The 115343-nt window shown below is 53.6% G+C and carries 103 protein-coding genes and 2 pseudogenes (1 of these 105 running past the window's edge); 43 read left to right on the plus strand and 62 right to left on the minus strand.

The genetic code is table 11. From position 1 onward, the window contains the following. Nucleotides 1-171, plus strand: a pseudogene (locus HGO41_RS12080) (IS4 family transposase); the annotation flags it as partial. Nucleotides 172-221: 50 nt separating this feature from the next. On the opposite strand, the gene HGO41_RS12085 reads toward HGO41_RS12080, so the two are convergent. From HGO41_RS12085 to HGO41_RS12135, 11 genes are all read right to left on the minus strand, one after another. Then, nucleotides 222-1544, minus strand: a complete 1323-nt coding sequence (locus HGO41_RS12085) for a c-type cytochrome (protein WP_250981058.1) — start codon at nucleotides 1542-1544, stop codon at nucleotides 222-224. A gap of 22 nt (nucleotides 1545-1566) precedes the next feature. Continuing rightward, nucleotides 1567-3171, minus strand: coding sequence for a GMC family oxidoreductase (locus HGO41_RS12090; protein WP_112152287.1), 1605 nt, complete (start codon nucleotides 3169-3171; stop codon nucleotides 1567-1569). After that, the gene (locus HGO41_RS12095) at nucleotides 3164-3733 is read right to left on the minus strand and encodes a sugar dehydrogenase complex small subunit (protein WP_013575578.1); all 570 of its coding nucleotides are present in this window, start codon (nucleotides 3731-3733) and stop codon (nucleotides 3164-3166) included. Before HGO41_RS12095 ends, HGO41_RS12090 begins: the two co-directional genes overlap by 8 nt. 78 nt (nucleotides 3734-3811) lie before the next feature. Next, nucleotides 3812-4288 (minus strand): GlcG/HbpS family heme-binding protein, encoded by a 477-nt coding sequence (locus HGO41_RS12100; protein WP_112197835.1) that lies wholly within the window; start codon nucleotides 4286-4288, stop codon nucleotides 3812-3814. Between the two features lie 417 nt (nucleotides 4289-4705). Then, on the minus strand, nucleotides 4706-6685 hold the full coding sequence (gene aegA, locus HGO41_RS12105) for a formate-dependent uric acid utilization protein AegA (RefSeq protein ID WP_200225256.1): 1980 nt from the start codon (nucleotides 6683-6685) through the stop codon (nucleotides 4706-4708). Nucleotides 6686-6894: 209 nt separating this feature from the next. Continuing rightward, nucleotides 6895-8448: a serine hydrolase domain-containing protein gene (locus HGO41_RS12110; protein WP_250981059.1), complete on the minus strand. Its 1554-nt coding sequence runs from the start codon at nucleotides 8446-8448 to the stop codon at nucleotides 6895-6897. 83 nt (nucleotides 8449-8531) lie between these two features. Continuing rightward, nucleotides 8532-9305 (minus strand): ABC transporter ATP-binding protein, encoded by a 774-nt coding sequence (locus HGO41_RS12115; protein WP_250981060.1) that lies wholly within the window; start codon nucleotides 9303-9305, stop codon nucleotides 8532-8534. Next, the gene (locus HGO41_RS12120) at nucleotides 9302-10132 is read right to left on the minus strand and encodes an ABC transporter ATP-binding protein (RefSeq protein ID WP_153375468.1); all 831 of its coding nucleotides are present in this window, start codon (nucleotides 10130-10132) and stop codon (nucleotides 9302-9304) included. Before HGO41_RS12120 ends, HGO41_RS12115 begins: the two co-directional genes overlap by 4 nt. Beyond that, nucleotides 10132-11058 (minus strand): ABC transporter permease, encoded by a 927-nt coding sequence (locus tag HGO41_RS12125; protein WP_013575572.1) that lies wholly within the window; start codon nucleotides 11056-11058, stop codon nucleotides 10132-10134. Before HGO41_RS12125 ends, HGO41_RS12120 begins: the two co-directional genes overlap by 1 nt. Next, nucleotides 11055-12068, minus strand: coding sequence for an ABC transporter permease (locus HGO41_RS12130; protein WP_013575571.1), 1014 nt, complete (start codon nucleotides 12066-12068; stop codon nucleotides 11055-11057). Before HGO41_RS12130 ends, HGO41_RS12125 begins: the two co-directional genes overlap by 4 nt. Beyond that, on the minus strand, nucleotides 12065-13660 hold the full coding sequence (locus tag HGO41_RS12135; RefSeq protein ID WP_112152282.1) for an ABC transporter substrate-binding protein: 1596 nt from the start codon (nucleotides 13658-13660) through the stop codon (nucleotides 12065-12067). The genes HGO41_RS12130 and HGO41_RS12135 overlap by 4 nt, the downstream gene beginning before the upstream one ends. Nucleotides 13661-13910: 250 nt before the next feature. Between HGO41_RS12135 and HGO41_RS12140 the strand changes: the two genes are divergently transcribed. Continuing rightward, entirely contained in the window at nucleotides 13911-15023 is a 1113-nt protein-coding gene (locus HGO41_RS12140; RefSeq protein WP_250981061.1) for a dipeptidase, read from the plus strand. Between the two features lie 228 nt (nucleotides 15024-15251). Here the strand turns inward: HGO41_RS12140 and ydgH are convergent, their stop codons facing one another. Beyond that, nucleotides 15252-16205, minus strand: coding sequence for a DUF1471 family protein YdgH (gene ydgH / locus HGO41_RS12145; RefSeq protein WP_013575568.1), 954 nt, complete (start codon nucleotides 16203-16205; stop codon nucleotides 15252-15254). A gap of 535 nt (nucleotides 16206-16740) precedes the next feature. On the opposite strand from ydgH, the gene pntA reads away from it, so the two are divergent. Beyond that, nucleotides 16741-18270 (plus strand): Re/Si-specific NAD(P)(+) transhydrogenase subunit alpha, encoded by a 1530-nt coding sequence (pntA, locus tag HGO41_RS12150; RefSeq protein ID WP_013575567.1) that lies wholly within the window; start codon nucleotides 16741-16743, stop codon nucleotides 18268-18270. 9 nt (nucleotides 18271-18279) lie between these two features. Next, nucleotides 18280-19671, plus strand: coding sequence for a Re/Si-specific NAD(P)(+) transhydrogenase subunit beta (gene pntB / locus HGO41_RS12155; protein ID WP_013575566.1), 1392 nt, complete (start codon nucleotides 18280-18282; stop codon nucleotides 19669-19671). A gap of 68 nt (nucleotides 19672-19739) precedes the next feature. Here pntB and uspE read toward each other — a convergent pair whose 3' ends face one another. Next, on the minus strand, nucleotides 19740-20699 hold the full coding sequence (uspE, locus tag HGO41_RS12160; protein ID WP_013575565.1) for a universal stress protein UspE: 960 nt from the start codon (nucleotides 20697-20699) through the stop codon (nucleotides 19740-19742). A 135-nt stretch (nucleotides 20700-20834) separates the two neighbouring features. Then, on the minus strand, nucleotides 20835-21590 hold the full coding sequence (gene fnr / locus HGO41_RS12165; RefSeq protein WP_013575564.1) for a fumarate/nitrate reduction transcriptional regulator Fnr: 756 nt from the start codon (nucleotides 21588-21590) through the stop codon (nucleotides 20835-20837). A gap of 440 nt (nucleotides 21591-22030) precedes the next feature. Here fnr and HGO41_RS12170 point away from each other — a divergent pair, with 440 nt between their 5' ends. Further along, nucleotides 22031-23056, plus strand: a complete 1026-nt coding sequence (locus HGO41_RS12170) for a TerC/Alx family metal homeostasis membrane protein (RefSeq protein ID WP_250981062.1) — start codon at nucleotides 22031-22033, stop codon at nucleotides 23054-23056. A 79-nt stretch (nucleotides 23057-23135) separates the two neighbouring features. Here HGO41_RS12170 and HGO41_RS12175 read toward each other — a convergent pair whose 3' ends face one another. Together HGO41_RS12175 and HGO41_RS12180 are read right to left on the minus strand one after the other, a co-directional pair. Then, a complete protein-coding gene (locus HGO41_RS12175) occupies nucleotides 23136-24356 on the minus strand; it encodes a glycosyltransferase family protein (RefSeq protein ID WP_013575562.1) in 1221 nt (406 codons plus the stop codon). 119 nt (nucleotides 24357-24475) lie between these two features. After that, a complete protein-coding gene (locus HGO41_RS12180) occupies nucleotides 24476-25291 on the minus strand; it encodes a mannosyl-3-phosphoglycerate phosphatase-related protein (protein WP_250981063.1) in 816 nt (271 codons plus the stop codon). Between the two features lie 214 nt (nucleotides 25292-25505). Here HGO41_RS12180 and smrA point away from each other — a divergent pair, with 214 nt between their 5' ends. Together smrA and apbE are read left to right on the plus strand one after the other, a co-directional pair. Further along, a complete protein-coding gene (gene smrA, locus HGO41_RS12185) occupies nucleotides 25506-26072 on the plus strand; it encodes a DNA endonuclease SmrA (protein ID WP_015689944.1) in 567 nt (188 codons plus the stop codon). 114 nt (nucleotides 26073-26186) lie between these two features. Then, on the plus strand, nucleotides 26187-27227 hold the full coding sequence (gene apbE, locus HGO41_RS12190) for an FAD:protein FMN transferase ApbE (RefSeq protein WP_250981064.1): 1041 nt from the start codon (nucleotides 26187-26189) through the stop codon (nucleotides 27225-27227). A 46-nt stretch (nucleotides 27228-27273) separates the two neighbouring features. Here apbE and glgX read toward each other — a convergent pair whose 3' ends face one another. Continuing rightward, entirely contained in the window at nucleotides 27274-29556 is a 2283-nt protein-coding gene (gene glgX, locus HGO41_RS12195) for a glycogen debranching protein GlgX (protein ID WP_013575558.1), read from the minus strand. A gap of 212 nt (nucleotides 29557-29768) precedes the next feature. On the opposite strand from glgX, the gene HGO41_RS12200 reads away from it, so the two are divergent. Continuing rightward, nucleotides 29769-30713 carry a 2-hydroxyacid dehydrogenase gene (locus HGO41_RS12200; protein WP_166860327.1) on the plus strand — a complete coding sequence of 315 codons (945 nt, stop codon included), beginning with the start codon at nucleotides 29769-29771 and terminating at the stop codon, nucleotides 30711-30713. Between the two features lie 192 nt (nucleotides 30714-30905). Continuing rightward, entirely contained in the window at nucleotides 30906-31859 is a 954-nt protein-coding gene (gene cbl / locus HGO41_RS12205) for an HTH-type transcriptional regulator Cbl (protein WP_013575556.1), read from the plus strand. A gap of 127 nt (nucleotides 31860-31986) precedes the next feature. Here the strand turns inward: cbl and HGO41_RS12210 are convergent, their stop codons facing one another. Together HGO41_RS12210 and HGO41_RS12215 are read right to left on the minus strand one after the other, a co-directional pair. Continuing rightward, nucleotides 31987-33930, minus strand: a complete 1944-nt coding sequence (locus tag HGO41_RS12210) for an exoribonuclease II (protein WP_013575555.1) — start codon at nucleotides 33928-33930, stop codon at nucleotides 31987-31989. A 149-nt stretch (nucleotides 33931-34079) separates the two neighbouring features. After that, on the minus strand, nucleotides 34080-36386 hold the full coding sequence (locus HGO41_RS12215; RefSeq protein ID WP_250981065.1) for an FdhF/YdeP family oxidoreductase: 2307 nt from the start codon (nucleotides 36384-36386) through the stop codon (nucleotides 34080-34082). 458 nt (nucleotides 36387-36844) lie between these two features. On the opposite strand from HGO41_RS12215, the gene HGO41_RS12220 reads away from it, so the two are divergent. After that, nucleotides 36845-38014: a serine hydrolase gene (locus HGO41_RS12220; RefSeq protein WP_037034044.1), complete on the plus strand. Its 1170-nt coding sequence runs from the start codon at nucleotides 36845-36847 to the stop codon at nucleotides 38012-38014. A 254-nt stretch (nucleotides 38015-38268) separates the two neighbouring features. Continuing rightward, nucleotides 38269-39528 carry an oxalate/formate MFS antiporter gene (oxlT, locus tag HGO41_RS12225; RefSeq protein ID WP_013575552.1) on the plus strand — a complete coding sequence of 420 codons (1260 nt, stop codon included), beginning with the start codon at nucleotides 38269-38271 and terminating at the stop codon, nucleotides 39526-39528. Between the two features lie 107 nt (nucleotides 39529-39635). Here the strand turns inward: oxlT and HGO41_RS12230 are convergent, their stop codons facing one another. The 5 genes from HGO41_RS12230 to HGO41_RS12250 all read right to left on the minus strand — a co-directional run bounded on the left by HGO41_RS12230 (nucleotide 39636) and on the right by HGO41_RS12250 (nucleotide 43981). Beyond that, complete coding sequence (locus HGO41_RS12230; protein WP_013575551.1) at nucleotides 39636-39863, minus strand: hypothetical protein; 228 nt, start codon at nucleotides 39861-39863, stop codon at nucleotides 39636-39638. Between the two features lie 107 nt (nucleotides 39864-39970). Continuing rightward, a complete protein-coding gene (locus HGO41_RS12235; RefSeq protein WP_013575550.1) occupies nucleotides 39971-40693 on the minus strand; it encodes a DJ-1/PfpI family protein in 723 nt (240 codons plus the stop codon). A gap of 148 nt (nucleotides 40694-40841) precedes the next feature. Next, nucleotides 40842-41780, minus strand: coding sequence for an ABC transporter substrate-binding protein (locus HGO41_RS12240; protein WP_013575549.1), 939 nt, complete (start codon nucleotides 41778-41780; stop codon nucleotides 40842-40844). Between the two features lie 9 nt (nucleotides 41781-41789). Beyond that, a complete protein-coding gene (locus HGO41_RS12245; RefSeq protein ID WP_013575548.1) occupies nucleotides 41790-42887 on the minus strand; it encodes an LLM class flavin-dependent oxidoreductase in 1098 nt (365 codons plus the stop codon). 200 nt (nucleotides 42888-43087) lie between these two features. Next, nucleotides 43088-43981, minus strand: a complete 894-nt coding sequence (locus tag HGO41_RS12250) for a LysR family transcriptional regulator (protein ID WP_013575547.1) — start codon at nucleotides 43979-43981, stop codon at nucleotides 43088-43090. A gap of 187 nt (nucleotides 43982-44168) precedes the next feature. On the opposite strand from HGO41_RS12250, the gene HGO41_RS12255 reads away from it, so the two are divergent. After that, nucleotides 44169-44774, plus strand: a complete 606-nt coding sequence (locus tag HGO41_RS12255) for a cysteine dioxygenase family protein (RefSeq protein ID WP_250981066.1) — start codon at nucleotides 44169-44171, stop codon at nucleotides 44772-44774. Beyond that, complete coding sequence (locus HGO41_RS12260) at nucleotides 44767-46386, plus strand: rhodanese-like domain-containing protein (RefSeq protein ID WP_250981067.1); 1620 nt, start codon at nucleotides 44767-44769, stop codon at nucleotides 46384-46386. The genes HGO41_RS12255 and HGO41_RS12260 overlap by 8 nt, the downstream gene beginning before the upstream one ends. Nucleotides 46387-46430: 44 nt before the next feature. On the opposite strand, the gene HGO41_RS12265 is transcribed toward HGO41_RS12260, so the two are convergent. From HGO41_RS12265 to HGO41_RS12275, 3 genes are all read right to left on the minus strand, one after another. Then, a complete protein-coding gene (locus HGO41_RS12265) occupies nucleotides 46431-46697 on the minus strand; it encodes a YjbD family protein (protein ID WP_013575544.1) in 267 nt (88 codons plus the stop codon). A gap of 321 nt (nucleotides 46698-47018) precedes the next feature. Further along, nucleotides 47019-47312, minus strand: coding sequence for a DUF1161 domain-containing protein (locus HGO41_RS12270; RefSeq protein WP_037034038.1), 294 nt, complete (start codon nucleotides 47310-47312; stop codon nucleotides 47019-47021). Between the two features lie 52 nt (nucleotides 47313-47364). Continuing rightward, nucleotides 47365-47733 (minus strand): DUF1283 family protein, encoded by a 369-nt coding sequence (locus tag HGO41_RS12275; RefSeq protein ID WP_037034037.1) that lies wholly within the window; start codon nucleotides 47731-47733, stop codon nucleotides 47365-47367. A 132-nt stretch (nucleotides 47734-47865) separates the two neighbouring features. Here HGO41_RS12275 and HGO41_RS12280 point away from each other — a divergent pair, with 132 nt between their 5' ends. Continuing rightward, complete coding sequence (locus tag HGO41_RS12280) at nucleotides 47866-48192, plus strand: YnfA family protein (RefSeq protein ID WP_015689934.1); 327 nt, start codon at nucleotides 47866-47868, stop codon at nucleotides 48190-48192. A gap of 4 nt (nucleotides 48193-48196) precedes the next feature. Here the strand turns inward: HGO41_RS12280 and HGO41_RS12285 are convergent, their stop codons facing one another. Continuing rightward, nucleotides 48197-49102: a LysR family transcriptional regulator gene (locus HGO41_RS12285; protein WP_013575540.1), complete on the minus strand. Its 906-nt coding sequence runs from the start codon at nucleotides 49100-49102 to the stop codon at nucleotides 48197-48199. Nucleotides 49103-49414: 312 nt separating this feature from the next. Between HGO41_RS12285 and HGO41_RS12290 the strand changes: the two genes are divergently transcribed. Next, nucleotides 49415-50710, plus strand: coding sequence for an NCS2 family permease (locus tag HGO41_RS12290; RefSeq protein WP_013575539.1), 1296 nt, complete (start codon nucleotides 49415-49417; stop codon nucleotides 50708-50710). Between the two features lie 127 nt (nucleotides 50711-50837). Here HGO41_RS12290 and ydfG read toward each other — a convergent pair whose 3' ends face one another. From ydfG to HGO41_RS12325, 7 genes are all read right to left on the minus strand, one after another. Then, entirely contained in the window at nucleotides 50838-51587 is a 750-nt protein-coding gene (gene ydfG, locus HGO41_RS12295) for a bifunctional NADP-dependent 3-hydroxy acid dehydrogenase/3-hydroxypropionate dehydrogenase YdfG (RefSeq protein WP_112152274.1), read from the minus strand. 126 nt (nucleotides 51588-51713) lie between these two features. Next, nucleotides 51714-52769: an aldo/keto reductase gene (locus HGO41_RS12300; protein WP_013575537.1), complete on the minus strand. Its 1056-nt coding sequence runs from the start codon at nucleotides 52767-52769 to the stop codon at nucleotides 51714-51716. Between the two features lie 25 nt (nucleotides 52770-52794). Further along, the gene (locus HGO41_RS12305; RefSeq protein WP_013575536.1) at nucleotides 52795-53889 is read right to left on the minus strand and encodes an ABC transporter ATP-binding protein; all 1095 of its coding nucleotides are present in this window, start codon (nucleotides 53887-53889) and stop codon (nucleotides 52795-52797) included. Beyond that, nucleotides 53890-54843: a carbohydrate kinase family protein gene (locus tag HGO41_RS12310; protein WP_119261645.1), complete on the minus strand. Its 954-nt coding sequence runs from the start codon at nucleotides 54841-54843 to the stop codon at nucleotides 53890-53892. Nucleotides 54844-54869: 26 nt separating this feature from the next. Beyond that, entirely contained in the window at nucleotides 54870-55709 is an 840-nt protein-coding gene (locus HGO41_RS12315) for a carbohydrate ABC transporter permease (protein WP_217216692.1), read from the minus strand. Further along, nucleotides 55706-56608, minus strand: coding sequence for a carbohydrate ABC transporter permease (locus HGO41_RS12320; RefSeq protein WP_015689932.1), 903 nt, complete (start codon nucleotides 56606-56608; stop codon nucleotides 55706-55708). The genes HGO41_RS12315 and HGO41_RS12320 overlap by 4 nt, the downstream gene beginning before the upstream one ends. 60 nt (nucleotides 56609-56668) lie before the next feature. Further along, a complete protein-coding gene (locus HGO41_RS12325) occupies nucleotides 56669-57919 on the minus strand; it encodes an extracellular solute-binding protein (protein WP_013575532.1) in 1251 nt (416 codons plus the stop codon). Nucleotides 57920-58461: 542 nt separating this feature from the next. Here HGO41_RS12325 and HGO41_RS12330 point away from each other — a divergent pair. Then, nucleotides 58462-59634 carry an ROK family transcriptional regulator gene (locus HGO41_RS12330; protein WP_173362098.1) on the plus strand — a complete coding sequence of 391 codons (1173 nt, stop codon included), beginning with the start codon at nucleotides 58462-58464 and terminating at the stop codon, nucleotides 59632-59634. On the opposite strand, the gene HGO41_RS12335 is transcribed toward HGO41_RS12330, so the two are convergent. After that, complete coding sequence (locus HGO41_RS12335) at nucleotides 59603-60151, minus strand: YopT-type cysteine protease domain-containing protein (RefSeq protein ID WP_157962106.1); 549 nt, start codon at nucleotides 60149-60151, stop codon at nucleotides 59603-59605. The genes HGO41_RS12330 and HGO41_RS12335 overlap by 32 nt on opposite strands. A gap of 267 nt (nucleotides 60152-60418) precedes the next feature. Here HGO41_RS12335 and guaD point away from each other — a divergent pair, with 267 nt between their 5' ends. The 8 genes from guaD to HGO41_RS12375 all read left to right on the plus strand — a co-directional run bounded on the left by guaD (nucleotide 60419) and on the right by HGO41_RS12375 (nucleotide 71213). Continuing rightward, nucleotides 60419-61771, plus strand: coding sequence for a guanine deaminase (guaD, locus tag HGO41_RS12340; protein WP_250981068.1), 1353 nt, complete (start codon nucleotides 60419-60421; stop codon nucleotides 61769-61771). Next, the gene (locus HGO41_RS12345) at nucleotides 61768-62436 is read left to right on the plus strand and encodes a TetR family transcriptional regulator C-terminal domain-containing protein (RefSeq protein ID WP_153375451.1); all 669 of its coding nucleotides are present in this window, start codon (nucleotides 61768-61770) and stop codon (nucleotides 62434-62436) included. The genes guaD and HGO41_RS12345 overlap by 4 nt, the downstream gene beginning before the upstream one ends. Before the next feature lie 115 nt (nucleotides 62437-62551). Next, nucleotides 62552-63955 (plus strand): xanthine dehydrogenase small subunit, encoded by a 1404-nt coding sequence (gene xdhA / locus HGO41_RS12350; protein ID WP_250981069.1) that lies wholly within the window; start codon nucleotides 62552-62554, stop codon nucleotides 63953-63955. After that, the gene (gene xdhB / locus HGO41_RS12355; RefSeq protein ID WP_250981070.1) at nucleotides 63948-66347 is read left to right on the plus strand and encodes a xanthine dehydrogenase molybdopterin binding subunit; all 2400 of its coding nucleotides are present in this window, start codon (nucleotides 63948-63950) and stop codon (nucleotides 66345-66347) included. The genes xdhA and xdhB overlap by 8 nt, the downstream gene beginning before the upstream one ends. An 11-nt stretch (nucleotides 66348-66358) precedes the next feature. After that, on the plus strand, nucleotides 66359-67129 hold the full coding sequence (gene xdhC, locus HGO41_RS12360) for a xanthine dehydrogenase accessory protein XdhC (RefSeq protein ID WP_112152266.1): 771 nt from the start codon (nucleotides 66359-66361) through the stop codon (nucleotides 67127-67129). Between the two features lie 243 nt (nucleotides 67130-67372). Then, the gene (locus tag HGO41_RS12365; protein WP_241917143.1) at nucleotides 67373-68440 is read left to right on the plus strand and encodes an ABC transporter ATP-binding protein; all 1068 of its coding nucleotides are present in this window, start codon (nucleotides 67373-67375) and stop codon (nucleotides 68438-68440) included. 24 nt (nucleotides 68441-68464) lie between these two features. Further along, nucleotides 68465-69463, plus strand: coding sequence for an ABC transporter substrate-binding protein (locus tag HGO41_RS12370; protein ID WP_241917142.1), 999 nt, complete (start codon nucleotides 68465-68467; stop codon nucleotides 69461-69463). Nucleotides 69464-69482: 19 nt separating this feature from the next. Next, nucleotides 69483-71213, plus strand: coding sequence for an ABC transporter permease (locus HGO41_RS12375; RefSeq protein ID WP_250981071.1), 1731 nt, complete (start codon nucleotides 69483-69485; stop codon nucleotides 71211-71213). 38 nt (nucleotides 71214-71251) lie between these two features. Here HGO41_RS12375 and HGO41_RS12380 read toward each other — a convergent pair whose 3' ends face one another. Beyond that, the gene (locus tag HGO41_RS12380; RefSeq protein ID WP_013575522.1) at nucleotides 71252-71860 is read right to left on the minus strand and encodes a hypothetical protein; all 609 of its coding nucleotides are present in this window, start codon (nucleotides 71858-71860) and stop codon (nucleotides 71252-71254) included. A 265-nt stretch (nucleotides 71861-72125) separates the two neighbouring features. Here HGO41_RS12380 and HGO41_RS12385 point away from each other — a divergent pair, with 265 nt between their 5' ends. Continuing rightward, complete coding sequence (locus HGO41_RS12385) at nucleotides 72126-72821, plus strand: GntR family transcriptional regulator (protein WP_037034019.1); 696 nt, start codon at nucleotides 72126-72128, stop codon at nucleotides 72819-72821. Nucleotides 72822-72871: 50 nt separating this feature from the next. Here the strand turns inward: HGO41_RS12385 and fetB are convergent, their stop codons facing one another. The 4 genes from fetB to manA all read right to left on the minus strand — a co-directional run bounded on the left by fetB (nucleotide 72872) and on the right by manA (nucleotide 77310). Further along, nucleotides 72872-73645 carry an iron efflux ABC transporter permease subunit FetB gene (gene fetB / locus HGO41_RS12390; RefSeq protein ID WP_250981072.1) on the minus strand — a complete coding sequence of 258 codons (774 nt, stop codon included), beginning with the start codon at nucleotides 73643-73645 and terminating at the stop codon, nucleotides 72872-72874. Next, nucleotides 73632-74303 carry an iron efflux ABC transporter ATP-binding subunit FetA gene (gene fetA / locus HGO41_RS12395; protein WP_166860321.1) on the minus strand — a complete coding sequence of 224 codons (672 nt, stop codon included), beginning with the start codon at nucleotides 74301-74303 and terminating at the stop codon, nucleotides 73632-73634. Before fetA ends, fetB begins: the two co-directional genes overlap by 14 nt. A 149-nt stretch (nucleotides 74304-74452) precedes the next feature. Beyond that, nucleotides 74453-75994, minus strand: a complete 1542-nt coding sequence (locus HGO41_RS12400; RefSeq protein WP_037034018.1) for a YdgA family protein — start codon at nucleotides 75992-75994, stop codon at nucleotides 74453-74455. Between the two features lie 134 nt (nucleotides 75995-76128). After that, nucleotides 76129-77310, minus strand: a complete 1182-nt coding sequence (manA, locus tag HGO41_RS12405) for a mannose-6-phosphate isomerase (protein ID WP_250981073.1) — start codon at nucleotides 77308-77310, stop codon at nucleotides 76129-76131. A 246-nt stretch (nucleotides 77311-77556) separates the two neighbouring features. On the opposite strand from manA, the gene fumC reads away from it, so the two are divergent. After that, entirely contained in the window at nucleotides 77557-78954 is a 1398-nt protein-coding gene (fumC, locus tag HGO41_RS12410) for a class II fumarate hydratase (protein WP_250981074.1), read from the plus strand. Nucleotides 78955-79018: 64 nt separating this feature from the next. Here the strand turns inward: fumC and tus are convergent, their stop codons facing one another. Next, the gene (tus, locus tag HGO41_RS12415) at nucleotides 79019-79954 is read right to left on the minus strand and encodes a DNA replication terminus site-binding protein (protein WP_112152259.1); all 936 of its coding nucleotides are present in this window, start codon (nucleotides 79952-79954) and stop codon (nucleotides 79019-79021) included. A 163-nt stretch (nucleotides 79955-80117) separates the two neighbouring features. Next, on the minus strand, nucleotides 80118-80666 hold the full coding sequence (locus HGO41_RS12420) for a hypothetical protein (protein WP_112152258.1): 549 nt from the start codon (nucleotides 80664-80666) through the stop codon (nucleotides 80118-80120). 299 nt (nucleotides 80667-80965) lie between these two features. On the opposite strand from HGO41_RS12420, the gene HGO41_RS12425 reads away from it, so the two are divergent. Further along, nucleotides 80966-81532, plus strand: coding sequence for a DNA-3-methyladenine glycosylase I (locus HGO41_RS12425; RefSeq protein ID WP_250981075.1), 567 nt, complete (start codon nucleotides 80966-80968; stop codon nucleotides 81530-81532). Nucleotides 81533-81548: 16 nt separating this feature from the next. On the opposite strand, the gene HGO41_RS12430 is transcribed toward HGO41_RS12425, so the two are convergent. Beyond that, the gene (locus tag HGO41_RS12430) at nucleotides 81549-82511 is read right to left on the minus strand and encodes a GlxA family transcriptional regulator (RefSeq protein WP_121019340.1); all 963 of its coding nucleotides are present in this window, start codon (nucleotides 82509-82511) and stop codon (nucleotides 81549-81551) included. 116 nt (nucleotides 82512-82627) lie between these two features. Between HGO41_RS12430 and HGO41_RS12435 the strand changes: the two genes are divergently transcribed. After that, nucleotides 82628-83269 carry an HD domain-containing protein gene (locus HGO41_RS12435; protein ID WP_112152256.1) on the plus strand — a complete coding sequence of 214 codons (642 nt, stop codon included), beginning with the start codon at nucleotides 82628-82630 and terminating at the stop codon, nucleotides 83267-83269. A 49-nt stretch (nucleotides 83270-83318) separates the two neighbouring features. Here the strand turns inward: HGO41_RS12435 and yqfB are convergent, their stop codons facing one another. The 4 genes from yqfB to HGO41_RS12455 form a co-directional block, all read right to left on the minus strand. After that, nucleotides 83319-83624, minus strand: coding sequence for a N(4)-acetylcytidine aminohydrolase (gene yqfB, locus HGO41_RS12440; RefSeq protein ID WP_013575510.1), 306 nt, complete (start codon nucleotides 83622-83624; stop codon nucleotides 83319-83321). Nucleotides 83625-83693: 69 nt separating this feature from the next. After that, on the minus strand, nucleotides 83694-84431 hold the full coding sequence (locus HGO41_RS12445) for a metallophosphoesterase (RefSeq protein WP_217192437.1): 738 nt from the start codon (nucleotides 84429-84431) through the stop codon (nucleotides 83694-83696). A gap of 134 nt (nucleotides 84432-84565) precedes the next feature. Further along, nucleotides 84566-84928 (minus strand): cupin domain-containing protein, encoded by a 363-nt coding sequence (locus HGO41_RS12450; protein WP_112198082.1) that lies wholly within the window; start codon nucleotides 84926-84928, stop codon nucleotides 84566-84568. Between the two features lie 123 nt (nucleotides 84929-85051). Continuing rightward, nucleotides 85052-85657: a transglycosylase SLT domain-containing protein gene (locus tag HGO41_RS12455; RefSeq protein ID WP_013575507.1), complete on the minus strand. Its 606-nt coding sequence runs from the start codon at nucleotides 85655-85657 to the stop codon at nucleotides 85052-85054. Nucleotides 85658-85875: 218 nt separating this feature from the next. Between HGO41_RS12455 and HGO41_RS12460 the strand changes: the two genes are divergently transcribed. Both HGO41_RS12460 and gap read left to right on the plus strand, forming a co-directional pair. Continuing rightward, nucleotides 85876-86865: a GlxA family transcriptional regulator gene (locus tag HGO41_RS12460; RefSeq protein ID WP_200225357.1), complete on the plus strand. Its 990-nt coding sequence runs from the start codon at nucleotides 85876-85878 to the stop codon at nucleotides 86863-86865. Between the two features lie 78 nt (nucleotides 86866-86943). Further along, the gene (gene gap / locus HGO41_RS12465; protein ID WP_013575505.1) at nucleotides 86944-87954 is read left to right on the plus strand and encodes a type I glyceraldehyde-3-phosphate dehydrogenase; all 1011 of its coding nucleotides are present in this window, start codon (nucleotides 86944-86946) and stop codon (nucleotides 87952-87954) included. A 138-nt stretch (nucleotides 87955-88092) separates the two neighbouring features. Here the strand turns inward: gap and HGO41_RS12470 are convergent, their stop codons facing one another. Continuing rightward, complete coding sequence (locus tag HGO41_RS12470) at nucleotides 88093-88506, minus strand: VOC family protein (RefSeq protein ID WP_013575504.1); 414 nt, start codon at nucleotides 88504-88506, stop codon at nucleotides 88093-88095. A 201-nt stretch (nucleotides 88507-88707) separates the two neighbouring features. Between HGO41_RS12470 and HGO41_RS12475 the strand changes: the two genes are divergently transcribed. Beyond that, complete coding sequence (locus HGO41_RS12475) at nucleotides 88708-89166, plus strand: MarR family winged helix-turn-helix transcriptional regulator (RefSeq protein WP_112152251.1); 459 nt, start codon at nucleotides 88708-88710, stop codon at nucleotides 89164-89166. Between the two features lie 112 nt (nucleotides 89167-89278). Next, nucleotides 89279-89455, plus strand: a pseudogene (locus HGO41_RS12480) (hypothetical protein); the annotation flags it as partial. On the opposite strand, the gene HGO41_RS12485 reads toward HGO41_RS12480, so the two are convergent. Both HGO41_RS12485 and HGO41_RS12490 read right to left on the minus strand, forming a co-directional pair. After that, nucleotides 89439-90467 (minus strand): isopenicillin N synthase family dioxygenase, encoded by a 1029-nt coding sequence (locus HGO41_RS12485; protein ID WP_013575502.1) that lies wholly within the window; start codon nucleotides 90465-90467, stop codon nucleotides 89439-89441. The pseudogene HGO41_RS12480 and the gene HGO41_RS12485 sit on opposite strands and share 17 nt — an antisense overlap. Before the next feature lie 170 nt (nucleotides 90468-90637). Beyond that, a complete protein-coding gene (locus tag HGO41_RS12490) occupies nucleotides 90638-91519 on the minus strand; it encodes an NAD(P)-dependent oxidoreductase (protein WP_250981076.1) in 882 nt (293 codons plus the stop codon). A 222-nt stretch (nucleotides 91520-91741) separates the two neighbouring features. On the opposite strand from HGO41_RS12490, the gene HGO41_RS12495 reads away from it, so the two are divergent. After that, complete coding sequence (locus HGO41_RS12495; protein ID WP_013575500.1) at nucleotides 91742-92113, plus strand: YebF family protein; 372 nt, start codon at nucleotides 91742-91744, stop codon at nucleotides 92111-92113. Between the two features lie 196 nt (nucleotides 92114-92309). Here HGO41_RS12495 and malI read toward each other — a convergent pair whose 3' ends face one another. After that, complete coding sequence (malI, locus tag HGO41_RS12500; protein ID WP_250981077.1) at nucleotides 92310-93341, minus strand: Mal regulon transcriptional regulator MalI; 1032 nt, start codon at nucleotides 93339-93341, stop codon at nucleotides 92310-92312. 254 nt (nucleotides 93342-93595) lie between these two features. Here malI and malX point away from each other — a divergent pair, with 254 nt between their 5' ends. The 3 genes from malX (at nucleotide 93596) to add (ending at nucleotide 97649) form a co-directional block, all read left to right on the plus strand. Next, nucleotides 93596-95209 carry a maltose/glucose-specific PTS transporter subunit IIBC gene (gene malX / locus HGO41_RS12505; RefSeq protein WP_013575498.1) on the plus strand — a complete coding sequence of 538 codons (1614 nt, stop codon included), beginning with the start codon at nucleotides 93596-93598 and terminating at the stop codon, nucleotides 95207-95209. Between the two features lie 58 nt (nucleotides 95210-95267). Then, entirely contained in the window at nucleotides 95268-96443 is a 1176-nt protein-coding gene (locus HGO41_RS12510) for a MalY/PatB family protein (protein ID WP_112198088.1), read from the plus strand. A 207-nt stretch (nucleotides 96444-96650) separates the two neighbouring features. Continuing rightward, nucleotides 96651-97649 carry an adenosine deaminase gene (gene add / locus HGO41_RS12515; protein ID WP_112198760.1) on the plus strand — a complete coding sequence of 333 codons (999 nt, stop codon included), beginning with the start codon at nucleotides 96651-96653 and terminating at the stop codon, nucleotides 97647-97649. A gap of 64 nt (nucleotides 97650-97713) precedes the next feature. On the opposite strand, the gene HGO41_RS12520 is transcribed toward add, so the two are convergent. The 9 genes from HGO41_RS12520 to argH form a co-directional block, all read right to left on the minus strand. After that, nucleotides 97714-98733 (minus strand): bile acid:sodium symporter family protein, encoded by a 1020-nt coding sequence (locus HGO41_RS12520; protein WP_013575495.1) that lies wholly within the window; start codon nucleotides 98731-98733, stop codon nucleotides 97714-97716. 79 nt (nucleotides 98734-98812) lie between these two features. Continuing rightward, nucleotides 98813-99859: an oxidoreductase gene (locus HGO41_RS12525; RefSeq protein WP_013575494.1), complete on the minus strand. Its 1047-nt coding sequence runs from the start codon at nucleotides 99857-99859 to the stop codon at nucleotides 98813-98815. A 129-nt stretch (nucleotides 99860-99988) separates the two neighbouring features. Further along, complete coding sequence (locus HGO41_RS12530; protein ID WP_250981078.1) at nucleotides 99989-101344, minus strand: MmgE/PrpD family protein; 1356 nt, start codon at nucleotides 101342-101344, stop codon at nucleotides 99989-99991. Then, on the minus strand, nucleotides 101337-102239 hold the full coding sequence (locus HGO41_RS12535; RefSeq protein WP_250981079.1) for a polysaccharide deacetylase family protein: 903 nt from the start codon (nucleotides 102237-102239) through the stop codon (nucleotides 101337-101339). Before HGO41_RS12535 ends, HGO41_RS12530 begins: the two co-directional genes overlap by 8 nt. Continuing rightward, nucleotides 102232-103086: a polysaccharide deacetylase family protein gene (locus tag HGO41_RS12540; protein WP_126124879.1), complete on the minus strand. Its 855-nt coding sequence runs from the start codon at nucleotides 103084-103086 to the stop codon at nucleotides 102232-102234. The genes HGO41_RS12535 and HGO41_RS12540 overlap by 8 nt, the downstream gene beginning before the upstream one ends. 21 nt (nucleotides 103087-103107) lie before the next feature. After that, nucleotides 103108-103929, minus strand: coding sequence for an ABC transporter substrate-binding protein (locus HGO41_RS12545; RefSeq protein WP_013575490.1), 822 nt, complete (start codon nucleotides 103927-103929; stop codon nucleotides 103108-103110). Between the two features lie 38 nt (nucleotides 103930-103967). Beyond that, nucleotides 103968-104732 carry an amino acid ABC transporter ATP-binding protein gene (locus tag HGO41_RS12550; RefSeq protein ID WP_013575489.1) on the minus strand — a complete coding sequence of 255 codons (765 nt, stop codon included), beginning with the start codon at nucleotides 104730-104732 and terminating at the stop codon, nucleotides 103968-103970. 13 nt (nucleotides 104733-104745) lie between these two features. Then, entirely contained in the window at nucleotides 104746-105618 is an 873-nt protein-coding gene (locus HGO41_RS12555; RefSeq protein WP_013575488.1) for an amino acid ABC transporter permease, read from the minus strand. An 18-nt stretch (nucleotides 105619-105636) separates the two neighbouring features. Beyond that, the gene (gene argH, locus HGO41_RS12560; protein WP_250981080.1) at nucleotides 105637-107064 is read right to left on the minus strand and encodes an argininosuccinate lyase; all 1428 of its coding nucleotides are present in this window, start codon (nucleotides 107062-107064) and stop codon (nucleotides 105637-105639) included. Between the two features lie 189 nt (nucleotides 107065-107253). Between argH and HGO41_RS12565 the strand changes: the two genes are divergently transcribed. From HGO41_RS12565 to HGO41_RS12595, 7 genes are all read left to right on the plus strand, one after another. Then, nucleotides 107254-108234 (plus strand): LysR family transcriptional regulator, encoded by a 981-nt coding sequence (locus HGO41_RS12565; RefSeq protein ID WP_013575486.1) that lies wholly within the window; start codon nucleotides 107254-107256, stop codon nucleotides 108232-108234. 274 nt (nucleotides 108235-108508) lie between these two features. Then, complete coding sequence (locus HGO41_RS12570) at nucleotides 108509-109516, plus strand: ABC transporter substrate-binding protein (RefSeq protein ID WP_013575485.1); 1008 nt, start codon at nucleotides 108509-108511, stop codon at nucleotides 109514-109516. Continuing rightward, nucleotides 109513-110322 carry an ABC transporter permease gene (locus tag HGO41_RS12575; protein ID WP_013575484.1) on the plus strand — a complete coding sequence of 270 codons (810 nt, stop codon included), beginning with the start codon at nucleotides 109513-109515 and terminating at the stop codon, nucleotides 110320-110322. Before HGO41_RS12570 ends, HGO41_RS12575 begins: the two co-directional genes overlap by 4 nt. Then, the gene (locus HGO41_RS12580; RefSeq protein ID WP_013575483.1) at nucleotides 110322-111092 is read left to right on the plus strand and encodes an ABC transporter ATP-binding protein; all 771 of its coding nucleotides are present in this window, start codon (nucleotides 110322-110324) and stop codon (nucleotides 111090-111092) included. Before HGO41_RS12575 ends, HGO41_RS12580 begins: the two co-directional genes overlap by 1 nt. Before the next feature lie 16 nt (nucleotides 111093-111108). Beyond that, the gene (hisD, locus tag HGO41_RS12585) at nucleotides 111109-112449 is read left to right on the plus strand and encodes a histidinol dehydrogenase (protein WP_250981081.1); all 1341 of its coding nucleotides are present in this window, start codon (nucleotides 111109-111111) and stop codon (nucleotides 112447-112449) included. Nucleotides 112450-112451: 2 nt separating this feature from the next. Continuing rightward, entirely contained in the window at nucleotides 112452-113774 is a 1323-nt protein-coding gene (locus HGO41_RS12590; RefSeq protein WP_013575481.1) for a hypothetical protein, read from the plus strand. After that, the gene (locus HGO41_RS12595) at nucleotides 113774-114544 is read left to right on the plus strand and encodes an SDR family NAD(P)-dependent oxidoreductase (RefSeq protein ID WP_112152241.1); all 771 of its coding nucleotides are present in this window, start codon (nucleotides 113774-113776) and stop codon (nucleotides 114542-114544) included. The genes HGO41_RS12590 and HGO41_RS12595 overlap by 1 nt, the downstream gene beginning before the upstream one ends. Nucleotides 114545-114786: 242 nt before the next feature. Here the strand turns inward: HGO41_RS12595 and HGO41_RS12600 are convergent, their stop codons facing one another. Further along, nucleotides 114787-115343 carry the 3' portion of an iron-containing alcohol dehydrogenase family protein gene (locus HGO41_RS12600; RefSeq protein WP_250981082.1) on the minus strand. It continues 529 nt past the right edge of the window, so 557 of the gene's 1086 nt are visible here — the last part of the coding sequence; its start codon lies beyond the right edge, outside the window; its stop codon occupies nucleotides 114787-114789.

Genomic DNA, 115343 nt, shown 5'->3' on the forward strand with positions numbered 1-115343 from the left:
ATCGGGCTGCCGTGGGCATCAGCGGGAGCCATCCCGGGTCATCTGAAGCATTTTTACAGCACCGCAGCGATGCTAAAGCTGCCCTCGAGGCGTGAGCGTGAATATGCGAGGGAAGTGAGAGAAAAAAGGTCAAAATATCCCTTAAAAAACAATGCCGGTCACCTTAAGTGACCGGCATTAGCCTTGTGCGGCTCCTTTTGTTTAGCTTTCACCGTCGTGAATTATTTTTGCGTGCCATCTTCAATTTTCGGCGGATAGGGCAGGTCAGCGGCTTTACGCATCTTCGCCACATCTTTCGCGGTGACCGTGGCTCCCGCCGGATTGCCAAACTGTGTGCTGACGTAATGACTCAGCGTCGCAATCTGGTCATCATCGAGCTGACTGGCAAACGACGGCATCATGATTTCGCCTTTATCCATGTGGCGCTGGACGCCGTTGAGGATGACCGAAACCTGATTGCGGCTGTCGTAAGAACCGGTGTTGGTATGGCTGAACAGTGACGGATAGGCATGGAATCCCTCGCCGCTGCCTTCACCGCCTTTGCCGTGACAGGCTGCGCAGCTGGCATTAAACAGGGCGGCGGCTGACTGGTCGATTGTCTGGCCTTCGGCGCGCAGTGGGTAAATATCCTGATTCTGCTCACCCCATGCATCTCGCGGTTTGGTTTGCTTGTCATCTCCGATTGCCGGGACGGAACGGATATAGGTGGCAATCGCGTTCAGGTCACTGTCTGAAAGATGCTGCAGACTGTGCTCAATGGCTTCTGACATCGCCCCTGACGCTGACGCCTTACCGGCAACAAAACCTGTTTTCAGGTAAGTCACCAGATCCTGCTGCGACCAGTTGCCGATCCCGGCATTTTTATCCGGCGTGATGTTGAAAGCTACCCATGAGCCTAAATCGCCACCGGAAAACGCTTTGTCGGTGTCCATGCCCATGGTCAGCGTGCGCGGCGTATGGCAGGTGCCGCAGTGTTCCAGCGCTTCCACCAGATAAGCACCACGGTTCCAGTCCGCTGATTTGGACGGATCGTTTTTCAGCTCACCTTTGTCGAAGTTAAACAGCTTCCACACGCGCATGCCCCAGCGCTGGTTGAAAGGGAAGGACAAATCCGTCTGCGGGCCAGCGGAATGTACCGCTGGCAGCGACATCAGATAAGCTTTGATCGCTAAAACATCTTCACGTTTCATTTTGGTGAAGGAGTCGTAAGGCATAGCGAGATACAACTGTTGTCCGTCTTTGCCGACACCGTCACGTACCGCGCGCACGAATTCATCGTCCGTCCAGTTGCCAATACCAAACTGTTTGTCAGAAGAAATATTGGTGCCGTAAATCACCCCGAAAGGCGACGCCAGCGGATAACCGCCGCCGAATTTTGCCGTTTTATCCGCCCCCGGCGCAGTATGGCAGGCGGTACAGTCACCGGCTGTCGCCAGATATTCACCGCGCTTAATTAAATCTGCGTTGCCCGCTGTGTCATCAGCCCGGGCGGCGTTAGCCGCGACCATTAACGGCAGCAACGCCAGCATGAATTTCATTTTCATTACTCAGTCCTCAGAAAATCAATCAGGCCAGGCTTTTCAGCACCGTATCAGCCATACGCAATGCCAGCGCAGTTCCCGACAGCGTGGAGTTCACCGTTGAAGCAGAGGGCATAATGCCGGTCCCGGCGATGAACAGGTTCGGGTGGTCATGCGTACGGCAATTTCCATCCACCACGGAATCTTTCGGGTCGCTGCCCATGATCATGGTGCCGGTAATATGCTGGTTGTTGTCGTACACCCCACGCTTGCTGTACACCACTTCGGTGCCGCCCATTTCTTTGACGATTTTCTGAAAATCAAGCATCGACTGGTCATAACCGCGGTGAACGTAGTCCGGGAATTTGTAATGCACTTCGAGGCGCGGAATACCCCATTCGTCTTTCTCGGTTTTGCTCAACACCACACGGTTTTCCGGTTCCGGCAGCATTTCCAGCAGGCATTTCAGCTGAATAAAACGCTCGGACTGATAGGTCAGTTTGTCGTTCAGCGCTTTACCGTAATAACCCTGACGCACCAGACGTTCAGTCAGATAGCGCACCGGCGAGGTATTGGCGACGTCGATACGTAACGCAGAGCGATCGCGACGGAAATCACCATCACGCAGATTATTGATACTGCCCGGGCGCATCGGGCCGCGGCCGAAATACACTGGCTCGTCAGCGTAAAACTCAACAGAGGTGCCGGGGTGATCCATCAGATTTCGACCCACCATGCCGGAGCTGTTGGCGATACCATTCGGGTATTTATCGCTGGTGGACATCAGCAACAGTTTCGGGCTTTCGATGCCGTTGGCGGTCAGCACGAAGCGTTTACCGGTGACTTTATGGGCCACTTTGTCAGCATCCAGATAGTGCACAGCCACGATCTCGCCGCTGTCACTGGCTTCGATGTTGTACACCACGGCGTTGGCAATCACGCGCACACCGGCTTCGATGGCTTTGCGCGCCGAAATACCGCCGTGATACTGCGCATCAATCGGGCAAACAGGCATACAGTTATTGTTGCCGCAGCAGGCAGGACGACCGTCATAAGGAATACTGTTACGCGCCTGCGGGCCGATACCTAATACGTAACCGAGTTTGGCAATGCGTTTGCTGATGCGGTCAAAACCGTAGGGCAGCGGAATACCCGGCAGCGGATAGGGTTGTGAACGCGGTGAATCCAGCGCGTCGTCACCGGAAACGCCCATCTGAATTTCGGCTTCGGTGTAATACGGCTCCAGATCTTCATAACTGATTGGCCAGTCACGACCCACGCCATACAGCGTTTTGATTTTCATATCATTTGGCAGCAGGCGAAACGCCTGTCCCGCCCAGTGCCAGGTTGTGCCACCGACACCGCGCAGATACTGAGCAGCGTAGAGGTCCGGGCCTTTCTGGATCAGATAATTGTTATCTTTCGGCTGGAATTTCGGTTGCGGTGCCCAGGGTTTCGGCGGATAGGGTTCGGTAAAGTCGCCTTTGAGCGGTGACTGACGGAACAGTTCTACCGCTTCGTCTCGTTTGATCACCGGCCCGGAATCGAGCATCAGCACGGAAACGCCGGCTTTGACCATTTTCAGCGCAGCCAGCGAACCGGCGATACCGGCACCAATAACAACGACATCTGCATTCAGTGCATCAGCCATGAGCAATCACCTCCGTGGAATTTTGTTGCAGTGCAGCAGGCTTGTTGACCCAGAAATTCGGTTCACCCGGCGCATAACTCGGCGGCAGCAGGTTATTTTTCAGCAACTGATAGCTGACGATATTTTCAAATCCGATACATTTCTGACTGCCGGGTTGACCGACCACACCGAGATACCAGCCACTGACCAGTTGCTGATACAACTGCGCCAGCTCTGCCGGTTGCTGTGCAAGAAGCTGATGTAAATCATCACCCACCACGCCGCGGTGTGCGGTGATCAGTGCTGAAAGGGTACCGAGTTGTGAGTCGAGCTGCGCGTTGTTCTGCGACTGATGCAGCCAGCTGTAAAGTGCCTGAGCGAGGTGCGGTTCGAGCCTGTCCATGCCGGTCAGCTGTTTAGAAAGTGCCATAAAACTGTCTGGCATTGTCACAGCTGAAGCCAGCGGTGGCGCAGCATGGGCGAGGGTAGCAAATACGCCACCGCCCAGCATCTGGCTACCGATACCCGCAACCATGACGCCCGCAGTGCCGAGTATCCACCGGCGACGAGAGAGATTGATCATGCTGAAAGTCCGTAAATGTTCCGTATAAAACGGCCATGGGCGTGGCCGTCAACAAGAAGGAGTAATTGAAAGTGCCTGTTATTTCAGGACGCTGGCTGCTTTTTCTGATGACTGATTATCGATGTCCTGCTTCGGCGTACTGACACCGACGGCACCGACCACTTCACCGTTAATCGTCAGCGGGAATCCACCACCCAGTGGCACGGCATTCGGGATCGCCAATACGGTGGTTTCGCCACCCTGCAGGCGTTGCATGAATTTCAGCGAAGGAGCGTGGTAGAGCGCGGAAGTGCGCGCTTTGCCGATGGACGCATCAACACAACCGGCCGGAGAACCGTCAAGACGCTGGAAGGCCAGTAATGAACCAGATGCATCAACTACTGCGATGCAACCGGTGCTGTGTTGTTCCGCAAGAGTGGATTTCACACTGTCGATGACTTTGGCTGCCTGCGCGTTATCCAGCGGAGGATGTCCGGCGGCGAAAGCGGAAGTGGCGGAGAAGAAAAGCGTGGTGGCACACAGTAAAGCCTGTGTGGTGGTTTTTTTAACAGACATAGACTCATCCCTTGTAGCAGTAGCAAAACATGACTTGACGTATTTTTCGAATAAGATTTTTTAAATAAGTGTTTTAAATCAATAGAATTAAAAACAATAACGTTAACGGGCGGAACACTCTGGTGTGTTTCTTAATGCCACACGAACAAAGGCGTTATTGGTTTTTGTTTCGCGGATGTTAATTCAATTAACAAAACAGCAAAAGTGACGGTTGCGCTGGGAAATTAATTCCCGGGAGATTTTGTGCGGATATTATGAGCAAAGCGGGCCTGCAGGCCTTGTTGGATAAGGACTGAACATTTTGTGCTGTTACGAACCAGTTGATCCGTTTATATTAATTAAATGTGATCCTGTTAACAAAAAACCTCCCGAAAAGGGAGGTTTGTATTTTGCCGACAGCGCAAAGAAACGGGAGGGCTAATGGGCCGCCGGTCTGAGAGCCGGTGTACGGAAATCCAGCGATGCAATAATGCTGTTTGCTGCCTGTCGTCCGTCCGACATAGCTGTCACCACCAGGTCGGCGCCCCGCACCGCATCGCCGCCTGCAAATATCTGCGGGTGACTGGTCTGATACGGGAAGCGGCTGTGATGCGGGGCCTGTAACAATCCCTGTTCGTCGTGCCTCACCGACAGTTCATCCAGCCACGGCATAGCATGCGGCAGAAAGCCAAATGCCATAATGACCGCTTCCGCTTCGAGCAGGAATTCAGAACCGGCAATCGGTGTGGGTCTGCGTCTGCCGCTGGCATCCGGTTCTCCCGGGGCGGTACGGACTAAGCGGATACCGCAGACTTCGCCCCGGTTATTCAGCTCAATGCTCACCGGCTGAACGTTAAACATAAACTCAGCCCCTTCCTCGCGTGAGTTTTTCACTTCTTTCTTCGAGCCCGGCATGCTTTTTTCATCGCGGCGATACGCACAAATCACGCTTTTGGCATTCTGGCGCAGCGACGTGCGCAGACAATCCATCGCCGTATCGCCGCCGCCGAGCACGACCACGCGTTTTCCCGCCATGCTGACATAAGGCTCATGTTTCAGTTCGGGCAGATTCATCAGATGTTTGGCGTTCGCAATCAGGAAAGGCAGGGCGCTGTAAACGCCCGGCGCGTTTTCATTTTCCAGTCCGGCTTTCATCGCTTTATACGTACCCACACCTAAGAATATTGCATCGAACTCTTCCAGCAGTTGTTCCGCCTGAATGTCGACGCCGATTTCGGTATTGAGCCGGAACTCAATGCCCATTTCAGTGAAGATTTCCCGGCGTCTGACCAGCACGTTTTTATCCAGCTTGAACGCCGGAATACCAAAGGTCAGCAGGCCGCCGATCTCAGGGTGACGATCAAAGACCACGGCTTTTACGCCATGCCGCGCCAGCACGTCAGCGCAGCCCAATCCGGCCGGGCCTGCACCCACCACGGCTACGCGATAATTACGCGGAATAACCTCTGAAAGATCGGGTTTCCAGCCTTGTGCCAGCGCGGTATCGGTAATATAGCGCTCAATATTGCCGATGCTCACTGAGCCTTGTTTATCAAAAGTGCAGGCGCCTTCGCAAAGCCTGTCCTGCGGGCAGACGCGGCCACAGATCTCCGGCAGGCTGCTGGTGCGGTGCGAAAGTTCCACGGCTTCCAGAATGTGTCCCTGTTTCGCCAGCGCCAGTAATTGTGGGATATCGTTATGCAGCGGGCAGGTCCAGGCGCAGAAAGGGTGATCACTGCAATGCAGACAGCGGCCAGCCTGTTCTTCAACCTGCATCGGTGTAAAGCGCGCATAGATCTCATTAAACGTGCTTTTACGTTCGGTGAGCGGGGCTTTTGCCGCATCGAGGCGCGGTGGTGCCAGGGCGGCGGCGAATACGGCTGCTGATTTGCTGGTCAGTGAAACCTGAGGATTCCGGCCCATGGCGGCGCGGTATTGTTTATCAGCACGGTTCTGAGCAATGACCTGATCGGTGATGAGATGCAGTGCCTGTGTCGGGCAGGCATTGACGCATGCCTGTCCGTCCGGGCTGTCATTGCACAGATCACATTTATGCGCCACGGCTGCCGCGGCGGGTAAGCCGGTCAGCGGATAGCTCTCATGCTGTACGATATCAATGGCGCCAAACGGACAGGCCACGGCGCAGGTTTTACAGCCGATACAGCGTTCTTCCAGCAACTGAATGCTGTCGTTACGACGAACGAATGCGTTTGTCGGGCAAACCTGTAAACACGGGGCATCTTCGCACTGACGGCATAGCACGGCGCTATGCCGATCGTTTTGCCGGATGACATGAATGCGCGGGGTAAACTGTTCTTTCGACGGATAACATTGTTCATTGTGAGACAAGACGCAAGCGACCTCACAGGCGCGACAACCTATGCAAGCCTGAGAATCAGCAATAATAAATTGGTTCATTTTTACCCTGTCGGCATTTTAGTTTGCTGTGGTCTCTCATAGACCACACAAATACTATGGGTTTGTTTGTCATCCTAATGGATACAAACACAGGGTTTATTTGAGGTGTGTCACAGTTTGACGTGTTGTTGCAGTGAGGGAGTTTAAAAAAACGCCGCCAGACGTGGGCCGGGGCGGCGTTTTGCAGGACAACGCTTCGCAGGTTATTTTTACGGATGCCAGCTGCTGCGGCATTCATCACGACGGAAACTCAGCACGCGGCTGCGGTTGGAAATCAGCCGGACGTTGTAGCCCTGGAAATAAAGACAGAAGTTTTTCTTCCACGGTCCGTCAGGGAGTTCCACCAGCAAACGCCCCGCACCCAGCGATGTTAACTGGCCGCTGGCACGCAGCGTGCCGACGCCCATCAGCAACTGATCGCCCTCAATATCAAAGGCGGCTTTCGATTGGGGATGATACCAGCGCCCCTGAACCATTTTCAGGCAATCATTGGTTTCCACCGGGGTAAAGTAACGCGGCGCGTGTCCGATTTCACCCTGAATGGCGGTGCCGTCCCAGCGCAAACGCATCGGCATGTGTGCGGATAGGGTGATGGCCTCGTCGGCGTCCGCGCCCTGATAGAGGTTATCGGCAGCGCCGAGATAACTGGCCGTGCCGTTGCTGACTTTTAGCCAGTACGGCTCGGCAATGCTGGCGTATACACCATCCGGCAATGCATGGCTACGCGCCGGGAGCGGCGCAGCTAACAGTGACGACATGACTTCCAGCACATGGGTAAACGCTGTGGTGTCTTCGCGATTGGAGACCAGCGCAATGCCTGCATCAAGCTCAGGATGAAGCAGGAAATAGGTTTTATAACCGGCATGGGAACCGCCGTGGCCGTAAACCGTATGTTCACCGATTTTCGTCGAGGTGATGCCCAGCCCGTAAGCGGAAGGAATGTCGCCTTGCAGATAACGTTGTTCTGTCAGCGTTTGCAGTACGCCCGCGCCCGGTCCGTTTTGTGAAAGCAGGCTTTGCAGCCATACTGAAAGCGAACGTACGCTGCCGGTCAGGCTACCGGATGCCGACAGATGCAAACCTGCGACGGCTGTTTTCCAGCCGGTGGAGTCCTGCCAGTAACCGGGCACCAGGTCCTGGACGATATCGAACCAGGTTTCCGGCGCATGGAAAGCGATATCCAGCGGCTGCGCGATATACTTTTGCAGCAGATCCTCAAACAAAATGCCTTTTTGTTTGAGGATTTCTTCCACCAGCCGGTAACCGGTGTTGCTGTAGGAAATCTCGGTCCCTGCTGTGAAGTTCAGAGCGCCGTCCTGCGTCAGGAATTCTATAATGGCACTGGCTTCGCTGACGTTGTAAACAGAAATCCCCAGCAGCGAAAGGGTTTCCCGCACGTCCGGCAGGCCTGCGGTCATGTCCAGCGCCTGCCCGAGGGTCACTTGTGACATCGGCGCTTTCAGTTGCGGTAAATGCTGACCAAGGGTATCACTCACCGAAAGACTGGCATCGCTTTTCAGCAAGGCCAGTGTGGCGAAAATATGTTTTGTGACAGAGGCATAGCGGACAACAGAATCGATGCTGAAAGGTGTCGATGTGCTGAGGTTTGCCAGCCCTCCGGTCGCGAAACTGCGGAGAGTTTTACTGTCAAAAAGGGTGATCGCGCCGCCCGGTTCTCCGGGTTTATCCCAGTTTTTAGTTATGCGTTTTGCTGTTTCTTCAGCCGCCTGCCACTGTAATGCAGACTGTTCGGTGGATGTCATTAACGTCTCCTGACTGTCTTTCAGTGAAAAAGTGGGCAGCCCGGGCTGCCCGCGAAACCCAAATACGTTCACGGCAGGAACGATTATCCGGGCTCCTCTAAACTGAGACTTAACGATCGTAACTCGGCTGTGTGCGGATGGCTGACGTTGCCCATCCGTAAATCGTCTGTGCTCAGAAGTTCGACCATTTCACCACCAATCATTACGCCAATGCTGGTGCAAAGATGCGTAACGACGGCCAGATTGTGACTGACCAGAATATAAGTCAGTTTCCGGCGTTCACGCAGGTCGCTTAGCAGGTTGAGGATCTCCGCCTGCACCGAGACATCCAGCGCCGAGGTCGGCTCATCGAGCAGTAAAATTTCCGGTTCTGAAATCATCGCCCGCGCGATTGCGACCCGCTGACGCTGACCGCCGGAAAGCTGGTGCGGGAAGCGAAAACGCACCGTCTGCGGCAGGCCGACTTCGGCCAGCGCATCAGTGATACGTTTTTCGATATTCAGAAAACCGTGCACAATCAGCGGTTCGCTGAGAATGCGGTCAATGGTCTGGCGCGGATGCAGCGAGCCGTACGGATCCTGAAATACCATCTGCACGCGGCGGAAAAAGCGTTTCTGGCGCACCGGCACCTGATCTTCGCCGCCAATCACCATCCCGCCGGACCAGGACTGATTCAGCCCGGCCAGTGCGCGTAAAATGGTGGACTTGCCCGAGCCGCTTTCTCCCACGATGCCGAAACATTCACCGGGCGCGACACTGAAACTCACGCCTTTCACCACTTCGGTATCGCCGAACGCGATGCGCAGGTTATTGAGGATTATTTTGCTGTTATCCAGAGGAGGGAGTTCTGCTGTCATGAGGTTTTCCATGCTTCGTCACGCACCAGCACTGGCAGTCTGTCCCGAGGATGTTTCAGCGACGGCAGACATTCCAGCAGCCCGCGGGTGTAAGGATGTTGAGCTTTCAGTAAATTACCGGCTTGTAACGTTTCGACGATACGCCCGGCGTACATGACGGCCACGCGGTCACAGAATTTCGATACCAGTGGCAAATCATGGCTGATCAGAATCAGCCCCATGCCGCGGCTGGATACAAGGTCATCGAGCAGACGCAAAATCTCAGCCTGCACAGTGGCATCAAGGGCGCTGGTCGGTTCATCGGCAATCATCAGTTCCGGATCAGGAGCCAGCATCATGGCAATCATTACGCGCTGACCCATGCCGCCGGATACCTCATGGGCATAACGCTCGGCCACTTTATGCGGCTCACGGATACGCACCTGATCCAGCAGTTCAATTGCCGCATTCATGGCCTGTTTTTTCGAGCCGCCTTTATGCGTTTGCCAGGCTTCAGCCACCTGTTTACCGACCGGCATCACCGGATTGAGCGAGTATTTCGGATCCTGCAAAATGAAACCTACCCGCTTGCCACGGATCTGACGCATTTGCTTCTCGCTGGCATTGCGCAAATCGATGCCGTCGAAAGACAGCGCTTCGGCGCGACACCTTGCGCTGGAAGGCAGAAGGTTCATCAGGCAACGTGCTGTCAGGGATTTACCCGAACCACTTTCGCCTACGATGCCAAATTTCTCCTTACCCAATGACAGCGATACGCCGCGAACGGCATCGAAACTGCCGCTGTTGGTCTGAAACGTAATATGCAGATCTTTGATATCAACCAGCATTATTGCTCCTTAGGATCGAGGACGTCACGCAGCCCGTCGCCGAGGAAGTTAAACGCCAGAGAGGTCACAAAAATGGCAATGGCCGGAATTAACGGTACCCACCATTCACTGAACAGGAAGCGGCGGGCAGTGGCAATCATCGCCCCCCATTCCGGCGATGGCGGTTGAGCGCCCATACCTAAAAAGCCCAGACTCGCAGCGGTGATAATGATCGAACTCATGTCCAGCGTGATACGCACCACCAGGCTTGGCACACACAGCGGCATGATATGGCGCAGCACGATGCGGGCAGGTGTTGCGCCAGTCAGACGGCAGGCGGCAATATAATCCGTGCCGCGTACCTGCATGGTTTCTGCACGTGCAAGGCGGGCATACGGCGGCCAGGCGGTGAGGGCGATCGCCAGAATAGCGCTCTCGATGCCGGGTTTCAGTGCAGCCACAAAGGCCAGTGCCAGAATCAGACGCGGGAAGGCCAGAAAAATGTCGGTGATGCGCATCAGAATACGGTCAAGTAATCCGCCCGCATAACCGGCCACGCAGCCAATCAGCAGGCCGAGCGGGGCGACAATTGCCACCACTATAATCACCATTCCGAGCGTGATACGTCCGCCATAAAGAATACGGCTCAGGGTATCGCGGCCCAGTTCGTCTGTTCCCAGCCAGTGCAGGGAAGACGGTTTTGCCAGACGATGCGCCAGATCCTGTGCGCCCGGGTCGTAGCTGGTCAGCCACGGCGCGCAAAGGGAAATCAGCAACACAATCAGCACGGTAAACAGGCCGGTTACTGCCAGCGGGTTTTTACGCAGACCGAGCCAGATGCGGTAACGACGGCCCCAGACGGCTTGCGTGCGGGTGTGCGGCGTGTCGGCCAGCAGCCAGGCGCGGCTGCCCGCGCGGGGTTGAGGTATGACAGGTAAAGTGCTCATTTTACGCGGGGATCCAATAGTCGGTAGAGAAGGTCAGCCAGCAGGTTGAGCAGCACATAAATCGCGCCAATCAGCAATGTTGAGCCGATCACCGGATTCATATCCGCATTCATCAGCGACACGGTGAGATATTGTCCGAGACCCGGCCAGGAGAAGACGTTTTCTGTGACCACGGCGCCTTCGAGAAGGCCCGCGTACGTCAATGCCAGCACGGTGATCAGTTGTACACCGACGGTGGGGAAGGCATGTTTCCAGATAACCCGTTGCGCCGAGAGTCCCTTGGCGCGGGCGGTGATCACGTATTCCCCGCCCAGTGCGTTGAGCATGAAAGTACGCGTCATGCGGGTGATATAAGCCATGCTGAAATACGCAAGGATCAGCACCGGCTGCACCATATGGGCGAGGGCATCCCAAAATGCGCCCATGTCACCGGCCAGCAGAGAATCCACGGTAAGCAAGCCGGTGACCTGCGGGATCATGTCCTGATAAATGATGTCCTGACGTCCCGGCCCCGGCGCGATACCCAGCGCAGAGTAGAAAATCAGCAGGCTGAGCAGCGCCAGCACAAACACCGGCAGCGAGTGACCGGCCAGACATACCACGCGGATAGTCTGATCAATCCAGCTTCCCTGACGGGTGGCGGCCCAGACGCCCAGCGGAATACCGACAATGGCGGCGATAATGATCGCCGCCGTGGCCAGTTCCAGCGTGGCAGGGAAAAACCGGGCGATATCCGTGGTGACCAGATTGGAGGTCAGGGCAGAGCGCCCTAAATCACCGTGGAATACCTGACTGAGATAATGGAAAAACTGCAACCAGAGGGGCTGATCCAGCCCCATTTCATGACGAACCCGTTCGACCACTGCCTGCGGGGCATTATCGCCAACCGCAGCCAGAACCGGGTCCGTCGGCATTACGCGACCGATAAAAAAAGTCACTACCGACAGACCAAACAAAGTAAGACAAACGCTGATGCAGGTACTCAGAAATCCTTTGAGTCTCTTGCTCACGCTTTAACAACCTTCTCGTAGGGGCTGGTGCTCATTACAGTCAGTACCACACCGGAAATCACTTTGCGGCAGGCGGCGGTCATGGTCGGTTGCAGCATGATGGCAAACGGGCTGTTTTCCATATGTTTGGTCTGCAATTCTTCATAGAGTTTGATACGGGTGGCCGGATCCGATTCTTTCAGCGCCTGGGTGCTCAGATCGGAGATTTCCTTATCCTGCCAGCTACAACGCCATGCCAGCGTACGGCTCTTGGCGGCGTCGGTGTTATCCGGATTGCTGCAGAAGGCTTCGGCGTTAGAGTTCGGGTCAAAGTAATCCGCGCCCCATTGGGTCATTGCCAGTTGTTGCTGACGTGCACGCATTTTGGTCAGTACCTGACGGCTTTCCGCAGCCAGCAGCGTCACTTTAATCCCCACTTCGGCGAGGTTAGACTGCAATGCCTGCACGATGTCAGAAGAAGGTGAAGCGGAGTAGTGATCTAAGGTGATTTCAAAACCATTCGGGAAACCCGCTTCGGCCAGCAAGGCTTTGGCTTTTGCCACATCACGTTTGTACATGATGGTGTTCACTGCCGCCGGGAACCCTTCAGGCAGGAAGCTCTGATGGATTTTGTGGGTCAGCGGCACGATATGTTGCTGGATATTCTCGTAATCGATAGCCCATTTGATCGCCTGCCAGACCTGCGGTTTAGCCAGATTCGGATGCGCGGTATTGGCAGACAACATAAAGGTGCCGGCGATACCTTTTTGTACCAGCGTGAAGTTTTTGTCGTTGATCAACGGACGCAACTGCTCGGTGGTCAGGTTGCGGGCGATATCCACATCGCCTTTTTGCAGCATCAGCAACTGAGCGGAAGGGTCGATAATATGGCGCATGATGATGCGCTGAATTTTGCCTGCGTGCGGGTTGTTCTTGTTGCTTTCCAGAATCACGGATTCACTGACTTTCCAGTCGCGCAACTTGAACGCACCGGAACCGGCACTGTTTTTCTTCAGCCAGGCATTACCCAAATCGTCACCGGTCTGATTCGCCAGGCAGGCGGATTTTTGCACGATACTGCCGACGTTGGCGGTCAGGCAATACAACAGGAAGGATTCAGATGCAGGTTCAGCGGTTTTGATCACCAGCGTTTGGGCGTCAGGCGCGGTAATCAGGCTCTCGACGTTATCTTTGGTGTAACCAAACTGGTTAATAATGTAGGCCGGGCTCTTATCGAGTTTCACAACGCGTTGCAGGGAGAAAGCGGCGTCTTCGGCAGTAACCGGTTTGCCATCGGCCCATTTGGCTTTCGGATCCAGCTTGAAGGTAAAGGTTTTTTTGTCGTCAGAAGCCGTCCAGGACACTGCAAGATCGCCTTCAATTTCATCAGGGGAGGCCAGTTTAGGTTTCACCAGTTGCTGATACATATTACCGGTAATTTCACTGCCCACGGACTCAAAGCTTTCATGCGGATCAAGGCTGGTAATGATGTCGAGCTGAATAGCCATGACCAGTATTGATGCCGGCGTGGCAGCAAACACGGCATCAAATTTCAGGTAGGACAGCACAGGTATTGCGGAAAAACCGGTAACAAATTGACGCCTGGTAACCATAACTACTCCCATCGTGTTGATATATAAAAGTAAAATTAAAAATTACGGTGGCAAACCCTTGACTTAACTCCGGGCAACTGGCTTAAATGAAAAACGGTTGCTTTGCACTCGTCGACGTTTCATATCGAAAAAACTAATGTGAAGCGTACTGTGTTTGTTCAAAGCTGGTGCAGCATGACTCCATTACTGCACCCCGCATGAACAAATCTCCGTTGTCTTAGTCATGCTTAATCAAAGGTAGACCTTTTTTATGAATAACGTAGCGCACGGAACTGAAGAATTAATGCCGGTTTTTGATGGACATAACGATGTTTTGCTGCAACTTTGGACAGAACATCATCAGGATCCTGAACGCGCATTCCTTCAGGGGCCCGCCAGCGGACAACTGGACCTGCCGCGCTGTCGTGAAGCAGGCTTTGCTGGCGGGCTTTTCGCCGCCTGGGTGCCGACTCCGGATATTGATCTAGCAATTAGCGTGCCGGATCGTTCAGTGGACCCCCGTTTTCTGCCCGAAGGTACTCAAAAATATCCTGATTTTTCCCCTACACCTTCTTTCGATTTTGCACGTGATGTCACATTTGGCATGATGGCGTTCCTGCTGAGAATCGAAGCGCAATCGCAGGGCAAGGTGAAAATTTGTCGTACCGCGCAGGAGATCAGGCAGTCAATGCATAACCATGCATTAGCTGTGGTTATGCATATTGAGGGCGCCGAGGCAATTGATGAGGATTTGTATAATCTTGAGGTGCTTTACAGCATGGGGCTGCGTTCCCTGGGGCCGGTATGGAGTCGTCCGAACATCTTCGGTGAGGGTGTGCCGTTTAAATATCAGACCTCACCGGATACCGGACCGGGGCTGACAGAGGCGGGTGTGCGTCTGGTGAAAGCCTGTAACCAGAAACGCATCATGATTGACCTCTCTCATCTGAATGAAAAAGGCTTCTGGCAGGTGGCTGAATTAAGTGATGCGCCGCTGGTGGCCAGCCATTCCAACGCATTCAGTATCTGCCCGCAGTCACGTAACCTGACCGATAAGCAGCTGCACGCCATCAAAGAAAGCCAGGGCTTCGTCGGGCTGAACTTTGCGGTGCCATTCCTGCGTGAAGACGGTAAACGCAGTGATGATACCGGCACCGATATTATGGTACGTCACATGGATTATCTGGTTGAGCATCTGGGTGAGGAGGGGGTCGGATTGGGATCAGACTTTGATGGCGCATCGATGGCACCGTTTTTGAAGGATGTGCGCGGGTTACCGGTGCTGGTTGAAGCCCTGCGCAAAGCGGGCTACGGCAATGCGCTGCTGGAAAAAATCTGCTACAAAAACTGGGTGAATGTGCTGGAACGTACCTGGGGAAACTAAGCGGGCCGCAAGGGCGTTCGCGGCAAAAAAAAGCAGCCACCAGGGCTAATGCCGATCAGTTAAGCATTTTTATGAATACAAATTCATTTTTGTGCTTCAAAGGATAATGAAGGAATCAGGCTTATAGCGCTATTTTTCTTCATCGAAGGCCCAAATTCACGGACCTCATTTCCTTAAGTGACCAGCATTAGCCACCTGGGCTGCCTTTTTGCTGTCTGTCATTCCGACTTATTTGAAGAAGTCTGCGCTTACAGTCAGGTTGCCACCGCTCTTGTTCTGCCACTGGCGGGTAATGTGGTAGAACTTGGCACCCTTGGCAGCCGCACGGTTCGCGACTTCCTGCGAAACATCCGTGGTGCTGTTGAAGTGGCCGGTAAAAGTGGTGGAATCAAACGGAACCATCTGTGCGGCAGTTACGTCATTCACTTCCTGAATCTTTGCACCGTTAGTGGCAGTGACAGTGTAACGCTTACCAGTTGATGACTGCGTTTCAAAGAAACGGCCAACATCACGGCTTGGGCTACCAGAGGATGCCACACCCGGAATTTCGACCTTGGCTGCTGCTGCGCCGCCCGCTGCCAGTGCTGCTTTACCGGCTTCAGAATCAGCAGGGATAGCATCCGGAGACTGAACAACACGTTTTTGTGCATCTTTCTTATAAATGAATGCAGTGATGTACTGGTTGCCGCCGCTGTTGGCATCAATCTGGCGAACGATGAAGAAGGAATACGCCCCTTTTTCTTTCGCTGCTTTCGTAATGGCATCGTTGACGTCTGGCTGGCTGCGGTAGAAACCGTTAACGGTGACGGTATCGAAAGGTTCGAGGCCGTAAGCAACATCTTTAGGCAGCTCAACCACACCGTTGATAACACGGTAGTGAGGATCATTGCTGATTTCTGGCGCATCTTTTTTATAGATGTCTGCAACTACGCGCCAGTTCCCGCTATTGTTAGTGCTGTTGGTATCTTGAATATAAAAATAATCTGCACCCAGCGTATCGGCACGGCGGGAAACGGCGTCAGCGGCGTCGCCCAGCGTGTTGAACCGCCCGGTAATAACAATGCGATCAAAAGGCTTGATGGCTGCGGCTTTCTGCGGGCTAATTTCCTGCGCGGCATGTGCAGCAGACAGCGCAGAAACAGAAAACAGGGCCGATGCGATGATCGTTTTTGTCAGCTTCATAAAAAATCCTTCCACCTTGCGCAGTAATGTTGAAACGTGCTGAATTCTTGATGTGTAACAGGTTAGCGGACGATTATTGCATGTAACAATGCCAAGTGTCTCAGCAATTTATGGCAATAATGCGTGTGCTACCGGTATATCACATCACTTTTATTACTGCGCATAACTTATATAAGTTTGTTGAATAATCCAAGTAGTGAAATAAATGTTAATTATTCACTATTTTCTAACTTTTATGCCCAGTCCGAGCGGGTTATGGTAGAAGGATCCTGAGTGATTGATCCGGTGTTATGGTTGTTATGAGGTGGATTAAAGGCTTGTTTCTCAGGGTTTGCAGCAGGTTTGCGGACCATATCGACTTTTTTAATATTAATTACCTGTCTATCGCTGTGATACGTAGATTATTGATTAGATATTCAGTAGGTTATAGTCAGCCTGAAAAAATAAAATTCGGTGGCTTATGAACCGACGGGCTTGTACTTGAATTGTTATGTCGATGACAAAAATCATCAATGAAAAGGGTGAAGGGAATACTATGCGTATTGGTGTACCAAGAGAGCGGTTGACCAATGAAGCCAGGGTTGCAGCCACGCCGAAAACGGTGGAGCAGTTGTTGAAACTCGGCTTTACGGTCGCTATCGAACAGGGGGCCGGTAAGTTAGCCAGCTTTGAAGACTCGGCTTATGAGCAAGCGGGGGCATCAGTCGTCAGCGGTGATGATGTATGGCACTCAGATATCGTTTTGAAGGTTAATGCGCCAGAAAACGATGAAATCGATAAATTACAGGCGGGAACCACGTTAGTCAGCTTTATCTGGCCTGCGCAAAACCCTGATCTGATCCAAAAACTGGCCGACCGTCAGGTGACGGCAATGGCTATGGATTCTGTGCCGCGTATTTCCCGTGCGCAATCCCTTGATGCCCTGAGCTCAATGGCTAACATTGCCGGTTATCGTGCGATCGTTGAAGCGGCGCATGAGTTCGGTCGTTTCTTTACCGGGCAGATTACTGCCGCAGGTAAAGTGCCACCGGCAAAAGTGATGATTATCGGTGCCGGTGTGGCAGGGCTGGCTGCTATCGGTGCAGCTGGCAGCCTCGGTGCTATCGTCCGTGCGTTTGATACCCGCCCGGAAGTGAAAGAGCAGGTCAAAAGTATGGGCGCTGAATTCCTCGAGCTGGATTTCGAGGAAGAAGCAGGCAGCGGCGACGGTTATGCCAAAGTGATGTCCGAAGCGTTCATTAAAGCGGAAATGGCGTTGTTTGCGGCGCAGGCCGAAGAAGTGGACATTATCGTCACGACCGCGTTAATCCCTGGCCGTCCTGCACCGAAACTCATCACCAAAGAGATGGTTGCCTCTATGAAGCCGGGCAGTGTGATCGTCGATCTGGCGGCTCAGACAGGCGGTAACTGTGAGCTGACAGTAGCAGACAAAATCACGACCACTGAAAACGGCGTGAAGATTATCGGCTATACCGATTTGCCAAGTCGTCTGCCAACGCAGTCTTCCCAGCTTTACGGTACCAACCTGGTTAACCTGCTGAAATTGCTGTGCAAAGAGAAGAACGGGGAAATCGAGATTGATTTCGAAGATACCGTTGTGCGCGGTGTAACAGTCGTGAAATCCGGCGAAGTCACCTGGCCTGCACCGCCGATTCAGGTCTCTGCTCAGCCTCAGGCTGCGAAAGCCGCAGAGCCTGTTGCCAAAGCTGAAGCCAAACCGGCGTCGCCGTGGACCAAATTCATCATTATGGCTGTGGCTATTGTGCTGTTTGGCTGGCTGGCGAACGTTGCCCCGAAAGAATTCCTTTCCCACTTTACCGTATTCGCGCTTTCGTGCGTGGTCGGTTATTACGTGGTGTGGAATGTCAGTCATGCGCTGCATACCCCGCTGATGTCGGTGACTAACGCCATCTCCGGGATTATCGTGGTCGGTGCCGTACTGCAAATCGGTCACGGCGGCTGGGTGAGTTTCCTGTCCTTCGTCGCAGTTCTGATTGCCAGTATCAATATTTTCGGCGGATTCACCGTCACTCAGCGCATGCTGAAGATGTTTCGTAAGAACTAAGGGGAATATATGTCTGGGGGTTTAGTAACAGCAGCATATATTGTTGCCGCAATTCTGTTTATTTGCAGCCTGGCTGGGTTGTCAAAACATGAAACATCCAAGCAGGGTAACATTTTCGGTGTCACCGGGATGGCGATCGCGTTAATCGCGACCATCCTTGGACCTGACTCCGGCAATGTTGGCTGGATCATCGTTGCTATGGTGATTGGCGGTGCGATCGGTGTTTATCTGGCGCGTAAAGTCGAAATGACCGAAATGCCTGAGCTGGTGGCGATTCTGCACAGCTTCGTGGGTCTGGCGGCGGTTCTGGTGGGCTTTAACAGCTATCTGGATCACGGTGTTGTGCCGATGGAAGGCGTGATGGAAAATATCCATCTGACCGAAGTATTCCTCGGTATCTTCATCGGCGCAGTGACCTTTACCGGTTCGATTGTGGCGTTCGGCAAACTGCGTGGGATCATCTCTTCCAAACCGCTGGCATTGCCACACCGGCATAAACTGAATCTGGCTGCACTGGTCATTTCCTTCCTGCTGATGGTGATGTTTGTTCGCACTGAAAGCGTAGGACTGCAGGTTCTCGCATTACTGATCATGACCCTGATCGCACTGGCGTTTGGCTGGCACCTGGTGTCCTCCATCGGTGGCGCGGATATGCCGGTTGTGGTTTCCATGCTGAACTCCTATTCCGGTTGGGCTGCAGCTGCGGCAGGTTTCATGCTCAGCAACGACCTGCTGATCGTCACCGGTGCGCTGGTGGGGTCTTCCGGTGCAATTCTGTCCTATATCATGTGTAAAGCCATGAACCGTTCGTTCATTAGTGTGATTGCAGGCGGTTTCGGTACTGACGGTTCTTCTACCGGTGATGCTGAAGAGATGGGTGAATATCACGAAGCCAGCGCGGAAGATGTGGCTGATATGCTCAAAAATGCCAGCTCAGTAATCATCACTCCTGGCTATGGCATGGCAGTTGCTCAGGCACAGTATCCGGTGCATGACATCACGGCGAAATTGCGCGCGAAAGGCATCAAGGTGCGTTTCGGTATTCACCCTGTTGCGGGGCGTCTGCCGGGCCACATGAACGTCTTGCTGGCCGAAGCAAAAGTGCCGTATGACATCGTGCTGGAAATGGATGAAATCAATGATGATTTCAGCGATACCGACGTGGTGCTGGTTATTGGTGCCAATGACACCGTGAACCCGGCCGCGCAGGAAGATCCGCGCAGCCCAATCGCCGGTATGCCAGTGTTGGAAGTGTGGAAAGCGCAGAACGTGATTGTGTTTAAACGTTCAATGAATACCGGTTATGCCGGTGTGCAGAACCCGCTGTTCTTCAAAGAAAATACCCAAATGCTGTTTGGCGATGCTAAAGAAAGCGTAGAGAAAATCCTGCGCGCGCTGTAATCAATCGAAATCCGTAATGCAAAAGGCCAGTCAGTTGACTGGCCTTTATTTTTTGTATGAATCAGACTTTACTCGTCTTCATCTTCTTCGTCGTCATCTGACGTAATAGGGCATTCGAAATCATCGGGTTTGATTGCCAGCAAATCGCATTTCAGATGGTCGATCACCTGTTCGGTAGTATTCCCCAAAAATGCGGCAGAAAGGCCGGTGCGGCCAATCGCACCAAGAACAACCACACCTGCCTGCAAATGCTCTGCAAGGTCAGGAATGACTTCTTCCGGCAGGCCTTTTTCCACGTGCGTATATTTTTCATCAAGCTGGAATTTCTGTCGCAACGCTTTCATCGCGATCAGATGCTGACCGCGGATGGCGTCGTTATATACGCTTGGGTCGAAGTCCGGCAGTTCAATAGCAATATTGATTGGCGTAACCGGATAGGCGCCGACCAGATGGACTTCCGTCTGATTAACGTGAGACGCCAGCTCAATGGTCTCTTTCACCAGTTTAATGTTGAGCGGGTCGTGATAAGGTTCTTCGCTGGAAAGGTTGACAGCAACCACCGCTTTGCCGCCTTCCGGCCACGGCTGGTCTTTTACCATCCATACCGGACACGGACATTTACGCAGTAAGTTCCAGTCAGTCGGAGTGAAAATAACAGACTCAAGGCGGTCATGCTGATGAGCCATTTTCAACAACAAGTCGTGATTATTCGAAACGACTTCCTGAATGATGGCTTCGAAAGGTTTGTTATGCCAGACAACTTTGACATCAATGGGAATGCCCGCTTCGACATAATACCGGCACTGTTCTTTAATCCATTCTTCCCGTTCGCTGATCACACTTTGTCGCATACTGGTCCGTTCGTCGGGCGACAGCATGGTGGTCATCTCATAGGAGAAGTCATAAATCGACAGGAAGGCTTTGATGCGGCCGCCATTACGTTGCACCAGATAAACGGCACGACGTAGCGCGGGTTGGTCATCCTGATTGGGGTCTATAGCAACCAGTAAATTCTGATACTTAGCCATGGGGACTCCTTAACACCTGTAGAAGAACGGCGGTCAGTGTATTAAGTACAGAGTAAACCAAGATTAAGCAATCGGACAGAGGAGAAATTGAGTCGGATCAACAAATTATTCTTTGCAGATCCGACTCAATATTTATCAGGCAGAAACCGGAGCAGACTGACCGGCTAATTGAGAAAGCATTTCATGATTCTCAATGGTGATGTATTTACCTTTTACGCTCAGCATTTCTGATTTCTGGAAACGACCGAGTAAACGGCTGATAGTTTCCACGGTCAGGCCGAGGTAATTACCGATGTCGCCACGGGTCATGGTCAGGCGGAATTCGCGCTGAGAGAAACCACGTTGCGCAAAGCGGCGGGAGAGGTTGTAGATAAATGCAGCCAGTCGTTCTTCAGCATTTTTCTTCGACAACAGCAGGATCATATCCTGGTCGCCTTTTATCTCACCGCTCATCAGGCGCATCATTTGCTGGCGCAGATTCGGCATTTTTCCGGAGAGATCGTCGAGGGTCTCAAACGGAATTTCACAAACCATAGACGTTTCCAACGCTTGCGCAAAACTTGGATGCTGTAAGCCTCCAATGGCATCAAAACCCACTAAATCGCCCGCAAGATGGAAGCCAGTGATTTGCTCGTCGCCTTGCTCAGTGATGGTGTAACTTTTGATGGTGCCTGAGCGAATCGCATATAAAGACTTCAGTTCATCACCGGCTTTAAACAATGCCTGACCTTTTTGGATCGGCTTTTTCCTTTCAATAATGTTGTCTAACTGATCGAGCTCGTGTTCGTTCAGTGTGAAAGGAATACAAAGCTGGCTGATGCTACAGTCCTGACAATGGATTGCACAGCCACCAGATTGGATACGTCGAATAATACGCTTTTCCGGGATCATAAGAGTCACTCTGGCAATATTGATATGGGTCAATTTTAACATCTTTTGCAGCGAGTGATAAGTAGCTATAAGTAGCTAAAAGGGCGAAATGTTAAAAAACCCCGTTTTTTAACGGGTTTTTTTTCTCATTATTTTGATCTGCACTGAGAATTAAGCCCAATTGAGAATCAATGAGATTCAAAGCTGGATCAAATTATCAGTAAAAAGAATATTTAAATTTTAGAGAATAAGTAGATTGAATCAATTTAGGAGAGAAAACGTCTATTTCATTATCCGTTTTGGTTCGTTATTGACCAAGGTTTTTTGCAATTCTTGCCGTAAACGACGCATCGGATTATGGCATAAAACGCCGTACCGGATCGACTTTGATACCCATTCACCTCACAACCGCTTACAATGGCTGAATTCGTTTAGCTTTCGTTTACTTTAGGAAAGGTGTAATGCAGTCTGATTCTCTGGGTTTTCCGTTTGAAACCACGCTTGTTTTTGTCGTTGTAGCTGTTGCGGCGCTGCTGACTGACATCTTTGCCCACCGCAGTCATAAGCCTATCAGCCTGAAAAGTGCCTCCCTTTGGACCCTATTCTGGATCGCTGTTTCTCTTGGTTTTGCCGGATTCTTATATATCCATCACGGCAAAGAAGTCGCCAGTCTTTTCCTTACCGGTTATGCGCTGGAACAGGTGCTTTCCATTGATAACCTGTTTGTGATTATGGCCATTTTTGCCTGGTTTAAAGTGCCGGATGGCTATCGTCACCGCATTCTTTACTGGGGCGTGATTGGCGCAATTGTCTTCAGGGGGATTTTCGTGGTGATTGGTACCAGCCTGCTGGCGCTGGGGCCATGGGTGGAAATGGTGTTTGCCGTTGTCATTCTCTGGACCGCTATTCTGATGATGCGCGCCTCCAGCGATGATGAAGAAAATGATGATTACTCCGATCATATTGCTAACCGTATGGTACGTCGTTTCTTCCCGGTGTTCCCGAAACTGGTGGGGCCACATTTTCTGGTCAGCAGTGAGCAGGTAGAAGCTGAACTGGCGAAGCCGGAAAATCAGGGCTTCAGCTTTACGGTGAAGAAGGGCGTACGTTATGCAACGCCGTTATTGCTGTGCATTGCTGTGGTTGAAATTTCAGACCTGATGTTTGCGTTTGACAGCGTACCTGCCGTCATCGCTGTCAGCCGTGAACCTCTGATCGTCTATTCCGCCATGATGTTTGCCGTGCTTGGTTTACGTACGATGTATTTCGTGCTCGAGGCTCTGCGTAAATATCTGGTGCATCTGGAGAAATCAGTGATCTTCCTGCTGTTCTTCGTGGCGGCAAAACTGGCACTGAATTCCAGTAACCATCTGTGGCATCACGGGATTGAAATCAGCGCATTAGCCAGCCTTTACGTGGTGCTGGGTGTTCTGGCGTTAGGCATCATTGCCAGCTTACTTTTCCCAGGGAAAAAAGAAGCCGCGTAACGCCAGTCTGAAATTTATGCATAAAAAAACGCTGCGATTGCAGCGTTTTTACTTTCTGCGGTAATTCTTTTAAAAGGCGTTACACATCGCCTTCATTATCTTTTTCGACTGCTTCATGAATGCGGTCCAGCATGTCCGGGAAGGCGGACTGCACACGGCTCCAGCTTGGAATGAACGGCTTTTCGCTCGGCGTATCCACAAAAGCCTGACCGGCTTCCATGATCGCGCCTGAGAATAATTCTACCGCCGATTCCTCGCTGTGACGGTCAAAAGTTAACCCGTTCATTTTGGCGTCATTTTCAAATCCGTCGATCATGTCCAGCGCATTACGATAATAGGTCGCTTTCAGAATACGGAAAGACTCACTGGTAATATTCACGCCGAGAATAGCCATCTTACGATACAGCGCTTTGGTGATATCAATACTCATGCGCTGTAAACCATTAGACGCATCCTCTTCTGACATCGGCTGGTGTTTATGGTCGTAATTGTCGGCAATATCCACCTGACAAATACGCTTGGTCGCCGTATTACGGTGCAGTTCTGACAGCACACCAATTTCCAGCCCCCAGTCACTCGGAATGCGCAAATCGTTCAGAACATGCGTGCGCATCGCAAATTCACCTGAAAGCGGGTAACGGAAGGTGCGCAGATACTCAAGAAAATCAGAGTGGCCGTAAACGATTTGCAGGGATTTCAGCAACGGGAAAACCAGCAGGCGACCGACGCGGCCATTGAATTTCCCGTCTGCCACACGGGCGTAATAACCTTTGCAGAAATCGTAATGGAAGTTGGGATTTGCCACCGGATACATCAGGCGAGCCAGCATCTCGCGACTGTACGTGACAATGTCACAATCATGCAGCCCGACCACTGAGGTGCGGCGCGAGGCCAGCGTATAGCCGACACAAAACCACACATTGCGGCCTTTGCCCGGTTCATTCGGGGAAAGGTTTTCTTTCTTAAGCTCCTCATCCAGTGCAGTCAGGCGCGGACCGTCATTCCATAAAATGCGGTGACGCTGCGGCAGGCGGGAGAAAAATTCGCGGGCAAATAAAAATTGATCACGGTCAGCGCGATCTAAACCAATAACGATTTCTTCCAGATACGGGACTTTCGTCAGCTCGTCGACAATGCGCGTCAGCGCCGGACCTTCCAGTTCTGAAAATAACGACGGTAATATTAATCCCATTGAACGGCGGCCGGAGAACACCTGCAGATCGTATTCCAGTTCTTCGACTTTACGGTTCGTCAGATTATGAAAATTAGTAATGACACCATCCTGATAAAAATCGCTCATACGGTATTCTCCAATTTTAGAATAGATAAAATTATTGGAAGTCTTCTCTGCAAACACAGAACGATAAACAATGTGGAAACCAACTGTTAATAAAGTATTTTACCTTTTCCATTTTTCCTTCAGAGAAGGGTAATAAAATGATTCAGCCCCTGACTCCAGCCGCGCGGGCCAAATTCATCGGTGCGAAAAACCTGTGTCACATCGTCTCGCTGTAGCGGCATTTCATGCTCATGATGGCCTTTGATCACCACGGCGTAATTCACCGCTTCCAGCATGGATAAATCATTAGGGCCATCTCCCAGACCTATGCTTAACACCGGATGACCGCGTTTTTGCTGATAGCGCGCCGTTACCCATTGCACCGCCTGACCTTTACCGGCACCGGCCCCCATTACGTGCCAGAAACGCCCGCCGCGTGTCAGTGACAGGCCTTCGCGCGTGAGACATTTTTTCAGGTGCGCGAAATCCAGATCATTACCGAACCAGATCAGCGGTTCAGAAGCGTCACGTTGCATCGCCAGTGCCGCGTCCTTGACCGCCAGTCCGGTCCAGACTGCGACCTGTTTCGCCGTAACATCACCAAAGCCGCGAAACTCAAAATCATAACGCTGGCGTAGTTCCACTAAAACCTGGCGGATCTCGCGATAACTCGCGCCGGAAAGGTGAAACGGCGCGGCGTCCTCATCCCGCCAGTCAGGTGGCAGATGAATGATTGCGCCATTTTCTGCAATAAAAGGCTGCTGTGTCAGATTCAGATCAGCCTGCAGTTCCGCCACTTCGGCTGAGGTTTTACTGGTGGTTAAAATTAACGGAACCTGTGCCACCGAGAGTTTATCCAGCCAGGGCTGCGCGGGTTGCCAACTGTAATCATGATGGTCGAGCAGTGAGCCATCAAGGTCAGTGAAAATAATCAAGGGATCATCAAGGTAAGGCATTTTTTCTCCTCAATTGTGCCGGGGAACGCAAGCACAAGCTCACTGGTTTACTTCTTCCCCAGCAGCTAAGTATAGATATAAAAATGAGTTTTAACGGCGGGCAGGGCATTTCCGGAATTTTTACCGACGCAGTTCCGCAGGCGTGTGACTTTACCCGCAGCGGGTTTATGGCGATAATTTGGTGCAGTCCCCCCGCTGAAAAAGAGGTAAGCAGATGAGCGAAGATGATGATTTATTCAGTCAGGAGATGGCAGGTGTACAGCCACTGGCGTCGGATAAACGGGTGGTCTACCTCAAAAACTCAGTTGCGGGGCACAAGGTGAGTGCAGACCCTGAGTCGGAAATACGTGAGAATCCGCTGACTACCGGCTTTCTGAATATTCAGCCATGCGATGACCCTCTCGAATACAAACACGATGGCGTACAGCAGGGAGTGCTGGATAAACTCCGGCAGGGGAAATACCCGCTGGAAGCCAGCCTGAACCTGTTGCGCAAACCTGTTGAGCAGTGCCGTCAGGAACTGTTTGCCTTTTTCTGTCAGGCACAGGCTGAAAATTTACGCACCTTGCTGATTATTCATGGGCGTGGCCGCGAAGACGAAAGTCATGCGAATATTGTGCGCAGTTATATTGCCAAATGGCTGCAGCAACTGGATGACGTGCAAGCGTTTTGCGTCGCTGTTCAGAAAGATGGCGGTGCAGGAGCCTGTTATGTCGCACTAAAGAAAACCGCGCAGGCAAAACAGGAAAACTGGGAGCGCCACGCCAAGCGCAGCCGGTAATTTTTATTGCGCTATGGTTCAACGGTGCGTCCGTTGCAGCGTGGTTTAAGCATCACCCCTTACTGTCCTGATACTTTTCATGCCCGGAGACGGGCACTTAATCGAGTTATTTCCATGTTCTCAATACCGGTTTATCTGCGCTGTACACTTGTGTTGTGCGGCGTCAGCCTTTTATCTGCCTGTGATCGTCATATTCCTGAGCCGCTGGTGATTGAGGGCAAAACTATGGGCACGTTTTATCGTGTCAGTCTGGCAGGAGTGGATAAAAACCGGGAACCGGCGCTGCGCGAACAAATTGAAGCGCAGCTTAAAGAAGACGATCATCAGCTGTCGACTTACAAAGATGACTCCGTACTGTCACGTTTTAATCAGTATCAGGGCAACGTGTCGCAGCCGATCAGTGAAGGAATGGCCGATGCGATTGTTACCTCCATCCGGATTGGCAGGCTGACCGGTGGCGCGATGGATATTACTGTCGGCCCGCTGGTGAATCTGTGGGGATTCGGGCCGGACAAACAGCCGGTAAAAATCCCGACAACGGAGCAAATCGATGCCGCCCGCGCCCGCACGGGTTTACAGCATCTTAAAGTGATCCAGCAAAATGACGGGCAGTACCTGCAAAAAGATTTACCCGGGATGTATGTCGATCTCTCGACCGTGGGCGAAGGCTACGCTACCGATCATCTGGCACGTTTAATAGAAGGCAACGGCATCAGCAATTATCTGGTGTCTGTCGGCGGAGCGGTGGTTTCCCGCGGGCATAACGCGCAGGATAAACCCTGGCAGGTGGCAGTTCAGAAACCGACAGACAAAGAAACTGCGGTGCAGGCGATTGTTGATTTGCAGGGCATGGGGATCAGCACATCCGGCAGTTATCGTAATTATTACGAACTGAACGGCAAACGCCTTTCACACATCATTGATCCGGCGACCGGTTCGCCGATCACGCACAAGCTGGTGTCAGCCACGGTGATTGCACCGACCGCACTGGAAGCGGATGGCTGGGATACCGGCCTGATGGTACTTGGCACGAAGAAAGCGCTGGCGCTGGCTGAGCAACAGCATCTGGCGGTGTATCTCATCACCAGAGAAGGCGACACGTTTAAAAGCTACATGTCTCCACAATTCAAAGCCTATCTGAAAGATCCGGAGTAGGTTTTCGCTGCTTCAGATCCTCCTTGTCTGAAGCAGCGCCAAAGTCTTAGTGTTTCGCGGTGCTGATCAGCTCGAACAACACGACAGTGCGGGAGGTGCAGACGTACTCGCGGCCAAACTCAAAGTTGTGCTCGTTGATGTCGTCCGGCTGGAAGGTATCGAAAATATGTCGCCAGCTTTCACCGTGCGCCACCGAAGGCAAGGTGAACACCACGTCTTCGTGTGACGCGTTGAACAGCAGCAACACGGTGCTTAGTGAGCCCTGGCGAACCAGACCGGTGGGCTGGGCGCGCCCGTCAAGCAGCATCGCAATGCATTTGGCATGCGGATCTTTCCATGCCGCATCCGTCATTTCCGGCCCCTGTGGCTGGAACCAACTGACATCTTTCACTCCCAGTTTTTCATGCAATGCGCCCGTCAGGAAACGTCCGCGATGCAATATCGGGAAGCGCTTACGCAGGGCAATGAGCCGGTAGGTGAATAGCAACAACGACTGACCTTTGTCTCCAATATCCCAGTTCACCCAGGCAATCTCTGTGTCCTGACAATAGGCGTTATTATTGCCGTTTTGCGAGCGGCCAAATTCATCACCCGCAAGCAGCATCGGCGTTCCCTGAGAAAGCAGTAACGTCGCCAGCATATTACGCATTTGCCGCAACCGCAGTTCATTGATGGCCGGATCGTCAGTCGGGCCTTCCACACCATAGTTGGCCGAAATATTGTTATCGCTGCCATCCTTGCCGTCTTCGCCGTTCGCTTCGTTGTGTTTACTGGCATACGACACCCAGTCATTGAGCGTGAAACCATCATGGGCAGTAATAAAATTCACGGAAGCATAAGGCTTGCGGCCCCGGTGATTAAACAGATCTGCTGAACCGGAAAGCCGTGTGACAAACTGCGCCAGTTGGCCCTCGTCGCCACGCCAGAATTTGCGCACCGTGTCGCGGAACCGGTCGTTCCATTCCATCCAGCCCGGCGGGAAGCCGCCCACCTGATAGCCGCCGGGACCGCAATCCCAGGGTTCGGCGATCAGTTTGCACTGACTGAGGATCGGATCCTGACGGCAGGTGTCGAGAAAACCGCAGCCCTCATCAAAGCCATAGCTTTCACGTCCGAGGATCGTCGCCAGATCAAAGCGGAAACCATCGACCTGCATCTCGGTTGCCCAGTATCGCAGCGAGTCTGTGACCATCTGTAATACGCGCGGATGACTGAGATTGAGCGTATTACCGGTACCGGTATCGTTAATGTAATAACGCTTATTGTCCGGCATCAGCCGGTAATAGCTGGCGTTATCGATACCTTTAAAAGACAGCGTCGGACCCAGCTCGTTACCTTCAGCGGTATGGTTGTAAACGACATCCAGAATGACCTCAATACCCGCAGCGTGCAGGGTGGCGATCATTTGTTTGAATTCGTTGACGGTATGCGTTGCCATATATTGCGGATGCGGCGCAAAGAAACTCAGCGTGTTGTAGCCCCAGAAATTATGCAGACCTTTGTCCTGCAAGTGCCGGTCATCGGTGAAGGCGTGGACCGGCATCAGCTCGACAGACGTGACCCCGAGAGAACGGATATAGTCCACGATATGCGGCGTGCTCATGCCGGAAAACGTGCCGCGCAAATGCTCAGGTACTGCCGGATGGCGCATGGTATAGCCGCGTACATGCGTCTCATAAATCAGGGTTTTTTCCCAGGGGATATGTCTTTTACGTGAACGGGCCCACGAGAATGCCGGATCAATCACCCGGCATTTAGGCAAAAACGGTGCGCTGTCACTGTTATCGATGTGCAAATCTTTCTTTGGGCTTTGCAGGTCATAGGCAAACAGAGCATCGTCCCATTTCAGTTCGCCGACAATCTGCTTGGCGTAAGGGTCGAGCAGTAACTTGGCGGGATTAAACCGGTGACCATCGTGCGGCGCATAGGGACCATGCACGCGATAGGCATACAGCAGGCCAGGACGGGCATCCGGCAGATAACCATGCCAGACTTCATCGGTATATTCCGGCAGTTCGATCACATCATATTGCTCGCCGTTTTCGTTAAAAAGACACAGTTCTACCTTGGTGGCGTTGGCTGAAAACAGTGCGAAATTTACGCCCAGCCCGTCCCAGGTCGCCCCCAGAGGCACCGGCAGTCCTTCGCGTACCCGTGTGGTGTGTCCGGAATCGAAACTGCGCACAATTTCACCGTCGCTGTAAGGCTCGATAATACGTACGCCAAACTCATCTACTGCAATATCAACCTGTAAATGCGCCGGAAGGGTGCGGATTGCTTCCGTTGTTACGGCAGGTTTACTTATCTTGCTGGATCGGGCCTTTGCCATACTTGACGTCACTCCGTTTCAGGGAAATCTGACAAAAATTGCCGAAAAGGGCCGTCTGCGTTCACGCAGACGATAACAACGAGTGTAGACCGGACTTCGTAACTTCTCCCGTAAACCGCCGAAAAGCTGTACAAGAGGAAGGGCTTCGTCGATAGTGAAAGCGAAAAAGCTAGCCTGCTAGTTATTGTCTGACTTTATCCAGAGGAATCTCCATGACCATCGCGTTGCTCAGCCATGTTGAACTTGATGCTGGCTATCCTGACCGGTTCGAAGTGGCCGGTTTTACTCTCTTTTTTGCGACGACGCCTGAACAACGTGCGAACCTTGATCCGCAGATTGCTCAGCAAATCCGTGCGGTATTAACCATTGGCAGCATCGGACTAAGTGCAACTGAAATGGACGCGTTACCGGCGCTGGAAATCATTTGTGCACAGGGTGTAGGGTTTGAACATATTGATGTCGCGGCTGCAAAACAGCGCGGTATTCACGTCACGAATGGCCCCGGCACCAATAACGCTTCTGTCGCTGACCATACACTGGCGCTGATGCTGGCGGTCACGCGGAAAATCCCGCAGTTTGATGCCGCTGTACGTACGGGAGAATGGAAAAAAACGCGCTGGAATACGCCGGGAATGGCGGGTAAACGTCTGGGAATTATCGGGCTGGGAAATATCGGTGCATTGATTGCCCGCCGCGCGGCGGGCGGATTTGATATGGCGATCGGGTATCACAACCGGCGTTCGCTGGAAGACAGCCCGTACCGTTATTTCCTCACCATCACTGAGCTGGCTGAGTGGGCTGATTATCTCGTGGTGGCGACGCCGGGCGGCAAAAATACCGCCAGGCTGGTGGATGGCAATATTCTGCGCGCGCTGGGGCCGGAAGGGTTTTTGATTAATATTGCGCGGGGAAGTGTGGTGGACAGTGCCGCGCTGATTGCCAGCCTGCACAATAACGAAATCGCCGGTGCCGCACTGGATGTGGTGGACGGCGAGCCGCAGGTGCCGGCGGAAATGCTCACGCTGGATAATCTGGTGATCACGCCGCACGTCGCGGGGCGTTCGCCGGAATCAGTAGAAAATATGCTGACCCTGGTGTTATCAAATCTTGAGGCGCATTTTGGCGGCAAACCGGTCTTGACGCCGGTGCCAGAGTAAGCCGCTGATTGTTACCGTTTTGCTGAGAATGCTTTAAAAACGCTGCTTGCCGGCGTTTTTTTATGGCAGCCAAAAAACAGACACCTGATTTCTATAGTCGTAAAAAGCATAAGTAACCGCTTTTTCTTATTTGTCTGGCATAGCAACAGATCGTAACAATAGGGTTTTCGGCAAGCAAAGAGGCAGACAGCGGTGAACTTTCAACAACTCAAAATTATACGGGAATCAGCGCGATGCAATTACAACCTGACCGAAGTATCGAACATGCTGTTCACGTCGCAGTCAGGTGTCAGCCGTCATATCCGCGAGCTGGAAGATGAGCTGGGCGTTGAGATATTTATCCGTCGTGGAAAGCGCTTACTGGGGCTGACTGAGCCGGGTAAAGAGTTGCTGGCAGTGGCCGAGAGAATTCTCAATGAGGCGCAGAATATCCGCCGTCTTGCGGATGTTTTCTCTAAAGAAGATGCGGGCGTGCTGACCATCGCCACCACTCACACTCAGGCGCGTTACAGTTTGCCTAAAGTCATCAAAGCTTTCCGTGCGATTTATCCGGGGGTACGCCTCGAGTTGCATCAGGGTTCGCCACAGGAAGTGCTGACAATGCTGCTGAGCGGGCAGGCGGATGTCGCCATCGCCAGCGAAAAGCTGATGAATGACCCGTCAGTCGCCGCGTTTCCGTATTACCGCTGGCATCACGCAATTGTCGTACCGCAAGGGCATCCGCTGACGTTGCAACACCCGCTGACGTTACAACATCTGAGCGAACAACCGCTGATCACCTATCGTCAGGGTATCACTGGCCGTTCCCGTCTCGATGAAGCTTTCAGCCGTGCCGCGCTGACCGCCGATATCGTGCTGAGTGCACAGGATTCTGATGTGATTAAAACCTACGTCGAGCTGGGATTGGGCGTGGGCATCCTGGCAGATAAGGCATTTGAAGCCGCCCGTGATACCGGCCTGCAGTTGATCAATGCGGAGCATTTATTTGAAGCCAATACGGTCTGGCTGGGACTGAAGAAAGCGCAATTGCAGAGAAACTACGTATGGCGGTTTATCGAATTGTGTAATCCGGGGCTTTCTGTGAATGAGATCAAAGAGAAGGTATTTGCAACGGGCGGGGAGCCGGTGATTGACTATCAGATCTGAGGGGCAAGCTTTTCGCTCCTCCCCCTGCGAAGGAGGAGGCTGGGAGGGAGCTAACGGAGCTAGGTAAATTTTACATATAAAAAAACCGGTCATGAGACCGGTTTTTTATCTTCGCTAAAAGCGAAACCTAGACTGCCGGTTTGGCGATCACATTGCGGTTTTCCATGCGAACTTCAGCAATGTTCACCTCAATGATGTCGCTCTGGCGGTAGGCCACTTCGCCTTTGATCAGGACAGTACCGGTATCGGCGCTGCACACCAGTTCGTCGCGCACGCTGTGCAGGAACGGAGCAGGGATGAACGCCACGGCACCGATATCTTGCAGACGTATGCGCAGGCCGCCGCGGGTGACATCGATAATTTCAGCACTGAATTTAACGTCAGTGCCGACTTTATCTTCCAGGTAACGGGCATACAACCAGTCACCGACATCGCGCTCGGCCATGCGGTTGGCACGACGGCGTTCTGCCAGTTGAATGGTCATGTCGTCCTGAGGTTTTTCAGCAGACTGTTGCAGGATCATCGCTTTCAGCAAACGGTGGTTCACCATGTCGCCGTATTTACGGATAGGTGATGTCCAGGTCGCATAAGCTTCCAGCCCCAGGCCGAAGTGCGGCCCCGGAGTGGTGCTGATTTCTGCAAAGGTCTGGAAACGACGGATGCGACTGTCGAGGAACTGGGTTGGCAATGCATCAAGCTTACGGCGCAGAGCGCAGAAGCCCGGCAGGGTCAGCAGTTCTTCAGCGTTGGCTTCAACGTCATTCGCCTGCAGCACGGTGACCGCGTTTTCCACCAGCAGAGGATCAAAACCGGTATGCACGTTATAAACGCCGAAACCGAGGCTGTCGCGCAGGGCGATAGCGGCACAGACGTTGGCGGCAATCATCGATTCTTCAACGATGCGGTTAGCAATGCGGCGATGCTCGGCGATGATTTCCAGCACGTTACCTTTCTCACCCAGCACGAAGCGGTAATCAGGACGGTCTTTAAATACCAGTGCATGTTCGGTACGCCATGCGCTGCGCACGTCGCAGACGCGTTTGAGCAGGCGGATCTGTGAGGCGATCACCTCACTGGCCGGTTGCCATTCGCTTTTCTCATCCGCTTCCAGCCAGTCAGACACGTCGTCATAAGCCAGTTTGGCTTTCGACTCGATAGTCGCCGCGAAGAAACGAATGTCGCTGCCCAGTGTGCCATCTGCGCCGACTGTGACAGAACACGCCAGAACCGGACGGCTGACGTCCGGCCACAGGGAACAGATATCATCGGACAATTCACGCGGTAGCATCGGGATGTTGAAGCCCGGCAGATAGTTGGTGAATGCGCGTTTTTTCGCAATGTTGTCCAGCTCGCTGCCTTCGCTGACGTAAGCCGTCGGGTCAGCAATTGCGACAGTCATTTGCAGGGTGCCGTCGCTGTTGTCTTTCACATACAGCGCGTCATCCATGTCCTGCGTACTGCCGCTGTCGATAGTGACAAATGGCAGGGCGGTCAGGTCTTCGCGGGTCAGGCCTTCATCGCGTAGCTCGGCAATGTCAGATTTCGGCGCTTCACGTTCAAGGTTATGACGTGCCAGCGTGACCCACCACGGCGCAAGATCGTCGGCGCCGGTGGTGATCCATTCGGTGATTTCAGCCTGGAAGCTGTGGTCGCCTTCTTTCAGCGGGTGACGGCGCATTTCAGCCACACACCAGTCGCCGTCATTCACTTCATGATTGATGCTGCGGGCAACGCGGCACTGAATAGCATCACGTAATAAAGGATGATCCGGAATGATAGAAAGACGGTCGTCTTTCTTCGTTACGCGGCCAACAAAACGGCTGAGAAAAGGTTCAACCAATGTTTCCGGCTGGACGACTTCACGCTCTTTTTCGGTTTGCAGGGAAGCGATAACGCGATCCCCGTGCATGACTTTTTTCATGTACGGAGGCGGAATGAAATAGCTTTTTTGACCGTCTACTTCAAGAAAGCCAAAGCCTTTCTCAGTGCCTTTTACGATGCCTTCGACACGCGGAGTCTGAGAGTGAAGTTGCTGTTTTAGCTGCGCGAGCAGCGGGTTATCTTGAAACATATCGTCCAGAGAATTGGGGGTTAATGTGGCTCGATTAGCGGCAGACAGTTTTACGCGATCTGACCCCTTCGGGCAAGCGGCATCTGCCCCTTTCGCCTCATAACCCTGAAGCGAAAGGGGAGATTTGCGCGATGTCGCGCAAGTACGACTTATGCGATACGTTGCAGGTCCACTTTTTGTTCGCAGCGACGGATAGTCACCGGTACGGCTTTGGAGGTCGGGGTGTGGGTCTGGTCACCAAAACTGGACATCGGCACCAGCGGGTTGGTTTCCGGATAATAAGCCGCCAGGTTACCGCGTGGAATATCGTAGCTGACCAGTTTAAAACCGGTCACTTTGCGCTCAATGCCGTCGTTCCACAGCGTTTCGATTTCCACCAGTTCACCGTCTTTCAGGCCCAAGTCCACCAGATCCTGCGGGTGAATGAACAACACTTCACGCTGGCCGTAAACACCACGGTAACGGTCATCGAGGCCATAAATGGTGGTGTTGTACTGGTCGTGAGAGCGTAACGTTTGCAGGGTGAACGGCGCATTCTGGTCGCCCATCGGGATCAGCACTTCAGGCAACGGTGATGCACTGAAATTGGCCTTGCCACTCAGGGTGTTGAATTTCAGCTCTGCTGCCGCATTACCGAGATAGAAACCGCCTTTGATATCGCAGCGCGCATTGAAATCCCGGAAGCCCGGAATGGTGGCTTCAATATGCTCGCGGATAAGATTGTAATCGTCAGCCAGCGCCATCCAGTCGAGGTATTTATCACCCAGAACGGCATTAGCGATACCGCAGACAATCGCGGTTTCAGAACGCTGTTCTTTGGATAACGGAATGCCTACGCCTTCGGAGGCATGTACCATGCTGAATGAGTCTTCAACGGTGATGAACTGCGAACCGGTCGCCTGCATATCCAGTTCGGTACGGCCCAGCGTTGGCAGGATCAGCGCTTCTGCACCCGGCGTCAGGTGCGTACGGTTCAGTTTGGTGCTGATCTGAACGGACAAATCCAGATTGCTTAGCGCCTGTTCTGTACGCGGAGTATCCGGTGCCGCCGCCGCCAGATTACCGCCAAGGCAGATCAGGACTTTGGCTTCTTTACGCAGCATGGCTTCCAGCGCTTCTACGGTGTTGTGACCCGGGACACGCGGTGGTGTGAATTTGAAGTGGCTTTCCATCGCATCGAGCAACGCTTTTGGCGCTTTCTCATCGATACCCATGGTGCGGTTACCCTGCACGTTGCTGTGACCGCGCACCGGACACAACCCGGCGCCAGGTTTGCCAAGCTGACCAAACAACAGTTGCAGGTTGGTGATTTCACGCACGGTCGGCACAGAGTGTTTATGCTGCGTCACGCCCATCGCCCAGGTACAAATCACCCGTTCGGCGTTCATATAAATGCTTGCCGCTTCGCGCAAGTCCTGTTCACTCAGACCTGACTGTTCAGTAATTTTTTCCCAGCTGGTGGCATCGACCACGGCCAGATACTCATCGACACCAGCACAGTTTGCCGCGATAAATTCTTCATCGAACAGGGAAGGCTGACCGGAAGCAATACGTTCGCGGTGTGTCTGCAATAACGCTTTAACGATACCGCGCACGGCCGCCATGTCGCCGCCAAGGTTTGGCTGATAATAGGCGGCGCTGATACGACCGGCTTTCGGTGTGACCACTTCCAGCGGTTTTTGCGGATCGGCAAAACGTTCCAGACCCCGTTCACGCAGGGTATTAAAGCTGACCACTTTTGCCCCCCGGTCAGACGCATGACGCAGACTGTGCAGCATACGCGGGTGGTTGGTGCCCGGGTTCTGGCCGAAGACAAAAATGGCGTCTGCTTTCTCAAAATCATCCAGACGGATAGTGCCTTTACCGACGCCGATGCTTTGTTTGAGGCCCACACCGCTGGCTTCGTGACACATGTTCGAACAGTCAGGGAAGTTGTTGGTACCGAACATACGGCCGAACACCTGATACAGATAAGAGGCTTCGTTACTGGCACGCCCGGAGGTGTAGAAATCTGCCTGATCGGGACTTTCCAGCCCGTTAAGATGGCTGGCGATCAGTGAGAATGCGGCATCCCAGCTGATAGGCTCGTAATGATCGGTGGTGCGGTTGTAACGCATCGGATGGGTAAGACGCCCCTGATATTCCAGGAAATAATCGCTCTGTGCACGCAGCTTACTCACACTGTGTTGAGCAAAGAACTCAGGTTCGACGGCTTTGCGGGTGGCTTCCCAGCTGACGGCTTTCGCACCGTTTTCACAGAAGCTGAATGTGCTGTGATTATCGTCTCCCCAGGCACAGCCCGGACAGTCAAAACCGCGACCTTTGTTAACACGCATCAGGTTACGCAGGTTAGAAAGGACTTTCTTACTGTCGAAGACGAAACGGGTGGTGGATTCCAGTGCACCCCAGCCGCCGGCCGCGCCGTGGTAGGGTTTGATATCAGTTTTGAATTTCATAGTTATGCTTCGCAGGTGGTTTTTGTCTTGTCTGTGAACAAACCGGATGATGAGTTGTTAACCGGATTGTTAATTTTATGTCACAAGTTTAGGAGCGGGTGACAAGAACGTCTAATCGAATGCTGTGATGGAGCGATAGGAATCCTCTATCGCAGGGAAATATCGGGGAATAACGGAAACTCCCCGCAAGGAAAGGGGCGCATCACCGTATTTCATCCCTGTTGAAAACAGCGGGTTGTGATAATAAAACCTGATTGCAGGCTCAGTGGCAGGTGTTGGTGGAAATTAACGCAAGTTGTAACAGAACCGTTTCACTATGAAATGGTTAGCAAAAGACTAAGGGTTTTTCTGCAGGGGGTTTTAGTGCAACCTATGCCGCAGATTTTATCCCATAGGTTTTTGATATATTGCCGAGTTTAATAATAGCCCGGCAATATGGCGTGTTTAAGGAAGATTCAGTGAAACGTAGTGTAATGAGTGTTTTATCTTGTGTATTGATGTTCTCCGCAGGCAGTGCGAAAGCTATCGCGCCACTGGATTTCCCTGTCGTGCCGCCAAGCATTGACGCCGCTTCTTTTGTGCTGATGGATTATGCCAGCGGTGATGTGCTGGCCGCCGGCAACCCGGATGAACGCCGTAACCCGGCCAGCCTGACCAAACTGATGACAGGTTATGTCATTGACCGCGCGTTAGATCATAAAAAAATCACCATGGATGATGTGGTGACGGTACCGCAGGAAGCCTGGGTCGCTGGCAATAAAAGTCTGGCCGGTTCTTCACTGATGTTTCTAAAGCCAGGTGACCATGTCACCGTGCGTGACCTGATCCGCGGCATCATCATTACTTCCGGTAATGACGCCTGCGTGGCCATGGCCGATTATGTGGCGGGCAGCCAGGATTCATTCGTAGGAATGATGAATCAGTACGTGGTGAGCATGGGGCTGACCAACACCCATTTCGAGACTGTGCATGGCCTGGACGCGCCGGGGCAATACACCACCTCTTATGATCTGGCGAAACTTTCCCGCGCCATTATCGGCGGGGAACCTGAGGAATATCATATGTATGCTGAAAAATCGCTGACGTATGATAACATCACTCAGCAAAACCGTAACGGCCTGTTGTGGGATAAAAACCTGCAGGTTGATGGCCTGAAAACAGGTCATACCGAAAGCGCCGGTTTCAACATTATTGCCTCTGCGACGCAGGGTGACCGTCGTCTGATCGCCGTCGTGATGGGCGGTAAAAGCTCAAAAGGCCGCGAAGAACAGGCGCGCAAACTGCTGACCTGGGGTTTCCGCGAATATACCAGTAAACAGATTTTCAAAGCTGATCAGACCGTTTCCAGCGAACATGTCTGGTTTGGTGCTAATGCACAGGTGAAGGTCGGTTCACTGAGTGATGTCTTTATCAGCGTGCCGCAGGCCGATGCCGATAAACTGAAAGCCCAGTACGTGCTGACCCGTCCGCAGATTGACGCGCCGCTGAAGAAAGGTCAGGAGCTCGGCAGTATTAATATCGTAGATAACGGCAAAGTCATCAAAACCGTGCCGCTGGTAGCACTGGAAGATGTCGCAGAAGGCGGGATCATCAGCCGTGCGATTGATTATGTGAAGCTGAAAATTTAACGTCTGTTCCGCTGGTCAAAACGCAAAAAGAGCCTGCCCGAAAAGCAGGCTCTTTTTTTGCACCTGCTGCACCACAGTTGAACATTCTGCGGCACCGGGGCGACATCTTTATTCCTCCCCGTCGGACAGGGCAGGTGTAATTACCTGAAAATCCCATCGAATCAATGTGGCATGTTTGTTGCTGAGAACTTATTTCTTGCTAGCAATGTTAAAAATCTTTGGCTGGCGTTGACAGGAAATAAGGGAGACGACGAATGACAACATTGAATATGCCCATGACAATCGCGGCCAGCGCACGGTGGCGGCAGTTAGTTCTGGGGCTGATTTGCATGGCGGCGATTTCCAGTCCGCAATATGTCTGGACTCTGCTGACTAAACCGCTCGCGCTTAAACTGGGGGTTCCGCTGGCAGAGTTACAGGTTACGTTCTCGCTACTGATAATTCTGCAAACCTTCTTTTCTCCTTTTCAGGGCAGCCTGATTGAACGTTTTGGCCCGCGGAAACTGATTTCAATCGGCACGCTGTTATCAGGGTTCAGTTGGGTACTGGCGTCACAAGTCAGCAGTATTACCGGCCTTTATCTGGTCTATGGCTGCATCGGCGGACTAGGTACCGGCATTGTTTATGTCGGTGTCGTCGGGTTGATGGTGCGCTGGTTCCCGCATAAACGTGGCTTTGCGGCGGGAATGGTGGCTGCCGGATACGGAATGGGGGCGATTCTGACCACGTTCCCTGTTTCGACGTCCCTGACCAGTCGCGGGCTGGAAAGTACGTTGATTATCTTTGGCGTTATTTTCGCCGTCATTGGTTTTCTGGCCAGCCAGGGATTACGGCTGCCGCCGTCGCTCAGCGAGCGTCAGGATGTGCCGGTCATGGTGACGGAAGGCAAACAGTACCGTCCGAAACAAATGCTCAGACAGCCTCTGTTCTGGCTGATGTTTTTCATGATGGCGATGATGTCGACTTCAGGGCTGATGGTCACCTCGCAAATGGCGGTGTTTGCCCATGATTTTGGTATCACGGAAGCGGTGGTGTTTGGCATGGCCGCGTTGCCGCTGGCACTGACCATTGACCGTTTTACCAACGGGCTGACACGCCCGCTGTTCGGTTTTATTTCGGATAAATTTGGTCGTGAGCAGACGATGTTTATCGCATTTGCGCTGGAAGGCTGTGCGATGATTTTGTGGCTGATGTGTCGCGACAATGCTGTGTTGTTTGTTCTGCTGTCCGGCGTGGTGTTTTTTGGCTGGGGAGAAATTTTTTCCTTGTTCCCGTCAACGCTGACCGACACCTTTGGCAGTCAGAATGCCACTGCCAATTATGGCTGGTTGTATATGTCGCAGGGCATAGGCTCCATTTTTGGCGGCCCGCTTGCGGCACTGATTTATCAGCACACGGGCGGATGGAATATTGTATTCACCTGCGCCATCACGCTGGATTTTGTCACCGCCATTCTGGCGCTCTGGGTACTGAAACCCTGGCGTGCCCGTTTTATGCAGGCAGCCCGTGACTGAATAATCCTAAACTAGCGGGGTCTGGAGACGTTGTCACAGAGGAATGTTAACAAGCTGTAATTCAGGTAAAGCAGCGGGGCGACCGGCTCACGGACGCCCCGAACGGCCTAAAACACTTTCGAAGAAAAATCCGTTTTCACTTCGCTTTCAATGTAGGTATTTAAACCCCAACCGGCGCGCGCCAGTTCCTTCATTTTTTCGAGATGTTCGGGGCCAGGATGGCGGATATCGTAGAGATAAACGTGATTGTTCTTGAAGCGGATTTTGATCGAGTTGGCATCAATCTGGAAGCTGACAACCTGTGAATCACCGCTTTTGTTGGCGTAATTTTCCATGCTGCATCCTGTTAGCTAAGCCTGATTTCGGGCGACATCTTCTATTAACCACGTCCGGGCTTTTCTTGCAGGGCGACAGTTCACAGTTTCTTCAACTCGCTGAAAACTTAGCTTATCTGTGTATTAATAAACTCGCCTTTGCGTAGTTTAAGCCCTGCTGCGGCTGTCGCGAGGCGCCTTGTCTCAATAAAGGAAGCCATCTGTTTTTGTGCCTGTTCAACGTGTTTCGCGGATGCCACACGGGGAGAACCTGACGAAAAGGGCGGTTCAGGGTCGTACTCCATTTGCAACTGAATACCTTGCGCTATGTCGTTGCCATAGATATCGGCAATGACATTCAGGGCAAAGTCTATGCCTGACGTTACCCCCGCACCGGTGATCCGGTTGCGATCCCTGACGACGCGTTCATTAACCGGTTCGGCCCCCAATAATTCAAGCTGGTCAAGCGAAGCCCAGTGGGAAGTGGCTTTGTACCCCTGCAACAGGCCTGCTGCACCAAGCACAAGAGAACCGGTGCATACTGACGTCACCAGCCGGGCATTTTCACTTTTCTGGCGGATAAAAGTGAGCGTCTCATCATCGGACATCAGTTTTATCTGGCCTGGCCCGCCGGGGATGCAGATGACATCCAGTTCAGGGCAATTTTCAAATGTGTGAGTGGGTAAAATACGCAGGCCCCGGTCAGACGTCACGGGTTCCGGCGTTTTCCAGATAAGATGGACTTTGGCCCCCGGGGCTCTGGCGAAGACCTCAAACGGCCCCGTCAGATCTAATTGGGTCAGTTCCGGAAACAAAAGCATGCCGATTGATAAAGCCGGAAAGTCGCTCATTTAATGGTCCCCGGTTGCCAGACATCAGAGGTCAGATTGATAAAGGAAGTGATTAAGCAGAGTAGTCAATTAACCTGCGTATGACTACCCATCACTCCCCGATTTTTCGGGAAGTGATGTAACAGGGGGGCGTTACGCTTCTTCGCGATTATTTCAGCAGGAACGAATGATCAAAGGTGCCGCTGACATTCAGCGCGACGGGCAATAATCCCTGCGCGTGATAGAAATCCGCTGTTTGCTGTTGCTGCGTCTCGGTTGCGGCATCTATCGGTTGCCAGTAGGATTTACGACGCTCGAACCCCAGCTTTGCAGCGTCCAGCGGGAAGCCGATGATTTTCGCCAGTTTTTCGCTGTACGCATCCAGATTTTTATACGCCCATATCTGTGCATCGCTCAGGCGCTGCAGATAGTCAGCGATGGCCTCGCGTTTAGCTTTATCTTTCAGCGCCGTATCCGTCGCGGCAAGGAAGCTGTTACCCGACCACAAGCCGCGGCCATTTACGACCACACGCAGATGATCCTGAGTCTCAGCGAAGGCGGTGTAGGGTTCCCACGTTGCCCAGACATCCACTGAACCTTGCGTCAGTGCCAGCTTCGCATCGCTTGGCGGCAGGAAGCGGAACGTGACGTCTTTGGCGCTCAGTCCGGCAGAGGCAAGGGCTTTCAGCGCGACAAAATGTCCGATGGAACCGCGGTTGGTCGCGATACTTTTGCCTTTCAGATCCGCGGCGCTTTTGACCGGGCTGTCCGGTTTCACCAGCAGCGCGGTGCCGTAGGCGTCTGACTTATCCACGGCGATGGCTTTTACCTGCGCACCTGCGGCCTGTGCAAATAACAGCGGCGCATCACCGATAATGCCCACATCTACCGCCTGTGCATTCAGCGCTTCTGCCAGCGGCGCAGCAGCCGGAAACTCTGACCATTCAATTTTATAGGGCAGCTTATCCAGCTTATTTGCCGCTTCCAGCTGTGCCCGCATGTTGCCTTTCTGATCGGCGACCCGCAGGGTAATTTGTTCGGCATTTGTGGCGAACACAGCGCCGGTCAGCGTGACCAGCAGCAGAAGATTTCTCACATTCAGTCGCATCGGGTTTCCTTAAATCAGGGCAGTCACGGCGGTGTGTTTTCGGGCTTCCCGCGCAGCGATTTTCTGCTTCGTCAGCGGGATCAGACTCTTACCGTATTCGACGGCGTCATTCAGCGGATCAAAGCCGCGGATCAGGAAAGTGGTGATGCCCAGATCGTAATATTTCAGCAGTGCATCGGAGACCTGTTCCGGCGTACCGACCAGGGCCGTAGAGTTGGAACCGCCGCCAATCAGCCCGGCGATGCCGGTCCACAGGCAGGAATCGAGACGATCGCCTTGCGCGACGGCTTTCAGTAAACGCTGAGCTCCCACGCTTTGGGGTTTGGCTGCCAGCACCTGACCTTTCTCAGCTTGCAGGGCGGTGGCTTTAGTGAGAATTTCATCCGCTTTCGCCCAGGCTTCTTCTTCTGTTTTGCCGAGGATAGGGCGGAAGGAAATACTGAAGTTAATATCCCGGTTGTGTTTTGCCGCAGAGGCTTTTACCGCTTCCACCGTTTCTGCCGCACTGGCCAGCGGCTCGCCCCATAACGCAAACACATCCGCCTGTTTACCTGCAACACGGATGGCATCATCGGAAGATCCGCCGAAAAATACCGGCAGTTTTTTCTGACAGGGCTTAATGGCAGAGAAAGCATTTTCCGCCTGATAAAATTCACCCTGATGGTCAAAACCGGTTTCTGAATACCAGCTCTGTTTCAGTACATCGATGTATTCATCCGTGCGCTGATAGCGGCCGGATTTCGCCACATAATCACCGTCACGGCGTTGTTCCGCATCGCTGCCACCGCTGATGATATGCACTGCCACGCGACCATCAAGCAGGTGGTCGAGGGTCGCCAGCTTACGGGCGGCGAGGGTCGGCGCGACGAATCCCGGCCGGTGAGCCAGAAGAAAATGAATGCGGGATGTGCTGGCTCCGGCGTGCGCGGTGACCAGAAAAGCATCGGGCTGGTCGGAGGCATAGGCCACCAGAATGCGGTCAAAGCCAGCATCTTCATGGGCTTTGGCGAAATCGGAAATGTATTTTTTATCGAAAATCGGGCCGGTCGGTGGGATGATTTCAGAAGCCAGACGGTGTCCGATCATACCAATAAATTGCACGCTCATAGGCTGTCACTCCTCGGGATGAGGCCAGCGGATGAAGGTCTGCGCTGGCAGGAGTTATCACCATAAACGGCAACTTACTATGTGAGAAATTCATTATCTTCATAAGCTAATATAAAAAATGTGCATGAACAGGTGTTGCTTTGGGCACCGCGCCCAGGGGGTTGACCTTAATGCCAGTCCGGATGGCAATCCCATAATCACTACCTGCCACAATCCAACCCGTTAGCAATCGCGGCGGCAAACGCATCAATCGCCGGTACCTGACTCGCAGGAACGTTGGGATAAATCAGCCACAACTGGCTGCGGGGGGCGAAATCTTTCAGGTCATACAGCGCCAGTTCAGGGCGCAGTGCATGTTTTTCTACCAGCGCGCGCGGCATCAGCCCCAGGCCGCGCCCTTCAGCAATCAGGGATAATTGTAAGGTCGTGCCAAACGCCTCAAGATTGATGAGCAAAGGTAAACCCTGTTCAGTCAGCGCGCGCTGCAGGGCGGCGCGGAAACCACAGCCATGCGGATTGAGGATCCACCCGTGCTGATAACAATCTTCCAGACGTTGTGGCAAAGCCTGCGGTGCTTTCGGGCCGACAACCACTAAATCGACCGTACCCAGCGGCTGGTTTTCGACACCCTCCGGGAATTGCTTACTGGCAGGGAACAGCACGACCGCCGCTTCCAGTTCCTGCTGCTGTATCCGTAACAATAATTCGTCGCCCCAGCCGCTGGAAAGTCGCGGCTGGATTTGCGGAAATTGCGCAGACAGGGTTTTCAGGGCAGGCAACAGACTGCTTTCGCTCAGGCTTTGTGGCACGGCAAGGCGCAGAAGGCCGGAAGGTGGACTGTCGGCGGCAACCAAATCACTGAGCGCATCCACCTCACGCAAGATATGACGGCATTGCTGATAAACACGGTTGCCCATCAGCGTGGGTTTCAGGGGTTTGGTCTGGCGGTTCAGCAGCGGAATGCCCAGCGATTCTTCAAAATTTTGTACCCGACGGGTAATTGCCGGCTGTGTCAGCCCCAGCTCATCGGCAGCAAGCCGGGTAGATTGCAGGCGGATAACGGCGACAAAAGCAGTCAGGTCTTCAATTTTCATAGGCACTCAGCGTCAGGATTAACGTAAAAACGGCTGCCGGCAGGATAAAACAATTTTCACGCGGACGCTGGATCCTGATGCACATTTTTATGTGTGATTTGCATATTAGCTTATCCATAAAATGAATTTTGCTTGGATCATGGCGATGCTAACCTGTCGGAAACAGTGATGAAGTATGAGGAAAGTGATGACGACTTTACAGCTCGCGCCGCTGAGACAATTTCTGGCGGACTTCACCCGGCTGGTGCAGGAACCGCACGGTCAGACGCAAATACTGGCGCAGGGAAGCGAACTGCTGACCCGTCTTATCGGCGAAGATAACTGGCTGCCGGAGGAGTTTGCGCAGCCTCATCCTGAACATTATCAGCAATATCTCTTGTACGCCGATCCGCTGTCGCGTTTTTCTGTGGTGAGTTTTGTCTGGGGGCCGGGGCAGAAAACACCAGTGCATGACCATCGTGTCTGGGGGCTGATAGGTATGCTGCGCGGTGCAGAAGTCAGCCAGAATTATACCCGCCACCCCGACGGAACGCTGCAACCGGAAGGAAATCCCATTACGCTGCACGTTGGCGACGTCGGGAAAATCTCCCCCGATCAGCTGGATATCCACCAGGTCAGCAATTTTTTCAAGGATCAGGTCTCGGTCAGCATTCACGTTTACGGCGGCAATATCGGTGCGGTTTCACGGGCGGTTTATCTGCCAGACGGCACCGGGAAAACCTTTATTTCCGGCTACTCCAGCCCGCACCTTCCCAATATCTGGGACCTGTCAAAAGAGAAAAATCATGACTGATTCATATTCACTGCCTTTGCGCCATTTTTCTGAACTCCGCGAGGCGTTGCTCGAAGGACAGGATGTGGCACTGGTTGACCTGCGTGAAGAAGCGGCCTTTGCCACCGGACATCCCTTATTTGCTGCCAATCTGGCTTTGTCTAAACTCGAACTGGAAGTGCTGGATCGCATACCAAACCGTCTGACGGCTATTACGTTGTATGACAATGGTGAATTTTATGACGTGCAGCGCGGCGAGCGTAAAACCATGCGGGCGGCTCAATTGCTGAAATCGCTGGGGTATCAGAATATCGCGTTGCTGGCCGGTGATCTGGCTGGCTGGAAAGAAGCGGGCGGTGAGATATTTATTGATGTGAACGCGCCCAGTAAAGCCTTCGGGGAATGGGTTGAACATCATTACGAGACACCGTCCCTGAGTGCGGAACAGGTGCTGGCATTGCAACAGCAGGGGGCAAACATTGCTGTGCTGGATGTGCGCCGTTTTGATGAATATCAGGTGATGAGTATTCCGGGCGGCGTGAGCGTACCGGGAGGCGAACTTGTGCTGCGCCTGAAAGATGTGGTGCCTGATGACAACACGCAGGTGATCATCAATTGTGCAGGGCGTACCCGCAGCATTATCGGCACGCAATCTCTGATTAATGCCGGATTTACGCAGCCGGTGTCTGCATTGCGTAACGGTACGATTGGCTGGACGCTGGCGGGGCAGGCACTGTCGCACCTGCAACATAAACAGTTTCCGGCACTGAGTGAAGCCTCACGCAGGGTTGCGCTGAAAGGCGCGCAAACTCTGGCTTTACGCGCGGGCGTACGTTCAGTGACATTGTCACAATTACGTGACTGGCAACAGGATGATTCCCGCACGTTATACGTGTTTGACGTGCGCACGGCAGAAGAGTTTCGTGCCGGGCATCTGGCAGGCACGCGACACGTTCCCGGTGGCCAGTTGGTTCAGGAAACCGATCACTATGCCAGCGTTCGTGGCGCGCGAATAGTGCTGGTGGATAATGATGGTGTGCGTGCGCGCATGGCGGCCTCATGGCTGGCACAGATGAACTGGGAAGTGTATATCGCCGAAGTGAGGGCTGAAGATCTGACTGAACAAGGCGACTGGAAAGCCCGGGTTGCGCCCGCACCGGCTGTGGAATCTGTCAAACCGGAACAACTGCTGAACTGGCTGAGTGAGGGTAATACCGGCATTATCGATCTCACCACCAGCGCGAATTTCCGTAACCGGCGCATTCCGGGTGCGGTCTGGACAACACGGGGCAATATCCCGCAAATTATTGCCTTACAACCGCAGAAAGCGCGTTGGGTTGTCACCTGCACCAGCGGTTTGCTGGCACGTTACGCTGTCACGGAAGTGGCCGGATTAACCGGCAAACCCGTTTATTTGCTGGAGAAAGGCACGGTGGGCTGGATCGACCACGGGTTGCTGCTTGAGCGGGGGGATTCTGTTTATCTGGACGACGCGCAAGACAGATATCGTCGTCCGTACGAAGGCACGGATGTCAGCCCGCAGGCGATGCAGGATTATCTGGACTGGGAATACGGGCTGGTCGGGCAGTTGGAAAAAGACGGAACGCACGGTTTCAGATTACTGGAAGCCTGAGGGCTGAGGCCTCTGCGTGAGGAACGCAGAGGTTCAGTTAACGTTTAACGACGACCACGCGGATGAGTGCGGGCTGTCCAGTCGTATGTTGCAGAAGTGCTTGGAACGGCTTTATTACGGCGCTTTTCGGCCCGCGCTTTCGCAGCGACTTTTTCTTTTTCTGCCATCAACGTATCGATGTAGTCATCTTTAATCCGGTTATTTTCCGAATTCGTCAGCTCACGGCCCTGTGCTTTACGGGCTCTGTCCAGCAGTGTTTTTAACTCACGCTGTTCGCTTTCCGTCATATCTTGTTGGGTCAGTCTTTTCATTTTTACCGCATCCTGTGAGGAAAGTGGCTACCATTGTAGTCGAAATGGTGGCAGGAGTCGCTGCAACTCATCACCTTACTTGTTTTGTTTTTTTAAAAGGCAAGGTTGTTTCAGAAAGCTTGCTGAACGGAGCGGCAGCGTGTGTTGAAAACGTGAAGGGATATCCGGGAGGGAAAAAGCACTTTTCTCTCCCGGTGGTTTCGGTGCGAAGATCGTATGATAACTGTTATTAAGAAACCGAAAGGTTCCCGATCAGGTCATCGGGTTTTCACTGCAAGTGATAAACCGCCGGTGATATCCGCTCCGACATCACCGCGAATATTACTGTGAATCCTGGCTGGTCCCGGTCTTAGGACTTGCCGCTGAACTGTCACCCGCATCGGCGGTTTTGGTATACACAATCTTCTGACTGTCATTGCCGCAGTGGCCCACGACCTGCCCGCCAGTCTGATCGGCCTGATCATTTGGCACAATATCGAGTTTAAACCCTGATTCAGGCAAGCCGTTTGCCACGATTTTCTGGGTAATGTCAGCTTTTACGCTTTCACAGGAAGCCTGTGCCATCAGCGGTGCGAACATAACGACAGCAAGACCCGCTAAAAGTGTCTTTTTCATCATTCATTCCTTTTATGAAAACCAGTGTACTTATGAGTCTAGCAGATAGGATTTACGGAGCCAGTAACTGACGGCCATTACGACGGTCAAGGCAGCGCTCAGTGTTCGGTTCCCAGTACGCATTGATGTTTTGGCTGGCCTGACACTTGTCGCGCAGATCAATCGAATTGTCGTATTTGGAGAAGTCTTTCTCGTTACGCTGGTTTTTCATGGCGCGCAGGCGTTGGGTTTCATTCCATTGCTCTTTGCTCTGACGTGCTTCTTCGTTGGTCATGGCATCATTGCCGGTACCGCCAAAGACACAGGTTCCGCCCGCACAATTGGTGGCCGCGAGTGCAGGCGCCTGCCAGCTGGCGGTTATAGCCAGCAAAGCCACAGGCAGAATGCTGCGGGTCAGTCGGGATTTAAACGTTGTATTCATCAGCTCATCCTTTTAATTTACACATCGCTCAGGCGAATAATTGCATTATAACATCCGGCCGAATGACGTCACCCTCTGCCGGTAAACTGGTTGATATCTTATTGAACTTCGGACTGTAAACCTGGCCCAATTATGCTCAAAACGTCTTTACTGTTCTTTGCGACCGCACTGGCAGAAATCATTGGCTGCTTTTTACCTTATCTCTGGCTGCGCAAAGGGGCAAATGTGCTGCTTTTATTACCCGGGGCGCTCAGCCTGGCGGCGTTTGTCTGGTTGCTGACATTGCATCCGGCGGCAAGCGGCAGGGTGTATGCGGCTTACGGCGGGGTCTATGTCATGACCGCCATGCTGTGGCTGCGGTTTGTCGATGGCGTGAAGCTCAGCGCCACCGACTGGCTGGGCGCATGTGTGGCACTGGCGGGGATGCTGATCATCATTTCTGGCTGGAAAACGGCGTGAACGGCTATTGCGATAATCTTTCCATCAGCACAATCACTTTCTGAATCACAATTTGCGCCGCGCGGGATAACTGGCGGCGCGGGGCAACGCACAACGCCAGCGTCAGCGGTTTGGCGCTGCGGCCCTGAAGCGGCACAAACGCCAGTCGCTTTTCCTGTAAATCTGGCAATACATCTAACAAACTCAGCACGCCGACACCGGCCCCTTTGCGGATAAGTTCGCGCATCATGCGCACGTCATTACAGACGATCGACGGCGTTTCCAGTAACTGATAGCGGTTATACAGCAGTCTGGCGCGGGCATTGACCATCAGCGGTTCGGAGGGAATGATCTGCCGGTAGGAGGCGATGTCGCTGAACGACAACGATTCCTTCTGCGACAGTTTATGACCCACCGGCATCGCAATTCCGATGGGCAACTCCGCAAAAGCGCGTACTTCCAGCCCGGTATGTTCGACGGGATCGAGCAACAATCCAAAATCCACTTCCGCTGAACTGACCTGTTCGCTGATGTTCCGGCTGTCTTCGATGCGGATGTCAAACGTCAGGTAAGGGTGTTCTGCGCCCACGTCGGCAATCAGTTCCGCCACCATGCCTTCGCTGAGAGCGGCAATCATAGAGATGGTGACATGCCCGCGTCGCAGTCCCTGAATTTCATCGAAACGTTCGCGGGTGCGGGAAAATTCTTTCCGCCAGCGGCGAATGTCATCGAATAAAATTTCGCCTGCTGAGGTCAGTTTCAGACCCGTCGGTAAGCGTTCAAACAGCGGGGTTTCCAGCGTTTGTTCAGCCTGCAGGATCTGCCGGTTTATGGCTGAAGCCGAGACGTGCAGCACTTCTGCCGCTTTGCGCAAACTTCCTGTTCGGGCGACTTCGGTAAAATATTGCGAAAAACGGGAGAATGGCGACATGGGTGTACTAATTTATGCAGTGAATAAGTGAGATAACTATTATGGACTGCATCACTCATTTTTCCTAGATTGTGCGATGCCCCTTTGTAAAACAATCACCTCAGGTTGTTTTACAGGCAAAACGGGCAATGACAGGGTTCGTCAAAACACGTTTAAGCTCGCGTGCCGTATTCCACGGGATAATGGTGGGACGAATTGTGGCGTTCGTTCTGCTGGTGCGCGCGCGTGTGTTTTGAAAAACAACACTAATAACAAGCGTGCATTTTTGATCACCAGACTGAAAGTGATCACGCGACCAAGAGATTCCTTCTCATGTTAGAAAAACTATTTAAGTTAAAAGCTCACCGTACTAACGTGCGGACTGAGATTGTGGCTGGACTCACTACATTTTTAGCAATGGCCTACATTCTGTTTGTTAACCCGTCTATTTTGGGCGCGACGGGGATGGATAAAGGTTCGGTTTTCGTGGCGACTTGTCTTGCTGCCGCAATCGGTTCCGCACTGATGGGCTTTATCGCCAACTACCCGATTGCACTGGCACCGGGCATGGGTTTAAACGCCTTCTTCACCTACACCGTGGTGCTGCATATGGGTTACACCTGGCAGATCGCGCTGGGGGCCGTTTTCCTTTCAGCCTGTATTTTCTTCGCGTTATCGATTTTTAAAATCCGCGAATGGATTATCCGCAGTATTCCGCTGCCATTGCGTTCGGCCATTGCGGCGGGTATCGGTTTATTCCTGGCGCTGATTGCGCTGGAAAATGCCGGTATCGTGATCGCTAACCCGGCGACGCTGGTCGGTCTGGGCGATCTGACCAAGCCGGGTCCGCTGTTTGCGATGCTCGGTTTCATTCTGATTGTGGTGCTGGAAGCGCGTAAAATCACCGGCGCGGTGCTGATCGGTGTGCTGGCCGTGACCGTTCTGGCGATTGCGCTGGGTTATTCGCCGTTTGGCGGCGTAATGTCGATGCCACCTTCCATTGCGCCAACCTTCATGCAACTGGACATCAAAGGCGCGTTTAACGTTTCGCTGATTAGCGTGGTGTTCGCGTTCCTGTTCGTGGATGTGTTCGACAACTCCGGCACCCTGATTGGCGTGACCAAACGCGCAGGGCTGGCGGATGAAGACGGCAATATCCCGAAAATGGGCCGTGCGCTGGTCGCTGACAGTGCGGCGGCGTTGTTCGGCTCACTGCTCGGCACCTCAACCACCACCAGCTACATCGAATCCGCAGCAGGCGTGAGCGCTGGCGGGCGTACCGGTCTGACGGCGATTGTGGTGGCTATTCTGTTCCTGCTGAGCCTGTTCTTCGCTCCGCTGGCAGGCAGCGTTCCGGCCTTCGCCACGGCTCCGGCTCTGTTGTTCATCGCGGTTCTGATGACGTCTGGCCTGGCTGAAATCGACTGGAAAGACATTACCGTGGCAGCGCCTGTTACCGTGACTGCGCTGACCATGCCGTTCACGTATTCCATCGCCAATGGTATCGCATTTGGTTTCATCACCTGGACGCTGGCAAAACTGCTGACCGGTCGCTGGCGTGAGCTGAATTCTGCGCTTATCGTCTTGTCGATTCTGTTTGTGATTAAACTGGGCTGGCTGAGCGCGTAATACGTTTTCGGTTGCCGGATGTCGGAAAGGCGCGGGCAGGTTGCCGCGCCTTTTTTGTGCGCACTGATAAAAGGCAGATAATAAAAAAGCAGCCGGAGCTGCTTTTCGTGTCAGTCAGGGTGCAATATTACCCTTCGCGATGTACCTGCAAACCGGCGAGAGACTGGCTGACCGGCATCATTTCGATGCTGTTGATGTTGACGTGTGCCGGCAGGGTGGATACCCAGAATACGGATTCGGCCACATCGGCTGCGGTGAGCGGATTAGTGTTATCGTAGGTTTTACTGACTTTCTCGTCGTCGCCTTTAAAGCGCACGCTGGAGAATTCAGTACCACCGCACAGGCCCGGCTCGATATTGGTGACGCGAACGTGGGTGCCATGCAGGTCGGTGCGCAGGTTCAGACTGAACTGACGCACAAACGCTTTGGTCGCGCCATACACGTTGCCGCCTGCGTATGGCCAGTTGCCTGCGGTGGAACCGATGTTGATCACATGCCCGGTGTTGCGTTCAACCATGCCCGGCAACACGGCGCGGGTCATGTACACCAGCCCTTTGGTGTTGGTGTCGATCATTTTATCCCAGTCTTCCAGCGAGGCTTTATCCGCTTTTTCCAGACCGAGTGCCAGACCGGCGTTGTTAACCAGAACATCAATGTTACGCCAGTCAGCAGGCAGGCTGGCAATAGCTTCTTCAATAGAAGCCCGGTTAGTCACGTCCAGTTCAACAGCGTACAGCGCGTCTCCCAGTTCGGCTTTCAGGTCATCCAGACGCTCTTTACGGCGACCGGTAGCAATCACTTTATGGCCTTCTTTAACAAATTTACGTGCGATTTCAGCACCAAATCCGGCAGTTGCGCCGGTAACAAAAATAATCATCCCGGTATTCCTCTGTTTTTAAGCAAGGTGTGCACGAGGCCCACTAAAGAAACTCTTTAAGTATTAACACAAAAATAACGAGACCGGCATAGTCAACCGGTCTCAGTGCGTATCATTTTGTTGCAGTTACTTTTTCAGATAGGGCGCGATCAGCGATAAATCCGCTACAGACAAGCGATCCGGTGCGGTCTGCGCCTGATGCCAGTAAGGATACAACAAAGGTAACTGGCTGACCTGATTAAGTCGTTCAATTTCTTCGTTATTGAGGGTTAAATCAGCGGCGAGCAGGTTATCCTGCAACTGCGTGTCGTTGCGCGCCCCGACAATCACCGAGGTCACCTGCGGACGGGCAATCAGCCAGGCCAGCGCAATCTGCGCCGCAGAAACGCCACGGGCTTCAGCGATATCCACCAGCACATCGACCACGTCGTACAGCGCACTTTCATCACGCACCGGCGGTTCGCCCCAGTCGGCCAGATGACGGGTGCCTTCCGGTGCCGCCTGATTGCGGCGATATTTACCGGAAAGCAGGCCGCCTGCCAGCGGGCTCCAGACCAGCACGCCCAGCCCCTGATCCTGCGCGGCAGGCAGCAACTCATATTCAGCTTCACGCGCCTGCAGGGTGTAATGGATTTGCTGACTGACCGGGCGGATGTAGTGGTTAGCGTCGGCCACGCCCAGCGTTTTCATCACGTGCCAGGCGGAGAAGTTAGAGATACCGACGTAACGCACTTTGCCACTGCTGACCAGATCGTCGAGCGCCCGCAGCGTTTCTTCCAGTGGCGTCAGGCCGTCCCATTCATGCAACTGATATAAATCCAGATAATCCGTGTTCAGACGTTTCAGGCTGGCTTCACAAGCGCGCAGAATATGGTGACGGGACGAACCACGGTCATTCGGGCCTTCACCCATTGGAAAGCGGGCTTTACTGGCCACCAGCACGTCGTGACGTTTGTTGCCCAGTGCTTTACCGAGGATCACTTCCGATTCACCGCCTGAATAGACATCGGCGGTATCGAACAGATTAATCCCGGCATCAAGACATAATCCTGTCTGACGTTGTGCGGCCTCAACGTCAGTTTGCCCGGTTTTGGCAAATTTCCCCTGACCACCAAACGTCATGGTACCCAGGCTGAGAACTGAAACTTTCAGGCCAGACCGGCCTAACAGACGGTATTCCATAGTTTATCTCCATTGAGCGTCATTTTTACCGCAGATCCTCTGCCAGCCGTTCACCGGTCTGGGCATCAAACAGATGGATCGCCTCGCGGTTGGCATCGAGATACAGCGGCTGACTGGCGCTGATACGGGCGCGTCCGGCGAACTGAACGTGCAGCGGGAAACCGCACCAGTCGATGTGCAACAGGCTGCTTTCTCCGGTCACTTCCAGCAACCGTAATGTGGCGGCAGGTTGGGTACTGTGCTCTGCCGGTTTTAAATCGTGCGGACGCAGGCCGAGCGTGACGGGTTCTCCCTCAGCGTGCCGTGCCTGCAACGCCCACTTCTCCGGCAGTGCGAACCACAACTGATTACAGTTCACACCTGGCTGACCGTCAATATTGCGGAAGACGCCGCTGAGCAGATTCATGGGCGGTGAACCGATAAAACGCGCCACAAAGGTATTTACCGGCTTATCGTAAATCGACAACGGATCGCCCTGTTGTACGATAAAACCGTCTTTCATCACCACGATATTATCGGCCAGCGTCATGGCTTCGATTTGATCATGGGTCACATATACCGTGGTGGTACGGAACTGCTGATGAAGCGATTTGATTTCTGCGCGCAGTTCCATACGTAACTGGGCATCTAGGTTGGAAAGGGGCTCATCGAACAGAAACACTTTTGGATTACGCACCAGCGCACGACCCATCGCCACACGCTGGCGCTGACCGCCGGACAAATCTTTCGGCAGGCGTTTCAGTAAGTGATCGATACCCAGCACTTTTGCGGCCTGTAGCACTTTGGCCTGTTGTTCGGCTTTCGGCACCTTCTTCACCTGCATGTGGAACGCCATGTTTTCGGCCACGGTAAGATGCGGATACAGTGCGTAACTCTGGAATACCATCGCAATATCACGATCGGCGGGGTCAAAATTATTGATCTGCTGTTTATCGAGCAGAATGTCGCCGTCAGACAGGGATTCCAGCCCGGCCAGCAGGCGAAGTAAGGTGGATTTTCCACAGCCCGAGGGGCCGACCAGCACGGTGAAACTGCCGTCAGGGATGGTCAGATCCAGCGGTTTCAGCACCTGCACTTTGCCATAATGTTTGGCGACTTTTACCAGTTCTACCAGAGCCATTTAGATTTTCTCCACAAGGCCAAAAAGTGATTGCCAGTCAGGGTAACGGCGCGGGGAACTGCTGATAGCACAACCGGCAACGCGAACCCCCCATTGCAGCGCCGTGGCAGGCGGCAGGCCATAAATCAGCGCGGATAAAAACCCGGCATTAAAACTGTCTCCGGCACCGATGGTATCGACCACCCCGACCGGTTCGGCGTGCTGATGCAGCGTCAGATTTTTGGCCCACAGACGCGCCCCCTCCGGCCCGCATTTCGCCACGCAAAAGGCGTTGTCCGCCATCTGCTCCAGCAACGTCAGCGCGGCGGCGTCCAGTGTGGTGGCGTCGGCCAGCCCGAGTGTTTCGACTTCATTGAGCAGCAGCGCATCGCAGAATGGCAGCCATTTTGCCGCCTGTTCACGCAACGCATCGCTCCAGTCTTCCGGCGGCCAGCCACTGTCGACAGCCACCTGATAACCACGCTGTTTCAGCGCTGCCAGCAGTTGCGGATAGTCAGTGTAAAGCGCGGTACACAGCCAGGTGCCGCACAGCAATACCCAGTCTCCGGCCTGTGCCGTTTCAGGGATTTGCCCCAGAACGTCCTGCATGGACAGGCGCACAATATGCCCCTGATTACTGAAAAATGTTCTTTCGTGATCAGGATGTGTCACACCAAAGGTCAGCGAGGTTTCGCAATCGCAGGTCGGCCAGCGTGAGGCGCTTTCCGGGAACATACCTGCCAGCCAGCCGCTGAACTGGTCATTGCCCTGATTTGCCACCAGACGAAAAGGGGAACCGAGCGCAGAGAGTGCCAGCGCGCAGTTTCCCGCCGACCCGCCGGGGCGCAGTGAACTGCTTTCGAGCATCGCTTCCGTGCCTTTTTTCGGCCATTCGTGCAACGTGCTCATGATCAAATCCACGTTGATATTGCCCGTCACATACAGCGTGGCGCGGGTCAGAGGTTTTGTTGTCATTGATGAGGTTTCCCTGATGTTCATTTTCAGCCCTTGCTGCCGCCGGCGGTCAACCCGCTGACCATGGTTTTTTGCAGCCAGAGCGCAATAAAGAGCGGCGGAATGGCCGCAAGGATCCCGACAGCGGCAATCAGACCGTCGTCAGTGGCGCGCCCGGCGGTGAATCCGGCGATGGTGACCGGCAGCGTCTGGGCGTCGATATTGTTGGTAAACAGCAGGGCGTAGAAAAATTCATCCCAGGCCAGCAACCAGCCAAACATCGCCGATGCACCCAGCGCCGGTTTTGCCAGCGGCAGGGTGATGCGCAGCAATACTTGCCAGTAACGCAGCCCGTCGAGACGCGATGCCTGTTCGATATCCACCGGCAGCGCGTCAAATTGGTTTTTCAGCATCCAGGTGAGGAACGGCAGGATCATCGAGCAATACACCAGAATCAGCCCGAGATGGGTATTGAGCAGCGCAAGCTGTTGCAGGATGAAATACAGCGGCAGCACAAACGCCACCGGCGGAACCATGTAAATCGCCAGGCTGCCAAACAGCCAGCCGTCGCGACCGGGATAGCGCGAGAAGCTATAGGCCGCCGGTATCGCCAGCATCAACGACACCAGTGTGGCACCACAGGCGACCAGCACACTGTTGCCGAGCGCATGCAGGAACAGCGCACCGGGCGTTCCGGCCTGTAAGGTCAGCAGGCGGGTATAACGGTTGAAATCCCAGTGGCGCGGCAGCCATTCCAGCGGAATGCGGGTCAGATCTTCCGCAGAGCTGACGCTCATCAGGAACATCCACAGCAGCGGGGCAAGAATCGAAACGGCCACCATCAGCGCCGCAAAGTAACGTAAAACGAGCCGGATTTTTTGTTTCATTCGTTGCTCCCTGAACGGCGCTGACGCAGTAACATCACCATGTAAATCATGATCAGCAGTGCGCAGATCAGCGTCATGAGTATCGCGTACGCAGCACCGCTGCCAGCGCGCAGATAACTGAACGATTCCTGATAGACAAAGAAACTGACGGTTTTGGTGCTGTCGAGCGGCCCGCCACGGGTCATGACATAAATGATGTCGAAGATTTTGAAGGCGTCGATGGTGCGCAGGACAAGCGCGACGGCCAGCGGTGCGGCAATCGCCGGTAAGGTGATTTTACGAAAACGGCGGAAAGCCGATGCGCCGTCGAGCCGTGCGGCTTCGAATAAATCTTCCGGAATGGTTTGCAGCGCCGCCAGCACCAGCAGGGTGATCAGCGGATAGTTTTTCCAGATATCCGCGAACATCACGGCATTGATCGCCGAAGACGGATCGCCGAGCCAGCTACGGTAGGCGTCAATCAGCCCGAGCTGAGAAAGCAGGGCGTTAATGCTGCCGTAATCGGGATTAAAGTTCAGCCGCCACAGGGTGGCGTTGACGATAGTCGGCAATGCCCATGGCAGAATCACCAGCACGCGCAGAGCGCTGCGTCCCCAAAACGGCTGGTTCAGCAACAGCGCGACCAGCACGCCGATGATGCCTTCAATAACCACTGAGACGACAGTGAAATAGAGCGTCCGCCAGAGTGCGGCGCGAAAATCCGGATCCGTCAGCGCATAGATGAAATTCTCGCTCCCCACCCAGTTGGGCGCAGAACCGTCGCCGATTAACCCGGCATCCGTAAAGCTGAGCCACAACGTGCGGGCGAGCGGCCAGGCGGTCAGTAAGAACATCATCAGAAGCATGGGCGCAAGCAGCAACCAGGCCTGACGTTTCTCGCGTTGGGGTAATGTCAGCATATCTTTTCCCAGCCCGTCCGGCCGGAACCGGGCGGGCTATTATAGTGTTGGCTTTAAAACTTAACGTAAACGATCAGCGGCTTTGGTTGCGGCTTCCATACCATCCTGAGCCGGGGTTTTACCCTGCAATACCGCCTGAATGTTTTGCTGCAAGATGTTCGACAGACGGGAGTAATCTGCTGTAACCGGGCGCGACAACATCACATTCAGCGAGGTTTTCGCCGCCGCGATCAACTGCTCCTGATCTTTCTGCACCGCCGGATCTTCATAAGACGATTTCCAGATTGGCAGACTCAGTTTGGCGTATTTGTTCTGCACTGGCTGCGACGTCATGTAGCTGATGTATTCCCATGCCTGGTCCGGATGTGCGCTGGCTTTGGCGATGCCCAATCCCATCGACCCGTTAACGCCGGATGCGCCGCCTGCGGTTTCACCCGGTGCCGGAATGACCCCCACGTCACCCGCGACTTTGCTCTGTTTCGGGTCGTTCGCCATGTTGTACATGTAGGTCCAGTTCAGTGCGAAAGCCGCATCACCGTTGGAGAACGACTTACGCACATCTTCTTCCAGATATTCACGCGAATTCGGGTTAGTCAGCCCTTTATCCAGCGTCTCTTTCATGTAGCTGATGGCTTTCATCGCGCCGGAATTGGTGAAATTCAGTTTGCCGTCTTTGTAGAAATCCCCTTTGAACGCCGACACCAGCGTGGTGTAGTCGCACAACAGCGCTTCGGATTGTGACCAGCTCCAGACCAGCGGATATTTCACGATGCCTTTTTCTTTCAGGATCTCAGATTGCTTTTCAACATCAGCCCAGGTGGCGGGCGGGGTAGTGATCCCGGCTTTGGCCAGCATGGCTTTGTTGTAATACAGATATTTGGTGTCGAGGATCCACGGCATCCCCCAGCGTTTATCTTTGTAGGTCACGGTAGAAATCGCGCCGTCAAAAATCTTATTGCTTTCTTCAGCCGGAATACGCGCCGTGACATCCTGCAACAGGCCGTATTTGTTAAATTCAGCAGGCCAGATCGCATCGAACAGCACCACGTCATAACCTTTGTCACCGGCACCGCGTGCGGCGACGATTTTGTCGTGCAGGGCTTCATACGGCACAAACTCCAGGTTCACTTTGATATCCGGATGCTGTTTGGTGAACTCGGCGGTCATTGCGCGGATATCCGCTTCGCTGTACGCCGCCTGAGTCATAAATAAGGCACTGAGCGTCGTATCGGCCAGCGCGCTGGCGGAATATCCCAGGGTGAGGGCAGAGAGGGCGCACAGGGTGGCCGCAGGGGTAAATCGTAGGCTCATCGTCATTCTCCGAAACAGGGTTAGGTTTATTAAATCAATTTGATTGCTTTAATCGGCTAAAAAAAATGGGAAGGCATAACTCTGCCAGTCCCTGCGTCCCTGCCGGATTTACCCTTCATACTTCGGGCTGCTGATGCGTTGGCTACGCTCCATCACCCGAATCACTGACTTATGTCAGCTCATCGGGATTCACTCGCTTGCCGCCTTTCTGCAACCCGAATTATCTTGGGTATAAAACGTGTGCTACACGGATGATTCAAATCTAAATAATGACTGGCGATTATTATTAACATGGCAATAACATTCAAAGCTGTGATGCCACCGTCATATTCATATCATCCCAGGTTAACCCTAAATAATTCGGGTTGCAGGAAGGCGGTAAGGCACGAATCCCCGGAGCATAGATACCTGGGTGACCGGGGTGAGTGCGCGCAACCAACGCATCTGCAATACGAAGTATGACGGGTTAATAAAATCAATTTGATTGCTGTAATCACTGGCCACATACTGCCCGCAAGGTCTTCACCGTGGAGAGGGATGTGATAACAACGTCTGGTACCAATCTTGAGCACGCCCGTGCTCACAATCGTCGGGTGGTGATCGAAGCCATTCGCCTTAACGGTGAACTGACCCGCGCTGAAATCGCCCGGCTGACGTCGCTCACCCCCCAAACGGTCTCCAACATTGCCACCGAACTCGAGCAGGCGGGTATCCTGTCTTCCCACCTGCCGCGCCGTGCGGGAGGGCGTGGTCAGCCAGCAACGCCACTGACACTCAATCCTGACAGCGCCTATTCAATAGGCATCCATCTTGATCATCAGTCGCTGCTGACTGTGCTGGTGGATCTGACCGGAACTGTTCGCTTTCGCAAACTGATCCATGTACAGAAACCGCAGCCAGAGCCCACGCTGGCTCTTATCGATCAGGTTCTGCAAGAAATGCGCCAACAGGTGAAAATTGACTGGCGAAAAATATTAGGCGTGGGTGTGGTGATGCCGGGGCCGTTTGGCGTAGAAGGCATTTCCTCACAAGGGCCGACCACGTTGCACGGCTGGGATAATATTGATATTGAAGCGCGTTTAAGCGCCGCGACCGGCTGGCCGGTGACGCTGGAAAACGATGCGACGGTAGCCGCAATCGGTGAGCGTTTTCACGGTGTGGCCAAGCAATTATCGTCGTTTGTGTATCTGTATATCGGCACCGGGCTGGGTGCCGGCATCTTCACCGACGGACGGATTTACACCGGTCATGCACACAATGCGGGCGAAGTCGGCCACATTGTGGTGCAACCGGGCGGGCGAGAATGTTATTGCGGCAACAAAGGCTGCCTCGAACGTTATGTTTCTTTGCAGGCGGCGTATGAAGCCTGCGGACTGGATCCGATGTCGGCCATGCCCGAAGATCTGCTGAAAGTCGATGAAAAAGTGTTCGATAAATGGCTTGATACTGCCGTCGAACCGGCACTCCAGGCCATCAATATTATGGAATGCGTGTTCGATGCGCAGAGCGTGATTATCGGCGGCACCATGCCTAAACCATTGGTGGAAAAGCTGATTAAGCGCCTGACGCCCCTGTATAATTCGGTGCGCAGCCGGTACGCGCAGAGTGCACGCATTCGCCTCGGGATGTCCGGCAGCGACACACCCGCGCTCGGTGCTGCCGCGTTGCCAATATTTGATGAATTCAATCCGCAATATGAAGTGCTGTTGAAGTAGTGATGTTTAAGTGCTTTGATTTATATTGTGTTATCTGCAAATAGGGTGTGCGTGAAGGGGGATATTTTTTTGATATCCAGTCCTGACAAATAAAAGAAGAAAAACTTCTGCTTTTTGTTATCTCAAACTCACCCAGATTGGGGTCAAATATTTTATAAGTCCCTTTATGTATGCTCATGCCAATGCAGTGTGAGTAACCATTTTTTGAATAAACAACGATACTGAAAACACCCCTGATGGTGGATCTTGCAAATGACTGAAAATCATTTGTTTTTAAATCAACTTGTCTTATCGGGTAAAATAAGTCGCTGTTGAAAGCCAGGTTTATTTTTCCAGATATCAGGTACTTACAGGTTAATGCGCGTTGGCGGGAAATAAAGTTATAAGTGTTTTTATAGAATAAAAAAGATTGAGGTTTCTCAGAAAGTTCATGCTGGATCCATGAACTTACCATCCCGGCACATACGCCATAACCTGAAACTGATATATCCCTGGTTTGTGTTTTTAAAAATGCCATCTGGTCAAGATGAAAATTACATGTCATGTGTTTTGTAGTCATAAAGATAGAGATTAATTAATGATTTCTGATGGGGCTAAATGTTATCACACGCACGCATCAGAAGATGTCTGGCATAGCTAAATGAATTATTTTCGATCCGGTATTGAAATTTTCGAACCAACCGGTCTGACTCTTTGATCTGACCGGTTGGTCAGATTTGGCATAAGCTTTGCAAATGTTCTGTTATCAATCGTGAACGAGAATGTTGCAGAGAAGGACAATGCCATGAGTCAGATCATCACCCGCGCCGTCCGCGGAAATTTCTTCGATATCCGCGAGCCGGTATTACGGCCGGAAGATTTAGAAGCGCAGGTGCGTTATATCGAAGACGGCCTGATGTTGCTCAGCGGCGGCACAATCATCTGGCTGGGAAGCTGGCAGGAAGGTGAGGGCAAGCTGGCGCTGGTACGTAAAACCGCTGTTCTGGAAATTGATGATTATCGCGACAAGCTGATCGTCCCGGGCTTTGTCGATACGCATATTCACTATCCGCAGACCGAAATGATCGGCGCGTACGGCGAGCAGTTGCTCGAATGGCTGACGCGCTATACCTTCCCGACCGAACAACAATATCACTGCGCGGATTACGCCAGGCGCATGTCGAAATTCTTCATCAGTCAGTTGCTGCTTAACGGGACCACCACGGCGCTGGTGTTTGGCACCGTTCATCCGCAGTCCGTCGATGCCCTGTTTAAAGAAGCCTCCGACATCAATATGCGGCTGGTGGCGGGCAAAGTGATGATGGACAAAAACGCCCCCGACGCCCTGCTGGAAACCCCTGAAGAAAGTGAACGCGACACGCGCGGGCTGATTGCGCGCTGGCATAACCGCCAGCGTCTGAGCTATGCGCTGACGCCGCGTTTTGCGCCAACATCTTCGCCTGAACTGCTGCAAAAAGTGCGGCTGCTTAAGCAGGAATTCCCCGACGTGTACATGCATACCCATCTGAGCGAAAACGTCGCCGAACTCTCCTGGGTGAAAGAAATGCACCCTGAACATCAGCATTATCTCGACGTTTATCATCAGTACGGACTGACCGGCGAACGTTGCGTGTTTGCACACTGTCTGCATCTGGATGACAGTGAATGGGATTGCCTGCACGACACCGATTCGACTATCGCTTTTTGCCCGACGTCTAATCTGTTTCTGGGCAGCGGTCTGTTTAATTTGCAGAAATCCTGGCAGAAACAAATTCGCGTCGGCATGGGCACGGACGTCGGTGCGGGCACCACCTTCAACATGCTGGAAACGCTGTCAGAAGCCTACAAAGTCGGACAACTGCAGCGTTACCGTTTATCTGCATTCGAAGCCTTCTATCACGCCACACTCGGCGGCGCACGGGCGCTGCACCTCGACGATAAAATCGGCAACTTTAGTACCGGTAAAGAGGCTGATTTTGTGGTGCTCGAACCGGGTGTCAGTGCGCTGCAAAAATTACGTTCCACCAACAGTAAAACGCTGGCTGAAAAGCTGTTTGTGCTGATGACGCTGGGTGATGACCGTAATGTGTATTGCACCTACGTTGACGGCGAACCGGCGTATGTACGGGATGCTCAGCGGGAGGAACTCTCAGCATGATGAACAGTGATACCGGCGGTAAAGTCCGCCTTGCGCGTGAACGCACCCTGGAAAATATCCACGCGGCGGCCATTGCAGAATTCAGTGAAAAAGGTTTTCAGGGGGCAACCACTCAGGCCATTGCTCAGCGCGCCGGGATCAAAAAAGCCCAGTTGCATTACTACATCGCGGGCAAAGAAGAGTTGTACGAAGAGCTCTTGCAGAAAGTGCTGAAAGTCTGGGGCGATATCATTCAGTTCGACCCGTCCCTCAGCGAACCCGAGGCGGTGCTCAGCCGTTATATCCGCAATAAGCTGAATTTCTCGTTCGATCAGCCGCAACTGTCGCGCATTTTCACCAGTGAGGTACTCGGCGGCGGTCACTATCTGCATAAGTACTGGCCGCTGGCCACGCAGAATATCACCGGCAAAGAGAACCTGATCCATCAGTGGATTGAGCAGGGGAAAATCCGTGCGCTGGATGCCCGTCTTTTCATCATGCATATCTGGGCGGTGACGCAGTATTACGCCGATTTTGCGGTGCAGGTGAAGCATATGTACGGCAATTTCGACGGCGATGAACAGGCGCGTGAACACATTATTGGTGAGGTTACGACACTGATTCTGAATGGCTGTAAAGCCTTTGCTCCTCCCCCTGCGAAGGGGGAGGCCGGGAGGGGGTATTAAGGGCAAACTCCCAGTCAAAGCATACATCAACTTTTTGATTTTGCTTTAAAACCCCACCCCAACCCTCCCCTTCGCAGGGGAGGGAGCAAACCAGTGATTTTTGAAGGATATGATCATGATCCAATTTCTGATGAACGGCAGGATCCACACGGAAAATCTGCCCGCTGACACCACCGTTTTACAATATCTGCGCCGCGATGCAGGGCGCTGTGGTACCAAAGAAGGCTGTGCCTCCGGTGACTGCGGCGCCTGTACGGTGGTGCTGGCAGAAAAGCAGGGTGAGCAACTGCAATACCGCACGGTCAACGCCTGCCTGACCTTTATGCCTGCGGTGCATGGCAAACAGCTTATTACGGTTGAAGATCTGAAATATCGCGGCGAGCTTCATCATGTACAGCAGGCGATGGTGGATAATCACGCTTCGCAATGCGGTTTCTGCACGCCGGGTTTTGTGATGTCACTGTTTGCGATGGAAAAAAATAAACCTGTTTTTACGGTTGAAGGCGTGCAGGAAACCCTTTCCGGCAATCTTTGCCGCTGCACGGGTTACCGGCCAATCATGGATGCAGCGAAAGCCATTTGTGAAGCCCCGCAGGCCGATCAGTTTGATGCTGATGCCCGGCAAACGCTGGAAAAACTCGCCGCGATATCCGCGACTGAACAGCCGGTGACTATTGATGAACTGGCCGGACGTTATCTTGCCTGCCCGGATTCCCGTCTGGTGGCAGGCGGTACCGATCTGGCGCTGGAAGTCACACAACGTTATCAGCGCCTGCCGAAGCTGATTTCGCTGAGTCATATTCCCGAACTCAAGGCAATTACGCTGACCGGTCAGGCTATTCATATTGGCGCCGCCGCGCCGCTCAGCGCCTGTATGCCGTTTTTACATGAAGAGTTCCCGGCGTTTGGCGAACTGCTTGAACGGTTTGCATCACAACAAATTCGCAACCAGGGGACCTTCGGCGGCAATATCGCCAACGCTTCGCCAATCGGTGACGGCGGGCCGGTGTTGCTGGCGCTCGGCGCTTCGCTGCTGCTGCGGCGTGGCGCTGAACAACGGGAGTTACCGCTGGATCAGTTCTTCCTCGGTTATCGCAAAACTGCGTTGCGGCCGGGCGAATTTATTGAACAAATCCGCATTCCCCGCAATACCCCGGCGGCACGCCAGTTACGGGTTTATAAAGTGTCGAAACGGCTGGAGGACGATATTTCTGCGGTCTGCGCGGCGTTGCATATTGAAGTGCTAAATGGCGTGGTGGTGCATGCACGCGTGGCGTTTGGCGGCATGGCGGAAGTGGCGAAACGGGCCAGCGGCTGTGAGGCGCAATTACTTGGTCAGCCGTGGCAGACGGCAACTGTCGAGCGGGCCTGTCAGGCGCTGGAACTGGATTTCACGCCAATCAGTGATTTTCGTGCCAGCCGGGAATACCGCATGCAGGTGGCGAAAAATCTGCTGCGCCGCTGCCATATCGAAATGACTTCTCCTGAAACACTGATGCGGGTAACACATTATGTCTGAATCGAAACCATCACTTTCTCAGGCTGAGATGGAAGCGTTGTTCCGCACAGGGTTGCAGAGCGGCGTGGGCAAAAGCCAGAAACATGAAAGCGCGGAGAAACATGTCAGCGGTGAAGCGGTGTATATCGATGACCGGCTGGAATTCCCCCGTCAGCTGCATCTGGTGCCGCTGCTCAGCCCTCATGCGCATGCTGACATTTTGCATATTGATACCGAACCTTGTTACGCCGTACCGGGTGTGGTGCGGGTGATGACTGCACAGGATGTGCCCGGCAATCTGGACATTGCGCCGCTGACCCATGGTGATCCGCTGATGGCGCAGGGCACAGTGCAGTATGTCGGCCAGATTGTGCTGGTGGTGGCGGCAACCTCAATGGAAGCCGCCCGTGCGGCGGTGGCGCTGGCGAAAGTGGAGTATCAGCCGCGTGACGCGGTGCTGACGGTAAAACAGGCGCTGGCGCTGGAACATTACGTCGAAGAACCGCATCAGCATAAACGCGGGGACGCGGAAATGGCGCTGGCCTGTGCGCCGCACCGTTTACAGGGCGAACTGGAAATTGGCGGCCAGGAGCATTTTTATCTCGAGACGCAGATTGCCTCAGTGATGCCCGGCGAAGACGGCGCGATGCTGGTGTACAGCTCGACACAGCATCCGACAGAAGTGCAGAAACTGGTGGCCTCGGTGCTGGATTTGCCGATGCACAAAGTCGTGGTTGATATGCGACGCATGGGCGGGGGTTTTGGCGGCAAAGAGACGCAGGCCGCTGGTGCAGCCTGCCTTGCCGCGCTGGCGGCGCATCTGACCGGACGTCCGGCAAAGATGCGGCTGTCGCGTCAGGATGACATGCTGATCACCGGCAAGCGCCATCCGTTTCATGTCAGCTATGACGTAGGGTTTACCGATGACGGCGTCATTCACGGTATCGACATTAAACTGGCGGCCAACTGCGGTTATTCGCTGGATCTCTCCGGTTCTATCGTCGATCGCGCCATGTTCCATTCCGATAACGCCTATTACCTCGGCGATGCGCTGATCACCGGTTATCGCTGTAAAACTCATCTGGCGTCGAACACCGCTTACCGCGGATTTGGCGGCCCGCAGGGCATTGTGGCGATTGAGCACATCGTTGATCATATCGCCCGCGAACTGGGTCTGGATCCGCTGACGGTACGCAAAAATAATTACTACGGTCAGGAAGTCCGCAACGTTACGCATTATCACCAGCCCGTCGGGCAAAACCTGTTGCAGGAGATGACGCAGCAACTGGAGGATAGCGCGGAATACACCGCAAGACGTGACGCTGTCACGAAATTTAACCGCAGCAGCCCTTATCTGAAAAAGGGGCTGGCGCTGACGCCGGTAAAATTTGGTATCTCCTTCACCGCCAGTTTCCTCAATCAGGCAGGCGCGCTGGTGCTGGTGTATACCGATGGCAGTATTCAGCTCAATCACGGTGGCACCGAGATGGGACAGGGGCTGAATACCAAGGTCGCGCAGGTGGTGGCTGAGGTGTTTCAGGTGGATATCACCCGGATTCAGATCACCGCGACTGATACCGGTAAAGTGCCCAATACCTCGCCGACGGCAGCGTCATCCGGCGCTGACCTGAACGGTAAAGCGGCGCAAAACGCGGCAGAAATCATCAAAGGGCGCATGGTTGAGATGCTGATGCGTGTTCATGATGCACAGGAAACTGACATCACCTTCAGCAACGGTCAGGTGCGCGTTAAAAATCAGTATTTCAGTTTTGAACAGGTGGCGACCCAGTGCTGGCTGAATCAGGTGCCGCTGTCCAGCACCGGCTATTACAAAACACCGAAGATTTTCTATGACCGCAGTAAAGCCGCCGGGCATCCGTTTTATTATTTCTCCTACGGCGCGGCTTGCGCGGAAGTATTGGTCGATACGCTGACCGGTGAATACAGGCTGTTGCGGGCAGACATTCTGCATGACGTCGGCGACTCACTGAATCCGGCGATTGATATCGGTCAGGTGGAAGGCGGATTCGTGCAGGGCATGGGCTGGCTGACCACGGAGGAGCTGGTGTGGAATGACAAAGGGCGCTTAATGACCAGTGGTCCGGCGGCGTATAAAATTCCGGCAATTGGCGACATTCCGCAGGATCTGCGCGTGAAACTGGTGGAGAACCGTAAGAATCCGGAAGATACCGTTTTCCATTCCAAAGCCGTGGGTGAACCGCCGTTTATGCTCGGGATATCCGTCTGGTGTGCCATCAAAGATGCCGTCGCCAGCCTGGCCGGTTATCGTGTACATCCGCACCTTGATGCACCTGCCACACCGGAAAGAGTGCTTAACGCCATAAATCAGATGCATTTTCAGGGTGACGTTGTCACTCATTCCGCTATGGCTAGCGCAAAAATTGCCGGCTGACGGGGGTTCTCATGCGTACTGATGACTGGGTAACGCGTTTACATGACCTGCAACGTCGCGGAGAACCGTGCGTGGTGGCGACGCTGGTGGAGAATCAGGGCTCCACGCCGCGTGATGCAGGCAGCAAAATGCTGATCACCGCTGACCAGCAATTTTATACGCTGGGCGGCGGCAATCTTGAGTTTCAGGTTACAGCCATTGCCCGCGAGATGTTGCAGCAGGGTGCGAAAACCAGCCGCTTCGAACGCTTTTCATTAGGGGCGCGGCTCGGACAATGTTGCGGAGGCATGGCGTCGGTGTTGCTTGAACCGCTGGGGCAACCGCAACCGCACGTTGTGGTTTACGGCGCAGGTCATGTCGGGCGGGCACTGGTGAACATTCTCAGCACCTTACCCTGTCGCATTACCTGGGTAGATGCCCGTGCCAGTGAGTTTCCGGCACAGGTGGACCCGCAAGTCACCTGCCTTGTGGATGAGGAACCCGAAAGCACGGTGGCGCAGATGCCCGCTGACAGTTATTTCATGGTGCTGACGCACGATCACCAGCTGGATTTCGCTCTGAGTGAGCGCATCCTGAAGCGCGGCGATTTCCGCTACTTTGGCCTGATTGGCTCGGATACCAAGCGTAAACGCTTTGATTACCGTTTATCGGGCAAAGGGATTTCGTCTGAGCAACTGGCGAGAATGCGTTGCCCGGTGGGGCTGCCCGATGTGCGCGGCAAACTCCCGGCAGAAATTGCCGTGGCGATTGCCGGAGAATTTATCGCCGCGTATGGAAAATGATTGTTTCTTATAGATAATCTTTTTTCTATTCAGAACTCTTCAGATATTGCATTGATTTATAATGTGTTTTAATTAAAAGGAAGTGATTCATTTTAATCAGGAAGCTATATCGCATTTATGTCTTCTCCTGCCATGTCGTGTCGAACCAAACCTTCTCCACCGGTTCATAAAACAGTCACAAAACCGCAGTAATTTGTTTCCTCATTGAACGGGCCAGTGCCGCTTTGAGGAAACATCCGACGCATGTCTGCCATACAGATTTCCCACCTGAGTAAATCCTTTACCACTCAGCCGGTGCTCAATGACGTCTCGCTGCATATTCATCACGGTGAGTTTGTTGCCGTGCTCGGTCCCTCAGGCTGTGGCAAAACCACGTTGCTGCGTACCATCGCGGGATTCGAGCCGGTAAACAGCGGCACAATCATCGTCGGTGAACGACTGTTTTCATCCACCGACGTCCATGTTCCAGCGGAAAAGCGCGATCTGGGCATTGTGTTTCAGAACTACGCGCTGTGGCCGCATATGTCGGTGGAAGAAAACGTAGCGTACAGCCTGAAAGTGGCGGGGATGGATCGCCATGAACGACGCACGCGAACGCAGGATGCGCTGGCGCTGGTGGGGCTGAGCGATTACGCCATACGCCGTCCTTCCGATTTGTCCGGCGGTCAGCGACAACGTGTGGCACTGGCACGTTGCCTGGTCACACGCCCCGGCGTGGTGCTGCTGGATGAGCCGCTGGCAAATCTTGATGTGCATTTACGTGCGGCGATGGAAGAAGAGTTCCGGCGTTTTCATCAGCACACCGGCGCAACGCTTTTGTATATCACCCACGATCAGCAGGAAGCGATGGCGATGGCTGACCGTGTCGTGGTGATGAACGAGGGCCAGGTGATGCAGTTTGCTACGCCGCAAACGCTGTACCGTGAACCAGCCAACGCCATGGTCGCGACCTTTATCGACGAGGGTCGCGTTATCCCGGCAAAAAATATTCAACCCGCCGAAAACGGCACGGCCTGGGCCGATGTTTTCGGTATGCGTATCCGGTTACGGGCTCCGGCACATCAGACAACGGTGAGTGAGGCGCAGGTGTGTGTCCATGCTGCGGATTTACGTTTTGCTCAGCACGGCGAACCGGGCATCGCTGCGCGGATCACCCGGGTGATTTACCGCGGCGGCTATCACCAGATTGACGTCGCGCCGGTAAACACGCCTGCGCTGAAGCTTTCCCTTCATTCCTCTCTTTCGCCCGATAGTTACGTGAGTGACGTTGTCACTTTCGTCATTGCCGACGGCTGGATCCTTCCCCAATAATTTTCTCATTCTAAGGACAGGGCTATGCATATTTTAAAAACCATCACGTTATCCTTGAGCGCATTGCTGATTTGCGCCACGCAGGGAGAGGCAAATGCTGCCGAAGCCGCCTCCGGAAAGCTGGTGGTTTATACCTCTCAGGCACCGGAAATTGCCCAGCAAACGATTGACGCCTTCAAGGTGGCTTATCCGGATGTGCAGGTGGAGTGGACGCGCAACGGCACGACGCAACTGATGAATGTTTTGCAAACTGAAATGATGGCCGGGGACGTAAAAGCTGATGTGCTGTTGGTTGCGGATTCCATCAATCTGGGCGCGTTGAAAAAAGACGGCAAACTGATGGCCTATACCGATGCGCCGGTGGGAAATATCAGCCCGGATTTTTACGACAAAGATAAAACCTGGTTTGGCACCAAAATTATCGCCACGGTCATTGCCTACAACACTAAAAACGCCACACCGGTTGATAGCTGGATGGCGCTGACCGAACCGCAAAACAAAGGTCAGGTGGCCGTGCCAAGCCCGCTGTATTCCGGGGCGGCGTTGTATCACCTGCATACGGCCATTAATACGCCGGACATCGGCTGGGCGTTTTATCAGAAACTGGCGCAGAACGGCATTACCCCGGAAGGTGGCAACGGCCCGGCGCTGAAAGCGGTAGCGAGTGGCATGGCGAAGTATGGCGTGATTACCGATGCCGATATTATCCGCGCTAAAAAGCAGGGCTCGCCGATTGATCTGGTGTATCCGAAAGAGGGGGCTTCATTTGTGACTGAGCCGGTAGCCATTCTTTCCGGGGCACATAACGTGCCTGCGGCGAAGGCGTTTGTTGATTTCATGCTCTCACCGCAGGGCCAGCAATTGGTTGCGAAACAAGGTAACCGGCCAATTGAATCCGGCATTGCGGCACCAGAAGGCTTTGCACCGCTGGATTCGATTAAGCTGCTGACGCTGGATTCAGATAAAGCGGTGGCGGATGATAAAGAAGTTCGCGCGAAATTCACTGAAATCTTCGGTGGCTGACAGCCCAAAGGACAGCCAGATGAGCGTGATGAGTGAAGTTCAGCGCCGCGCCACCCCCTCGCGTCGGTTCTGGCCGGGCAGTGAGAAGGGCGTGCTTTGGGCCCTGACGTTGCTGATCGGGATATTGTCGATAGCGCCCCTGATGCGACTGGTTTGGGCGGCAATGGCGCCTGAAGGTGTGCCGGACATCTCGCGGCTCAGCCATTTACTGGGCACACGAAAAGTCCTGACCGCCACGCTGAATACACTGACGATTGCTGTCGTCTCAACTTTGCTGGCGATGGTGCTGGGTACGGTGGCGGCGCTGCTGATCGCGCTGACTAATTTGCGCGGTAAACAGGCCTGGGTATTTACTTTTATTCTGCCACTGATGATCCCGCCGCAGGTAACGGCGCTGGCGTGGGTTCAGGCACTTTCGCCATCCAGTCCGGTATTGCCGTGGCTGGGGTTAACGCTGCCCGCCGGTTCGACTTCGCCGCTGTATTCGCTGACCGGCATTATTGTTCTGCTGGGATTGCACAATGCGCCGCTGGTTTTCCTGATGGTGCGGGCCGGGTTGCGCAGGTTGCCAGCCGAACTGGTGGAGGCCGCGCGCAGCGGTGGGGCACAACCGTGGCGGGTATTGTTTACCGTGATTTTGCCGCTGGTGCGCCCGGCTATTTTTGCCGGTGCGGCACTGTCGTTTGTCACCGCAGCGGGTAATTTTGGTATTCAGGCAATGCTCGGCATTCCCGGTCGTATCCCGACGCTGATCACGCTGGTGTATCAGCAACTCAACAGCGTGGGGGCGTCGGCGCTGACGGATATGGCGGTGCTTTCGCTGCTGATTGCCGCTATTACGCTTGCCGGACTGATGTTCAGCCGCTGGCTGGGCGGGCGGCAGGATGTGCGTGTCACGGGGACGCCGCGCGCGCTGCATCAGTCTCTGGGTCGATGGCGTTTACCGGCAGAAATTGCGGCCTGGCTGTGGATGTCGCTGACGCTGTTATTGCCGCTTTCCGCGCTGATGACCACATCCCTGACCACGGGTTTTGGTCAGGCACTGACCTTGCAGAGTCTGACGCTGAGCAATTATGCCAATGCGCTGTTCGGGTATCCGGCAATCCGCCATGCCTTTATGACCAGCCTCGGGCTGACCGTGATGACCGCGCTGATCCTGACACTTTCCTCGTTGTTTCTGGCGTATTTCCTGAGCTGGCAGCGAACTCGGCTGGTGCGTATTTTACAACTGTCGACCGAACTGACTTACGCGTTGCCGGGGATAGTGACCGGAATTGCGGCGATCCTGTTTTTCCTCAAACCGTTGCCACTGGTGCATATCAGCCTTTACGGCACGGTATGGATTATCCTGGCGGCTTATCTTTCCAGTTTTATGGCACTGGTGCTTCGTCCGACGCTGGCCGGTTTTGCGCAAATCGAGCGTTCGCTGGATGAGGCCGCACAAATATTCGGTGCCAGTTTCCTCCAACGGATGCGCGATATAGTGATGCCGCTGGCGGCGCCGTCGGCCATGGCGGGCACGATTCTGGTGTTCCTGACCGCACTGAATGAGATTCAGGTGTCGATTCTGCTGGTCACATCCGGTACGCAAACGCTCGGACCGATGATTGTGTTTCTTGATGAAGGCGGTTCTTCCACGCTGGCCGCAGCCGTGGGGTGCCTGATGATTGGTGTGGTGCTGGTCTTTATGCTGCTGGCGTCGCTGTTTGCGCGTCGACTGCCGGAAGGCGTATTGCCGTGGCGCGTCTGAAATTTTGCCTGCTGCAGAAATCCGCAGCAGGCAGGATTTTACAGGGTTTTCAGTGGTTCACTGCGCTGCCAGAAAGCAACTGCAGACCCCAGACACAACAGATAACCCATCAGTTCGGTGCCTTCTTCGACAATATTTTTCACTGTCCGTACGTATTCGCCTTGCATCACCACTTTCCAGATCATATTCATCCCAAAGACCCGTGAGAACACCAGGATCAGTACCAGACCGCAAACCATATAGTGACAGGCCGGATGAACCAGAAAAGCTGACAATCCGCGCAGGCTGGTTTTCGGCGTGATGCAGGCCCAGGCGATACAATAGACCGCGAACAGGCTGGCGAAATACACCCATGAGCCGTAGTGGATCAGGTCAAACAGGGCATCGAGTTCGCGGATAAGCATGCAGAAGAAGAACCCGCCAATCAGGATCATACCTCCCCGCAATGCCGGATGTTTTTTGGCCTGTAAGAAAAACAACGCGCTGATGGCCAGCAGTGAAAGTTCCTGAAGGAACTCAGTGGCGGAAATTTCCTGGATACCGTCTTTAAATACGGCCACATCCAGCCAGATGACCAGCGCGGTACAAATGGCTCCCAGGGCTAATAAGATAAAATTGAGTAAGTGTTTAAAAAATGTGTGTTTCATTATTGTCCTGATTTCAATACGTTGGCGTGCATACTTCACGTGTTCTGAACATTTATCTGCGTAGCGTGAGGTGCTGCAAGGATACGGAAGGTGATAACAGGGATATTGTGAATGCGTGCGGGAATGATAATTATTATGAATGTTATGTGCTATTTATTGGGATTTCTCGCATGATTTGAAACCCCACGTCATTTACTAATGACGAACGCGAGCAGATGGTGATAGGTTGCACGGAAACTGCCAGAGAGAGGCCACTTAGCAATCCATGAGTAATCAAACTACAACCGCCAAGCAGCTGGAAGTTCAGCGCATTGTCGATGTTCTGTCTAAAGCCATCGCGCAGCAACGCCTGCGTCCGGGCACCCGGCTGGTGGAATCACAGCTTGTTGACGCGCTGGGTGCTAACCGTAACCACGTTCAGGTGGCGTTACAGCGTCTGGCAATGCAGCGAATTGTGACCATCGAACCTAACCGTGGCGCAATGGTGGCGCAGCCCACCGCCAAAGAAGCGCGTGAAGTGTTTATCGCCCGTCGTGCTATCGAACGGGCGATCGTTGAATGCATCGGGCCGGACGTGATCCGGCGTCACCGTCACCGTATTAGTACCCATCTGCGCGGAGAGCGTGAAGCTGTGCAATCTGAAGACCGGCGCGCCATTGTGCGTGAGCTGAGTGAATTTCATCTCATTCTCGGGGAAATTTCGGGCAATGATGTACTGAGTGAAATTCTGTCGAATCTGATGGTGCGCAGTTCCCTGATTGTGTCGTTGTACCAGCGTAACGAAGTGCCGTCGTGCCAGTGTGATGAACATCAGGCGATTATCGATGCACTTGAAGCGGGGGATAATACGCAGGCCGCTGAAATTATGCAGGAACATCTGGACGATCTGGAAGGGGTGTTGGATCTTGATGACGAGGCCGCCGGAGAGGTGAATCTGCGTCAGGCGTTGTCTGATTTATAAAGCCTGAAAAATCCTGCCCGCCGGTTTTCGACCCGCGGGCAGAATACGTATTACGATGATTTCAAATCGCGCAGCTGCGCACGGTCATTGTAGAAACGTTTGTAAGCGAGATAACCGGCAATAATCGTCGATAAGCTCGCGGTCGCCAGCAGCATAAAGGTCACCATAATCTGATATTTGATGGCTTTCACCGGATCAATACCCGCAAAAATCAGCCCGGACATCATGCCCGGCAGGCTGACAATCCCGACGGTTTTCGCTGCATCTACGGTCGGGATCATGGCGGCACGAATGCTGTCACGGATAATCCGGTCGGAAGCCATTTTTACCGGCGCGCCGAGGCTCAGCATCTCGAGGATCTTTTGCTGATTATCGAGAAAACGCTGGTTAAGGTTGCTGTAACACAGGCCTACTGCCACCATCGCATTCCCGGCAATCATCCCCGAAATCGGAATCACCTGCATGGGCAGAAATTCGATCGAACCGCTGAGGATTAGAATCATTAATGTCAGCGAGGTACCCACCGTGATGGCGATAAAAGAAATGATAAATCCGTCATCGATATTACGGCTGCGCTTTTTGGCATTCAGCGCCGCATTCACGCAGATAAACAGCACCATCAGCACGGTTAACAGGCTGTTATTGATATCAAAAATGTATTTGAGAACGTAGCCGACAATCACCAGTTGTACGATAGAGCGGGCAACGCTCCAGATGATGTCTTTTTCCAGTCCGAGCTTTTCTTTCTTGCTGACGAGCAGGGCGACGACGACCAGGATCAGCGCGAGAGCCAGAGACTGGTTGGTAATATTATGCTGATTCATGCGACGCGCTTCCTGATGAATGACGGGTCAGGGTAATGACGTTTTTGGCGTGGCGGATTTCGTTCAGGTCATGGCTCACCCATAACACCGCGATCTGCTCTTTCTCAACCAGCCCGGCAATGATGTCGTTGATGTTGATTTTATTCTCTTCATCCAGTGCGCTGGTGATTTCATCAAGTAATAAAATATCCGGCATAAATTGCAGATTGCGCAGCAATGCGATGCGCTGTTTTTCCCCGCCGGAAAGCTCCTGCGTACGTTTGGTCAGCATGTCTTCGGATAAATTTACCTGTTTCAGCCAGTCACGAAGCTGCCCGTCATCAGGTTTTTTATTGCGGATCTGATAAGGCAGGGCGAGGTTATCGTAAACCGTTTCGCCAAATAACGACGGTGTCTGGAAGCAATACGATACGCGCTGGCGGTACGCTTCAGGTTTGATCTGCGTAATATTTTCGCCTTTGAAATAAAGATTTCCACCGGTCGGATTTTGCAATGACGCAATAATCTTCAGCAACGTACTTTTCCCGCTCCCTGAAGGGCCGGTCAGTAAGGTAAATTCCCCCGGATTCAGGGCGAGGGAAACAGGTTCCAGCAGCGGGATATGGTTGAGTGTAAAAGAAACGTCTTGCAGACGAAGGAGGTCAGTGGGAGTGGTCACGCCTGAGAATCCTTTGGTAGCGGAGGTTTTACGCCTTCCCCACTCATGAGGGGAAGGTTGGGATGGGGTGTGGGTTAACGCTGGCAGAAAGTTCGGTTGTAAAACCGTCTTCCAACCTCCCCCCTGGCTGGGGGGAGATGTAAAGAAGATTACTGAGCCGGGACGGGGGCAGGTGCCGGAGCCACTGGCGTTTCCTGATCAGGGGTTGCTGCCGGCGCTGCCGGCCCACCCAGAATACCGAAAAGACCGGCGAATTCCTGCAATGTCATTTTCTGGCCATTCAGGTCAACCTGATTGTCAGCGTAATGGAAGCTGCTGGTAATAGTATCGTCTTTCACGGTGGTCAGTTTAAACATCTGACCCATCGCTGCCAGACCCTGAACCTGCTGCTGTGCCAGTTTAGCGGCGTCGTCTGCGCTGTAACCTTCCAGCTGAGCCACCTGCGTGGTGACCTGAGTGGCCATCGGCAGAGGAATAGTCAGTTTGGCATCAACCTTATTTACCAACTGAGACAGCATTTGATCCTGAGTCTGTGCCGGCGTTGCGGCCGGATCTTTGAGATCCAGTTGCAGGGTGAAGTTACTTTCGCCTTTGCTATTTTTCCAGCTCAGCGGTGCAATGCTGATGCCCGGATTGCCTTTGAGCAGCAGTGGCAGGTTAGCCAGCAGTAAATCGGTAGCCTGTTGCTGATAAACAGCCGGATCAATCTGACCCTGTTGCAGCAGAAGTGCGCGGGATTGCTGGTTATAGTTGTCTGCGAACTGTTTCATCGCCGCACCATCGAGTTTATCCAGCTTCAGTGTCAGTTTGGCTGAACCGAAATCTGCACCCTGAATTTTCAGTGCGTCGAGGGTGTAATCCTGCTGACCGGCGATGTTATTGCCATTTTCAGAGAATTTGCTCACCAGTTTGAAGTTATCCAGCGAAGCGGCATCTTTGCCGTCAACGTTCACCAGGATTTGCTTCACAGTCAGGTTTTGATCACCCACGCCGACCTGAAACTTACCTTGTTTGGTGTCGCTGTCCATGCTGAAACCGGCCAGGGTCACTTTTTCAAGCTGACCCCACTGATTTTTAGAGGTCAGAGCGATGCTGTCGGTGCTGGCGTCCAGCTTCATGGCCGTCAGATCTTTGTCGACATCGACATTGATTTTACCGCCAGAGAAGGCCAGCTGGCTTTCATCTTTCTGATACGTCACAGGAATGATGTCAGCCGCCGAGGAACTTGCGCCGCTGTAGGAAACGCGGGTGTCAATCGTGACCAGAGATTTGCCTTTGGTGACATCAAACAGACCTTTCACCGTTGGCGTGTTTTGCAGCTCTGAATGAACAGAAGCCATGCTTGGGATCAGATTGAATTTTTTCAGCTGAGCGGCAGGGAAAGGGCCGTGATCGATAGTTTCGATAAAGGCAATTTCGTCACCCGTTTTCAGTACGCTGGTGCCCGCCGTTGCAGCAGCAGGCTCCGGTTGCAGAACAATGCGCATTTTGCTGCTGAACAGCCCGCGCTGGTAATCCTGATAGCTGACTTTCAGCCCGGCTTTCGGATAAGCACTTTGCAACTGGCTGTTAGCCGCCGCAACCTGTTCATCCATATGTTGTTCGATCAGCTTGCCCGTATACCACGAGACGCCTGTCCAGGCCGCGCCAAGGACTACAATGACGCTTACAGCGACTAACGACTTCTTCATATCTCTGTTTATCCTTATGAAATGTCCCGAAAATAAAAAACGCCTTCCGGCGTTATTAGTCTACAGAGTGTAGCTGAATCAGCAAAAAAATCACCAAAATGGGGCGTTTAGCCCCATTTTGTTTAATCAACTGTTCATTTCGCGAGTGTATTGAACACGCGTGCTATGCGGCCGTTGCCGCTGGCAGTCACCGGTGACTCAGTGGCTGACAGGAAACACGACTCACCCGGATTGAGAACCAGGGTTTGATTGTTCTTCACCAGAACGCTCTGACCCTCAATACAGAAGACAATCGCCGCGCTGTCCTGCTCCAGCGTTTGCGGTTCAGCAGAGAGGCTGTGAATTGAAAAAGCAAAATCTTCGACCGGGATCGGGAAGTTGAGTTCCGCACCTTTGACAACCGGCGTGGTCAGCAATTCAGAAGCGGGTCTGGCGTTGAATTTCAAATTCGCCAGCAGCTCAGGAATATCAATGTATTTCGGCGTCAGACCTGCGCGCAGCACGTTATCGGAGTTCGCCATCACTTCCAGCGAGACGCCTTTCAGGTAGGCATGCGGCGTTTCGGCATACAGGAACATGCCTTCGCCGGGTTGCAGGGTGATTACGTTGAGCAGCAGCGGGGAGAACAGGCCGCTGTCATCAGGATAAAATTCAGAAATACTGCGGATGGTGTCCCACGGCTCACCCTGTTGTTCATCCAGAACGGATTTCAGCACGTCCAGCGCCCGGGATTTATCTTCACCTTCCAGACTCAGCAGGCCCGCAAACAGCGTGCGCAGGTGATCAACATCCGGATACGTCAGGAAGCTGGCAATTAACGGATGCGCACCGGCCACGGGTTGCAGCAATGAAACACTTTCGCGCAATTCGCGGAAACCGTTCATGGCCTGGAAAGGGGTCAGGGCATAAACCAGTTCAGGTTTGTGGTTCGGATCTTTGTAGTTACGCTCGGCGGCATCCAGTGGAATACCGGCAGCATTTTCTTTGGCATAACCGATTTCAGCCGCACTTTTGCTCGGGTGCACCTGAATCGACAGCGGCTGATCGGCGCACAGCACTTTAAACAAGAAAGGTAATTCGCCAAAGCGCTTAGCCACTTTTTCGCCCAGTTGCGCAGACAGTCCGGCACTTATTTGGTCGCGCAGAGAGAGGTTCTCCCCACGGGAGTTCTCAATCTGAGAGCTACATTTCGGATGAGCCCCCATCCACAGTTCAGCCATCGGACGGCCTTCTGCATCTTTAATTCCATAGAGTTTGGTCAGCGCGTCTTTGCTGCCCCAGGCGTAATTTTGTACACCGTTATGCATCTTTTGCATTGCTTCATCCTGAATAGAAAATATTGCCGACTAGTAAACAATGACGAAGGGGGCTTTACAACTGCGAAGGCCCAAAAAGTGCGGCTGGCATGCATTTTCAGATTGGGGATCGAATCCAATTATACGCCCGGCTTATATGTCACTATAATCAACAGGCCGCCAACGGATGCGTGGGAGCGCGTGCGGCAAACAGTAACCTGCAAAAAAACTGATTTATCATCGTAATAAGCATCTAAGGAGACAGTAATGGCATCTACACGCGTTGAGAAAGACTCAATGGGGCCAATTGATGTTCCGGCAGATAAGCTTTGGGGCGCACAGACGCAACGTTCCCTCGAGCATTTTCGTATTTCCTCTGAAAAAATGCCAACGGCGCTGATTCACGCGCTGGCACTGACAAAGCGTGCGGCAGCCAGCGTCAATATGGACCTCGGGTTACTGCCTGCTGAGCGGGCAAACGCCATTATTGCCGCTGCCGATGAAGTGCTTGCCGACAAGCATTCTGCCGAATTCCCGCTGTCCATCTGGCAGACCGGTTCCGGCACCCAGACCAACATGAATATGAATGAAGTGCTGGCTAACCGGGCAAGTGAAATTCTCGGTGGCGTGCGCGGCGAAGAACGTAAAGTTCACCCGAACGATGATGTGAACAAGAGCCAAAGCTCCAATGATGTTTTCCCGACGGCCATGCACGTTGCGGCAGTGATTGAACTGCGCGAAACCCTGATCCCGCAGTTGAAAGTGTTGCACAAAACGCTGTCCGATAAAGCCACGGCATATCGTGACATTGTGAAAATCGGGCGTACGCATTTGCAGGATGCCACACCGCTGACACTGGGACAGGAAATTTCCGGCTGGGTAGCCATGTTGGGACACAGCCTGACGCACATTGAAAACAGCATCCCGCATATTGCCGAACTGGCGCTGGGCGGAACTGCAGTCGGTACCGGGTTGAATACGCACCCGGAATACGCCGTGCGTGTGGCGAAAGCACTGGCAGAACTGACCGGACAACCGTTTGTGACATCCCCGAATAAATTTGAAGCGCTGGCGACCTGTGACGCACTGGTTCATGGCCACGGCGCGCTGAAAGGGCTGGCCGCTTCACTGATGAAAATCGCCAACGACGTGCGCTGGTTATCTTCCGGCCCGCGTTGCGGCATTGGTGAAATCTCGATTCCGGAAAACGAACCGGGTAGCTCGATCATGCCGGGCAAAGTCAATCCGACGCAGTGCGAAGCGATGACTATGTTGTGCGCACAGGTGCTGGGAAATGACGTTGCAGTCAACATCGGCGGTGCATCCGGTAACTTTGAGCTGAACGTGTTCCGTCCGCTGGTCATCCATAACTTCCTGCAATCCGTTCGTTTGCTGGCTGATGGTATAAGCGGCTTTAACGAGCATTGTGCGGTCGGTATTGAACCTAACCGTGACCGTATTACCCAGTTGTTGAATGAATCGCTGATGCTGGTGACTGCGCTGAATACCCATATTGGCTATGACAAGGCGGCGGAAATCGCCAAGAAAGCGCATAAAGAAGGCCTGACCCTGAAAGCGTCGGCGCTGAAACTCGGTTATCTGACCGAAGAACAGTTCGACGAGTGGGTGCGGCCTGAAGCCATGGTCGGTAGCATGCAAGCGTAAACGGCCTGCTATTTACATGTGAAATGAGGTCCGGGCAACCGGACCTTTTCACGTTCTGAGCGGCTTACAGCGGATGGTCCGTATAAAGATGCAGACGTTTGATCAGCAGGCTCAGTGGCTGCGACTGCGGTTTATATTTATGCTTCACGGATGACACATCGTAATCATGCAGTTCCCCTAACTTAGGAAGTTGCATCATGGGCGAACGCAAACATAACGCAATCAGCGGCAGCGGGCAGGGGTGTTGCACCTGTTTCTGGTTGTTGCGATACCACACGCGGGCTATGGGCTGAACTTTCACCGGGCGTTTGAATTTGAGCGCCGCGTGTTCCGGCAAACGCTTCACGTCTATCATCTCGCGGTTAATATTTTCCATCCATTGCTCACGGGTATAAGGCGAGACAGCGCGTCCGGCATGCAGACTCTTTTCCAGTTGTGCCAGAACTTCATCGCGGGTCACGTTCTTAATAATATGTTTGTTCGCCCAACCAAAGCGCACGGAGTCCGGGTCATTGAGATACGTCACCGAACGGTAAGCGTTCAGCGTTATCAGGCCGCGAAGGTGGGTATGTACAAACTCAAAACGCTGTTCACGGGCGAGACCGGACTCGACGGTCACGATATGTTCCAGCTCAGCTTTCAGCTTATTCACTTCTTCAATCAACAGCAGGGCAGACTGATGCTCCGCGGCGTCCACGGCATAACACAACACACCGGGTAAACGGACGGCGGATTTACTGCTGACATTCTCGTTATTATGATGAATAAACAACCGCTGAAAATGCTGTAATGCCAGTTGCTGTGCGGTTTCGCCGGTGTGAGGCATGACAGTGATTTTGTCCGCCGGATTATGCTCTTCGCCTTTCACTACTTCAGGCAAGGTAAATACCCGCGCCTGCAATAATTCCAGTTGCCCCAGGAAATTCCCCAAATCTTGCAATGCCATTTCCAGTTCGTTAAAACAGCCGTTCATCCGGGCAATTAAATCATAATCCGCCATAAACCCTCCGGTTAGTTACAACATACAGTTTAGGGCAAAATGGAAAAATGTACATACCTGAATAATAGGGAAATCATAAACTTCCCCTATAAACAATTTAACCAGACAGAAACTCAATGCTTAGGATATTTCAATGAGCAACCGTCCGGAAAGTTTTAGATAATCACACTAAGGTGGTGGCAATATGTTTTATTCGCTGGGTTGAAATTGGCGCTTCAATTTGAATTTCATCAACGCTGTTAAAGTCGCGAATGAGAGCACTGTGCGCCAGGGCACGAGCCTCACTAACTGGCATGCTCGCCACTAATTCAGCCGGTAAGGAAGCTAACATCGCCTCGATTAATGCATTTTGATCACGTTTGTAGTTTTCAACAAATGAAAAGCTACGCTTTCCTAATATATTGATCTCATAGAGGTATTGGAAATTTTGTTTCCCCATGAAAGTTCTCGTTTTCAGGAAAGCCTTTGCCCCTTTTTTCGTCCTGGAGGCAAAGACAGTGTTATCTCCAAATACCCGAAACTCTGTGTTATCCCGGCTGATTGTTCCAAAAAATCCCTGAGCTTCTATTATTTCTGGCCCGCGCGAATCGTATCTATAAGCACAAGAATTACCTTTGGAAATAAAGGATTGCGGAAAGGTTTGGTTCTTCTCAACTTCTTTACCGTGAGGGGGTGTTGCGGGGCTAAATATACGACCTAAACGACTAAACATGGTTCCATCCTGTTTATAAAGAAGCGTAATATAATTCCTATGCCCAAAAAGGATGATGACGTAAATCAATCTCTGCCACCGAAAAGACCGGGGGATAGAATTTCATTTATGCAAAATCATGACTCATAAATTAGTTACAACATTCGGTGATACCCATAACCAATAAATGTGCACACATAAACATCTGTGAAATCATTAAATTCAGTGTGATACTCGCTCAGCAGGGTGAAGAAGAAGTTTACCCCTTCCATGCACGGGTCAGGTTAGAATAAAGAACTTTCTGCTTTCAGGAGTTCGCGATGACAGATCTGATCCGTTGCCCGTGGGGCACGAGTGACCCGATGATGATTGACTATCATGATGATGAATGGGGCAAGCCGGTACGTGACAGCCGTGCACTGTGGGAAAAGCTGATGCTTGATGGCTTTCAGGCCGGATTATCCTGGCGGATCGTGCTGAAAAAAAGGGATGCCTTGCGCCTGGCCTTCTGCGATTTTATACCCGAGAAAGTCGCAGAATTTACCGAAGAAGACAGCGAAAGGCTGGTGAATAACGCCGATATTATCCGCTCCCGCAGCAAAATCACGGCGGTTGTCAGCAACGCCCGGGCCTATCTGTCCATGCAGCAAGCGGGGGAAGATTTTGGTGAGTGGATTTGGGCGCAAATCGGCGGGAAGGCGATTCAGCATACCGGGCCGGTTCCGACTAAAGATGCGCTGTCTGATCAGATTTCAAAAGATCTCAAAAAGCGTGGATTCAAGTTTGTCGGCCCGACAATAGTCTATGCCTGGCTGGAAGCTACCGGCCTGATTAATACCCATCATCCGGATTGTTTCCGGCGTGCTCAGGTAGCAAAAGAAGCCTGATTTCTCGAAGGTTTTTTCAACGGGAATACTGCTTTTGATATTGTGACGGTGTCACGGATAATTGCCTGACGAACGCACGTCGCAAGATATCAACGCTGGAAAATCCGCACTGTGCCGCAACCTGCTTCACCGCCATTTCCCCCGTTTCCAGCAGTTGCCGCGCGTGAAATATCCGTTGCTGTTCCAGCCATTCTGCCGGTGATTGCCGCAGCGCCTGATTAAACAAACGCGTCAGATGGCGGACACTGATCCCCATATGAACAGCCAGGCTTTGCACATTATGCGGTTGGTCGAGCGAATTCATCACCCACCGCTGTACGTCCTGTAATGCTGACCGGCCACTCAGCGACGCCTGACCATGGCGGCTGAACTGCAACTGCCCGCCGGGACGTTTGAAGAACATCACCAGTTGCGAAGCGACATCCAGCGCGGTTTCCCGTCCAAGATCTTCTTCCACCATATTCAGGGCTAAATCCAGCCCGGAGGTGACACCTGCTGCTGTTCTCAGCTCACCCTCGGCAATAAAAATAGCGTCAGCTTCGACATTCACCCGCGGATACTCTTCGCTTAGCTTTGCGGCGACGGACCAGTGTGTGGTCACGCGCCGGTCGTCAAGCAACCCGGCGGCGGCAAGTAATAACGCACCGCTGCACACGGAACCAAAACGCTTCGCATGGTGGCTCCAGGTACGGATCCCGTCTTTTAATTTTTCATCCCGCAGGAATGTCTCAAGCACAGGTGCGCCTGCGACCAGAAAAGTATCGACGGCAGCGGGAAGTGGGGTTGCAAGAGTGAGATCTGCAAACAGACGCGCGCCGGAAGAGGTGCGTACAACGGGATCGTCGCCAATCGCCATCACGCTCAGGGTATAAACGTCGCGGCCGCGTTGCCGGTTGGCTTCAGCGAAAACATCCAGCGGACCGGAGACATCGAGAAGTTGCACGCCCGGCACGGCGAGAATAATGATGTGTTTTGGCATTTGAATATTTCCTGTCGCAAATGAACAATTATGTCTCATAACGTCATATTACGATGATTGATGACATTTATCTTGCCGCTTATGCTGACTCTATTCAACCCAACAGGACAAATACTATGACTCTGAACATTAAGGGTATCCGCATTCCCGACAGCAAAATGGCCCGTGAAGCAACAGAACGGGTCCGTGATATGGAATCCGATTTACTGTTTCATCATTCCACCCGTGTATATTACTGGGCCGCGCTGGCCGGGCAACAACGTCAGCTAAAGGTTGATCATGAGCTGCTTTATATTGGCTGTATGTTCCACGATGTGGGGCTGACACACGAAAATTGCAGTTGCGATAAACGCTTTGAAGTTGACGGCGCCAATGCCGCACGCGAGTTTATGCAACAGCACGGCATCAGCACGCAGGACATCGATAAGGTCTGGACCGCCATTGCGCTGCATACCACGCCGGGCATCCCTGAATTTATGGATCCGGTGATCGCACTGGTGACTTCAGGTGTGGAAATGGACGTACTCGGCATCAATTATCAGGGCTACGATGACAGCGTACGCAATGCGGTTGTCGAAGCGCATCCGCGGACACCGGCGTTCAAGGAAGATATTATTCAGGCATTTTATGACGGAATTAAACACAAGCCGCAGACCACATTCGGCAATGTCAAAGCCGACGTCATTGCTGATAAAGAACCCGATTTTATCAAAGGAAATTTCTGTTCAGTGATCCGCAATTCCCGCTGGAATGGCTGATGAGAAGAAAAGGGCGCGTGGAGAAGGGATCCCGGCGCGCCACACGCAATTAAAGAAGACGAAATTCAATCATAAACAGTGATTTCAGCCCCGGATAAATCTCGCTGATGACCTGTTTAAGTTCTTCCAGTGTCATGTTTTCCTGCACCGCGTGCTGATCGTTGAGATCGTCGAACTGTACACCAGTGACAGCGATAATTTCAATGTTGCAGAAAAACACGTCATCTTCATAACGGCTGACGCGAACCTGATCGCCTGCTGTAAAATCCGCATCGCTGGCTTCACGCAGGGTGATCGTTTTACGGCCAGCAAGAATGTCAGCCTCAAAACGACTGTAAAAAGTGATATTTTTCATGAGGTTTCCTGCGTTAAATAGAGAGAACGTCCGGTTGATGGTATAGCGTGCGCATATATCAGGCAGATATTAAAGAAGGACAGGGTGGCTAACCATCTCACCGTCATTGTATCTGTGAATCATAAATGACAAGAAGTTGTTCACGGGAGGAACAATTGCCGTGCCAAACCACAAAGGATTTTCCGGGCAGATGGAGCCGCAAATATAAGCCGGTATTCCGGCCAGTTGCCCGGCCATTGACCGGTGAACATGACCTGCTGAGATAGCGATAGGTTTTCGCGGATGCTCACTTAAAAACTCAGCCAGTTTTACCACATCGCGACACATTATCTGATCTAAAGGCGGAATGCCGCTGCGGATAACCGGATGATGCATGAAAAGAATGGAATTCGCGGGACCGTCGCTGATCAGATTATCGGCCAGCCACGGCAGATGTTCGCCAATGGCTCCTGCGGGATTTCCCTGGATGGTGGTATCAAGGCCGATAAGGCGGAGTTCACCGATGTCCGCGACAAAATGCAGCGCGTCATTTTCGCCGGAATTGCACCAGTAATGGCAATGCAAAATTGATTTCATTGCTGCACGGTCGTCTGAATTACCGGGCAATATGAATGACGGGTAAGATCTTTTATTCAGCTGAGCGGCGATAGCGGCATAACCATCACGCCAGTTGTCGTCAATCAAATCACCGGTCAGCACAAGGGCGTCAGGCGTAATGAGATCAATCCACGTCAGTGCGCGTTCAAAGCGTGCGAGGTTATCATTATTTTCTGCGGCATGAATGTCAGACACCTGAGCGATAATCACCAAAACCTCCGGGAGGATTTCCCGTTATCAGAATAAGAACAATGTAGAGGATATAGAACGGATAATCAAAGTGCGCATAATGTATATTATGTTAAATACAATATCAACTTACGCACCAGGCGCCATCATTTTCCTCATTCTGCCTCACCTGCTTCGTTCAACGTTTTTTCACCGTAATGAATGGCCAGCCAGATGGTCGTTCCATTCTGTTCAGTCCATTCGACGCGGTGTCTGCACAGCGACGGGATATTCACAAAGTCGCCTGCTTTCAGAATGCGCACCTCGGTTTCAGTATCAAACCTCAAACCAGCCGAACCTTGCAAGATCAGTATCCATTCGTCATGCGTCTGGCAATACCAGAATCCCGTCGGGCTGGCTTGTCCTGTGGAAATAATCCGCTCAATACGAATACCGGGTCGTGTCAGCAACTCTTCAAAGGTCTCGCCTTCACCATTGCGTGCAGCTTCAGGAATATCTGTGAATATGTTATCTGGCATTCACCACCTCCGTCCGGACTTTCAGGGTTTCAAATTGATCGCGCTACGTGAATTCTGAGAATTGAACAGCATAGTTGTACTGCAGATTTCACGTAGCACGTCCATTTTTCAGTGCTCTAAACACTATAAACCGGCATAGGCTTTTTCGACTTTGGCCATATATCTGGGTGCCTGCGGCGCCGGATGATACTGACGAACATGCCAGTTAAAGGCTTCCGGCGTCAGTTGATTAATCATCTGGATTGCCGTCTGCCGGTTACTGGAAAACGTTCTAAGTAACGCTCCCGCACCGTTGGCATACGCGACTTCTGTGGCATAACGGCGCGTCAGCGGATCGTTAATCCAGTTAAGTTGCTGACGTTGCAATGCACTGATGTATGCCGTTCCCAGATCAATGTTGGTTTCCGGATCCAGCAAATCATCGTCGTCCGGGCAACCGCGTTTACCTTTATAACGATACGCGTCGCAACCGCTGGTCGATGCTTTCAGCTGCATCAGACCAATAGCATTAGATGGACTGACTGCTTTGGGATTAAATCCGGATTCGACCTGAATGATTGCCTTCACCAGTTTACGGTCAACTTTGTATTCATCGGCAGCATCTTCAATCTCATCATCAAAGGCATGCGTGTCGTATTTCTTATAATGAGGTTTGCCCGAGCAGCCAGCCAAAATCATCAGCATAACCAACATGCTGAATTGTGAAGTTTTTTTGAATAATGAAATCATAATCTTCCAGGATCTAAATGAACGTTTCTCCGGCTGATAAGATACCGTTATCGTCACTCAGGGTCATGTATTTATGAGGGATTTTCTGACATTCAACGGTATCAAAAGTGCGAAATCCGGTCCCTGCGCCCTGCTTTCACGTTAATTTACTGGCTGAGTGATTCAATAACAGCATTCGCAGATTTGACTTATTTAATACACATTGTATTTTTAATGCCATGAACACATTCCTGATTATCGTCCCCGACGGGGGCATGTTATTCGAAGCAGCAGGCATTGCTGATATCCTCATGCAGGCGAATCGTCTGTTGCCTCTCCACGCCACGTCTGATTCCAAAATTGCGCCTTATCAGGTGACTGTGGCCACCACGCAACCGCACCGTGTGATTCACGGTGTCTCAGGGCTTAACCTTCTCGCAGATCACCGGTTATGCGATCTTGACCCCACATTGACCCGCGACACTATCTTAGTCACCGGTAAAGGCTTATCTGAAGAAGAAGGCTCAAACGTTGTTTGCTGGTTACAACAGGCTGCGCCGCATGCCCGCCGCGTGGTATCTGTTTGTGGCGGCGCGGTGTTGCTCGCCCAGGCGGGATTACTCAACGGCCGACACGCCACCACACACTGGCGTCTGATCGACACCCTGCAGGCACAATACCCGCAGGTGACCGTTGAACGCGGCCCGATGTATGTTCAGGACGGTCCGGTCTGGACGTCAGGTGGCGTCAGCTCCGGCTTTGACCTCACTCTTGCATTGGTCGAAGAAGATCATGGTTTCAGCATCGCTAAAAATGTTGCTCAGGATTTAGTAATGTTTCTCCGGCGTCCGGGTGGACAGTCGCAATTTAGCCGCTATCTTTTGAATCAGGCCAGCAATGGCTCTATCCGCGAACTTCAGGCCTGGTTACCTGAGAATCTCAACAGCGATTTATCTGTCGAAAACCTTGCTGAACGTGTCGCGATGAGTCCGCGAAACTTCACGCGCGTTTTCACACGCGAAACCGGCATAACCCCGGCAAAATATGTTGAGGAAGTCAGGCTGAGTGCCGCGCGACAGCTTCTGGAACAAACAACACAAAACATAGATCGTATCGCCCTCACGACCGGCTTCGGCGGCGGGCTGAACCTGCGCCGCGTTTTTGAACGAAATTTACAACTGACACCGACAGAATACAGAGAACGCTTTTGCTCCAGATATTTGGCGTAAATTGATCTTTTATTGTCATTTACGCCAATCCTCCTGCGTACTAGATTAACTGTAAAGCAGATAACTAAGGAGTTCATCATGGTCAAAGTAGGTATCAATGGTTTTGGCAGGATTGGACGGAATGTGTTGCGCGCCGCACTCGGGCGGGATGACTTCCAGGTGGTGGCAATTAATGATCTAACGGACAGTAAGACTCTCGCTCATCTTCTGAAATATGACTCACTCTCAGGCACGTTAAAAGCTGACGTCGAAGCGGGTGAAGGCGAATTACGGGTTGATGGAAAACCGGTACGCGTTTTCTCAGAAAGGGATCCCGCTGCAATTCCGTGGAGCTCTGTGGGCGTTGATATCGTTATTGAAGCTACCGGCTTCTTTACTGAAAAAGCTAAAGCGGAAGTTCACATCACCCGGGGCGGAGCAAAACGCGTCATTATTTCCGCACCGGCCAAAAATGATGACATCACTATTGTGATGGGCGTTAATGACAGCGATTACGACCCGGCAAAACACAAAGTGGTCAGCAACGGCAGTTGTACCACCAACGGTCTGGCCCCTGCCGCTCAGGTTTTGCATCAGACCTTCGGCATTGAACACGGCCTGATGAACACCACTCACGCCTACACCAACAGCCAGGCGTTGCATGATCAACCTGAAAAAGATTTACGGGGTGCGCGTGCGGCCGCGGTTTCCATTGTTCCGTATTCCAGCGGCGCAGCGAAAGCGATCGGGAAAGTTATCCCGGAACTGGACGGACGCATGACCGGTTATTCACTACGAGTTCCGGTGCCGGTGGTTTCCATCGTCGATTTAACCGTTAACCTTAAACGCGAAGCGACTGTTGAAGAAATTAACGCCGCGTTTCGTAAGGCGGCTGAATCCGGTCCGCTTAAAGGCATTCTGGGTTACAGCGAGGAGCCGCTGGTGTCGAGCGATTATCGCGGTGATCCGCGTTCATCCATTATTGACGGGCTTTCAACATTGGTGATTGGCGGCAAGCTGGTGAAAATTCTCGCCTGGTATGATAACGAATGGGGCTTTTCAAACCGCCTGGTCGATCTGGCCCTGTTAATGGAAAAGCGCGGTTTATAACCTCCTCTTTTCCTGCCAGAATAATGACAGACACCGCTTTATGCGGTGTCTTTTTATATGTCAAAGACGATCACCATTTTTAATAAAACACACTGTATGTTGTAACTAATTAATTATTTCTTGCTCCAGGAATGAACGTCATTTCTCCTGCGGCCCGATGGTCATAAACGGGTTATAGGCGATTTCCCACAGATGTCCGTCCGGATCGGCGAAATAACCCGAATATCCCCCCCAGAACACTTTCTGTCCCGGTTTAATCAATTTACCTCCCGCACTGACTGCCTGAGCCAGAATGGCATCCACTTTAGCTTCACTGGCCACCGTTTGCGCCAGCGCCATACCGCGAAAACCATTCCCTGCCGGGCTGACTTGCGCATCTTTGGCCAGTTCGTCCCACGGAAACAGAGAAAGCCAGGCACCTGCCAGTTCAAAAAAACTGACACCTTCAGAATCGATAACCACTTTTGGAAAGCCCAGTCCGTGCTGATAAAATTCGGTAGAAGCGGCCAGGTCTTTAACACCCAGCGTGATCATGTTGATGACAGGTTGCATTGTATTTTCTCCGTCAGAGGGATAAAGCAAACAGGTAAAATGGCTTTCCGGACAGCATAAATAGTTTCCGGAAACTTTACTTAGATAACCCTTCCACTTGTCTCAAAATGTTAATGGCAGCCGTCCTTTTCTGATAAATGTTGCTTATCGTGCTAATCTGACGTCTCAGAACCTGCTAATCCCCGACGTTGAGGATCTCCTGTGACCATATTACGCCGCCGCCCGGAAGCCACCTCTCCCGCCGTCCGTTTCCTGCCTGAAACCATTCATATCGGCCGTCAGTTGCGGACTTATTGTGATGCCCGTTTCAAAACCATTGGTCTGACACTGGCTCGCGGGCAAGTGTTATTACATCTTGAAGCCGCCAGCGGACGCCTGCCTCAGGGTGAACTGACCGCGTTGCTGGAAGTGGAACACCCTACCGCCATTCGCCTGTTTGACAGCCTCGCCGAGCTGGGCCTGCTGGAACGCTGCCCCGGAGAAACCGATCGTCGTTCGAAAGATATCAGACTGACAGAAACCGGAACTGAGCTGGCAAACCAGGTACGCATCATGACGGATGACATTCTGATCCGCGTCATGGAAGGTATTCCGCAAAATGATGTGGATATCGCCCGGGGTGTTCTCGCCAGTATTACTGCCAATATCGCCGCGCTTTAATTGGCGATTTTTCTCGTTTTATAGCTTTTCCCGCCCGAAATAGTCACTTCCGTTACTGATTTGTTACTCGTTATTATTCGTGGCAACGTTACCCTGCTCAGCCCCCAGGTGTCAGGCTATATCACCGACGTTAAATAACGCGACGGGTAACTTCACCAAAATCTCACAACGTATCGCGGTGCGCATTGAACTGGAACCGGGACAGCAGCAAAGTAACCGTCTGCGTCCGGGCATGTCCACCATGGTCAGCGTAGATACTGCACAGGCCCCGGTCAGCCAGCAGTATTAGCCCCGGGGAAATCGGAATAATAGCGCTGCGCCACGTCAGGATGTGAACGCAGCCGCCCTTTCAGATAATTGAAACCCACATCGCGGAATAACGGATTCAGCGGATCGCTTGCCTCTCCCCGCGCTTCCTGCGCCAGTTCTGCGGGCAACGGGAATAATGGCACAACAGCATCAAGCTGAGCGCCAAGGAAAAATGCCAGCGACAAGCGCTCGCCGCCTTCCGGTGGCGAGACAACCCGATGTACCGTAGCGCGCAGATAGCCGTTGGTGGCAAGTTCCAGTAACTCGCCGATATTTACCACCAGCGTATCAGGGACCGGAAACGCGTCGATCCACTGGTTTTCTTCCACTTCAACCTGTAAACCGCGCTGTTCATCCTGCAAGAGAAAACTGAGGAATCCTGAATCCTTGTGCGCACCGACCCCCTGATTTCCTGCGCCCACCGTGCGTCCCGGATAACGGATCAGTTTGATATGTTCATTGGGCTTTACGCCATACAGCGGATCAAACGCGTCTTCCGGCAGTTTCAGCGCCAGGGCAAAAGCCCGCAGCAGACGCAGCGACATGGCCGTCATCTCCCGTTGCCAGCGCAGTAACAGCGGGCGCAATTCCGGCAATGCTTCCGGCCATTGATTCGGCCCCTGCAATCTTGCCCACGCAGGCGTACTCTCTGTCACCGGCAGTTTTGGCCGCTCGGCACCGAGATCAAACTGTTCGCGCCAGTCCGGCTGACCCCGGGTAATCTCCGAGGCGGCCCGGTTATAACCGCGAAAGTGTGGCGAGTTGATCATCGCCACAGCCAGTTTGTCTTCCTCGGGCAGTGCAAAGAATTGTCGGGCAACCCGCTGAACATCCTTCAGTAACTGCGCATCAACGCCATGATTTTTCAGGTAGAAAAAACCAATCTCACGCGCCGCATAACGCAGTTGCGCAAGGAACGCTTCCCGCTGACCGGGCGTTGCAGAAAACTGACTGAAATCGATCAGAGGGATAGAGGGGGATGTCTGGCTCATCGCGTAGTCCGCCGTGATGTTATTAATAATTATCAACGCTATCACGGTTGCCGGATGACAGACCAATAGCCAGATGGTCTGGTTTATACTTCAGGGTTATGAATGAGAGGCAGAAAACAGCCAGCCCTTCCATGGACAGGCCGCTGATTTATTCACAAATTTTTAATGACTTAAGACTTATTGCCAAGATAGTGATACACCACCGCCAGATCCTTCCCGCCATAACCGCCATCGACCGCACCCTGCCAGGTCTGACTGATACGTTTCATCACCGGCAGTTCAAGATTGCTGCCCGCTTCCAGCGCCAGATTGATATCTTTCAGAGCCCAGGTCAGCTGCATCTGCGGGGTGTAATCACCGCTTTTGAACATCTCCATTTTGCCCCTGATATACGGCGCAGCAAGCGGACCGCCTTCCAGCACATTCCACAGATCGTCGGGGGTGAAACCCAGCGCTTCGGCAAGTTGCGTAGTTTCTGCGATACCTTGCATCATGGCAATCAGCCAGGCATTGACCACCAGTTTCATTCTGGATGCACGCCCGGCTTCGCCCAGCCATTTTGTCGCTTTGGAAATGGCGGCAAATACCGGCTCAATAGCCGCACCCGCTTCACGATCCCCGCTGGCCAGCACCACAATTTGCGCCTGCTCGGCCGGTGCTTTCGTCCCGGAAACCGGTGCATCAAAGAACACCACATCAGGACGCAGTGTTTTAATCAGCGCCATCAACGATTCCGTCGCGTCTACGCCGAGCGTTCCCATTTGAGCGATAATGCCGCCCTGTTTCAGGCCGGCAAGCAAACCGTTGTCACCCTGATAAACGTCAAGGGACGTTTTGCCATCGGACAGCATTGTAATCACCACATCCGCCCCTTCAGCGGTTTCACGCGGTGTCCGGCCGCGTGTCGCACCGGCTTTCACCAAATCATCACCCCGTGAAGCCGTCCGGTTCCAGACGCGGGTATTGAACCCTTTTTTGATCAGGTTAGCGGCGAACGCGTGCCCCATTGCGCCCAGCCCCAGTACGGCGACCGTGGGTTGTTGCTGACTCATGCCTGACTCCTTACGTAAACAATGTATGTTGTAAAAAGGCTAACACCCCGGCGCGCTGTCCGGGGTATTGGCTTCTGTAAGCGAATGCAACAGAAAGGTTGATATTACTTAACCTCTGCTGAGTAAGTGGCGTAACATACGCGCTTTCGCGCCTGGCATTTAATATTGATTTATTCAGGCAGCTTATGATTTGACTGATAATTTTCAGGAGTGGCAAGCATTATGAGTAAAGTTGTTTTGATCGGGATTGTTTCAGTCATTTTCGTTTTGATGGTGCTGATGTTGGGCTCTGTGTATATCTACCCGTGGTGGATGCAGCGCTCCACAGAAGGCGCGTGTGCCGATATCAGCAAGGACAATGCCATCGATACGGTCACCCGTGATTACATGGAAAACCGTATCCCTAACTGGGGCAATGATAAAGACAACATGGGCACGTCGGTGCCGGTTCTGAATTTCATCAGCGATGACGCTAAAGAAGACAAAGGGACCTATAACATCCCGTTCAGCGCGAAAGGCCCGAACGGCACCCTGAGTTATGTCGCGCACTTTAACTGTTCCAATCACTACGTGAAATATTCGACGGTGGAATAAATCCAGACGAACACCCTGGGCTTGCGGCTGTCACTCCGCTCGCTGGAACATAAACGCCGGCAACAGCGCGCAGTGAGAAAAACGCAGGATTCCTGGGGGTTCGTTTCAAATTCTTTGGGCCACTGTGGGCGGCAACCCACAACCTTGACCTGGATTCTAAATTTAAAAGCGCCCGGAGTGCCCGCTCAGGCATCAGCTAAGCCGATTCCCTCTCCACCAGCCCCGGTGGCACAATAATATTCTGCGCTTCCAGATTCTGCCCGCCAATCCTCAGCAATAAGCGCCTGGCCGTTGCGTGGCCGATTTCCCGTGCGGAGTTCGCAATGGAGGTCAGCGGAGGCTCGGTCAGCTCCGATTCCGGTGCATCTTCCATGCCTATCAGGGCAATTTTTTGCTGGAAGAAACTGTCTACTGCCCCGCCGCCGACTTGTGCGCCGGTGCGCAGAACGCCGAAATAGGCACCCAGCGCGACGGAAGATTTATGGCAGACAATCGCGCTGATTTTCGGATAGCGGGATAATAAGGTTTCGGCAGCATCGGCGGCACATTTTTGCTGATAGTCACATTCGATAATCCATTCAGTGCGAAATGGCAGACCGTATTGCAGCAGTGTGGCGCAGAAGCCGCCGAGGCGTTCGGCACGGGTTAACGAATTGCTCAATCCGCCAAGATAGGCGATTTGTTTGTGGCCCTGTTTGATCAGATATTCCGTGGCCATTTTCGCCGCGAGCATATTATCGGGACGGACAACGTCAACCCCCTCAATACCCCCGGAGCGCGCGGCACAAATCAGCGGGACGCCATGTTCTTCGGCCTTTTCTCTCAACCCACCGAGGGTATTCACGCCACCGGCGATCACAATGCCGTCCACGCCGTGGGTCAGCAACGTATCGAAACAACGCATCAGCCCTTTACCGGACGGTCCGCTTTGCAGCAGAAATAACACTTTGCCCTGCGCTTCAAACATCTCACTGAGACCGGCGGTCATTTCGGCATAAAACGGTTCACAGATATCGCGGACTATCAGCCCGACCACGCCGGATTCTCCGCCGCGCAGCGTACTCGCCTGCCGGTTGCGCACAAAACCCAGCGCATCAACCGCCCGGTTAACCCGTTCTGCGGTTGTCTGGGAAATCCGTCCCTTGCTGCTGAGCACCAGTGAAACCGTGGTCACGGACACTCCCGCGTGCTGCGCCACATCTACGATCGTGATTTTTTTAGGGTTCATCGGGTGTTGCCGTTGATTTGAAATGCCATGAAACAGGATCCCTGCCCGCCCGCTTTACTCGAAGGCTGGAATAATTAGCGTGGTCAGACAGTTATACCTAATTCCACCCTTTGAGTAAAACGTTTAACCTTACTTTAACCAGCTTGGTGCAAGCATCATTAAATATTGTGAGGTACGACACGTATTATTTAGGTAAAACGTTTTATCTTAGCCGCCATCAAAAGCAGCTTAATAAAACAACTCATGGAGCGGGTATGCCTGCAAATAAAAAACAACGTGTCACACTTTGGGAATTCTTCCAAAGCCTGGGGAAAACTTTCATGCTTCCGGTCGCCCTGCTGTCGTTCTGCGGCATCATGCTGGGCATCGGCAGTTCGTTAAGCAGTCATGATGTGGTGACGCTGATCCCCGCATTAGGGAATCCGATCCTGCAACTGGTTTTCGTCTGGATGAGCAAAGTCGGATCGTTTGCCTTCAGCTTCCTGCCGGTAATGTTTGCGGTCGCTATCCCGCTGGGCATGGCGCGTGAAAACAAAGGTGTGGCGGCTTTCTCCGGCTTCGTCGGTTTCGCCGTGCTGAATCTGGCGATTAACTTTTTCCTGACCGCCAACGGCACATTGCCGACCGTCGACCCGATGGTGCTGAAAGCCAATAATATCCAGATGATCCTCGGCATTCAGTCTATCGACACCGGTATTCTGGGCGCAGTGATTGTCGGTATCATCGTGTACATCCTGCACGAACGCTACAACACGATCCGTTTGCCGGATGCGCTGGCCTTCTTCGGCGGCACGCGTTTTGTCCCGATTGTCACCACGGTGGTGCTCGGTCTGGTCGGTTTGCTTATCCCGCTGATCTGGCCTTTCTTCGCCGCTGGCATTAACGGTCTGGGCCGTCTGATTCAGGGCGCAGGGGTATTTGGTCCGATGATTTTCGGTTCCGGCGAGCGTCTGCTGTTACCTTTTGGTCTGCATCACATTCTGGTTGCACTGATCCGCTTCACCGAAGCTGGCGGTACGCTGGATGTCTGTGGTCGCGAAGTCAGCGGCGCGCTGACCATCTTCCAGGCGCAGCTTTCCTGCCCGACCACGCACGGTTTTTCTGAAAGCGCGACACAGTTCCTTTCTCAGGGCAAAATGCCTGCTTTCCTCGGCGGCTTGCCGGGTGCTGCACTGGCGATGTACCACTGCGCGAAACCTGAAAACCGTCATAAAATTAAAGGCCTGCTGATTTCCGGCGTGGTTGCCTGTGTGGTTGGCGGCACCACTGAACCGATCGAATTCCTGTTCCTGTTTGTTGCGCCGGTTCTGTACGTGATCCACGCCATTCTGACCGGCCTGGGCTTCACCATCATGTCGGTTCTGGGTGTGACCATCGGCAATACTGACGGCAACATCATCGATTTTGTGGTCTTCGGTATCCTGCACGGCACTGCCACCAAGTGGTATCTGGTGCCGGTTGTGGCGGCTATCTGGTTCGCGGCTTATTACGCCATCTTCCGCTTCTCCATCACCCGCTTTAACATTAAAACCCCGGGCCGGGAATCTGAGAACATGCCTGCTGCCGCAGCGGTGCCGTCTTCCAGTAAATCTGGCTACAACGTGCCGGTTATTCTGAGCGCGCTGGGCGGTGCCGGTAATATCGTTTCTCTGGATAACTGCATCACCCGCCTGCGTCTTTCCGTGGCAGATATGTCGCTGGTCGACGATGCCACGCTGAAAGCCAACCGCGCCATCGGTGTTGTGCATCTTAACGAACACAATCTGCAAGTGGTGATTGGTCCGCAGGTGCAATCAGTGAAAGATGAACTTGATTACCTGATCCGCACCGCGGCGAGTCAGCCCGCGCCGGAACCGGCTATCGCGTAATATGATTAACAGGGCGACTCCGGTCGCCCTTTTCTGCTTTATTCAGGGAGTGAAAAGAATGACTTTTGATTTCTCCACCGTTACCGACCGTCATGGCACCTGGTGCACCCAGTGGGATTACGTCGCTGACCGTTTCGGCAGTGCAGACTTACTGCCATTTACCATCTCCGACATGGATTTCCCCGCCGCGCCCTGCATTCTCGATGCGCTGCAAAAACGTCTGCAACACGGCGTGCTCGGTTACAGCCGCTGGCATCACGATGATTTCCTCGGCGCGGTGGCGCACTGGTATCAGCAACGTTTTAACAGCCAGATTGACCGCGAAATGGTGGTTTACGGCCCGTCAGTGATTTACATGGTTGCGCAACTGATCCGCCAGTGGAGCCAGCCGGGCGACGGCGTGGTGACATTTACGCCCGCCTATGACGCCTTCTTCAAAGTTGTGGATGGCAATCAGCGCCAGATGCTGGCCTGTCCGCTGATTAAAAACGCTAACGACTGGGCGCTGGACGCAGAACATCTGGAAAGTCTGCTGGCGCAACCGGCCTGCACTTTGCTGTTGCTGTGCAGCCCGCATAACCCGACCGGTAAAGTCTGGACGCGTACAGAACTGGCGCTCATCTCAGAACTTTGCGAACGCCACCACGTGCGGGTGATCAGTGATGAAATCCACATGGATATGGTCTGGGGCGAAAACCGCCACACGCCGTGGAATGAAGTCGCACGCGGTGAATGGGCGTTACTGACGTCCGGCTCGAAAAGTTTCAACATCCCGGCGCTGACCGGCGCTTACGGCCTGATCAGCCATCAGGCCCCGCGCGAGGCGTATCTGCAGCAGCTAAAATCCTGCGATGGCTTATCGTCTCCGGCAGTGCTGGCCATTCATGCGCACGTTGCCGCGTATCATCACGGTGAACCCTGGCTTGACGCGCTGCGGGAATATTTACAGGGCAATCTGCAATACGTTGCGGAACAACTGAACGCCGCCTTCCCGCAGCTCAACTGGCAGCCGCCGCAATCCACCTATCTGGCCTGGATTGATTTGCGCCCGCTCGGGCTTGACGATAATCAACTGCAAAATGAGCTGATCGAACATCAAAAAGTCGCCATCATGCCGGGTTATACCTACGGCGAAGAAGGCAACGGCTTCCTGCGCCTGAATGTTGGCTGTCCGAGATCGAAGGTGGAAGCGGGTGTTGAAAAATTAATCAATGCCATCAGGGAGTTGGTCTAAGCTCCTCCCCCTGCGAAGGGGGAGGACGGGAGGGGGTTTTAAGGGCAAACACCTGGTCGATTCACACTTCAACCTCCTGATATTTCTTTAATACCCCACCCCAACCCTCCCCTTCGCAGGGGAGGGAGCAAATTCAAAACCCTTCTTGTTGCGCAACTAAATACAGTTATAATGCCCCGCACATTTCAATAATAATGAGTGCACACCATGATCGACACACGCCTCCCCCTGACCGACATTCACCGCCACCTTGATGGCAACATCCGCGCTCAAACCATTCTCGATTTAGGCCGTCAGTTTAACCTGACCTTGCCTGCCAATGAACTTGAAGCCCTGCGCCCGCATGTCCAGGTGATGCATACCGAACCGGATCTGGTGAGTTTTCTGCAGAAACTCGACTGGGGCGTAAAAGTGCTGGGCGATCTCGATGCCTGCCGCCGTATCGCCAAAGAAAACGTTGAAGATGCGGCGCGTGCCGGTCTGCATTATACCGAGCTGCGTTTCTCCCCGTATTACATGGCGATGAACCACAAACTGCCGGTCGCTGGCGTGGTGGAAGCGGTGATTGAAGGGATCCGCGAAGGTCAGCAACATCATGATATCGATGTGCGTCTGATTGGCATTCTGAGCCGTACCTTTGGTGAAGATGCCTGCCAGCAAGAGCTTGAGGGTTTGCTGGCGCACCGCGACGGCATTACCGCACTGGATCTGGCCGGTGATGAACTGGGTTTCCCCGGCAGTCTGTTCCTCAGCCACTTTAACCGTGCGCGTGACGCAGGCTGGCGCATTACCGTGCACGCCGGTGAAGCCGCAGGGCCGGAAAGCATCTGGCAGGCGATCCGCGAGCTGGGCGCAGAGCGTATCGGCCACGGTGTGAAAGCCGCACAGGATCCGCAACTGATGGATTTCCTGGCGAAGCATCAGATTGGTATCGAATCCTGCCTGACTTCCAACATACAGACCAGCACCGTTGCCTCTTTTGAACAGCATCCGCTGGCGATTTTCCTGCGTCACGGCGTGCTGGCTTCAATCAATACCGATGACCCGGCGGTTCAGGGCATTGAGATTGCTAACGAATATAACGTCGCCGCACCGGCTGCCGGGCTGACGCCAGACGAGATCCGCAAGGCACAGGAAAACGGCCTGACCATGGCGTTCCTGACAGACGCTGAAAAGCAGGCCATTCGCGACAAAGTATCGGCGTAACGCTTTCTGTGACAATAAAAAAGGGCGGAAATGATCTCCGCCCTTTTCTTTTTGGTTCAACCTGTTAAACCGTTTTTACTTCTTCTTTCTTCAGCAGTGCCGCGGCTTCTTCACGTGCCACACGTTTGGCATAGCGTGAGGCCAGTACCGCGCACACCATCAACTGAATCTGGTGGAAAATCATCAGCGGCAGCACCATCGCGCCTACGGCGGCAGCCGGGAACAGCACGTTCGCCATCGGAATACCGTTCGCAAGACTCTTCTTCGACCCGCAGAACACAATGGTGATTTCATCTTTGGTGTTAAAGCCAAACAGACGCGCCACGTAAGTGTTGATGATCAGCACAATAGTGAGCAGAACAACAGAACAGCCGAGGATCGCCAGCAGCGACCAGCCGTTGATCTGATGCCAGATCCCCTGCACCACCGCTTCACTGAACGCCACATATACCACCAGCAGAATCGATGAACGGTCAGTGACGTTGACGATTTTCTTGTGACGCTGTACCCAGCCGCCAATCAGCGGACGACAAAGATGCCCGATGATAAACGGCACCATCAGTTGCAGCACAATAGAACCGATGGCGTGCAGGGTGTCAGTGGTGCCGCCCTGTGTATGCATCAGCAGGCCGACCAGCACCGGCGAGAGGAACACGCCAAGAATACTGGATGCCGACGCGCTGCAAATGGCCGCCGGAATGTTACCGCCCGCCACCGAAGTATAAGCAATCGCAGACTGCACGGTCGCAGGTAGTGCGCAGAGATACAGGAAACCGTAGTACAACGTCGGCGTCAGGATCCCTACCGGCACCAGCCATTTCATGCCCAGACCGAGCAGCGGGAACAACGCGAAGGTGCTGAGGAACACCACTACGTGCAGACGCCAGTGGCTGATACCCGCCATGATCGCTTCACGGGAAAGCTTCGCACCGTGCATAAAGAACAGCAGCGCGATAGCGGCCGTGGTCAGGTAACCGAAGAAGGTTTTATAAATCCCTTCACACGGGAAAAATGAGGCGACCACGACAACACAAACCAGGATCAGCAAAAACTTGTCGATTTTCAGACGTTGTAACCAGGACATGAACCTTCCTTGCAAAGTGAATAACAAATGAAAAATAAAAGTGCCACCAAAGTGACACTTAAGAAGCGTAGACGACGTGTTAGTTCTTGATGACTTTCAGGGTCGCCTGTTGTTCTGAGGACTGCATCCCCAGTTCGAGCATTTCCATCACACGGATAGCATCAGCCGCCGGAACCGGATTGTCGCCCTGTCCGTTAATGGCATCCCGCACCCCGGCATAATAAGCCGGGTAATTGCCCGGAATGGTCAGCAGCGATTTTTCCGCCAGTACGCCGTCGTGGCTCAGCGTAATCACACCATCGCGCTTGTCGAATCCCCAGTCAGGCTGTGGCAGACGTTCACCGGCTTTCAGGCGGTCCTCCTGCGGATCCAGCCCGAATTTCACGTAGCTGCCCTTTTCGCCCTGCACGATAAAACGCGCAGTTTCGGCAACCGCATACACCGTACTGTGCAGCACCACGCGACGGCGCGGATAGGTCAGCACCGCGTTGAAATAGTCCACGGCTTTACCGCCGGGGCGCAGTACAGCCAGATCCGCCTGCAACGTTTCCGGCAGTCCGAACAATTGCAGCGCCTGATCCAGAAGATGCGAACCCAAATCGAACCAGATGCCGCTGCCCGGCGCATCACTTTCACGCCAGCGCTGCTGAACCTGCGGTTTGTAACGGTCGTAATGGGATTCGAAATAGACGATATCGCCGAGCGCACCTTCTTCAATCAGCGTTTTAACCGTGAGGAAATCCGAATCCCAGCGACGGTTATGAAATACTGACAGCACCTTGCCTTTTTCACGCGCCAGCGCGTCAAGCTCGCGGGCTTCCTCAAGTGTTACGGTAAAGGGTTTATCCACGATAACGTGCTTACCCGCTTCCAGCGCCAGTTTCGCCAGCGGGAAATGGGTGGTATTGGGCGTCGGGATCACCACCAGATCAATGGACGCATCGGCAAACAGCTTTTCCGGCGAATCTACCACCTCCACATTGGGCCAGTCCGCATGGACTTTGCCCGCATCGCTGCTGGAAACCACCGCCAGCTCGAGGCCGGGCGTGCCATCAATCAGGGGTGAATGAAAGGTTTTACTGGCGAAGCCGTAGCCGACGAGGCCGGTACGCAGGGTCTGAGTCATAGGATTTCCTTTATTTAACGGTCTTATCCGCTGGAGGCTAATCATCTGATTTGACACCAGCCACGCAGGATGAACAAGTGAAAAATTTGCCCTGTCTCTTTGCACCGCCCCCTGCGAAGGGGGAAGGAGTTACCGCCCGATGAACGCATTAATATCTCGCGCCAGATCCAGCCGCATCCCCTGCTCCCATATCCTCTCTGCCTCTTCCTCCGACATCACCCGCGTCGCCAGCGAGATAAACTTCTGTTTAAGTTGCTCATCTGACACCGGATTACCCGGCGCACCTAGCGCGACATCAACCCGCAGGGTTTGCGACTGGCCAGAACGGGTGAAGAGCGTGACATCCGGCTCGCCGTCGGCGCTCAGGGTGTCGTCTTCCCGCAAATCAATCCGGCGGATCATCTCCAGCAAGGCCGGATCCTGACGTTTATCAGCGTCATACGCCGCCAGCCCTGCGTGTCCAAAGACCACACGGGCGGCGATAGCGTAGCGGATACTCATCTGCGCGGCGGCCAGCGTGGCGATTTCGTTGTCGCCGCACATGCCGTTGAGGAACGGACACAAGCGCACAACGATTTTTTCGATATCCGCCGCGCCGGCATTCAGTCTTTCCAGCAAAATGCCGGTGGCGTCAATGGCTGAATGCGTGCCACGACAGGAGGCGTAAGGCTTGATGGAACAACGTTCCAGCTTCCAGATTTCCCCCAGTTGCGCGGTCAGCGCTTCCGGCGTTGCACTGGCAGGGGCCAGCGTGGAAAGAAATCCTCCCCATTTATCCCCGAATAACTGCGACGGGCCGCTGATGCCCTGCCTGGCGCTCAGCGCGGCCAGCACACCGCCTTCGGCAGCACGTCCGGCGTGCAGTTTTTTACTCTGCGAACCGTCGTGGATAAACGCCCACAAGCCGCCGCTGAAACTGCCTGAAATGCCTAACGCCGAACTGATTTGCGCCGCATTCAGCCCCATTAATTTTCCGGCTGCCGCCGCCGCACCAAACACGCCGCAGGTGGATGTCGAATGCCAGCCTGCGCCGTTATGTGGTGAATATCCGCCACAGGCTTCCAGCACGCGGCGCGCCACGTCATAACCGATCACGACCGCAGTGATAAACGCTTTTCCGCTGACCGGCTGCGGGCATAACGGCAGTACCGCCAGCAAAGCCGGAATCACCACTGCGCCGGAATGATCGCAACCGCCGGTATCATCAAGTTCCAGCGCATGCGCCGCCACGCCGTTAAGCAGCGCGGCGTTGCGCGGCGACGTCAGTTCGCGACAGCCCCACACCGGCGAAAGCGGCAATGCGCCTTCACCGAGGATCATCGCCGCCACCTGTTTTGCAACATCGCTGGCAGATCCCACCAGCCCCGCGCCGAGCGTGTCGAGGATATGCCGTTTGGCGCGTTCAACAAGCCGTGGCGGCAAATCCTCAAAACGGGTGTTCACCACGAATCCGGCCAGAACCTGCTGTTGTGAAACATTACTCATAGCTGACTCCCGGCGCGGTGTGTTGCATCCAGATTTGCGCCGGATGCGACGCCTCGTTTTGCGGCTGATTCTGCGACCACCAGTCCGCGACTTCGCCGGCCGTCGCCACCCAGACGTCCGGGTGCGAAGTGATGTAATCCAGCAGTTCCGCCAGCACACCAATGCGCCCTGCCGTGCCGATCACTTCCGGATGCAGGCGCAGCACGTAACACAGGCCAAAACGGTGGAAACCGTCGAAATCCATCTTCATATTGCCGAGGGTATGGCGGTAAGAGGCAATCCGCGACTGCGCCGGAGGCACCGCCGGGCTGAGGTTAAAGGCAAAATACGGCTCGTCTTCCATTTCATAATGCAGCGGCAGTTCCACCAGCCGCGACGCCAGACCATCCTGCATCGGCTGGAAATAGGGTAAATCATCCCCGCGCCAGCCGGATGTCCAGCTGAATCCTTCATCCGCCAGCACATCCGCAAAACCCCTCGCCCAGTTACCGGCGGGCAAACGAAAGCCGCGTGGCACTTTACCCGTCAGCGCTTTCAGCGCCGCTTTACCCCGTTGCAGGCTGTCAGTTTGCTGATGCAACGACAGGCCGTCAAAATGGACGAATTCATAGCCACAGGTCGCCAGTTCGTGACCCGCACGGTCTATATCACGGATCTTCTGCGGGTTTTCATCCGCCACAATGCCCGGCACACACCACGAGCTGCGCAGGTTTTTCTCCTCCAGCAAACCCAGCAGCCTGTCGATGCCGCGCAGCGTGCCATAACGCCAGACGGACAGCGTTTTTTCGCGTCCGGCCACCGCAGGCACCTGACTGAGAATGCCGTGAATATCATTGAAATCAACAGTAATCACCACCGCAGAGCGGTAACCTGCGGGCCAGTTTTGTTCAGTCATTGGCATGCTCCTGCATCCACCAGTGCGCGACGTCCCGGCAACGTGCAAACCACACGTCATCCCGCGCTTTCAGGTGAGCAAAAAATGCGTCAAGTAGCATAATGCGTCCGGGTTTTCCGCTGATTTTTGGATGGAACAACGTGGTCAGGCTCAGCCCTTCATCCATCGCGCCATCGAATTCACGACACCAGTTATCCAGCGTCAGTTCATAGCTGGCGGTACGGTCTAAGCCTGAGGGGAAATTCGGCTCGCGGGTATAAGCAATAGAAGCGTAATCGTCCATTTCCCAGCGGCCCGGGATTTCCACCAGCGGGCGGTCATGCCCCGCAACGCTGATGAGATAAGGCCGGTCGTCGCCGCGCATACTGCTGGAATAGGTCACGCCCGCCTCCAGTAGCATGGCGGGGGTTTCTGCATGCCAGTCACCGGAAGGCGTGCGAAAACCCTCAGCACGGATGCCCAGAAACTGCCAGAAAATCTCGCGGGATTTCTGCATCACCCACAACTGTTTCTCCGCGCTGATGGCGTAAAAAGACTCATGACGGTAACCGTGATACGCCACTTCATGGCCGCGTCCGACAATCGCCTGACACTGTTTCGGCCAGTTCTCCACGACCCACGCGGGGATGAAAAATGTCGCCGGAAGCCGGTGATCATCAAGCAAATCAAGAATGCGCTCCAGCGCGCGGTAGGGTCCGTAAGCGCCGAAGGTAAAGTAATCCGCTTTCTGCCAGAGGGTGCCGTTAAGCATCGCATCACCGGTCGGGCCGTCGAGGTCAAACGCCAGCGCCATGCAGCCGCGTTTGTTTTGCGGCCATAAACTGGCCGCCTGTTGTGAAATCGTCATGAGTCAGTCCGTCACCTGAGGTTATTTGCCTTTGTTGATGGTCACTTCCTGGATTGCACCATCCTGCAAACCCCATTTGGTGAGGATTTTCAGATAGGTACCGTCGGCGATCATGTCGGTCAGTGCGCCTTTTACCGCGTCAATCAGCGGCTGATCGTCCTTGCTTATCCCCATACCGGTCACCTGATAGGCAAAAGCTTTGCCCAGCGGTTTATAGGTGTCTTTCTCCAGATTCATGATGTACGGCAGGGTTTCGCTGCCCTGCACCACGCCTTCAATACGCCCCTGACGCAACTGGGTGCGCGCATCCGCCGTGCCTTCCGCGCCAATCACCACGATGGCGGGCTTACCTGCCGGAACACAGTTAGCTTCACTCCAGGCCGCAATTTCAGCCGGGAATGTGGTACGGCGGCTGGTGCCGACTTTCTTGCCGCACAAATCCAGCATGGTATTGATTTCTTTGTGCGCGACGGTGGTATAGAACTGCGGCCCGCTGTTGTAGTAATCGACGAACGTGGCGATGTCCTGACGCGGTTTGGTGTCGGTCATACCGGATAAAATCATATCGACACGGTGGGTGGCGACGGCGTTAACCATCTGTTCGAAGCCGATTTCCTGCCAGCTGATTTTGCGGTTCAGGCGTTTGCCGAGTTCCATGCCCAGATCGTAATCCATGCCGGTCAGATTACCGGTGGCCGGATCTTTGAATTCCAGCGGCGGATAGTTCGGCATCATCGCCACTTTAATTTCGTCTTTTTGCTTCAGCTCCGCCGCGCTGGCGACAGAAACAGCGCCGTTCAGCAGCACGCCAGCGGTAATGAGGGACAACAATGTTTTTTTCATGAAGGCATTCCCATAGTCAAAAGTTAACGTCAAAAGGGTCAGATCAGGACGGCAGAAATAAAGTTCTGCGTCCGTGGATTTTGCGGGTTGAGCAAAATGTCTTCCGGATTACCACTTTCTATAATTCCGCCCTCGTCCATGAAGACCACGCGGTTTGCCACTTCCCGCGCGAAACCTAATTCATGCGTGACGACAATCATGGTCATGCCTTCTGCCGCCAGGCCGCGCATCACCGCCAGCACTTCGCCCACCATCTCCGGGTCGAGCGCCGAGGTGGGTTCATCAAACAACATCACTTTGGGTTTCATCGCCAGCGCCCTGGCAATCGCCACGCGCTGTTGCTGGCCGCCGGAAAGTTCCAGCGGATAAGCATCACGCTTATGCGCCAGCCCGACGCGTTCAAGCAGCGCCATCGCTTCCTGCGTCGCCTCTTTCACCGGACGCAGCAGCACCTGACATGGCCCTTCGATGATGTTTTCCAGCGCGGTTTTATCCGGGAACAGATTGAAACGCTGGAATACCATGCCGGTTTTCAGCCGCTGACGGGCAATCTGCCGGTCGTTAAGCGGATACAGCTTTTTGCCGTCCATGCGGTAACCGACCAGTTCGTCATCGACCCAGACGCCCCCGCTGTCGATGCGCTCAAGTTGATTGATGCAGCGCAGAAATGTGCTTTTCCCTGAGCCGGAAGGCCCGATGATGCACATCACTTCGCCGTGTTTAACCTCAAGATTGACGTTTTTCAGCGCCTGAAACTGATCAAAGTACTTATTAACGTTGACGGCTTTGATAATACTTTTCATGGTCAGGCTCCTGTCAGTGGCTGGTGCGGCGGCGGGTGCCACGGCCAAAATAACGTTCCAGACGGTTCTGCCCGAGCGACAGCACGGTCACCACCACCAGATACCAGATGCCCGCCACAAACAGCAGTTCCATTACCCGCGCATTGGCGAAGTAAATGGTCTGCGCGTTATAGAGCACTTCGGAATACTGGATCATGCTGGCAAGGCTGGTGGTTTTCACCATGCTGATGAATTCGTTACCAATGGGCGGGATAATCACCCGCATTGCCTGGGGCAAAATAATCCGCCGCAGCGCATGCAGACGGGTCATGCCGATGGATTTCGCGGCTTCGTACTGCCCGAGATCGACCGAGATCAGCCCGGCACGCACCACTTCCGAGGTGTACGCGCCCTGATTAATGCTCAGGCCGAGCAGCGCGGCGGTGAACGGCGTCATGATATCGACGGTCTGAATGCTGAATACGCCGGGAATGGCGATGACCGGGAAAATCAGCGCCAGGTTAAACCACAGCAACAGTTGTAAAATCAGCGGGGTGCCGCGAAAAATCCACGTATACCCCATCGCCACGCTGCGCAGGACCGGGTTTTGCGACATGCGCATCACGGCGATAATCACGCCGAACACGATCCCCAGCGCCATCGCCAGCACCGACATCACAATGGTATTGCCCAGCCCGAACAGAATGGCTTTGGCGGTCAGGAACTGCGCCACGTACTGCCATTCGATTTTGCCGTGCGCAAAGGCATTCACCAGCAACGCCAGCAGCAGCAGGATCACCACCGAGGCAAAAATCCGGCCGTAATAACGTTGCGGCACGTAGTGATATTCGCTGAGATCAATCTCTGCGCTTTTCGCGCTTTCCGACATTTTCTGATAAGGGGTCATAAGCCTTCTCCCGCCCGGTTATAAAGACAAGCCAGCGTAGCCTGTAGCCCAGTGCGCCTGCGCCTGCAGACGAATTTTCAGCCGCGCAATTTGCTCCGCCACCCGCACCGGCGCCGTGCCGCCTTTGCCGCTGCGGGCGTTGATCGCCGCTTCCAGCGTCAGGCATTCACGCACGTCGGCGCTCAGGCGGGCGTCTACCGCCAGTAACTGCGCGTCGCTGACTTCGTGCAGCGCCAGATTATGTTGCTCACACACCTGCACCAGTTTGCCGGTGATTTCGTGGGCTTCCTTGAACGGCACGCCACGGCGCGACAGCCAGTCGGCCACTTCAGTCGCCAGCGTAAAGCCTTCCGGTGCCTGTTCGCGTAAACGCTCAACATTGACGGTCATGGTATCGATCATGCCCGCCATCGCAGGCAGCACTAACAGCAACTGTTCGACGGTATCCAGCGCATTACGTTTGTCTTCGATAAGGTCACGGTTATAGGAAAGCGGCAGGCCTTTCATGGTGGCCAGCATGGCGGTGACGTTGCCAATCAGCCGTCCGCTTTTGCCGCGCGTCAGTTCAGCGATATCCGGGTTTTTCTTTTGCGGCATGATGGAACTGCCGGTGGCGTAGCCGTCGTCCAGTTCAACCCAGCGGAACTGGCGCGATGCCCACAGACACACTTCTTCACTGATGCGGGAAAGATTGACGCTCAGCATACTGCCCGCAAACAGGAATTCTGCGACGTGATCCCGGCTGGCTACGGCATCAATCGAGTTCTCACAGGCACCGTCATAACCGAGATCTTTGGCGGAGAGTTCCGGGTGCAGGGCAATGGCAGAACCCGCCATCGCCGCCGCGCCCAGAGGCGACAGTGCGCAACGCTTATCCCAGTCCTGAAAGCGTTCAATGTCACGGCAAAAGGACTGCGCATGCGCCATCAGCTGATGCCCGAACACAATCGGCTGCGCCTGCTGAAGATGGGTAAAGCCCGGTGCCAGCGTATGAATATGCTGTTCCGCCTGCTTCACCAGTGCAGTCTGAAGTTCGAGCAATGCCGCCACAATCTTGCGGGCGTGGTCGCGCAGGTAGAGGCGTAAATCGTTAGCGGTCTGATCATTACGTGAACGCCCTGCCCGCAGCTTGCCGCCGAGTTCCCCCAGCCGCTCGGTCAGGCTGCGTTCGATAAACGTGTGAACGTCTTCATCCCCCTGAACCGGCTGAATAACGCCGGCACGGAAATCCTTCGCCAGTTGTTTAATAGCCTCCACCATCAGGACGGTTTCATTTTCGTCGAGTAAACCGGCGCGGCTTAATTCATACGCATGGGCGCGGCACCCTTCCAGATCATATTCGGCAAGGGAAAAATAATATTCCGGGCTGCGCGATAATGCGCTTAATGCGGCGGCTGGCCCGTGTTTGAAGCGTGCTCCCCACAGTAATTCTGGCTGTTGCGACATAATTTTTTCCTTGTATGGCATAAATGTTGCAAACCTGGATCCGGTGGCATGTCTGACGGTAAGAGAAAATAAAACCCTTCCGGCAACATGACAAATGACACTGCACAATCTGAGGCTTGCAAGGTAATAACGAGTGAGGCTACGTGAATTTGATGGTGTAGATTTTAAAGGCGGGGGTAAATATTAATTATGGAAAGTCCACTTTCCAAATCAGGAAACACATCACCCGCAAAAAGTGATATTAACCAGCACAGCCTTGGTGTCGCCGATTTAAAACTTTTGCGCGTCTTTAAAACCGTGGTGGAAGCCGGTGGTTTTACCGCCGCATGCAATGAACTGAATATTGGTCTGGCGGCGATCAGTAAACAAATTTCTGATCTCGAAATCCGTTTTGGCATGAAACTTTGCACCCGAGGACGTGAAGGATTTTATTTAACCGAACACGGTAAAGTGGCTTATCAGGCCTGCCTTGATTTATTTTCATCCATCAATCAGTTTCGCGACAAACTCAATCACGCCCGTCATGAACTGTTTGGCGAGCTGAATATTGGCATCATCGATAACACCATCACTGACCCGCAATCGCCCGTAGTCAGTGCGTTGGGTGAGATTTACCGTCAGGCACCGAAGGTCAGTATTCGCCTGCACGCCACTCAGCTGGACGAGATTGAACGCGGGATTATCGACGGACGTTTTACCTGTGGCATCATGCCGGTGTATCAGGAAAAACCGGAGTTTGATTACTATTTCCTCTATCATGAAATGGCTTATCTTTATTGCGGCGACAAACATCCGCTGTTCAGCGTCCCTGCCGCTGAAATAAAAGAATCACAGATCAAATCGTCGCACATGGTGAATCATTTTTACGCCAATCACAGTAAAAAAAATATCTTTTCGGATGTCACTTCCACGCACGCCATTGCGGTACAAGTCGAAGCCGTCACCATGCTGCTGATGACGGGAAATTATCTCGGATTTCTGCCTGAACATTACGCCAGTGCATTTATGGGCGGAAATAAACTCCGCGCACTGATGCCGGAGAATATTGAAATTGCCACACCGTTCAGCCTTGTACTGAAAAAAGGCGCACCGTTTAATTCGGTGATGACGTTATTTTACAACGCCCTTAAACAGGCATTAATCCCCGTTCCTGAAGCCAGAGCCAGCTGACCGGCTTATGCACCCTTTGCATATCACTGTTTTTCTGCACCCTGAAGGTGCAAAGAAAGTCATGTTGTGGTGCGGATTATCACTTTTAATTATAAGTTCATTTACCTTCTTCTCATTAATTATCTAAAAATGTATAACATCAAAGCCCTGCATGATTTCCTTCTGCGATTTCAACTGTGGCGCAGTAATTGCTTCACCCACTTGTCTATACAGGGTTGCACATTAGGATTTTTATTGGCCGTCTTTTTCTCTTCCCACACCAAGCGAGGAAATTATGTCACCTTCTCAGACCTTTACGGGTTTCTTCAAAAACAAACTGGCTCTGGCCTGTTGTCTTGGCGCACTCAGCACATTCAGCCTGAGCACCTCCGCCGCTGCACCCGAAGCGGGCACGTTCAAAATGGGCATTGAACCCTGGCTGGGTTACGGCCAGTGGCACGTCGCACAAAGTCAGGGCATTTTTAAACAACAGGGGCTGGAGAAGGTCGATATCATTAACTTCGCCGAAGATAAAGACATCAACGCCGCCTTAGCCAGCGGCCAGATCGACGGCGCAAACATTGCCACACATACCGCGATGGCGATGGTCTCTGCCGGTTTGCCGATCAAAGTCGTGCTTTTACTGGATCAAAGTGAAACCGCTGACGCCCTGCTGGTGGGCAAAGACATCACCACGCTGAAAGATTTGAAAGGCAAGCAGGTGGCCTTTGAAGAAGGCACCACCAGCGACATTCTGTTGCACAGCGCCGTTAATTCTGCAGGTCTGAAATGGAGTGATATCACACCGGTGCCGATGCCAGCCGATTCTGCGGGCAGCGCGCTGATTGCCAAACGCGTCACTGCTGCCGTCACTTATGAACCCTATATTTCTGCCGCGAAAAAACAGGACCCGTCGCTGAAAATGCTCTACAGCGGCTCTTCCGATCCCGGCCTGATTGGCGATGTGCTGGTGGTCCGTGATTCCGTACTGAAAGAAAAACCGGGGCAAATCGCTGCGCTGATTAAAAGCTGGGACGCCGCCCTGACCCACTACCAGGCCAATACCACAGCGGATCGCGCCATCATTGCCAAAGCGGTTGGCGCAACGCCTGCAGATCTGGAAACCGCGTTTGACGGCGTGAAATATTACTCGCTGGCGGAAAACAAACAGGTGCTCAGCCATTCCTTCTCCGACCAGACCTTCGCCCACGTGCTCAAAGCAGCCACCGCCGCCGGGCTTATTCCTAAACCGGTAACCGCCGCCGGGGTGATTGACGCCAGCTTCGTGAACAGCCTGCCATGAGTTCGCGTCGTAAACCGCTCAATCTGATGGTGATTGGCCGCCTGCCGTCGCGCAAAGTGTTCGTCGGCATTGCGGTCACGCTGTTCGTGATCCTGTTTCTTGCCTGGGGGCTGGCAACCCGCAGCGGCGCGATCCCGCCGATTTTCCTGCCCAAACTGACCGATGTCTGGCTGAAAATGGTCAGTCTGGCGCAGGACGGCACGCTATGGAGCGACATTAAAAGCAGCCTGTACCGCATCAGTATCGCCTTCGCGATTTCCTCAGTGATGTCGATTGTGATTGGCGTGCTGGCAGGCTGTTACGGTTTCTTCAAAGCGCTGACCGAACCGCTGGTGGACTTTATCCGTTACATGCCGGTGGTGGCGTTCGTGCCGCTGACCATTCTGTGGACCGGCACCGACGATGTGCAGAAATTCCTGATTATCTGGATCGGTACATTCTTCCAGCAGGTTCTGATGGTGATCGACGCCGTGAAACGGGTGCCCGGCGATTTTGTCGGTTTAGGCCGCACGTTAGGCATGCCGGATCGCAAAATCTTGTTCCGCATCGTTTTACCCGGTGCACTGCCGGGCATCTGGGACGCACTGCGCATCAGTCTCGGCTGGGCGTGGACGTGGCTGGTGCTGGCCGAACTGGTGGCATCCACGTCCGGGCTCGGTTACCGCATCGTGGTGTCGCAACGTTTCTTCCAGACTGACACCATCATCGGCTACATCCTGCTGCTGGGTATTCTGGGTTTAATCAGCGATCAGATCATGCGTGCACTTGAGCGCGTGCTGTTCCGCTACAACAAGAGGCGCGCCTGATGTCGGTGTTAACCATTTCCCATCTGCACAAAAGTTTTCAGGTTGGCAAACAAACGCGCGAAGTGCTGCACGACATCAGCCTGACACTGGCGGACAATGAATTTGTTTCGGTGGTTGGCACATCCGGCTGTGGCAAAAGCACCTTATTGTCGATTGCAGCCGGGCTTGAGGATTACGACAGCGGTGACGTTCAGGTGGATGGCAAAACCATCCGCGGCGCGGGCATTGACCGTGGCGTGGTGTTTCAGTCATACACCCTGTTGCCCTGGCTGACAGCGCGCCAGAACATTGAGTTTGCGCTGAAAGCCGCCGGATTCAGCCGCGCGGAATGCCGTGAAAAAGCCAGTCAGCATCTCGAACTGGTGCAACTGACGCAGTTTGCTGATGCCTGGCCCGCGGAGCTTTCCGGTGGCATGAAACAGCGTGTCGCCATCGCCCGTGCGCTGTCTTACCGCCCTAAAATCCTGCTGATGGATGAACCCTTTGGCGCGCTGGATGCCATGACCCGCCATCAGATGCAGGAATTACTGACCGGCATCTGGGAGCAACACCGGCTGACCGTCATGTTCGTCACCCACGATATTGAAGAAGCGGTATACCTTTCTGACCGCATTGTGGTGATGGGTCCCGGCACGATTGCGGCGACTTACGACGTGCCGTTACCGCGTCCGCGCCGTGAGGAACTGACCGCCAGCCCTGAATTCACTGATCTGCAACGCCAGGTCCTGCACACTATCCGCAGCGGCCATCCCCGCGCTGCACTGGCCTGATAACCGGAGATTGACCATGTCTGCACCTTTTCAAGCCGTAACTTTTCATGATCTGAGTGATTCGTCTGAACTGCCAGCGGAGCTGTTCAAACGCACGGAAGCCGATTTGTCGTTTTTCACTGAGCGCGTTGCGCCGATCATTGAAGCGGTGCGTACCGAAGGCGATGCCGCCCTGCGCCGTTTTGCCCGCGATTTCGACGGCGTTACCGCGCCGCATATGAGCATTCTGGCGGAAGATACGGAATTCGAAACGGCGTTTGAACGCCTCGATCCGCAGGTGGTGGAATCGATCCGTTTCGCCGTCGAAAACGTCCGCGCCTTCCATGAAGCACAAAAACCGGAAGACATGTGGATGAAAGAAATCCGCCCCGGCGCCTTTGCCGGTGACCGCCATGTGCCCATCGATTCCGTAGCCTGTTACGTGCCACGCGGCAAAGGCTCATTCCCAAGCGTGTTACTGATGACCACCATTCCGGCGGTGGTCGCAGGTGTAAAACGCGCCATTGTCATCACCCCGCCTGGCCCCGACGGCAAAGTCGATGACGCCACGCTGGTGGCCGCTCGTCTGGTTGGCATTACCGAAGTGTACAAATGCGGCGGCGCACAGGGTGTCGCTGCCGTGGCATTTGGCACGGAAACCGTGCCGAAGTGCCTGAAGATAGTCGGCCCCGGCAGCCCGTGGGTGGTGGCCGCCAAGCGTCAACTCTCGAATCTGATCGACCCCGGCATTCCTGCCGGTCCAAGCGAAAGCCTGATCCTCGCCGATGACACCGTGGACGGTGCGCTGGCAGCGCTGGATCTGATCATCGAATCAGAACATGGCCCGGATTCTTCGGCGTATCTGGTCACCAGCAGCCGTCGGGTCGCTGAACAGGCCATCGCCGCACTGCCCGGTTACTGGGCGCAGCTCGATGAAAAACGGGCCGGATTCTCACAGGCCGTATTATGCGGAACCCACGGCGGCGTGGTGCTGACAGCAGATTTCACCGCAGCCGTTGAATTTGTTAATCAGTACGCGCCGGAACATCTGGAAATTCTGACCGAAGAGCCGATGGCCGTGATGGGCAAAATCCGCAATGCCGGTGAAATCCTGCTGGGCAATTACACACCGATCACGCTGGGGAATTTCGTCCTCGGACCGAACGCAGTTCTGCCGACCAATGGCGCAGCGAAAACCGTCGGGCCGCTGTCTGTGTTCGATTACATGAAACGGATCTCCGTAGGCTATGTCACCCGCGAAGGCTATCAGCCGCTGGCCGATAAAGCACACGCCTTTGCATTGTATGAAGGATTCCCCGGCCACGCGCTGGCGGTATCGGCTTTACGCACTGAGATCATCAACAAAAAAGGCCAGTAACGATGAGCAATATGACGGGCAGTGAACCGCTGGCCGCGCAGGCGCGTCAGTTAGTGCAGGCGGGAGAATGGCAGCAGGCGGCAGACGTTTTGCGCCAGCTTATCGGCGAAGTCACCGGCGTGGCTGCCGGTCAGCTCACCATCAACCGCGATCAGTACAGCCTCAACTCTCTCAACGGCACCGTGACCCTTGAGGATGGCCGCGCCCTGTTCTTCAAATATCACAATGAAGAAGGCGAAGATAAAACCATCGAGGAGTATTACAACGCAGAATTGCTGCGTGAAAGTGGCTTTCGCGTGGATGTTCCTGTCTATGCCTGCGGCGAGCCGGGGCGGCAGATTCTGATGTACACCCTGCGCCATGACCGGCGCATGGCGGACATCTGCCGCGATATCGAACAGCAGCAGGCGTGGGACCAGGAAGCGGAAATCGAAGAGGCACAGCGCCGCGCTGACCGCGATATTCTGACCCATACCCTGCCGACGCTGAAACCCGGCTCAGTCAGTGCGGTGGCGGCCGAACCTGTCCATCAGTTGTTCTATCACCGGCTAATTTCTCCGGAAAACCCGGAAATCACCGCGGGTTTTGGTGGGCGCGTGGCCCGTTTTTACGTCGGTAAAACCTTCCGGCTGGAAGATGAGGAACTGGAATGGCAGACACTGAGCAACCTGCGATGGGTAATCAACGGCGTGGCTTATCAGCACAGTTTACGCCAACTATTCAGTGAAGCAGGCGTCCGCCTGGCACCGGCGGCACTGGCCGATCACGGGGTGATTACCGCGCACGGTGACGCGCATAATGCCAACGTCTGGTACGACACCACGGAGGAAATCCCGCAACTGGTCAGCTTCGACCCGGCGTTTGCCGGTCGTAATATTCCGGCGCTACTGGCGGAAATCAAAGCCACATTCCACAACATTTTTGCCCATCCGCTGTGGCTGTATGAACCTTCACGCTGCGGCGAACTTTACAAAGTGACCGTGATGCGTCGCGGCGACACGTTATATGTCGATCATAACTGGCAGTTAACCCCGCTGCGCGCAGCGTTTTTACGCGACAAAGGCGAGGAATACTGGCAGCCGTTACTGACGCAACTCGCCCGCCACGGCTGGCTGCCACCCCACTGGCAGCGGATCTTCCGGCTCGCCATGTTCTGCTGCCCGACGCTGGTGCTGGATTTACGCGCCGGAGGTTTCAGCGGCCATACGCCAACCAGTTCCGCCCTCGGGCTGGCAATGGCCGTCATGCTCGGCAGCGAACCGGTCGAAGATACCGATGAGTTCAGCGACTGGCTGGCGCGGATAAGCCCGGTGGGGAGACCGTGATGGCCTCTCCTTTCTCCCTGCAACGTTTCTCGCTGCAAGGCAGGCGGGTACTGATCACCGGCAGTTCACGCGGCATCGGTCAGGCACTGGCTTCAGGTATGGCACAAGCCGGAGCCAGCGTCATTGTCTGCGGGCGTGATATCACCACGCTGAATGCCGTTTGCGAACAAATCCGCCAGCAAAACGGTGACGCCACGCCGCTGGTACTGGACGTCACGCAGCCCGCCACTTTTGCCGACGCTTTCGCCTCCCTGCCCGCACCGCCGGATGTGCTGGTTAACAATGCCGGTACTGAACAGTTATGCCCGTCGATGGATGTCGACGAAGTGCTGTGGGACCGCATTCTGACCACCAATCTTAAAGGCGCATTTTTCTGCGCCCAGGCCGCAGCACGGCTGATGGCTGAAAATGGCGGTGGCAGCATCCTGAATCTGTGCTCCCTGACCAGCCAGGTCGGCGTGCCCGGCGCTGCTGCTTACGGCGCATCTAAATCGGCGATGGTCGGCCTGACACATACTCTGGCAACAGAATGGGCCGGTAAAAACATCCGGGTAAACGGCATCGGACCGGGATATTTCAAAACAGACCTGACCGCTGAGTTTTATGACAACGCCGCCTGGTGCCGGCAGATGCAGGCAAAGATCCCGCTGGGAAGATTTGGCGAACTGGAAGATCTGATCGGCGCAGCGGTATTTCTGAGCAGCCCGGCCGCAGCGTATATCACCGGGCAGGTGCTCTATGTGGACGGGGGATATCTGGCGGGGATCTGATGTCAGACACGGGTTGGCTCAGGCCCCGTGCAAGCTTGGCGTTCAACCGGAGTGTGCATAAGTTACTGTTTTGTCTGTAATACCCCACCCCAACCCTCCCCTTCGCAGGGGAGGGAGCCGACCGGGTTGCTTGTGGGATTGGCTTTTGCTCCTCCCCCTGCGAAGGGGGAGGCCGGGAGGGGGTATTAATGAAAAACCAATAAGTTAAAGCTTGCACGACACACCTGAAACTCTAAAAATCCTTAAATTCTCGCCCCCATTTCCTCCACCCTTGCAATTGCCGCATACAGCGCCTCCGCCGTCACCTGTCCCGGCATATTCGCCATATCCGGCGCATGCAGTGATGCCTGCACAATACTTTCCAGCTCATCCTCATTAAGATCGGCTATCTCACTCAAACGCAGCGGCACAGCGCAGGCTTGCGCAAGTCTGACGGCTTCCAGCAGTTCCTCATCACTGCGGTTCTCCAGCGCCAGCAGGCACAGGTTGCCGAAGCCGACCAGCAGACCGTGGCCGAATTCACGGGTTTTATCACAGACCGTGAAACCTTCATAAATAGCGTGGGAAGCAGCGGCATGTGCCCCGCTGCTCATCAGCGATGTCAGGCCCGCAAACATGAAAATAGCATCGAGTACCTGATCCAGCCCGGCGTTCGGTTTACCGGCGCGGACGGCGTCGCAGGCCACAGGGCCGTAAGATTCGATCAGGTCATAGCAGATCCGGCTGTTGGCGCTGGAAGAACGTGCGACGCCGCTCAGCTGGCCGTGATGACTGCTGATGGCACGGAATTCATACCATT

It is taken from the genome of Rahnella sp. CG8 (assembly GCF_023701875.1).
GTDB classification, from domain to species: Bacteria; Pseudomonadota; Gammaproteobacteria; order Enterobacterales; family Enterobacteriaceae; genus Rahnella; species Rahnella aceris.

Coding starts and splice junctions, on each gene's coding strand:
- HGO41_RS12085 (WP_250981058.1), bottom strand. CDS start 1,544: ATGAAAATGAAATTCATGCTGGCGTTGCTGCCGTTAATGGTCGCGGCT.
- HGO41_RS12090 (WP_112152287.1), bottom strand. CDS start 3,171: ATGGCTGATGCACTGAATGCAGATGTCGTTGTTATTGGTGCCGGTATC.
- HGO41_RS12095 (WP_013575578.1), bottom strand. CDS start 3,733: ATGATCAATCTCTCTCGTCGCCGGTGGATACTCGGCACTGCGGGCGTC.
- HGO41_RS12100 (WP_112197835.1), bottom strand. CDS start 4,288: ATGTCTGTTAAAAAAACCACCACACAGGCTTTACTGTGTGCCACCACG.
- aegA (WP_200225256.1), bottom strand. CDS start 6,685: ATGAACCAATTTATTATTGCTGATTCTCAGGCTTGCATAGGTTGTCGC.
- HGO41_RS12110 (WP_250981059.1), bottom strand. CDS start 8,448: ATGACATCCACCGAACAGTCTGCATTACAGTGGCAGGCGGCTGAAGAA.
- HGO41_RS12115 (WP_250981060.1), bottom strand. CDS start 9,305: ATGACAGCAGAACTCCCTCCTCTGGATAACAGCAAAATAATCCTCAAT.
- HGO41_RS12120 (WP_153375468.1), bottom strand. CDS start 10,132: ATGCTGGTTGATATCAAAGATCTGCATATTACGTTTCAGACCAACAGC.
- HGO41_RS12125 (WP_013575572.1), bottom strand. CDS start 11,058: ATGAGCACTTTACCTGTCATACCTCAACCCCGCGCGGGCAGCCGCGCC.
- HGO41_RS12135 (WP_112152282.1), bottom strand. CDS start 13,660: ATGGTTACCAGGCGTCAATTTGTTACCGGTTTTTCCGCAATACCTGTG.
- HGO41_RS12140 (WP_250981061.1), top strand. CDS start 13,911: ATGAATAACGTAGCGCACGGAACTGAAGAATTAATGCCGGTTTTTGAT.
- ydgH (WP_013575568.1), bottom strand. CDS start 16,205: ATGAAGCTGACAAAAACGATCATCGCATCGGCCCTGTTTTCTGTTTCT.
- pntA (WP_013575567.1), top strand. CDS start 16,741: ATGCGTATTGGTGTACCAAGAGAGCGGTTGACCAATGAAGCCAGGGTT.
- pntB (WP_013575566.1), top strand. CDS start 18,280: ATGTCTGGGGGTTTAGTAACAGCAGCATATATTGTTGCCGCAATTCTG.
- uspE (WP_013575565.1), bottom strand. CDS start 20,699: ATGGCTAAGTATCAGAATTTACTGGTTGCTATAGACCCCAATCAGGAT.
- fnr (WP_013575564.1), bottom strand. CDS start 21,590: ATGATCCCGGAAAAGCGTATTATTCGACGTATCCAATCTGGTGGCTGT.
- HGO41_RS12170 (WP_250981062.1), top strand. CDS start 22,031: ATGCAGTCTGATTCTCTGGGTTTTCCGTTTGAAACCACGCTTGTTTTT.
- HGO41_RS12175 (WP_013575562.1), bottom strand. CDS start 24,356: ATGAGCGATTTTTATCAGGATGGTGTCATTACTAATTTTCATAATCTG.
- HGO41_RS12180 (WP_250981063.1), bottom strand. CDS start 25,291: ATGCCTTACCTTGATGATCCCTTGATTATTTTCACTGACCTTGATGGC.
- smrA (WP_015689944.1), top strand. CDS start 25,506: ATGAGCGAAGATGATGATTTATTCAGTCAGGAGATGGCAGGTGTACAG.
- apbE (WP_250981064.1), top strand. CDS start 26,187: ATGTTCTCAATACCGGTTTATCTGCGCTGTACACTTGTGTTGTGCGGC.
- glgX (WP_013575558.1), bottom strand. CDS start 29,556: ATGGCAAAGGCCCGATCCAGCAAGATAAGTAAACCTGCCGTAACAACG.
- HGO41_RS12200 (WP_166860327.1), top strand. CDS start 29,769: ATGACCATCGCGTTGCTCAGCCATGTTGAACTTGATGCTGGCTATCCT.
- HGO41_RS12210 (WP_013575555.1), bottom strand. CDS start 33,930: ATGTTTCAAGATAACCCGCTGCTCGCGCAGCTAAAACAGCAACTTCAC.
- HGO41_RS12215 (WP_250981065.1), bottom strand. CDS start 36,386: ATGAAATTCAAAACTGATATCAAACCCTACCACGGCGCGGCCGGCGGC.
- oxlT (WP_013575552.1), top strand. CDS start 38,269: ATGACAACATTGAATATGCCCATGACAATCGCGGCCAGCGCACGGTGG.
- HGO41_RS12230 (WP_013575551.1), bottom strand. CDS start 39,863: ATGGAAAATTACGCCAACAAAAGCGGTGATTCACAGGTTGTCAGCTTC.
- HGO41_RS12235 (WP_013575550.1), bottom strand. CDS start 40,693: ATGAGCGACTTTCCGGCTTTATCAATCGGCATGCTTTTGTTTCCGGAA.
- HGO41_RS12240 (WP_013575549.1), bottom strand. CDS start 41,780: ATGCGACTGAATGTGAGAAATCTTCTGCTGCTGGTCACGCTGACCGGC.
- HGO41_RS12245 (WP_013575548.1), bottom strand. CDS start 42,887: ATGAGCGTGCAATTTATTGGTATGATCGGACACCGTCTGGCTTCTGAA.
- HGO41_RS12250 (WP_013575547.1), bottom strand. CDS start 43,981: ATGAAAATTGAAGACCTGACTGCTTTTGTCGCCGTTATCCGCCTGCAA.
- HGO41_RS12255 (WP_250981066.1), top strand. CDS start 44,169: ATGACGACTTTACAGCTCGCGCCGCTGAGACAATTTCTGGCGGACTTC.
- HGO41_RS12260 (WP_250981067.1), top strand. CDS start 44,767: ATGACTGATTCATATTCACTGCCTTTGCGCCATTTTTCTGAACTCCGC.
- HGO41_RS12265 (WP_013575544.1), bottom strand. CDS start 46,697: ATGAAAAGACTGACCCAACAAGATATGACGGAAAGCGAACAGCGTGAG.
- HGO41_RS12270 (WP_037034038.1), bottom strand. CDS start 47,312: ATGAAAAAGACACTTTTAGCGGGTCTTGCTGTCGTTATGTTCGCACCG.
- HGO41_RS12275 (WP_037034037.1), bottom strand. CDS start 47,733: ATGAATACAACGTTTAAATCCCGACTGACCCGCAGCATTCTGCCTGTG.
- HGO41_RS12280 (WP_015689934.1), top strand. CDS start 47,866: ATGCTCAAAACGTCTTTACTGTTCTTTGCGACCGCACTGGCAGAAATC.
- HGO41_RS12285 (WP_013575540.1), bottom strand. CDS start 49,102: ATGTCGCCATTCTCCCGTTTTTCGCAATATTTTACCGAAGTCGCCCGA.
- HGO41_RS12290 (WP_013575539.1), top strand. CDS start 49,415: ATGTTAGAAAAACTATTTAAGTTAAAAGCTCACCGTACTAACGTGCGG.
- ydfG (WP_112152274.1), bottom strand. CDS start 51,587: ATGATTATTTTTGTTACCGGCGCAACTGCCGGATTTGGTGCTGAAATC.
- HGO41_RS12300 (WP_013575537.1), bottom strand. CDS start 52,769: ATGGAATACCGTCTGTTAGGCCGGTCTGGCCTGAAAGTTTCAGTTCTC.
- HGO41_RS12305 (WP_013575536.1), bottom strand. CDS start 53,889: ATGGCTCTGGTAGAACTGGTAAAAGTCGCCAAACATTATGGCAAAGTG.
- HGO41_RS12310 (WP_119261645.1), bottom strand. CDS start 54,843: ATGACAACAAAACCTCTGACCCGCGCCACGCTGTATGTGACGGGCAAT.
- HGO41_RS12315 (WP_217216692.1), bottom strand. CDS start 55,709: ATGAAACAAAAAATCCGGCTCGTTTTACGTTACTTTGCGGCGCTGATG.
- HGO41_RS12320 (WP_015689932.1), bottom strand. CDS start 56,608: ATGCTGACATTACCCCAACGCGAGAAACGTCAGGCCTGGTTGCTGCTT.
- HGO41_RS12325 (WP_013575532.1), bottom strand. CDS start 57,919: ATGAGCCTACGATTTACCCCTGCGGCCACCCTGTGCGCCCTCTCTGCC.
- HGO41_RS12335 (WP_157962106.1), bottom strand. CDS start 60,151: ATGGCATTTTTAAAAACACAAACCAGGGATATATCAGTTTCAGGTTAT.
- guaD (WP_250981068.1), top strand. CDS start 60,419: ATGAGTCAGATCATCACCCGCGCCGTCCGCGGAAATTTCTTCGATATC.
- HGO41_RS12345 (WP_153375451.1), top strand. CDS start 61,768: ATGATGAACAGTGATACCGGCGGTAAAGTCCGCCTTGCGCGTGAACGC.
- xdhA (WP_250981069.1), top strand. CDS start 62,552: ATGATCCAATTTCTGATGAACGGCAGGATCCACACGGAAAATCTGCCC.
- xdhB (WP_250981070.1), top strand. CDS start 63,948: ATGTCTGAATCGAAACCATCACTTTCTCAGGCTGAGATGGAAGCGTTG.
- xdhC (WP_112152266.1), top strand. CDS start 66,359: ATGCGTACTGATGACTGGGTAACGCGTTTACATGACCTGCAACGTCGC.
- HGO41_RS12365 (WP_241917143.1), top strand. CDS start 67,373: ATGTCTGCCATACAGATTTCCCACCTGAGTAAATCCTTTACCACTCAG.
- HGO41_RS12370 (WP_241917142.1), top strand. CDS start 68,465: ATGCATATTTTAAAAACCATCACGTTATCCTTGAGCGCATTGCTGATT.
- HGO41_RS12375 (WP_250981071.1), top strand. CDS start 69,483: ATGAGCGTGATGAGTGAAGTTCAGCGCCGCGCCACCCCCTCGCGTCGG.
- HGO41_RS12380 (WP_013575522.1), bottom strand. CDS start 71,860: ATGAAACACACATTTTTTAAACACTTACTCAATTTTATCTTATTAGCC.
- HGO41_RS12385 (WP_037034019.1), top strand. CDS start 72,126: ATGAGTAATCAAACTACAACCGCCAAGCAGCTGGAAGTTCAGCGCATT.
- fetB (WP_250981072.1), bottom strand. CDS start 73,645: ATGAATCAGCATAATATTACCAACCAGTCTCTGGCTCTCGCGCTGATC.
- HGO41_RS12400 (WP_037034018.1), bottom strand. CDS start 75,994: ATGAAGAAGTCGTTAGTCGCTGTAAGCGTCATTGTAGTCCTTGGCGCG.
- manA (WP_250981073.1), bottom strand. CDS start 77,310: ATGCAAAAGATGCATAACGGTGTACAAAATTACGCCTGGGGCAGCAAA.
- fumC (WP_250981074.1), top strand. CDS start 77,557: ATGGCATCTACACGCGTTGAGAAAGACTCAATGGGGCCAATTGATGTT.
- tus (WP_112152259.1), bottom strand. CDS start 79,954: ATGGCGGATTATGATTTAATTGCCCGGATGAACGGCTGTTTTAACGAA.
- HGO41_RS12420 (WP_112152258.1), bottom strand. CDS start 80,666: ATGTTTAGTCGTTTAGGTCGTATATTTAGCCCCGCAACACCCCCTCAC.
- HGO41_RS12425 (WP_250981075.1), top strand. CDS start 80,966: ATGACAGATCTGATCCGTTGCCCGTGGGGCACGAGTGACCCGATGATG.
- HGO41_RS12430 (WP_121019340.1), bottom strand. CDS start 82,511: ATGCCAAAACACATCATTATTCTCGCCGTGCCGGGCGTGCAACTTCTC.
- HGO41_RS12435 (WP_112152256.1), top strand. CDS start 82,628: ATGACTCTGAACATTAAGGGTATCCGCATTCCCGACAGCAAAATGGCC.
- yqfB (WP_013575510.1), bottom strand. CDS start 83,624: ATGAAAAATATCACTTTTTACAGTCGTTTTGAGGCTGACATTCTTGCT.
- HGO41_RS12450 (WP_112198082.1), bottom strand. CDS start 84,928: ATGCCAGATAACATATTCACAGATATTCCTGAAGCTGCACGCAATGGT.
- HGO41_RS12455 (WP_013575507.1), bottom strand. CDS start 85,657: ATGATTTCATTATTCAAAAAAACTTCACAATTCAGCATGTTGGTTATG.
- HGO41_RS12460 (WP_200225357.1), top strand. CDS start 85,876: ATGAACACATTCCTGATTATCGTCCCCGACGGGGGCATGTTATTCGAA.
- gap (WP_013575505.1), top strand. CDS start 86,944: ATGGTCAAAGTAGGTATCAATGGTTTTGGCAGGATTGGACGGAATGTG.
- HGO41_RS12470 (WP_013575504.1), bottom strand. CDS start 88,506: ATGCAACCTGTCATCAACATGATCACGCTGGGTGTTAAAGACCTGGCC.
- HGO41_RS12485 (WP_013575502.1), bottom strand. CDS start 90,467: ATGAGCCAGACATCCCCCTCTATCCCTCTGATCGATTTCAGTCAGTTT.
- HGO41_RS12490 (WP_250981076.1), bottom strand. CDS start 91,519: ATGAGTCAGCAACAACCCACGGTCGCCGTACTGGGGCTGGGCGCAATG.
- HGO41_RS12495 (WP_013575500.1), top strand. CDS start 91,742: ATGAGTAAAGTTGTTTTGATCGGGATTGTTTCAGTCATTTTCGTTTTG.
- malI (WP_250981077.1), bottom strand. CDS start 93,341: ATGAACCCTAAAAAAATCACGATCGTAGATGTGGCGCAGCACGCGGGA.
- malX (WP_013575498.1), top strand. CDS start 93,596: ATGCCTGCAAATAAAAAACAACGTGTCACACTTTGGGAATTCTTCCAA.
- HGO41_RS12510 (WP_112198088.1), top strand. CDS start 95,268: ATGACTTTTGATTTCTCCACCGTTACCGACCGTCATGGCACCTGGTGC.
- add (WP_112198760.1), top strand. CDS start 96,651: ATGATCGACACACGCCTCCCCCTGACCGACATTCACCGCCACCTTGAT.
- HGO41_RS12520 (WP_013575495.1), bottom strand. CDS start 98,733: ATGTCCTGGTTACAACGTCTGAAAATCGACAAGTTTTTGCTGATCCTG.
- HGO41_RS12525 (WP_013575494.1), bottom strand. CDS start 99,859: ATGACTCAGACCCTGCGTACCGGCCTCGTCGGCTACGGCTTCGCCAGT.
- HGO41_RS12530 (WP_250981078.1), bottom strand. CDS start 101,344: ATGAGTAATGTTTCACAACAGCAGGTTCTGGCCGGATTCGTGGTGAAC.
- HGO41_RS12535 (WP_250981079.1), bottom strand. CDS start 102,239: ATGACTGAACAAAACTGGCCCGCAGGTTACCGCTCTGCGGTGGTGATT.
- HGO41_RS12540 (WP_126124879.1), bottom strand. CDS start 103,086: ATGACGATTTCACAACAGGCGGCCAGTTTATGGCCGCAAAACAAACGC.
- HGO41_RS12545 (WP_013575490.1), bottom strand. CDS start 103,929: ATGAAAAAAACATTGTTGTCCCTCATTACCGCTGGCGTGCTGCTGAAC.
- HGO41_RS12550 (WP_013575489.1), bottom strand. CDS start 104,732: ATGAAAAGTATTATCAAAGCCGTCAACGTTAATAAGTACTTTGATCAG.
- HGO41_RS12555 (WP_013575488.1), bottom strand. CDS start 105,618: ATGACCCCTTATCAGAAAATGTCGGAAAGCGCGAAAAGCGCAGAGATT.
- argH (WP_250981080.1), bottom strand. CDS start 107,064: ATGTCGCAACAGCCAGAATTACTGTGGGGAGCACGCTTCAAACACGGG.
- HGO41_RS12565 (WP_013575486.1), top strand. CDS start 107,254: ATGGAAAGTCCACTTTCCAAATCAGGAAACACATCACCCGCAAAAAGT.
- HGO41_RS12570 (WP_013575485.1), top strand. CDS start 108,509: ATGTCACCTTCTCAGACCTTTACGGGTTTCTTCAAAAACAAACTGGCT.
- HGO41_RS12575 (WP_013575484.1), top strand. CDS start 109,513: ATGAGTTCGCGTCGTAAACCGCTCAATCTGATGGTGATTGGCCGCCTG.
- HGO41_RS12580 (WP_013575483.1), top strand. CDS start 110,322: ATGTCGGTGTTAACCATTTCCCATCTGCACAAAAGTTTTCAGGTTGGC.
- hisD (WP_250981081.1), top strand. CDS start 111,109: ATGTCTGCACCTTTTCAAGCCGTAACTTTTCATGATCTGAGTGATTCG.
- HGO41_RS12590 (WP_013575481.1), top strand. CDS start 112,452: ATGAGCAATATGACGGGCAGTGAACCGCTGGCCGCGCAGGCGCGTCAG.
- HGO41_RS12595 (WP_112152241.1), top strand. CDS start 113,774: ATGGCCTCTCCTTTCTCCCTGCAACGTTTCTCGCTGCAAGGCAGGCGG.